Raw genomic sequence first — 112,137 nt, 5'->3', positions numbered from 1 at the left:
ACCTGCAGGATCAGGTTCTGCAGGTCGGAAAAGACAACATGAATGCGCATGAGCGCGGAAACAGTGTCCTTCGGCTTATTCACGGGCGGGTCATAATAGCAGATGGCGATCAAATCGCCGTCGCTGTCGAACAGACCCGCCTCACGAATGACGAACGGCCCCTCCTCCACATCCAGAAGGATTTCAAAGAATGCCGTGTTCAGCGCCTCTGGAACCGACCCAGAACCTTGAATGCCCTTGCGCCCAAGTTCGTTTATCAGTTCCGTTTCGCCGCCGTTAGGGACGTTATCACCGTCACCCCACGCGATTTCGGTAATCGTCAGCGGTGTTCCGTTTGCCAGCGCCGCAGCTTCTTTGTTGCGCCCGACCAGTGTCATAAGTGCTGTGCTTGCCATTAACGCGCTCCTTACGCGACTGTCGCGATACTGGTGATCCGCGTCGTCGCAATCACTGCAACAGACGACGCCGCATCCAGCACCGGTGGTGGATCAATATGTGCGTCTGCGATCACCCGCAGATGCGTCAGGGCAAAAATGCCGTGATAGACGGTTGGCTCAGATCGAACGCCAAGCTGTAGCGCCCAACCCCGAGACACTGGCGATACACTGTTCAAGATCGCTTGCATCGCGCTAACAATCGGATCTGTGACAATCAAATCCGTGGCCCCATCAAGCGGGTTGGTCACATAGGCGCGCGCAATGAACGTGCCCGGCACACCAGAGCCGCCCGGATCGAACCATTCGATCAGTTCGATATCAACGCCGAACGCTGACATGGCCTTGCGGATGGCAAAGGGCGTGCCCTTGTGCCGGTGCACTTCCGCACTGACAGCGATGACCTGCCGCTTGATGTCCTCGGTCCAGTTCGAGTCCCAAGCATCGACCGACAATTCCCACGCCAGATGATCTAAAAGCCCCACATCAACAGTCATCGGGTCTTTGGTGATCATTTGCACTGGAAGGCTGAACAACCGCTCTTCCAGCGCATCCAGCACCTTTGCCAGATCAGTTGCGGTAGGTGGCAGCAACGTGTCCTTATCAGACATCGCGCCACCCGCCCGTTATCGACTGCAGGGTAATATTGATGCCGGTGCAGTGCGGCGCATCAAATGGACCTATGTCGATATCAGCTGCAGGCGAAATCAACTCAACGTCAACAACCCCCTCAACCTTCAGGGCCGCGCCGATGGATGTACGGTAGAGCTTGCGGCCAATCCGAATGCGGCCATTGATGAATGCCTGCGCCGCCTCATTGGCAGTGGCCTCCACAATCGCTGCAGCCTGCGCCGATGAGACGTGCAACACGGCCTCAATCGCGTAGGGAACGGGTGTCGCCGACACCACCGTCAGCTTGTCGCCGACAGGGCGTCTGGTGTCCTGCGTACAATGCTCGAACACCGCGTCGATCAGATCGGCCCCTGCCGTCCCGTCACCTTCGCTGGACAGGATGACCATCTGAGGTTCAGCTGGCGGTATCGCGGGATCAAGATCGTCGTTCGGTCCATAAACCACGACATCAACCACCCGGTTGTCCGCATCCAAGGCCCAATAAACATAAGACCCGGCAGTCCCGTGCGGCGACCAAGCCTCAATCACCAGCTGAATGCGCGCACGGAATGCCTCATCACCCTCATAGATCAGGTTATCCGGGTCGCTGTCATCCAGAACGCGGCGAAGAACACCACGGTTCGCGCCAATCTGGTCAAGGTCCGAACCCCGAGCCGTTGACAGAAAAACCGACCGCAACGCTTCGTTAATCCGGTTTTCCAGATACAACTCTCGCGCCGCAGCAGCTTCGTTCAAATAGCGCATGGGACTGGCAGCAATATTGCGCGCCAACCCAATGATCTCGGAAACCTTCGCGGCCTCAAACCGCTCCGATAGCTTAGCTTCCAGTTCGACCAGACGGGCCTCAAGGATCGCGTCATAGTCCAATTGCCCGACCGTGGTTATCGGCGGCAAAGTGGTCAGGTCCAGCGCAGCAAAACGGCTCATGCGGCAATACTCCAATTGTCCACGCGGTTTTGCTGCATCCGCACGGTTTGCTTCTGATCAGACACGGTGGAAACGTCCCCAAGATGAGCCTTGGGCCGGTAGCTGCCGATCAGGGTCATTGTGAAAACGCCGTCAGCTGCACCATGCAACTTCACGTCTGACAACTCGAAACGTGGCTCCCACCGCTCAATTGCCTCAGCAACCGCCACATAGAGCGTCACAATGCTCTGATCATTCATCGGCGCATCAATCAGCAGGGGCACGTCAGACCCGAACTCACGCCGGAATACCCGCGTGTTGACGCGCGTGGACAGAATGGTTTGCAGGCTCTGCAGCACCGAGTCCCATCCCTCCACCGATCCACCGGTTTCGTGGTTCAGGTCCATTTTCTAGCCTTACGATTTGGCTTTGCGCGCAGGCTTTTCGTCGGCGGTTCCCGCGCCCTTGACGCGCAGACCGGTGCCATGCGGGGGCATATAGTATTGGGCCTGCCGCTCGGTCATTTGGATGGTTTCCCCTTCCTCGCGCCACTGACCGTCGATGTGACGGGCCTCCACGACTTCATAGTCCACCTTGGTGGGTTTCTTGTCTTCCATGTCTCTCTCCTAGAAATGGGCCTCAACCGCCCGCAAAAACTGTCCCAGACCCACTCGCAACGCTGGACCCGCAATCAACCGGATCACCTATGCGCCCGATGGCTCTGCCATTGGCAAAAACCGTGCCAGACCCGGCGCTGAGCGCCCCGCCATGTGGCGGACACACATCGCAACCATGTGCCGCCCAAGCATCCCCGACACGATGCACCGCGATCCCATCCACATAGACATCGCCGCTTGCACTCACAGACGCACGGGGCGGGAAACACCCGTGCCCCGTGCAGCTATCCCCCAACCGTGTAACAGCAGGCATCAGTTCAGATCGATCCGCGCAGCGGACAGCGAGATCGACGCGCTGTTGATCGTCACAGTGCTTCCCCCAACGGTCAGGGTGATTTCAGAGCCACCGCCAGTGATCGCAATCCGTGCTTCACCAACTGCCGCCATCACGAACTCATCCCCTGCAGCTGACGGCCTGCCATTGACCGCTGAATTGAGACTGCCTTGAATGCTTGCGTCCGCAAGATCGCCGGTCTCGGAAAAAATCCGAACCTGCTGACCGACCGACGGCGGGTTGTGAGTTTTGTTCGCGCCAGCTGCAGGCTCTTCCCAAGGTATCCAGCCCGTCACAAAGGGCTGATCCCCTTCGTTGATTTGCACTCGCGCAAGCCCCTCAGCCGCGTTCACTTCCACAACCTTGCCGACGCGTGTCTGTGACCGCAATCGCCGCTCAATGTCCGCGATACGCCGCCCCATGGCCTCCAATTGAACCGAAAGACCAGACATCAAGCACGATCCTCAGAACTTTCGACCTCGGTCAATTCATCGGTGCGCGCAACGCCCTCAAATCCACCCAACCGTAAGTCGTCAGCGGTTTGTACCGTCATGCCTGTCAGGCGTTCATAGTCGAATGCGGTTGCAGGATCAGCATCGCCCAGCAAGCTTCGAAATAGTTCCAACTGGGGAAGCGCGTCGCGCTCCATCAAATCCAACAGGCGTCGCCACGGACTCATGTCCGACAATTCCTGCCCGTAGATGGGATCGGGGAACACGTCCACGGTCAGTTTGGTTTGAGCCGCCGCAAGGCGCACGTTTTCGGCTGCACTGCTGGACCGAACACATTCCTTGCCCTCATAGGACTTCACGAAGCCGCCAAATACCTGCGCCCATTCGCTATCTGGATCACTCAGCGCCCTTCCGATCTGGACTTCCAGCACATCAAGCACCGCCTCAAAGTTGGCGTCTGTGGCCGGAAGCTCCTGCAGGATATAGGCCGCGCCTGTATCCTTGTCCGTTTGCGTCATTGTCATTGACACGCCGCAATTGAACAGCATCTCCACCGCCCCATTGGCGCGCATCCCGGAATGCTCCAATTCCTTTGATTTAGCGGAGTCGGTGTAGACGGCGATAAAGGGGCGCTCTGCCTTTGTACTCAAAGCGCCGTCGGCAGTCTGATCAAACACCGAAATCTGACTGTCCAGAACACTGTCACCAACCAAAGTGTTCGCCGCTTTCAAAGCCTGTATGGCCGAGATACGCAGCGCCATCATCGTCAAAGACATTAGTTGGAATCCCCTAGTTCGCAGATCAGTCGAAGATGCGACCGATCATCTACATTCCGCACTTCAAAGACCGGTTCGCCAATGCGATCCAACGCAACGATCTTGTCACCCTGCCGGATAACCAAACCGGGATATGTCGTGCGGTCGATCCTCAGATACCCACCATCCGCAGCGACACCGCTGCGCGACGTATTTCCGCGCCCGAAGTTCGGATGCTCAGCTTCGCGATCTCCTGTCCGAAGCGGCGCGAATATTTCAACGGGATTTCGGTCGGCGTCTGGCTGACCGGCAGACAAAGGCAGATGACGAATGGTTTCAGCCCAAACGTCATCAACCTCTGCCTTTAGCTCATCCCGCAAAGCGGCCCGATCCATCAGGCGGGCGTCTGCAGTTCCGCCAAGGCGGTGCGGGCTTCATCCAGCTGTTCGGACAGTTCAGCCCAACCGTCGTCGCCCTCGCTCATCGCCTCCATCTTGGCGGTGATCCCATCCACAACGCCCTGCGCCTCTGCCAGCTTTTTCGCCGCATCGGCGTCGTCAACCTGCTGTGACGACTGGCTTGCCTTTTTGCTGGACTTTTTCGGGGGATCACACTCGACGGCAAATCGGTCTGCAATCAAATGATCCGCATACGATTCGGGCAACTGAACTTCTTCGCCGCGCTTTACCTTCTTGTCTTTTTTCTCGCCGATCACATCCTTTGGGATCGTGATGCCAGTGACAAAATTCACCCACTTTTTCTTAGCCCGCGCCATGACGTTCTCCTTTGCTCGGTCACATGCCAAAGCGCCAGTCGGCGCTTGAGGATACAACCAAAAGCCCGGCGCAGACGCACCGGGCTTTCATGCTTTGTTTCTTGGGGTTAGATCAGGCCGCCGCCGCGACAGTCAGACGGCGAAGTGCACCCGGCTTGGTGCAGAGGTTGATGTAGTTGCTCTGCGAGTCCAGATGGCGACCCTTCCCATTGGCCATCGCATACTGGCGCGTGTAGCGCGGCAGGCCGATGGTGTTGACGGTCTCTTCGTAATCCGCAGGACCGAACCGGGTCAGGTACAGACCGGCAACGCCCACTGGGAATACACGCGCTTCATCCGGCGCAATGAAACCAGCGCCACCGTTCGCATCACGCGCTTTGCGGCCAGTGCGATAACGCTCCCAAGTGATGCCAGCAAAGCTGAACTTGTCCGGCACACCTTGGCGAAGAACATCAGCACCCGAATGGCCCAGGAATGTCTCGCGAACAACTTTCTGCAACCACATATGGCTGTGGAAATCACGGCCCGTCAGGGAATGGATGCCGCCGTAATCCTGATCCAGTTCGTCTTCAATCGGATACACCACATTGTCTTTGATCTGCTTGTCCAGATCAGCAACGTCACCAGCGCCGATCCCAAGCTGAACTGCGGCAGGCACAGGAATTTCAAACCGGTCATACAGATTGTGAAGCACCCGACCCTGACCGCTCGAAACCAGACCCTTGATCGCACCAATGCGGCTGTGTTCCAGCGTCGTATCCATGCGGCGTGCATGGTTGTCCTGCTTTGAGTCGATACGGCTTTGGATCGTTTCCAAATCATCGTCACTGCCCAGCTGGCGGACACCCTGAATCTCGTCCGCCATGACAGTATCGTTGATTTCAAAGTGGTCCATCTCGAACGGGATCAGGTCACGCTTGCCTTCGCCCACGGTCTGGCCAGCACCACCACGTTCGGTCGGCTCGATGATGCTCAATTCGTGCCCTTGGCGCTCAACCTTTACAGTGGTCGATGCCTGTCCATCCTCTTCGAAGATATCCAGCGCACCAAGCTGACCGGGCACAAAAGGCAGGTCATTGATGGCTGCGGTCAGCGCGATAACACTGAACTGCGGATCGTTGAATTGTTCCATAAAGCGCCTCCTTAGCGCACGCGGATGCCGACAGCGTCAAGCTGTGCGATCTTGGCATCTGTTTTCGGTTGATCATCGACCGAGGCATCGAAAGTCAGCATCCGCTGCTTTGCCTCTGCATCCCGGTCAACAATGGTGACTTCCACATTCTCGGTCGTGGCATCGACACCATAAGCGAGAATGGCTTTCGCCGTTTCAGCGCCCTCGCTACCGACAACAGCAGCTGCAGGCGATGGGATGAAGTGGCCTTCGGTCGCGTCCAGTTCACCCAATACGGTGCCCGCTTCGACCTTGCCGGTGCCAGCTGGGATGGTGGCCTTGGCACGGGACCGACGCCCTGCGGCTTCGGACAAAAGAAACGCCAATGCGCGCGTCTGCATGGTTACGTTTTCCATCGGTTATGCCTCCTGCTGGGCGCGGCGCTTGGCATAAACGCCGCGAGTGCTGATGGTTGGCGTTTTTGCCGTCGGCTTTCCGCCCCGTGCAGGCTGGGCAAGATCGCGCGCGGCGGTGCGGCTGGCTTCGTATTGAGCCGGGTCAACATCGTCGTCGGCGGTAGCCTGCGGCTTGTCGCCCGCCGCTACCTTGAGCGCGGCAATGGCCTCATCCGCAGGCATGTCGGTGTCGAAGGCGAAATACTTCGCCAGCGCCTCATGCCCGGTGGCCGCATCATCCTCGGTGATGGCCTTGATGCGGGCCTTCACGTCAGCAGCGGTGGTATCGACGGGCTTGTCGTCCGCCGATGTGGTTTTTGGTGCCATGGGTGGAGTCTCCTGTTCATGGTCCTCGGTTTGCGCGGCGGACGCCGCTGAACGCGCCACTGCTTCGAAGGACCACTTTTCCTTCTTTGCTTTGGTCACAAGTTTCTTGGGGGCGCTGGCATAGACGCGGTAGTCAAACGCCGCGACGGCCTTAGCTTTGCCCCCCTCAGTCGCCGTTGCGAATTTGCGTGCAACCGCCTCTTCGCCTGTCAGCCAGAGTTCGTCCTTCATCTCTTTGCGGATGTCGGCAGCATCTTCGCCGGTCTGCTCGGCGTAGATATCTGCCATCAGATCGGCCAGCTTGTTCAGCTGTTCGGTGGATTTCTCATGATCCCCAGCATCGCCCCAAGTGAAGCGCGCGGGATCGTGGATCATCATCATGGCACCCGACCGCATGGTGATGGTGTCACCGGCCATGGCAATGATCGACGCCGACGACGCGGCGATAGCGTCAACGATCACGTCAACCGAGCCACGATGCGCCGTGAGGGCGTTGTAGATGGCAATACCATCGTCGGTGTAGCCACCGCCCGAATTGATCCGAACGGTAATGTCAGCGTCGCGGCCAAGCATCGCAAGCGCATCTATCACCTGCGTGGCCGTGAAACCTTCATCCCAATAGTCTTCGCCGACGAACCCGTACAAAACGAGTTCGCCATCAACCAAGATGGTCATATCTTTCTCCTGTGTGTGGGTTAGCCGCCGAAGCGGAAGCGTTTTGCGTAGCGGGTCCGCTTGACGGCAGAACCGCCACTTGCGCGGCGGCACTCGGCCTCGTACTCGGCAATCAGAGACTTGAGATCGTCCAGCTTGGCCCGCTGGAACACGACCTCTTCACCGTCCATTCGCACGGTTTCCCTAAGCTGCCCGGCACTCAACCGGATACGGACTTTCTTGAGCGCCACCGCCATGGCGCACGGATCGTCCATGTTCACCGTCTCGGTGCCGATTTTCATGACACTCATTTGTTCGTCGGCTCCGTTCCATCGTCATTTGCGTCTGCGACAGCACCTTTGGGTGCGTATGGCGACTGCATTCCCGCATCGACATATCGCTGGTGAAGTCGCTGCCGTTGCTCGAACAACGCGTCTGGGTCGATGCCCAGTTCGCCGGTTTCGATTTCGACCGAGCTTGTGCCGTTCCGCATGCGTTCACTGGACGCCCGGGCCGACTTGAAGTCGTCAGCTGACGGCTTTGCTGGCCCCTGCCAGCTGGCAGCACTTACCCGTGTACGATTGGCACGAAACGCCCGATAACCACCCTTGAAGGGTATGCGGCCTTCGCCGATTTCTTCATCCAACCAGTTTTCGTAAGCCATCTGGCACATCGGGGCGGCGATCCGTTCGCGGCGGCGCGTAACAACCGGCCAAATGCTCGACATCTCCATGCGCGTGCTGGAATAGCTTGCGTCGCGATGGTCCAAAGTAAAACCGCCGTATGTGACACCGATTGCGCGCGCCATGTCCCGCGCCATGCTGTTTGAAAACGGCAGGAAGTCCCGACCGGGAACCTTGGCCGTTTCGATGCCCAGCTTTTCGCCCGGCCCCAGATGCGACACTTGCGGATCTGCGCCAACTGAAATCCGGCTCTCGGCGGCGCGTTCCAGCTGCGCCCCAAGATATCCCAGATACTCTTGGCCATAGCCAACGCCTTCGCCCCCGTTTTCTTTCAGGACTTCCAAAGCCTCATAGGCATCCTGACTGGGCGCATCGCTGGTCAAGGTGATCGCAAACACGGTTTGCAAGATCGCCATCTGCAAGGTTGCATCATCCAGCATTTCCGCCTGCAGGTGCTTGCGAAATGCTGGTGTCAGCCGTGAAATCCCGCGAACGTCTTCCGAGTCCGTCTCATCCAAAATGTGCATGACGACGGGACGGCCATCTGCATCAAATGCCGGATAGTCGCGCTTTTCCGAAAGCCCGCTGCTGGACGTCTGAAACCGATATGATACCGGACGGCCATTGTCATCGTGATGGACACCCTGAAACATCTGTTCGGAAGCATTGGTGTCCTGTACTAGCCGAGTCGGCGGGTACAGGCGCAATTTGGTTCCGGTTGTAATGCCGTAGCGCTCGCGCTCGGCCCGGTCGAAATAGGCAAAAACACCAGTGATTTCGCCAAAAACCATGTCCCATCGCAATCCGATGTCAACCATTTTGGGACCATTCAGCTTACCGCGCATATCGCATTCACGCGCGTTGAGCCAAAATGACGGCCAGCGCTTTTTGATCAAGCGTATCCAGTCAGCCTTTTCTTTGTCGTCGTACCCCAGCCCGCTAAGGTCGGGGTCCGGTGCCAAGGTGAGTCCAACGCCAACCGTGTCCGCCAACACCTGATCGGTTGCGCCTTTGAGGCGACCGGAATTCTGGATCATGTCCATGGCCAAACCAGCCGCGCGCTGCCATGACCGGCGCACGTCGTCGCGATGGTTGGTGAGTGGCGCAATGCGGGACGCGATGACACCACTGTTGGTGTCTCGCAGATACCGCGCTGTTGGACGCCCAGCTGATTTGGCGGCAACCAATGGGGTAACACCGTCCGACTGAACCAAGCCAAATGTCATTACGTTCTATTTCCCCATTTTCTGCGCGCACGCGCCTTGGTGTCCTCACCCGAAGCCGCGCCGTGATCGACTGAGTTATTTGTTGGCTCAGACGATGGCTGCGCCGCCATCAGCAGGTCTTCAAAATCGCCCTGTGCCTCTTCGGGCGGACATTCACGTTCCGCAAACAAGCGATCCCACTCAGCGTCGGTAAAATCGCGTTGCGATCCTGACAACCTGATGAATGCCGCCTCGGCCTGCAGATGGGTGTCCAAACCCTCGTTGGCTTGGTTCGGGTCTTTGACCCATAGGTAACGCGTGAAGCCTGTCTTCTTTGCCTTCTCAGCTTTTCGCGTCTCAGCGGTCAGCTGACGATAGAACTCATCCTCAAGCCCTTTGGGCAATGCGATGAAACCACGCTCTTCGGGATCGTCTTTCTTTAGATTTCGATAGAGGCTCATCTTCAAAACCGATGAAGCGAAGTTATAAAACCTCTTCGAATAGCGGACGATCTTACCCCGCCGGTTACGCTCTTTCTTGACCTGCGCCAGCAACGGCGCACCCTCGGGGTGAACACCGCGCACCATGATCACGCGACTGGAAACGTGCTTTCGCGCCCAGTCCCAGACATCCTCGGTATAGGCGTTGCCGTCGATAGCCAGCAGATCAATCAGAACCTTGCGGCCATACGAGTTTCGAAAGCCCTGTTTCAACAGGTCGTTGAGACGTGACTGACATTTCTCTTCCGAGATATGACCGTCAAAGACACCATACTCGACAATTGCCCGACGCTTGTTTGGTCCCCAAGCAACAACCTGCCACTCGACCCGATCACCCTGACAGTCCACACCGCAAGTCAGAAGCGGGAACCCTGCCGGAATATGCCCGTGCGAATAGTCAGACTCGCTGGCCCGGTCCTTTAGTTCTTCCCAAGGCGGCGCTTCGCCAAGTATCCGGTATGCCCGGCCCACCACATCATTCCAGAACGTCTGTTCCTTCGGCGGGTCGCCCTTCGCGGCCAGCCACGACCGCGCGATCCGCTCGAACGACTGCAGTGGCGAATAGGCCGACCACAGATAGAAAGACCGATGATAACGCTTGGCCTTGGAATTGGACGCGCGCCATTTCGTGTGCGGGATCATCTCTGCGCGGTGGTGATCTTCAATAGCACATCCGCAATCCGGCCCCTGACAGGTAAAATGCGCGCGTTCTGGATGATCTTCGTCCAGAGATTGCAGCATGTTTTCCCATTCAAGCACCTGCATGAACCCGCAATGCGGACACGGCACATAAGGTTGTTCCTGACTGCCATCCTCATAGTTCTTGGTGATCCGGCATCCCGGCACAACCATGGGTGTCGAAATCTTGAATATCTTCGCGAATTCGCGACCCTGACTGCGGCTGTCCGCCTGATTTTCAGGATCGCCCGCGCTGTTCATATCCCACTTGGCAAGGTCATCCTGAACCTGACGGCTCATCGAAACCTGACTAAGCGAAGCGGGCGAGTTCGCGCCCGAGATCAGAATAGCGCCACGACCGTCGCGGCGCTCTTTGTAGTAAACCGAGTCCTGACCGTCGCGGGCTTTCATCGGGAAGATTTTGCGAAGCGCCGACGTGCCTTTGAGCATCGGCGTGAGCTTCATCTTCGACCAGCGCCGAGCGTTGTCATCGGTCGGGTGGACATACAGAAAATCGCCGGGGTCCATTTCCAAGGAACCGCCGGTGAAAATGTTTGCCAGCACCGTGCCGCCCAACTGCGCAGACTTGGACAAGGTGACGATCCGGCAAGGATCATCAGGTGAAAGTGCCATAAGCACTTCGTCAAAGTACCGGAAACGCGCCCGATTATATGGGCCGTCAAACTCGCTTTCTCGCTTTGAGAAAACGATATTGTCTTCGGCCCATTTCAAATAATCGACAGGCGGCGGCGGCGTAAATATCTCTGCCAGCACGTCATGGGCAACCCACTCCGCATTCGTGACAGTGAAATCAAGCAATCACGCCTCCATATCGACACTCGCAACGGCGTTGCGTTCAACCTCATTCTGCCGGGCACGTTCCTTGCGCATGGCGGTTTCGCGAACATTGCGAAACTCAGCCTTGAGCAAATGCAGAACATCTCGCTTCGGCACACCAAATTCGGATGCAACAACCGTCGCAAAGTCGGTTAGCGCACCCTCAAAAATCTGCATCATCATCCCGGCGATGCGCATCATTTGCTCACGCGCATCTTCGGACCCCATCAACAGGCCCTGCCTTTCCGCTTCCTCGGCGGCGCTGATGCGGTTCTTCCGCAGCTGATCTTCCAGCCGCGCGCGTTTCAGCTGATCCTCAACCGTGTCCGGCTTGGAAATCTGCTCGGCTGCAGGCGCAGGCTGCGGTTCCGGCGTGACCGTCTGGGGCTGCGGAGCCGACAACAAGTCAGGCTGATCCGATGCAGGCGGCGCGGGCGCAGCAGGTTGCGGTGGCGTCGGCTGGGCAGGCTGATCGACAGTGGTTCGCGTCGCAATACCATTGCCAAGTGACTGACCAAGATCACGGTTGCGCCGAACCTGATCGACTGCGATCTCGAATTTGAGCTTTCCTTTTTTGCCGGGTTTCGTGAACGCATCATCCCGAAGGATATCGTTCGACTTCCATTGGCTGACAGCCGCCCGACTGACATCCATTTCCCGCGCAAACTCGGCCTGAGATACCAGCCGATATTCTTGCTCCTGATGATGTGCTGGCTCCATTGGCCTTCCATCCTGTAAGGGGCTGGTCGGGCTAAACTGTTAAGCGCCCAATGTTAAGCGAACTCCCCAATGTTAAGGCTTTCAAATACCGGTCTGACTACCGAGATTTCGGGGGCTTACCGCACCGCGTGCAATCAGAAAAAGGTACGGTCCCTACCCTTTTGGGCCTTAACTTATAAGCTAAGGCCCGGTTTGTTTCGCCGCGATCCCGGCCTAAAGGCCAAGCGCCCGGCTGATCTCATGATCCAACCGGCGCGGCAGAACCTGCGCGACCGTTCGTTCGAACGCATCAGCTGATGCGCCCTCAACCATCTCGACCGGGATGAACACGCCGGACTTGATCTTTTCCAGCTGCGTTCGCCCACCAACACGCCCAAAGACGTGCCCGCCCATGCTTCGGATTTCCACCCGCCGCTGCGGGAACACACCACCCTTGAAGAACGTATCGCCGATGAACAGAACCTTGCCCCGCTCACGACCGAGATCAGCTTCAACGCCGTCGCGGGTCTCACGCTTTTTGAAGTATTTCAGCGAGACATCCCCGCCAGCAGATAGCAGCGAGTATTCCAGATTGTCCCACGTTGAGCGCTTGGCCTTCACCGCCCGGCGAATGGTCTTCTGGGGCAAGCCGGTTTGCTTGGACAGCGCCTTGACCACCTGAGTGCGCGCCATATCACCCGTACGGTTGATCGCGCGATTGATGGCCTTCGGTCCTTCCGTTCCCAACGCGCCCAGCATGTTCTCAAACTGGGTCAGGCCCTTCACGTCCACTTCGCCGACTTGGAACATATCCGCCCCCACGCCCTTCACGCCGTCATCGATGTGCGCCATGGCGACACCGGCCAAAGCTGCCAGACCGGCAGCAACCACTAGAACTTTTCTCAGCATCTGGTCTTTCCTCTTTGTTGCTCAGACGAAAAAAGGCCAGCTGCACAACATGGCAACCGGCCTCAAAACCTCGGGACAAGAGAAAAGTCTTAGATGCGTTTCATAGCGGCCTCCAAATCTGGGGTGGTAGCGTCCACAACGGTGGATGCAGGTAGATACAAAAAAAGGCCCGGACGTTTCCGACCGAGCCTTTCCCCTTGAACCAAATGATCCCCAGCCCCTATCTGGGGATATAACCTAAAGTTGTTTTAAAGGACATTCACATGCTGAAATACATCGCAACCGCGCTGACGATCACAGCGTGCAGCGCAGCAGCTGAACAATGCACCGAATTCGAAAGCGCCGTGTTCCAATTGGCCGACGACGCCCACGCGTTCCAACTGTCTTACGAGTTCGAAGAAATGGGATGGTCAGCCAAAGGACCAACCGGGGACTGGATGTCTCGCTTCCAATCCGTGCAACAAGCCGACAACGATCTGCATCTGAGTTTTTCGCAGAAGCACAACTTCCTGCCAGCCGATCTGCTGGACGTTGCCAATGCGTATCGCACCAACACATTCGACAGCTTTTACAAAGGCGTGCAGAACGACATCCAATCAGCTGGTCGTTGCAAGTAAAAAGGCCCGCGCGTAATCGCCGGGCCATTTCATCCAATGCAGTAGCACTGTCAGGTGTTGGCGCTATTGCGGGATCACCTGACTTTGACGGAATACGGTTGATAGCGGGAACTGATCTTGCGCTTTCGACCGCCCGGTAAGCTGGCATGTATCTTTCAACAGTGGCCAGCAAACCTTCGTCTGATTCCATTTGTTAAGGGAAGATGCTGTATCCGGTCAACCCCCCTTAACAATTGGTGGTGATGCTTAACAAAATCCAGAGCGCCACGAATTCCACTTGTGCCGCGCCATTTCTATGCTGTCAGAACCTACAGCTGCACGCCGCCCGCAATTGCCGCAGGTTACGCAGAAACCGTCCTTCGCCTTGGTTACGGTCGCGGCCCGATGACCGCAAATGCAAGCCGAAAGCTTTGGGTCAAAGTCCCCATCGGCCTCTTTCCCGACTACCTCAGCAACTTCGCCGGGAAGATCAAGAACCGGCAGTTTCTCCACCGGTATTTCCAGTGGCGTTGAGCGCCCGAATATCTCAATCACGCCCGTCGCAGCCTTTTCCGAAACGTCGATGATCGTGCAGTCAAAATCCACGAAAGGACCATCGGGAACCTTGACGACATCACCCGCGACATATCCCGCCCCTGCCTTCATGATCTGATGGCATTTTGGGGACAGCATACCGCCACCCCACTGCCGCATAAGACGCGCGATCCGCGATCTGGGAATCATGACCGGAACGCCACCCGCCCCCATCACACCCGACACCACATCCAAACGCATCAGATCATGCCAACGGTTTTCGCCTACCGGCCAACCGACAAACACCCAGCCAACAATCAGAGGTTTAGCCACAAGGTGCTTTTCATTCGAGAACCGGTTCTTGCGACGCATCTCTTTTTCGATTGGCAGGAATACCTCAAAGCCAGCGCGACGCATCAGATGTTCTGAAACGAACACCTTCTTACCAGTTCCCTTGATCCGACGCTTGCGAACATTCCCGGCCCGATCCTTGAAGGTCTCAAATTCGCCGCCAACCATAGTCTTGCGAATGCCACCAACGTGCTTGTGCTTCACTCGCACCGCGAACCACTGCAGTTCCTGCGCCTCAATCTTTCCCATCATGCTCATGCCTTGCCCCCATCTTGAGCGCCAAGCTGTGCGATACGCCGACACTTCTCGATGGCTGACAAACGCCGCGCGCGCCAATCGGACTCGGTCGGGGTGAGTTCATCCCCACGCGTCAACCGATATTCGATATCTTCCATCCTGCGGACGGCATCATGCGCCCGTTCTTTGATGCCCTTGACAGCCCACGCGCCCGGCCATTTCCGCGACTGGCGAAGCTCGAAAAGCAACTCAGGTGCCCACCCACTATCCAGAGCATCGCGCCCGAGTTGGTTGGCAAACACCGCCCGGATCAGCGGCGATGCATCGTCACCCGGTGGCTGTATTTGCGCGGCCCATTCAAGAATACGATTTGCGATGGGGAAGCGGTCTTTGTCTTTGCCAGTGGGATGGCCCGCCGCGTGTTCTTCCAAAGCCGCCAGATTGGCCTCGGTCATGTACGCCAAGCGCGCGCACAAGTCCTGAACCATTTCCTCAAATTGCGCCTTAGTCAAACTGGATGGTTTTGCCAGACCACGCCTTTCCAAAGGCTTGATCAGCAGTTGTTTGACCTTCTTTTCACCGTCTGCCTGTTCTGTACTGTCCATCGGTTTTGCCCTTTTTCATAGCATCTGCCCCGGTCTCAAATTGGCGCTCGGTTGGTATTGGGGCGCTTTCGGCAATGTGATTTTTTTATATTTTCGTCTTATGTCCTGTTAGCCCGGAAAAATTCGGCGCGAAAAGTCGGCGAAACATGCCAAACCTTTCCATATTCAGTCGAATTCGCTCCGGCTTCGTTCCGGTTTCCTTCCAAGTTCCATCCGTTTTCCTTCCGCTGGAAGAAACTGGAAAGAACCTATCGGGCCATTTCAGCGCGCCAATCCAAGCCTCCGCGCTTGAGTTCAAAGGCTTCCAAAGCCTTCCTGATCAGCGGCACTCGCCGTTGTCCGTTAACGTCGAAGTGATCCACAAGGAACTGATCAAACTGCAGTACAAGCGTCTGATCCTCTGTCATGCCCTTGGGCGCACCGGCCCGCAGCATCTTGTCGGGAAGTTCGGCAATCCGCTTGCGTTCGCGGTCAGCCTCACGCTTGGCCATCTTGTCGTCACGCAGGCCCAAAGCCTCTTGCGCGATCTCAAGCACAACCGGGTGATAGAGGCGCATCTGACCATTGTCGCAACGGCATTCCTTCCAGTTGTAGAGAGGCGTCACAGGCCGCTCCATAAGCCGCCGCCATTCGTCCAACGTCTCACCCACCAAACGGGCCAGCAGCCGTTCATCCAGCGGCAGCGTGCCGACCGGGCTTTCCTTTTGCGCGATGCAGAAAAGATCGAAGCCAACTGCGCGCACTTCTTTGTCCGCCAGCAGGCGAAACTCAGAATGCATCCAGCGGTCAAAGCGCCACGTCATGAAGAAATGGCTTTCCAGCCGTTCGCCGGTTCTGATCGGATATTCAAAGAGGTCTTCGCTATCGACCAACCTCATATGTGCCGCTGCCTCGCCCATCAATTGCCTGCCTCCAATATTCTTGCCTGTCGATCTCCGTACCATTCGGACATCAGGCGCGAGGCGTAGTTCCGCCCAGCCCGAGACAACGCCCGAAGGTCATCATTTTCTTTTTCGTATTTGCCCATGCGCCATGCCAACAGCGCGGGCGCAGCCTTCTGCCCCACACGGCGCATTTCGGCCTCATCCATACGGCGGCAGGCGTCACAGCAATAAAGCTGCCAGCTGCGCGCCTGAACAAAGCGGCGCGAACACATGGGGTTCAGACAAACCCCCGGCTCAACCAATGGAAAACTATCCAATTCGCCGTGTGCAGCGACGCGAAATGGCTCCATGTCAAAATGCGCCGCCGGTGCATTCTCGAAGCGGGGTGGCCGAAGGGTCATGGTGCGCACCCTCCTGCAACGCCCGTATTTAGGCCGTTTTTTTGAGGCCGCGAAACTGACGGATTTTCGGCTTGCAAGCGTTCGGCATACTTCATCGCTGCAGCCAAAATCCGCTGCTTGCCTCGTGCTGATCCCTTCCGCATAACCTTGGCGATGTAGGTATCGGTCTTGAAGCCCAAGGCAATGCTGGCCTCGCGCATACTTTGAAAGGTTAAAGTTCCGATCTTGAATGCGCGGGCGTTGGCCGTTGGCCCAGTCGGAGCAAGCCCCACGCGATCTTCGCGACCACACCTGATCGCCTGACGGATACCGTTCGCCGTGATTCCGAAATGCTTAGCTGCAGCTTCGGCATCAGAGAAAACCTGACCACGAATGCGTACTGGCATGGGTTCAACACCGCCATGCCCGTTCCCGATGCGATGTTCCGTGCCGCGCTGCAGGGCCTTGTGTACGGCATCGACAGTTACGCCCTTGGCCTTTGCAATCGCCTCGGCATTGGCATAGGTCACGCCGTCAATCGTGATGTCCTTGTAAACGCGCTTACCCATTGCCGCCCCCAACGAAGTACGGATCATCAGACAAACCAAATACCTTGAGCTTTTGCTCAATTCCCCTGATCACGCGCAGGCGGTGCCAGCGTTGTTCAACGGCAATCCGAGACCGACCCAACAGGGCCGCAATCGTGGTGAAGTTCTTTCCCCGCGCCTTGAGTCGCAACAGCTTGTGATCGACAGCAGGCGACCAATTGGGATGAAAGATGGCCTCTAGGGGGCTGGCCGTAGACGATGGAACCCCAAGGCGTCTGGCCGGATCGGATACGGCGGGCGCTGCAGGTTCCGCCACCTTACGCGCGGCACCTTTAGCCGCCTTGGCCTCGGCTTCCCGAAGTTGACGCGAGATGTAGCTGCCGGAAATACCCAGTTGGCGGGCCGCTTCGGCCTGCGATGGGTATTCAACCCCATTTATGCAGCATGGTTTCATATTAGCGCCTCCTGAACTTCGGCGGTCAGCTGAGGCCCGACGGCGCGGGCAGACCCAACCGCCTTGGCCACGCGCAGGCACGCCATGTCGAAATACTTGGGGTTCAATTCCACGCCGATGGCGCGGCGACCGGTCAGGGCTGCAGCAACCAACGTGGTTCCGCTGCCCATGAACGGGTCCAGAATGAGTTGCCCCGGATTGGTGAAATCCAGAACCATTTCCTTCATCAGCCGCCACGGCTTTTCGGTCGGGTGCCCACCGTGACGATCTGGCGGGTTGGTCAGATGCGTGTAGACGCCGCGCTTGCCGCCCGCGTTCCAGCGCGCGTATCCAGCGCCACACCATGCAGCAACAAAAGCCTCAGCGCCTTGCGCCGGGCCTTGACCATTCATTTGTGGCGTGCTGTCGGGCTTAATCCAAAGGCAACCACGCTTGTACTTGATCGGCGATGGATTGATGACATCCGCCCAGCGTGCGGTGCCTTCCAGCGTACAGAAACCAAGAAACCAGCCACGGCAATTCTGCGCGGCCAGATCAATGATTTCGTCGCGAATGCCATCAACACCGTCGAAGTCCAAAGGCTTCAATTCGGCGCGACCGTCCGTGCGCATGTCGCGCTCTTTCCCGGTCTTTACGTCATGCAGGGACTGTTCATAGGGGAAGTCAGAAATCAGATGATCAACCGCGCCGAGTTCCGGCATGACCTGCATCGCATCACCAAGGATCAGGCGGCAATCGCCGATAATCTCTTCCCGCAGGATGGGTCCAACATCTTGACGCAGCGCAGCGGTCATGCCCCGCCCCCAAACTCAGAGCCAGGTCTGATCAGATAAACAGGGATGTTGTGCCAAAGCGCCCAGCAGGCTTCGCGCCAAACGCCCCACGACCGGTCCCACCCTTCCATGGGCGGGATGATGAAGCTGGCAGAGACGGACATAAGCGGCATGCACCAAGCCGACCAGAAATGATCGTCCATCGGATCTATGTCGCCTTCCGTGTCGGCGTGAACGATAGCGCACGCCTGCAGGATCGGAGACACGACCGTCAGGCCGTCGCGGGCGAACAAACGCGCCCAGCGTGCGGTTCTCATCTCTACATCCAATGACAGCGCCCGATCCCAGCGACCATCATCGTTCAGAACTTCCTTGGAATACGGCGTGGCAAGATAGGCCATCCGGCTGCGCGCCGAACGGACCACTTCCGATACCGGGCTATCCACATGCAGCAATACATCATCCGGGTACGCGCGGATCAGCGCGGCCCAGTCGATCTTGTCTGGCATCTTGAATTCAACACCCATGCTGCACCCCGATGAAAAAGGGGGCGCAGGCCAATTTTGAGGAGGAAACCCGCGCCCCAGTTCCAACAGGGAGGTAGGGGGCGAGGAACGCGGATGGCCTTAGCCCCCAAGTAGAAAACAACAGGGCCATGCCCTGCCGCATCCGCGTATTCTTCAAAATCAAACGGGCAGCACGATTACTCATCGTCTGCCCCGCTGTCTTGGTCAGTGCGCCAAGTCCCGATATCGACGCCTTTACGCGCCGCAATATCCAACAACTCGCGTTCAAGCGCTTGCGCGAAGTCCAGCTTCACGCCTTTGGATTTGTGCAACCCGGTGAGCGCCCGATTTCTGCTGCCCGGCGTATCATCCCGCATCAGGTCAGAATGATGCACGCCCAGCTTTGTGATCGCCCTTGACGCCCACTCTCGGAATTCCTTGGATGTCGGTAGCGTTCCCTCTTGGGGAGTCTTGGACGTCACGCGATCACCTTTCTTTACGCTTCATCATAAATCTTTATGATGAGACGCAACAAAGGTCAACCCACTGGACTAATCACCCGATAGGATGTAGATAAATATATACCTTCACAGTTTTGTATGATGTGCGTTAAGAATAAGGCATCAACGCGCTAATGGTTTTTTGTTCATGCCCCAACTATCTGAAGAAGACATCGAAAAGTGGGAACGTCGCAGACGGAATATTCGAATTCTGATAACTGCGCTCGACACCGACCCGACAAACTTCGCGACCAGCGTTGGCATATCCCCGAACACGCTCACAAAGTTCGTATACGGCAAGACGCCCACCCTGTCCTCACGGACACTGGACCTCATCTTGCCGCCTTTAGGGCTTGCGTCCGTGGATCAGTTGGACACAGACAATCCCCTAACTGATCCGAGGATCAGGTTGCAAAAAATCATTACGAATCTGGACGGTGTGGAGCAGGAGCGCTTGGCGCAGGAACTGGAAGTCCGTTTTTCTGACAAAAAATAATCTCCAGAACCTCAAGACACTCACTATCGGACAATTGCGCACACTTTGCCTGCAGCGATGAATTATGACGCTGTACCAATTTCGCCTCTCTAAGCATTACCAAATTAATTTTGGTTTTTGATCTATTCCGTAGCACCGACCTATTTCAAAGCGTCGGTATGGTCCATACGGGGTTTCCCGTAATGGACTCCGTTGGGACTTAATTTTATTTGCCTCATCATAGTTTTTTATGATAAGGGGACATTATGAACATAGTACAGCCCATATCCACTCTGACCGATAGCTTTGCGTTTAATGCAGGGACTAATCCATACCAGCCCCAGACCGTGCACAGCACCTACCGCCCGGACTGGCTGGAAAAATACATTGATAACCAATGGTATAAGTCTGATCCCGTTGCCAAGAAAGCGCACGCCAGCCTCGTATCACGCACACCACTGGCCCTTACGCCAGAGGACACCAGTTGCGATATGTACGAGGAAGCACGCGCATACGGGGCCGACGCTAACATAGTTTTTGCGACCCAGTATGGAGGCAACATTTTGATTATTGGCGCACAAGTAGATAATCCCACGTCGGTAGCGACCCAGCGGGCGCTGGCGGATGCGACGCAGCTGTCCCATCGGCTTACGACAATCAGCAAGCTATCGGCACTCAGCGACCGACAGTTTGAAGTTCTTGAACTTGCCGATAGCGGATTACAAGTGTCGCAGATCGCAGCCGAAATGGACATTACCGAAGCCGCTGTCGCGCGCCTCAAGCAGCGGATTTGCGAACGCCTTGACGTGCGCCAATGGAATATCGCAGTCAACAGTTACTCACTTGAGAAGTGGGGAAGCCTGATCGCACGCTGATCACGAAACACTCTTGCCATAGTTGTTTATGGCCTACAGCCTCACTATCGTGCGAAACGCGAAGTTCTACGATGGTGAGGCAATGAAGCTCGAAAGCAAAATCCTAAAAATATTCGATCCACAAGGCGACAACGATCTGCTTTACCAGATGTTTGCCATGCGCAAACAGCTGTTTGTGGATCACCTAAAGTGGGACCTTGACCACTTTGACGAAATCGAAGTGGACCAGTACGACAACCCGCATTCACGCTATGTCGTTGTTTTTGACGAACAACGGAAAGTTGTTGGATGTACGCGGCTGATGCCGACAACCAGCAAGTTGAAATACGGCTTCACCTACATGATCCGCGACGCGTCTCTTGGCATGCTCGACTCCATCCCAACAGACCTGATCGAACAGGCCCCAGTGGATGATTCGGTATGGGAAGCGACACGCTTCGCCGTAAGCACGTCCCTTCCAAACGACAAGCGCAACATCGTACTGACAGCAGTCTGCGAAGCAGCCGTGAACTACGCCCGCACACAAGGCGTCAAAGAGATACTGGGCCTGATGAGCCCTTTCTTTCTACGGTGGCTACCTCGGGCGGGGTTTGACGTATCAGCTGCAGGCCCGACAATCAGCGCCGGTGGCGATCCTTGCTGCGTGATCAGATACTCGACGTAAAGTTTTAGTTGTCATCATAAAATTTTATGATAGTAATGGCGTCATCTAAAAGAGGACGCCGTAATGCCTACTCAAACTAATTTCACCGCCGAAACCAAAACACCCACACCAGAATTCCCGCTGATCTCAGACAACCTTCTGCGGGAATTCTCCACCCCAAAACCTAACTGGACCACCGGTGATTTCACCGAAGGGGAACGCGCCATGCTGGCGACTGCCCTTCCCGAAATCTGCCGGGAACTGCTGAAAGCCCGTGAAGTTTCAGCAGCGCGACGCCAGCATAATGAGGCAGGCAAGTCAGGTGCACGGATTGCACGCGCGCGCCACATCCTGAAATCAACGGGGTTTAGCCAAAAGCGCGTTCGCATCGCGTGCCAGACGCTCTTGGAACTCTCAAGCTGTCCGAATGACCGCTTAGCGGCGCATCAAGTTCTCAAGCAAATGCGGGGGGATGAATGATGTCTCTCATCCACGACCGCCGCGCGATCTTTATCGCAAACCTCAAAAACCTTGACGCAGCCGGACAACAAGACGCCTTCGTGGCCGAAGTGATCGAAACCTTTGGGCACCTGACTCCGCCTGCGGGCGACCTGAGCCACCGCTGGGAACTCGACCTGCACGGGATCAGCGCTGACGGCGCGACCGAGGAAGAGGCAATCGCCAACTGGAAGCGTCAAGCCGACAGGCTCTACCCTGAGCAAGACACAGAAGATGACGGCTTTATTACCGTCCACCCGCGACCGACAGCGAATGGGGTGGCGGCATGATGAACGCAGCCACACAAACACGAGTTACCGCCTGTGAAACCGGCGAAACTGCCGGGGGCTTGGCTTCGACCGCCCCCGGCATCTTTTCCCGCCATATCTCACAGCGCTCAAATCTGCCAAACGCGGTCTGGAATGTGACCGTCAGGATGCCGGACGGATCAATCGACACGAAGGTAGTCGAAATCGACGGCGGCAACCTGCAGGCAGACACAGACACCCTTTGCCGCATCGCCCTTGCTGAACAGCACTGCGTTGAAGCCAAGGAAGTGCTTCGGATCACGCTTGGCCGCACCCCCCACCCCCACAAACTGCGCAAGCTGCACCGCATCCTGAGCGCGTTTCGCTCGGGCCAGCGCTGAATTCAGCGCACCCCCTCAATTTCTAAACCCCCTAACCAAAAGGCATGAGCATGTTCTACCAAAACGAAACGACAGCGATTTTCGTTGATGGCCCCAACTTCTACCATTCCGCCAAGGCGCTCGGTTTCGATGTCGATTACGCGCGACTGAAAGGCATGATCGAAAAGCAATGCCGCCTGCTGCGCGCGACATACTTCACAATGCTGGTCGAACGCGATGAGCATGTCGCGGTTCGGCCCATGGTCGATTTCCTGCAGTACAACGGCTGGACCGTGGTTGCCAAAGACGCCCGCGAATTTGTGGACGGTGACGGACGGCGCAGGTTCAAGGGAAACACTGACATTGACATGGCCTTGGCAGCGGCGCGGATCGCGACACGCATCCACCACGCCGTCCTGTTCACTGGCAATCAGGATTTCTGCCCGCTGGTCGAGTACCTGCAGGACCAAGGCGCGCGCGTGTCTTTGGTATCAAGCATCAAAACCGAACCAGCCATGGCATCTGATGAACTGCGCCGGAAGGCCGACAACTTCATCGAACTGAGCGAACTGCGCCCATCCATTGAGCGAACAGCCCGCCGCGTCAGCGCAGCCTGATGGACGATACGCGCGTCACCATAAGCGCAGGGGGCGCGTCCGTGGAAACCACGGTCGCCGCCCTCAAGAACCGCCACGAGGAAATCCGCCGACAGCAAGGCAAGCCCCCGATGAAACCAGACCCAACTTTCGACAAAGCCGCAGACAACTCCTATCGCGTCACCGCCAGCGAACTGCGCGGCATCGTTGACCAGATCGAAAAGATCGAAGCCGAGCAGGAAGAGCTTAAAGACCAGAAAGCGTCAGAATACGCCGCCGCCAAAGCGCGCGGATACGACACCAAGGCGCTGCGCGCGGTCATCGCCAACCGCAAGAAAGACAAGGACCAGATGGCCGAACATCAGGCCGTTGTGGAACTCTACTCAGAAGCGCTGGGGATGTGATACATGCAGGTCAATCGCTACCTCAAGAACAAAGCCATGGACAAAATCGACCATGCGCTTGGCCGTCCCGCAAACCCCAAATCCCCGACCTACCGCAATCGCTTTTGCGTGGACACCGATTCCACGGAAGCGGATGCATTTCGCGCGTCGCCTCACTGGACAGAAGGCAGGTCGGGATTTGGAAGCACTCTGTTCTGGGTAAACGAACACGGGCGCGACGCGCTGTACGAGCATCTGCGCGAGATTGGCGACAAGCACCGGCTTTTCGTCGTCACGTATCAGGGCACCGAGATGACTCCAGTCGCCTCAACGTCTCACGCAGCGGCCAAGTACGACGCATGGCTAAAGCTGGATTGGTGCGACCTGCCCTTCGGCGAATTCGTGCGCGAAACCCGCGTGCGACTGGCGGGGTGAAGCGATGAACACCCCAATGAAGCCCATCCCGATCACTGCCGCCAAGCGCGTCGCCGACGATTTTGGCTACGACCAAGTAGTGATTATCGCCCGACGCGTCGGCGAAGAGCCCGACCCGTGTGGCGAACACGTAACCACCTATGGTCGCTCCAAGGCGCATTGCAGTGTCGCCGCACAGATCGGCGACTTCCTGAAATTCAAGGTCATGGGCTGGGTATCCGAACGTCGGGAAACCAACTCCATCGCCCGCGCCGCCAAAGTCCGCACCAAGCGCGACGCCTTCAACCGGCTGCGCAAAGCCATCCGAAACCACGACAGCGTTGCCGCCGAGAAGGCTTGGGAACACTGCGAACACTACATCGACTGACCGCAAACAAAGCGGCTCACTGACGGAGGAAGAGACATGAACATGCAGGCACCCATCACCGCAGCACACGCATTGATCGCAGCGTCCGATCTGAAATCCGCCATGAAAAAAGCGGCTATTGTGATCGAACGTCGCAACACGATACCAGTTCTCGGCTGCGTCAAGATCATTGCGAAGGCCGGGTCACAAACGCTGACAATGCTTGCCTCTGATCTGGACCTGTATCTGCGCCTCAAAGTGCCCGCCGAAGTTTCCAAAGACTTCGCTTGCGCAGTACCCGCCGGTGCACTCTCAGCCATCACAGACGGCGCATCTGGTCCGATTGGCATGTCTCTCGAAGACGATATTTTGACGATGACAGCCGACGATATTGTAACGACGCAACGCCTGATAAGCCCACCCGAGGACTTTCCGTGGCGCACGATCAGTGAAGACCATGAAATCGAAAAAGCAGACACCGTAATTGCCAGCGAAACTCAGTTGCACCGCCTGTTTCATCTGGGACGCCACTGTATCAGCACGGAAGAAACGCGCTATTATCTCAACGGCGCATTTCTGACGCGCGACCCTGACAGCGGGAATCTTCGCGCCGTCACCACTGATGGACATCGCCTTGGCGTGGTGGACACGGAAATCAACGCCATGGGTGAACTGGGAACCATCGTTCCCAGCAAGACCGTCGATCTGCTCTTGCATATGTGCAAACCCAAAGGGAACGAACCGGTCAACATCAAACTGACCGAAGATCGTGCAGCCTTTGATTTTGGAGATGTGCACCTTTTCTCGAAGTGCATCGACGGAAACTACCCGGACTACACGCGGGTCATTCCCGGCTACACGCCGACCAGCCATTGTTCGCTCAGCAAATCCCCGGTCCTGCGAATGATGAAACTGTGCGGGTCAATTGCTCATGCCTTCCGCCAACATGTCAAACTGGACCCAAACGCAGGAACGATCAGCTTTGAAGACATAAACCGAGGCAAAGTTTCCATGCCCCTGCAGGGAGACGGCGAAAGCCACATAGGCTTTGACCTGAAACACCTTGCAGAACAGCTGAAAGCGACGCCGGAAATTAAGGTCGAATTCGCAAGCGCTGGCGACCCCGCCCGGATCAAATCAGAAGACCCGAAAGCCTTCTGGATTTTGATGCCAGTTCGCCTCTGAGCCGATGCCATGCCCGACCCATCCCTGCACGGAAACGGCGAAGACTGCCCGGCCTGCGCACTTCGGCGCGAAGCTGATCGCGACCGCACTGTGTATGGGTCGGCGCGTCTGGACTGCAACAACTGCCACGGCACTGGCCGCATCGCCTACACCGTCCGCCAAGTCTACGAAATCCAGCTGGCCGAAGCCCGGAAACACTATTGGAGCCAGAAGCAATATGCCTGACACCATCCGCCCCGAAGTATTGACCGCCCAGCTGCGGCGCGTGCGCTTCCCGGTCTCGACCGAGCAAAAGCTGCAGGATGCTTTGGAACAGTACCTGCAGGATCACGCCATCCCGTATGAGCGTGAATTTCACTTGGGGCCGGGCGACCGCATCGACTTTCTTGTCGATGGCGACATCGGCGTCGAAGTCAAAACCCGATACCCGCGACGCAGCACTTTCCGCCAGCTGAAACGCTACTGCGAAGCACGCGATTTGCGGTCACTCATTCTAGTCACAGGCACCACAATGGGCCTGCCAGAAAGCATCAACGACAAGCCCTTGTTCATCGTCTCTGTCGGAAGAGGCGCGCTATGAACGCTTACGGCACACTTGACTACAACGGGACTGCGTGGCGCATCTCCGACCTGCAGCCGCACGTCGCCATCGCCTTCAAGCGCCTCTTCCCGAAAGTACCGGCACACGGGACAGAACTGTTTCTGAGTGACACAGACGAGAACCGCGCGGATCTACATTGGTTCATGCAGCGCTACCCCATGAACCACAATCACGGCCCGATCTTGGTTGAAGGCGTCGAACGGCTCACCACCAAAGCAGCTGAGCGCGAACGTATTCTGATGCCCGGCTGGACACCCGGCGAAACCGCTGGGTTCTGTGACGGAAAGCAGCCTTATAATTATCAAAAGCAGGCGGCAGCTGTGACGATCCAGAACCCCAGCCTGCTGCTGGGCGACGATCTAGGGCTTGGCAAAACGATTTCAGCGCTCTGCACGCTGACCAGCGGGGCACCCCTGCCCGCAGCTGTAGTTGTGCAGGCACACCTTGCCGACCAATGGGCCGAACGCGCCCATGAATTCACCCACCTTCGCGTGCACGTCATCAAGGGCACCAAGCCTTACGACCTGCCGGTCGCAGATTTGTATGTGTTCCGTTACTCGAACATTGCTGGGTGGATCGACATCATCAACACCGGCCTTTTCAAAACGGCAATCTACGACGAAGCGCAAGAACTGCGAACTGGTCACGAAACCGCAAAGGGCAATGCCGCCCGCATCCTATCAAGTCAGGCCACCGTGCGCTTGGGCCTGACCGCGACGCCGATCTACAACTACGGCGACGAAATCTTTAACGTCATGCAGTTCATTGAACCCAACATGCTCGGCAACCGAGATGAATTCATGCGCGAATGGTGCGGGTGGAGCAAAACCGTCAGAGACCCCGATGCATTGGGAACCTACCTGCGCGACAAAGGTTATTTCCTGCGCCGCACCGAACACGACGCCTCGGTCGCGGCTGAAATCCCGCCGCTCAACACCGTTGACTGGGAAGTGGAGTGGAACGACGGCGCAGCCGACGAAGCCGAAGACCTGTTCAAGACACTGGCTCTGACCGTGCTTGAAGGCAGTTTTGTCAAAGCAGGCAAAGCCGCCCGTGAACTGGACATGAAAATGCGCCTGCTGACCGGTGTCGCCAAGGCGGACGCGGTTGCCGCTTATGTCGATATGCTGCTGCAGGACAGCCCACGGGTACTGCTGGCGGGCTGGCACCGGGATGTTTACGAAAAATGGATGAGCGCCTTGGCGCACCACAACCCGGTTCTCTACACCGGCTCAGAGACCGCCGCAGCCAAGCGCAGAAACGTCAAAGCCTTCACCACGGGCAATTCCCGCGTCATCGCCATTTCCCTGCGCTCAGGTGCGGGCTTAGACGGCCTGCAGGAATACTGCAACGAAGTGGTGTTCGGCGAACTCGACTGGTCGCCGCAGGTCCACAAGCAAGTCATCGGCAGGTTGCGCCGCCCCGGCCAGACCAAGCAGGTGACGGCCCACTACCTGCACACCAGCGGCGGCAGCGATCCCGTCATCATGGACATGCTGGGCGTCAAAGCTGACCAGAGCCGGGGCATCGTGGACCCGATGAAGGGTTACGAGGCGAAACACCAAGACGACACCCGAATTCGCAGACTTGCTAAGGCAGTCCTTGGCCGGGAGGACGATGAATGAACACCGCATTTCTTTTGATGGCCCGCTATGAAGGTCAACCCATTATCCCCGTCAAAAAGGTTTGCGCCGATTTCTTTCCGCACCTGACGGAAATGAAATTGCTGCGGAAAGTCCGAGAGGGCCAGCTGCCCCTACCCTTGGTCAGTATTGAGGCCAGCCAGAAGAGCGCGAAGGGCGTGCACCTGCAGGACTTAGCCGACTATCTCGACACGCGCAGGGCCGAAGCCCAGCGGGAATTTAAGCAAATGTACGGATAGAAAAGGAACCTCAAACATGCCTTTGGATTTAGACGAACAAGACTTGGTTGCTGAGCGAGGCGCAATCATCGCCGAGATTATGATGCTTGCGTATTGGGTAAACAGCACGACGGAATATTGTGTATTTGCCGAATTCTCCGGTCATGTGGATCATTTCAGAGTCGAAATAGCCAGATCGAAAGATGCCTATTACGACAAGATTGCCTCGACCGAGTTTTACACCCGGTACAGTGGGGACGAGTCTTGGAAAATCACACCCATGGATCACCTACGGGCTAAGCGCGATCACCTAAAACACATCTTGGATCACTGTGAAATCGATGTTGCAGGAATGGACGCGGTTCAGAGAACAACTGAGACCTACAACTTCTGAACACCACGAGGAACAATTCATGCCCAAAGTCAAAACGGTAATAATCGACGTGGAGTCGGCAGGAAAGTGGCACTCGACCCCGGTTGAAATTCTGGTCAACTCAGATGGCGAATTCTATTGCAATGTCCCCGAGTGTGCCTTGGTCTTTTTCCAAACTGGCGGCACATATAACGGCGCGACGTGTGAAGTACGCCGCCGAGGCGCGAAACGTCAACTTTTTGCCCCATCCTTCAACACCCTGCATCAAGCTCTGAGCAAGGGCATCACGTCCGCCTTTTCACCCGATGTGAGGGAAGAGCATGTCATACGGTACAACATCGAAAGTCACGTCGCATTCTGGGAAAAATCTGACGGCACGATTGTTCCAAATGGATACTTTGCCGACTCAGTTCCGGGTAGCTCAGACAGGGACGGCCAGTGGGCAGACCAAGGCACGAGCAGAAACAGCATGTTCGGCGGACACCACGCGATCAATCCCGCGAAGGGTGGCTACTCTCTGACCATCGGCGCGAAAGCACTGACAAAGCGCACCGAAACCTACGGTGAAGCCGAGAAAGTAACATACAGCGAATACTATGCAGGGGGCAGCCATCTGGGCGGCGAAAACCCGGCGCAGCGCCTCAACGGCTGGGTTTCATTTGAGCTTCCCAAGAACTGCAGGGAAATGCCGTACACCGACGAAGCGGCTGAGTTCTTCTACAAACTCCTGATCGGCATGGCGCAGCTGTCGCGCATGATCCAAAACGCTACGTTCGAAGAGGCCGATCTGATGCGCGCCATCTCGAACAATTCACTGCCCATGCTGGCGTCATCCTAAAGGTTCAGGCCCATGTTTTGGACAAATTTGGAGTGGGAATCGTGGACAGTCGGGATTGAGTTTTTCAGCGGCGTCAGGCTGCACCTTGGCCCCCTGAAAATCCACTACATCAAGCGCGGTTCGCGGCTGCATCGGGACTTCCAGATCGTCAAAAAGCAAAAGGACGCGCGATGGGACGCTTGAACTGGGAACAATGGCGGACCGATAACCCCAAGCCCGAAAGGGAATGGGCGCGCTCACCTTGCCCCCGGTGCGGCGCTGTGACGGTTAAAGAGGCCAGCCAGAAATGCAGACCAACGCAGCTGCCAAGTGGTGAATATGAGTGCCCACGCGACGACGAAGAGGCCCCCACCTACTTTGGCTTTCTGCACGACCATTCGCCTGAGATTGAGGAATGGAACGGGAAATTCTGGGGCGCTGTAGCCTACGACGAAGGCTACACAGACCAACTGGACTGAAAGGAACCCGTGCGATGACTTGGGAATACGTGCCTAGAAATTGGTCTATCATGCGACCAAACCCGTACTGGAAGTTCGGTGCATGGACTGTTTTTGAAAGTTCACAAGGCTGGCGAATTGTGGGCAGTCCAAAGTTCGTCGGCCTGACATTTGAAAAGCTTGGCTCTGCCTTCCTTTTCGCTGAGCAAATTCCACAACCCCGAAATCATGAATAGAGGAACCGGCGATGCTGCTTTGCAAACTCATACGCGACGATGACGGTGACTGCATCCCTGATGATGAGCAGGTTTGGTGCCTTGTGACCCCCTACGCCGATGGCGATCAGAGATTTTGCACTGCCGAGTATTTCGGCGATGGCGAGGGTAACGCAGTCGCCAAAACAAAACGCGTCAAGCGCGGCGGCATTACCTGCCCCCAGTGCATCAGCCACATCAAGCTAATCAAGGCCGTAAGGCTATAACCGAAAGGAACCGACATGGCGAATATGTACCCACCCGAAGTGATCGCTGCAGCCAAGCGCGTTTCTTCCATCCTCACGAGCGGTTGCGACCGGTGCGAAATGGATGATCTCGACCTGCTGCACTCAAATGCACTGATGACCATAGGTCCAGTCGAACACGCATCCGACACGCTGGAAGAGGGCGATACAGCTTACTTTTTCAATGAAGCAGGGGACCGGCTGGTCGCTGAAATTCAAGGGAGCGACAAAGGAAACCAATGAACCGATACCGCTTTCTAATACCCGGCGACGATGGACGACCAATGCAGTTCCCGCCGATCGCTCCATTCTGGATTACGGGCTGTAACGACACTCACACCGTTGTCGTCGCATATGCCCCGAACCTTCAAACCCTAACCTCCGAATCACACTGGCCGGATGCCGAAGAGATTGAGGATTGGGGGGAACAAAAAATCACATTTACCAGCCGGTTCCCGAAGCCGGATTGGTGGCGGTAAGGAAGGCCCATGACCGTATATGTAGACGACATGCATAAATCCCCGATGGGTCAGTTTGGCAGGATGAAAATGTGCCACATGATTGCCGACAGCACCGAAGAACTTTTGGCGATGGCTGACAGGATCGGGGTTGCGCGAAAGTGGCTACAGGACCCCGGCACACATCAAGAGCATTTCGACATCGCAATGAGTAAGCGCGCGCTGGCCGTAAAGGCTGGGGCGAAAGAAATCACCATGCGAGAACTCGCGATGATAACCATCAATCGCCGACCACAAAGGACCGGGTAATGCTGTTAGTTCCTGAAATCTCGACCGTCGTAATTTTGCCGCCGCGTACAGGCAGCAGCAGCCTGCGCAAAGCACTCCTAGCCAGATACTCGATGGCGATGCAGGTCTATCGTCACATGGAAGCCGACGGCATTCCTCTGGGTTACGACACATGGCGCAGAGTAGGCATCGTGAGAAACCCTATCGACCGGCTTTGGTCGCTTTACAAATTCCTGGGCGATTTTGGCGGCGGGCAACACGATCCAGCCTTTGTCAAAACAATGCGCCAAAGCGTAGAGCGCCCGTTCTCGGAATGGTTGCTGGAAAATGAAGTCACATTCACGTCGCCGTATGACCGTGCAGGGTTTGGCCGTTTCTGGCCTGCCTACAGCGTCCGCCATCCCATGCCCGAGAACCGAAAATCTCAGGCAGTTTATATTCGACCGGATCTAGGAACGGAATTTTGGGATTTCTCGAACATCGATGCCATGGCCGAGTCGCTTGGCGTTGTGCTGCACCTGAGAGAAAACCAGACCCAAGACGAAAACAAACCATCCATCACACCAGAGGCGATGGGCTATCTGATGCGCGTCCACAGTTGGGACTTTTCTGTAACGTCGCCTGCGATTGCAGCTGAATAGCAGATAAATGATCCAAACAAACAATGAGGAACCAGCCATGGTCGATACTGAACAATCAAAAGCAATGATCGCGAAGCCTTCATACGAACTTGATCCCAACTTCATCACCGCCACTGTCGAAGTGTCGCCGACGAACGGGGAACCTGCAAAAATTGAGGTTCGCAGCGCGAAGAAAATCAGCAACTCAGCTGTGTGCGTCCTTCACGTTGAAATTGACGGTCAGCGCGCCACATTCGACGCCAATCTGGTCTCACAAGCCATTGCAGCTGCGCAGTGGATCGAACCGGGCTAGGCAACGCAAAACCATCAACCGCAAAGGGCCGCGCACAAAAGCGCGGCCTTTTCGTTTTCGAAGTACCGACAGTGCCGTATCATCCCACCCATAATAAGTACGACTTTTGGGGCTACTTGGTACGACTCAAGAAACGCATTCAGGACAGGAGCTTGCGCGGCAATATTGCAAATAGGTACGACAAAAGTACGACTTCGCCAACACACACCCAATAACTATTTGTTTATATTTAAGTATTTTGAAACTCAGCCCAATCCATCATGGGTGCCACGGAGAGGCGCGCACTCTTGCGAATATCTGAGAGTTTTTTGTCTGGCATGTCTCACTACATCTTCAGAGTGCGCTTTCAGGCAAGAGCTTGGTTAACCCAAAGACCCTTGTCAGTCGACCATCAAAACCTGAGAATATGGTACCGCCTCCCTGGCTTGAACAGGGGACCTCTGGATCCACAATCCAGCGCTCTAACCAACTGAGCTAAGGCGGCACTTGTGAGGGGCGATTTAGCGAAGGCGTGCGGGGATTGCAAGGGGATTAAAGCCGAATTCGCCAGCTTTGTTCCACCAGATCGACCCCAAAAGAATGCACCGGTTTGCTGTCCATCAGCTCCCACCCAAAGCTACGATAAAGCCCACAGGCGGCGGCGTGGCTTTCGTGGGTCCATAGTACCATGCCACTATACCCGACATTGCGTGCAAACCCCATGCAGGTGGTCAACAAACGCCTGCCCAGCCCGTGCCCGCGCGCCTCGGGCACCAGAAGAAACAGGCGCAGTTTGGCCGTTCTCTCGTCCTGAGTGACACAGAAAATACTTCCCAGACGCACCCCTGCGCGCTCTGCAATCCAACCCCGTTCACGTGCCGGATCATGATTTGCGATGAAGTCCTCAAGGATTCCCGCAACCAATGGGGCGAAGGTGTCATCAAACCCCTCATCCCGGGCATAGAGCGTGCCGTGCCGCTCGATCAACCACCGAGCGTCACCGGCGTGGAAAGGTCTGAGTTTAATTTCATCCATGCCTTATCTGACCCCATAGGCCGCTTGATTCTCAACCCGTGCCGCGTTAGCACCAATGCGCATTTCCCGGAGGCGCAAATGGGCATCAATACCGAACGCGATATCGAAGCGAACCTGCAAATCGGCCCGACCGATCATGGCATGGTACGTCTGTTCATCGAAGGTTCCGGCATAGAGATCCCGATGGATTTCGACCCCGAAGAAGCCGAGGAAATCGCTGAGGAAATCCGTGCAGCAGCGCAGGCCGCGCGGGCGGTGTCGGGTTAAATCACTAAATTCGCGGATCACGCAAAGCCTGCAATCTGCGTGCAGCATCCACAGCAAATTTCTGGATCATCTTCTTGCGCCGCGCCGGCGCAAGTTTGCTTTCCGGGCTCATGCGGATGATCTCGGCATCATAAGCATCGGCGATGATCAGCCCTGTTTCCTCGGGCAACAGATCGGTCGGGAAATCAGTGTCAACGGCCCAGAAGAATCGGTCGCACCATTGCAGATAGCCCTGCCATTTGGAATCTGACTGATAATCCGCACGGCTTGATTTGCATTCGATTACCCACAACTCGCCCGTTGGTCCCAGCCCCAACACGTCCACACGCAGGCCGCGGGTGGGAACGAATTCTTCAATCGAAACATATCCATGAGTAAGAAGGTGTCGAGAAACACCTCGTGCCAATTTCTGTCCGGGTTGCAGATCCAATGTCATTTCCAAAATGTGAACAATTCATGAACAAAAATCAAGCATCAGCTTGCACTTGACATAATACCATTTGGTATTGCATTTAATATAAAACCATTTGGTATCACGACGAGGTGCCCATGAATACACAAACCCAAAACGCGTTTCGCGCCCTTGCCGACCCAACCCGCAGGGACATTGTTCTGATGCTTGCATCTGAAGAAATGACCATCGGGCAATTGACGGATCGTTTCGACATGACCCGAGCCGCCGTCAAAAAGCACCTGACCGTGCTGTCAGATGGCGGCCTGATCACAGTCGAGGCCCGAGGCCGGGAACGTATCAATCGCCTTGAACCCATGGGCATGGCCCCCGTTCTGGACTGGCTCAGCTACTTTGACCGGTTCTGGGATGATCGCCTTGCCAACCTGAAGAAAGCTATTGAAGGAAACCAGAAATGACCGAAGCAGTTTTACAGAAAACCATCTTTCTCCGCGCAACGCCGGAAACGGTCTGGGATTATCTGACTAAGCCCGAAAGGCTTGCAGAGTGGTTTCATAGACCCGAACAGCCCTTAGCTGCAGGAAAAAAGCTCGAGATGTATGGGACGACCAGCGGCAATCTTCTGATCTGGGGTGAAGTACGTGAGGCGAGGCCACCCGAATATCTGGAATACACGTTCACCGTCAAACCGATGGGTGACGCGGTCAGCGTCGTCAAATGGACGCTGGAACCTGTTGCTGGCGGCACGCGTCTTGGATTGTTGCATGAAGGTCTGCCTCAGGGCGCCGAGGCATTTGGTCTGATCCTATCGCTGGATGACGGCTGGGATGAGCATTTCGGCAAGATGCGAACCGCGCTGCACGAAACCGTTGACGCCTAACCCCTTGTGCAAACCCGCCGCACACCCTACTTAGGCCCGTGGCGGGTTCTGCCCTTCTTGTGACAGGTAGCATTCTGGTGGCCTTAAGCAATTCCGAGGGGGCTGGCTCTGTTCAGGTCCTGGCCTGATTACCTGGCGCCCACCTGTACATACAGGTCCTCGGGAATCAAACCGCACGGTTGACTGGTGGTCCCGCCGCATCAATTAAGTCTCAAGGCCTGCAATGGCGCGCACTTCATGCTCGCCAGTAGCGGGTTTGGTTCGCGCCATCACTCATTTAGCTACGTTACAGTTGTCTAAAATCTTCCATTTCAGAGTCAGCTTCGCGGACAAAGCCGTCGTTCGGTCTGACTTCTTCAAGGTCTGGAGTTGCGCGATTGCTGCCATTCGGTGAGCGACGTTGCTGAGCAGCCTCATCTGACTGGTCCAAGTTGATTGTTAGTTCGTGATTTGCCTATGGTCCATCCGGACGATGGTTTCCGGGGCTGGTGTTGCTCACAAAAGGTCAGCAGAGCGATCACAAAGGCGCGGCAACCCTCCTGCCTGATCTGCCAGACGCCTCAGAACTGATCGGTGACAAAGGATACGACAGTGATGCCTGTCGCTCGGCCCTGAAAGAGTGCGGGATCATCTCGTGCATTCCTCCAAGAGCAAAGCGGAAGCATCCCGCAAGCTACTGTAAAACAATATACAAACAACGTCACAAGGTAGAGAATCTGTTCGCCAAGATCAAAGATTGGCGCCGAGTCGCAACCCGCTATGACCGCTGCGTCCGCACCTCCTTCTCAGCTATCTGCATCGCCGCAATAATCATATTCTGGATCAATCAATGAGTCCTGAGCCTAGAAACCGGGCCCGCACGGAACAATAGGGCCGGCCGGTTCGACAAGGCGAATAACACCCGCATTGATGCACTTGAAGTCTACAGTTGTTCCCAATGTTGTTCCGCCTAGGCCAGCGGGACCATCTTCGCGGATTGCACCGGGTTCCGATTGAGAGCCGGACGCGGAGGTTCCCACGCTCTGCGGCGCACCACGCGGCGAGAAGTCTGCAATTCGGTCGGAGTGGTTGATTGCTTGCGAAATCGTTGAGCGAGCATCATGTACAGTCCCGCGTTGGCCGTGGTCACGCAATGGGCCGGCCATGGACATTCCAGCACTCAGAACAATGGCGAAAGCCGTGGCGGATGTGATCAGTGTCTTTTTCATAACTTGGTCCCTTTCGGTTGAGCGTGCTGTTACGCTGTGTGTGAGACCAAGTTGGCAATCTGTGGTTCGAATTTATTGCGCTGGCACGTCAAAGTTTTGAGAAATGCCATCAGATTGATGCCCGTTCGCGGCACCTGCCGTAGTACGGCGGCCCAAGTTAGGTAAACATTGGTTTTGCTACATCAGTCCGCGAAACTGAATAGGTGGAAATCAACACTGAGCAGACAGCTGACATTTGAGCAAAGTGCAGCATCGGTCCAAATGGGCTCACAGCGGACAATCCCAAGGCCACTTTCGGGCAACCTGATGTAGCAACTCTACTTCCTCGAAGTCGAACAGCGGCTCTAGCGCGGGGCATTTGCCTCCTGTTCCACTGCGACAGGTTTCAAACCATGCACCACCGGTGTTCCGCGACGCGGGCCTTGGGGTTTTTCCGCCATGCCCATGATCTTGTAGGCAAACTGAACCCCGGCGAAGACGATGCCGTTCATGAACCAGATCATGACAAGCGCAATCAGACCGATTTCCGAGTTGGCGATCAGGTGGCGCAGGTTGGCCACGTTCAACGCCAGAAGCACCGCAACAAACACCGCCGAGATTACGAACCCCCACACGACTTGAGTAATATAAAGACGGATCAATTTAGGCACGGCGAACCTCCTTGCGCTATGACATTCAGGTTAGCGCATATTTGGTCCGGGTAAAGGCGTCAGAATGCCTCGGGCTTGGCCTCGCGCGCCATGTGGTCCAGCACGGCATTTACGAATTTCGACTCTTTTCCTTCGGGGAAAAAGGCGCGTGCAACATCGACGAATTCCGTGATGACAACCTTTGGCGGCGTGTCGCTTTGCGTCAGTTCGGCACCAGCGGCACGGAACAGCGCACGCAGCGTCGGATCGATGCGGGCGATGGGCCATTTCGCCACAAGTGCCCGGTCGGTCATCTGGTCAATCGGCGCCTGATAGTTCACCGCATCGTCGACGAGCGAGCGAAAAACCTTAATATCACCGTCCAGCATCTCTTCGCCTTCATAGACGGCGCCGAAACGGTGATCCAGAAACTCATTCACGACCTGTTCGGTTGTCTGACCGGACTGTTCCATTTGAAACAGCGCCTGCACAGCATAAAGCCGGGCGGCGGATTTCATCAGGCGTTTCTGGTTGGCCGGTTTCGGCGCGTCTGTCTGGGTCATGCTGTCGTGGGTCCGTTGCTGTCGCCCGCCACAAGGATGGACTCGGACGGTGGCTTAAAGCCCACGCCCTTTTTGGAAGAGCCCCACTTACGGCTGAGTGCGATCAGATGCAAGGCCGCAGCGGCTGCTCCGCCACCTTTATTCATCTTTTCGGGATTTGCGCGAACCTCGGCCTGATCGTCGTTTTCCACGGTCAGAATTCCATTGCCGATGAGAAGGCCCTGCAGACCCATCAGTTGAATCGCACGGCTAGAGTCGTTGCAGACCGTTTCATAATGCGTGGTTTCGCCCCGAATGACGCAGCCCAGCGCGACATATCCGTCGAAATTGCATTGACGGTCAGCCATCGCAATTGCCGTGGGAATTTCCAATGCGCCCGGAACCTCGACCACTTCACAGGTACCGCCTGCGGCTTCGATCTCGGCCTTTGCACCAGCGACCAAATTGTCAGCGATGGCGCGATAGAACGGAGCCACCACAATCAGCAGTTTCACCGGTTTGTCGAATGTCGGTGTCGGCAAAACGCCATGTTTGTCTTGTTCAGCCACGATCAGTCGTCCTTGAGAATGGATCGGGTTCCGACGATGGAAAGACCAAAGGCGTCGAGACCCAGATATTTCGTTTCCGGCGAGTCGGTGAGCAGCACCAGTTCCTGAATACCCATCTTGGACAGGATCTGCGCACCCAGACCGGTTTGCTTGATGGTGCGGGGGCCTTCGTCGTCAGCAGCGTACAAAGAGTTGCGAGGCTGACGGAACAGGCAGACCACACCACGGCCCTCTTCGGCGATCTTCTCCATCGCGCGCGGCAATTCACGCGAGGATTTCGGGCCGAGACCCAGAATATCCGGCGCCTCGTGCAGCGCATGGGTGCGGGTCAGCACCGGCTGGGGCGTCGTGATATCGCCCTTTATCATAACCACATGCTCGATGCCGTGAGTCTGATCGGTGAAGATACGCATCTCCCAGTCACCGCCATACTCTGACGTCACCACCTCGCGCGAGGTTTCGACAACCAGGTTATCGTTGCGCGAGCGGTACGTGATCAGATCACTGATCGTGCCGATCTTCATGTCATGCTCTTTGGCGAATTCCACCAGATCGGGCAGACGCGCCATTGTACCGTCCGGCTTCATGATCTCACAAATGACACCCGCAGGCTTTAACCCGGCCAGACGCGAGATATCCACGGCGGCCTCGGTATGGCCTGCACGCACCAGGACCCCACCCCGTTTGGCGCGCAACGGAAAGACATGGCCCGGGGTCGCGATATGCGCCATCGTATTCTGTTCGTTTATCGCCGTTGCCACTGTCAGCGCCCTGTCAGCCGCTGAAATTCCGGTCGACACACCTTCGCGCGCCTCGATCGAAACGGTAAAGGCGGTTTCATGGCGCGACGAATTATTCACAGCCATCATCGGCAGGCCCAGATGATCGATCCGCTCGGCCGTCATCGGCAGGCAGATCAACCCGCGCCCGTGGGTGGCCATGAAATTGATCGCTTCCGCGTCAGCAAACTCGGCCGCGATCACCAGATCACCCTCGTTCTCGCGATCTTCGTGATCGACAAGGATGTACATCCGACCTTTTCGGGCCTCTTCGATGATCTCTTCGATCGGGCTGATCGCTTCACGCAACTGTGCCTCGACCGGTCCGGGGGTTTCAAAGCTCATGGGGCAGCCTTTCGCAGAGCGGTTTGCAAGGCGGGATAGACCAGTCAGGGCGCAAAGACCAGACTGCAATCAGCACACGCAGGCTCAATCGCGCGACAAACCCCGATCAGGGCGTCGCCGATCCATTGCCCATGCGGCTTGAAGAATACTGGCGCCATACACTGTTTGTGATTGAAGGACGTTCAGCACCCCGAAAGGTATTTTGTCCACAAAAATGCCTCATTCAAGCCCCCGGATTGCCCAAGCTAACCTTCATTGAGAACCCGACATTCAAATCAAGTGATGAGATAGAACAGCTTTGTTATACTCGACAGATTTACCCCAACAAAAATCCTATTTCGCGGGTGTTGTCAGGCGGAACAGGTTGCTGCTTTCTATCGTGGCCTTGCATGTCGTCGGCGGTATTGCCGTAAGTATTTATACGGGCGGTTCTTTCTGGGCCTCTACTGCGCCAAAGATTCTGAGAGTCTTCACAACTTTGTCTGCATTTTTTGTTGCAAACTACTTCTTGTGGCGACTGTCCGTGGCCATCTTCAAGGTTAAGCCCGCAAAGCCTATCCACTGGATGCTTTCTGATTTGCGATCGATACTTTCGGATCGGGTAAAAACATCTGATGCGATTGTAGGTTTTCTGAGCCTTATCCCGTTAGTTGTCACGTTTTCTTATCTTAAGGACGAGATACCAAACGTGACCACGTACTCGTGGGACCCAATTTTTGCCGAATTGGACAGAGTTCTCCACGGCGGGCATGACGTCTGGACGCTGCTTTGGCCTGTATTGGGATCACCGTATGTCACGACCGCAATCAATGCGGCCTACAATTTATGGTTCGTCTTCATCTACATGGCTGTTTGCCTTGCCTGTATTGACCGCAGAGACCCGGACCGGAGTACAGTTTTTCTCGTTGCCTTCGCACTAAGCTGGGCCATTGGCGGCAACCTGCTGGCCATTGTTTTTGCCTCTGTGGGGCCGGTATATTATGAGGTCTTCGGGTTCGGAGACACGTTTGCACCACAAGTGGAGTTGCTTCATCAATCGCATCAGATCAGCCCGGTTTGGGCTCTGGAATGGCATCAACTCTTGCTTGACGGACACTTCAACGACGGCCCTGTTGGTGGTATCTCAGCGATGCCCAGCATGCACGTATGCAGCAGCGTTCTGCTGGCGCTGTATGGGTTTACCTATTCTCGCTGGCTTGGATGGGCGATGACAGCCTTTACCGCAATCATCGTGCTGGGATCGGTGCATCTTGCCTGGCATTATGCGGTTGATGGTTATGCATCGATCATACTCGCATTCGTCATTTGGTGGTTGTCCACGAAGCTGACAGCCAAGTTTGGCCCTTCCACCTGAGAATCAAGACATCTCCGCCAGTCGCGCAACATAACGGGCCAGAGTGTCGATCTCGAGGTTTACCCGATCTCCGACGACGACATCGCCCCAGGTGGTGACCTCTTTGGTATGCGGAATGAAGTTGATACCGAAATCACATCCATCCACATCGTTGACCGTCAGCGAAGTGCCATTCAACGCCACCGACCCTTTCGGTGCAATAAACCGGGCCAGATCGGCAGGTGCGCGCAAGGTCACCCGGGTGCTGTCGCCTTCGTCGATCACAGCGACCACCTCGGCCACGCCGTCGACATGGCCGGAGACGATGTGCCCTCCCAACTCGTCGCCGACCTTCAGGGCACGCTCCAGATTAACGCGCTTGCCGACCAGCCAGCGGTCCAGATTGGTTTTCGAAACCGTCTCGGCGCTGATCTGTACATCATACCAGTCATCGCCCAGCGCAATGACGGTCAGGCAGACACCATCGCTCGCGATCGAAGCGCCGATATCGATGCCCGCCGTCTCGTAACCGGTCCTGATCCGCGCCCGCAGGTCGCCCTGCTGGTCCAACTCGGTAACGGTGCCAATATCGGTGACGATCCCTGTGAACATTTCATCAACCCTCTGAGCCTAATTTCAACAGCCGAGGTAAAGGCCCACAGCCCAACCGGCAAGCCCTGCCTTGCCGCGAAACGGACAAACGGGCATAATTTTATTCAAACGCACCACATGGCCACCAAAACGAGCAGACTGCATGGTAGTTTCAACCGCTTGCCCTGATCGGCGTGTGTTCCTGTTCTTGCAGGGACCGCATGGCCCGTTCTTCAACGCGCTGGGCAGAATGTTGCGCGCAGCGGGGACTCAGGTCTGGCGGGTTGGTTTCAATGCAGGCGATCAGGCGTTCTGGAGCGACAAGACCAGCTATATCCCATACCTGGACGCACCCGAGGACTGGTCGAGAGCATTTAGTGATTTGGTGACCCGCTATGGCGTGACCGATATCGTACTCTATGGCGATACCCGGCCCATCCACGCGCACGCGATTCAAATAGCCAAGACGCGCGGAATCACTGTTCACGTTTTTGAAGAAGGGTATCTGCGCCCCTGGTGGGTGACGTATGAACGCAACGGGTCGAACGGAAACTCGCGTCTGATGGAACTGGATGTTGCACAGATACAGACAGCCCTGGCGCAATCCGGAGGGCACACCCCTCCGCCACCGTCCCATTGGGGGGATATGCGCCAGCACATCTTTTATGGCGCGCTATACCATTGGTTCGTATTGTTTCTGAATCGCCGGTACCGGAATTTCAGACCGCATCGCGAGCTCGCCGTTTCAAAAGAGTTTCGTCTGTATTTCAGACGCTTGGCTCTGATGCCGATTCACAGATTGCAGCGCAGTTGGGCCACCGCGCAGGTCAGGTGGGGCGGCTTTCCCTATCACCTCGTGTTGCTGCAATTGGGCCACGACAGTTCGGTCCAGTCCCACTCGGACTTTTCCTGCATGACCCAGTTTCTCGAGCAGGTCATTGCGGGATTCGCCAAAGGCGCCCCTGCGCATCACCACCTCGTGATCAAGGAACATCCGCTCGAAAACCACCGTGAGCCGCTGCGTAAGCGGGTTCGCCAGATCGCCAGCCATCACGGTATAAAAAGCCGTGTTCACTATGTTCCCGGCGGCAAGCTGGCCAAACTGCTCGACGATGCGAAATCTGCCGTCACCGTCAACTCCACGGCGGGCCAACAGGTTCTCTGGCGCGGCATTCCTTTGCGAATTTTCGGACGCGCAGTCTATGACAAGTCAGAGTTTGTGTCGCAGCAAACGATTGAGGCGTTCTTTGCGCGGCCCAACCCTCCGGACAGCGCGGCCTACCGGGCATATCGTCAGTTTCTGTTGGAAACCTGCCAGGTACCGGGAGGTTTCTATTCGCGCCGAGGGCGCCGTCAATTGTTGCGGCGTACTGCGGATATGATGCTGCTGGCTCAGGACCCCTATGAAGGGCTCCTTGAGAACAAAGAGGCCGTGACGCCACAGTTGCATCTTGTCGAACGCTCTGGATAAACCTGTCGCTGGAAGTTTTAGAACGAACCGAGTAATCTCTCCGAAACAAAGACGACTGAGGTAAATCGGCAGTGCAGCGCTTTCCTACCCGATGGATACGGGGGGTTTCCCTTGTGGTGACCCTTGGCCTGCTGGCGGCGTGCCAGCTTCCCAAATCCGGACCGAACAAAACTGAAATTCTGGCCGGTTCGGTCGAGAACGGGGGCAACGCCTTTGTGGTCGAGGTTGACGACCGCGTCGCTCGTGCCACTTCGGTGATCCCTCAATTCGGTTTCTCGCAGTCCTTCCGCGGCGCGCAAAGCGTCGCGTCAGACACTGTACGGCCCGGGGATGTTCTGAACCTCAGAATCTGGGAAAACGTCGAAGACGGCCTGCTGACCTCTGATGGCGGCGGCGCCACCGTTCTGGACCAGGTACAGGTCGATAGCGACGGGTACATTTTCGTACCCTATGCAGGGCGCCTGCGTGCGGCTGGCAATACGCCCGAGCAACTGCGCACCCTTATTTCCTCCAAACTGGAAGAGCAGACACCTGACCCTCAGGTTCAGGTGACCCGGACCCCCGGTGACGGCTCGACCGTATCCCTGACCGGAACCATCGGTGCACCGGGGATATATCCGATCGAACGCCCGACCGGCACATTGTCGACCATGCTTGCGCAGGCAGGTGGCGTATCCGTTGCCACGGATATTGCTTTGGTCACCGTAATCCGCGGCAAGCAGAAGGGCACGATCTGGTACGACGATCTGTTCCGCAATCCGGAAACCGATATCGCCCTGCGCGGCGGTGACCGTATTCTGGTCGAAGAGGATAGCCGCTCGTATATCGCGCTGGGTTCGACTGGCGGGCAATCCCGTGTCGCGTTCGAAAGTCAGGATCTATCGGCACTTGAGGCGCTGGCGCAGGTTGGTGGCCTTCAATCGCTATCCTCAGACCCAACCGGTATTTTCGTGTTGCGCAAAGAGAGACAGGACATCGCCCGCAATGTCATGGGGCGCCCGGAACTGAAGGGCGATCAGCGCATGATCTATCTTCTGAACCTGACCGCGCCCAACGGCCTGTTCGTCGCCCGTGATTTCGTGATCCGCGACGATGACACGATCTATGTGACCGAAGCCCCATATGCACAGTGGAGCAAATCCGTCTCGCTGATCGCAGGAGGTCTCACGCCATTTGCGAATGTGGCGACGCTTACGGGTAACTGATGAATGTTCTCTGAACCGGAGAAGATGGCCGGGGGCGAACGCTCCCGGCTTTTTGTTTACAATGGCGGTTTCCTGACGCAGCGGCGGGTGCGCCGCATTCTGTCTTTGGCCGGGTACGATATCCGGCTTGGCCTGCCGAAATCCGACGATCTGGTTGGCGTCTGGGGAAACAGCCCCACGGCCTATCGCGGCTTGAACATCGCGCAGAGACACAATGTTCCTGTATTGAAGGTCGAAGATGCGTTTCTGAGGTCCTTGCACCCCGGTCGAAGTGGCGAGGCACCGATGGGTTTGCTGCTGGACCGGTCCGGTTTGCATTTTGATCCAAGCACACCTTCGGATCTGGAAACACTGCTGGCCACACATCCCCTCGACGACACCGCCCTGCTGGACCGGGCGCGCGGTGCAATTGCCCGCGTACATGAACTGCATCTGAGCAAGTATTCAGCGTTTGACCTCAACCTGCCGCCTCCCGATCCCGGTTACGTGCTGGTGATCGATCAGACGCAGGGCGATGCCGCCGTCACCGCAAGCAACGGTGATTATGCGCGGTTCCGCGAAATGCTGGTCATCGCCCAGGAGGAAAACCCCGGCGCGCGTATCATCATAAAAAGCCACCCTGAAACTGTCGCAGGGCATCGAAAGGGATATTTCTCTGATCAGGATCTGAACGATCGCGTGTCCGTTCTGGACAGCCCGATCAGCCCGTGGTCCCTGCTCGAGGGTGCCGTAGGTGTCTACACCCTTTCCTCGCAAATGGGGTTCGAGGCCATACTGGCCGGGCACAAGCCCCGCGTATTCGGGCACCCCTTCTATGCCGGGTGGGGGCTTACGCAGGACGAGGCTCTCCTGCCCCGCCGACAACGCAATCTCACCCGGGCGCAGCTTTTTGCAGCAGCGATGATCTTGTACCCGAACTGGTACGATCCATACCACGACCGTCTGTGCGATCTGGAAACCGTACTGAATACGCTTGAGGCGCAAACCCGCGCCTGGCGGCAGGATCACAAAGGTTGGACCGCCTCGGGAATGCGGGTGTGGAAGCGCCGCCATCTGCAGCGCATATTCGGGAAACATGGCAAGCTGCGTTTCGTGACCGAGCAGCCGGAAAGTAAGAAACAACCCCATATGGTTTGGGCCAGCCGATCCGGTGATACGCTGAATGCAACCCGTGTCGAGGACGGCTTTCTGCGCTCACGCGGGTTGGGCGCCGAACTTGTGCCTCCACTTTCATTGGTGACCGACGATATCGGCATCTACTACGATCCCACGCACCCCAGCCGTCTGGAGGAATGGATCACCACCCGCGAAACCTTGCGCCCAGACCAAAAGCTCCGGGCTAAGCGGCTGACAGCACGGCTGCTGTCCGAAGGTCTGAGCAAGTACAACATCGGCCATCCTGCCCCTGACTTGCCGACGGGTCATCGTGTTCTGGTGCCGGGTCAGGTTGAAGATGATGCCTCGATCCGGCTTGGAACAAGCAATATTCGTACCAATCTCGATCTGTTGCGTGCGGCGCGCGAAGCCAATCCCAACGCTGTGTTGATCTATAAACCGCACCCGGATGTCGAAGCCGGGCTACGCGACGGCAAGATCGAAACTGATCTGGCCGATATCGTTGTCGAAGGCACCGATCCGGCCACCCTGCTGGCGCAAGTGGATGAGGTCTGGACGATGACTTCTTTGCTCGGGTTCGAGGCATTGTTGCGCGGCGTTCGGGTCACGACGCTGGGCGCGCCGTTTTATGCCGGATGGGGCCTGACAACCGATCTGGGCGCGGTCCCTGCGCGACGTGGCGCGCGGCCTTCGCTGATGGGGCTGGTACATGCCACTCTGATCGACTATCCGCGCTATTTCGATCCGATCACCGGGCAGGTCTGCCCGGTCGAAATCGCCGTTGAACGTCTCGCACAGGGCACACAAGCCCCCACCGGACCTTTAAATCGCATTCTCTCCAAACTGCAGGGCAGACTGGCGACACATGCCCATTGGTGGCGCTGAATTTTAGTGCGTAGTCCGGCTCCAGCGGTGCAGAATGTCGCCGCCAATTGCACGCGTCTCGATCAGATCGAACCGAGGTGCCGTGTCCAGAGTCTCAAGCGCAAGCGCCCCGACGGCCGAAAGGCCTTCTGCCCCGATCGCCACCCCCGCTGTAAAGCCAACCAACTCGTCCACCAGATCGCCTGCAAGCAAGGACGCAGCCAACGAAGACCCGCCTTCACAAAAAACGCGCGTCAGGCCCGCCTGCCCCAGTTGATGCAACAGATCCGCCGCATCGACGTGATGACCGTCGAGCGCGCAGGGGATCAGACGGGCCCCCAGACCTTCCCAGGCGCGGGCGCGCTCGGGGTCGGGGTGTGGCCCGTGGCAGAGCCAGACAGATATTTCCGACGCCGTTCGTGCAAGATGCCCCATCAACGGAAGGTCCATATGGCGGGATACCACCACGCGAACAGGCTGATGCTGCACACCCAGATCACGCACCGTCAGCGAAGGATCATCAATCCGCGCGGTCCCCGCCCCGACCATGACCGCGTCATGGCTGGCACGCATAGTATGCACCGCACGCCGGGCATCTGGGCCAGTGATCCACTGGCTGTGACCGGTCTCGGTCGCGATACGACCATCAAAGCTGCTGGCCAGTTTCAGGGTCACAAAAGGACGACCCTGCTCGGTTTTCAGAAAGAACCCCGCGTGATCGCGTGCCGCCTGTTCCGCCAGAACACCCGTGGTGACCTCAATCCCGGCCTCGCGCAACATGGCAAACCCCTGCCCGGCGACGCGTGGATCGCTGTCTTCTATCGCCGAAACGACCCGGGCAACACCGGCTGCAATAAGAGCTTCAGCGCAGGGTGGCGTTTTCCCGTGATGGGAACAGGGTTCAAGCGAAACATAGGCTGTGGCACCCCGTGCCGCCGCGCCCGCCTGCGCAAGAGCTTCGGGTTCAGCATGTGGACGGCCACCGGGCTGCGTCCAGCCACGACCGATTATGCGCCCATCGCGCACAACGACGCATCCGACCGACGGGTTCGGCCAGCACGTGCCTTGGCCGCGCCGCCCCAATGAAAGGGCAAGCGCCATAAATCGCTTATCTGTTTCGCTCACTCGTCCGTCGAAGGCTGCGGCGGGCGCAATTCGTGGACAAACTCCTCGAAATCATCGGCCGCCTGGAAATTCTTGTACACACTCGCAAAGCGAACATATGCGACCGTGTCGATCCGGGCCAGCGCTTCCATGACGATTTCACCGATTTTGTTCGAAGGGATGTCGGTCTCTCCCATGCTTTCCAGGCGCCGCACAATGCCGGAGATCATCTGATCGATCCGGTCCGGATCAATGGGTCGTTTCTGCATCGAAATGCGGATCGAGCGCTCAAGCTTGTCGCGATCAAAATCTTCACGTTTACCGTTGGTCTTTATCACAACCAGATCGCGCAGTTGCACACGTTCATAAGTGGTAAAACGCCCACCGCAGGCTGGGCAAAACCGTCGCCGACGGATCGCGACGTGATCCTCTGCCGGGCGAGAATCTTTGACCTGAGTATCGATATTTCCGCAAAACGGGCAGCGCATCCGCCGTCTCCTCGTCCCTAGGTGGCCTCTTTTTGTAAGCGCTTTGGCTTACTTATCCACAACTATAGGACACCCGCTAGGATTTGGGTAGTCGGAATTTATTACCCCAACATAAAGCGTCAGGCAAAATGCGCTGCAACCTTTCTAACATGCGGAGCAGTACGATGTTCGAACAGGTAAATGCCCTGCCATGTGCCCAGCGCGGGTTTCCCGCCAACCACGGGTATCGATAGCGAAACAGGCATCATCGCAGCCTTGATATGGGCCGGCATGTCGTCCGGCCCCTCATAGGTGTGACGCAGATAAGACATCGAAGGATGATCCGAGGGCGGTACAAGCCGATCAAAGAAGGCCCGCAGATCGGTCTGGACCTCGGGATCGGCATTTTCCTGAATCAGCAAAGAACAGGAAGTATGTCGCACAAAGAGGGTCAGAAGCCCGTCCGAAACTGGCTGCAGCCAGGCACGAACGGGTGAGGTAAACTCATAGAGCCCCAAACCTTGGGTCCGGATTGTGAATTCGGTCTGCACGGCGCGTTATCTAAGAACCAGATTGCGACCGCAACGGCCGTTCGCGCCCTGAACCGACATACTGTCGCCCGGTCGAAATCCAGCTGAGATACTGCTCTGCTGATCGGCATTGGCAGGTGCTTTCAGGGTAAACTGCACGGCCGTCCTCCGCCCTGTCGTCACGCTCGGGCCATAGCCACGCAAGACATAGATTCGCTGGTGCCAGCCTGCGCCCAGGGTGCGGCGGGCATAGTCAGCTGCAGCGCACCAGTATCCGTCGATATCCTGACGCGCCCTTGGAATGACCTCAAATTCAGTGCCGCTCATCGCTTCGGTTTGATACCCGTTGGGCGCGGCATCGAGTATATCCGGAGAACCGGTCATGACCAGCAGCATAAATACGCATGAGATAATTTGTTTCATCGTAACCGTCTTCCTGTTTCCACCTGAAATATAGTCTAGCGCGCGGCAATCGTCAGTACAGTGAAGCTAACAATCATGTCACCCCAGCGAGCGCTGCGTGTGATCAGGTGCCAGCCAACCCCGATAGCGGATCAAAAGCCCAATTCCCGGTAGTCGGGCCGAAATGTCGAACCGAAACCGGGATTGCGCGTCCTCGGACTCGGTCGACGCCGAACGCGGCAGCAGAATGCGGGGGCATGGAATTCCAAACAGACAGAGACGGCGGATTTCGATGGCCAGCCCCGTTTCAGTTGGAACCGGCTGCAGCCAGATCGTCAGCCCGCCGATCTTTTCCCGCACACAGTCACGTGTCTGATCGAAACTGACGCGTGAGAGAGTGCGATGGCCCGAGAAGTCACGATCCCAAACCCAATATGCCTCGGCCCTGCGGATATTGAGAGTAACCGGCAAGTCGTCTCCACCCGGCGGAAACCGACCTATGCGCAGCGCCAAAGCGATCAGCGGCCCCCGCCCCCGGGTTATGCTGCACCGCCCGGTGTAGCAGCCCTCTCTGCTGTGCAGGTCCCTGACCGATCCGGGCAGACCCGCATCCGTGCCCAGTGCTTGCAGGAATGGGTCGCCCTCAGAATCCATCTGGCACAAACCGCGACCTGAGCGAAGCATCAGGAATCAAACATGTCTCATGACGTCCGAACAACGCGTACCGATTTCGGGCAATGGCTTGATATAACGGATTTTTCAGGAACGGCGGCAAGAAACGACAAAGCGACAGGACCGGCCACGCCCCGGGCAATGCCTGCATCGCAGCGGCAAATGCGTCGAGTTTTTGATATACTTTGCCGCCCACGATAACCAGATTGGTTTCAAACTCCCTGGTTGGTAGTTTCAGGCAGGAATAAAGATGCTGCCCCAACGGCGACTGGGCGGTTGCAAAACGAAATCTCTCATCCCGATCATGGCGCAGCATGAACTGAAAGAACCCCGAACACAGCACGCATTCGCCGTCAAAAACGATCAGATCTGTATCGGGGTCAATAAAGTCAGTCACAGGAGTTCAAAGGGTTGCAACCAGATTGTGCCGATGCTGACACGTTGGGTGGTCCGCAGCAATGCGACATGACAGACCAACCAAACATATAAGGGTGACGTGCCGGGGAACCCGTTGAAACGGCTTGGTGGACCGTTCTCCCAGGCTCTGACCTTATCCCCGAAAGGTACTGACCCGACAACGCCGGTAATCTATGCCTTGACCCACGTGCGGTCTTGGCAAATTCGGCCATATCCGTGCGAATTGCAGACAAATCCCGGATGTCGGCCCGAACGCTGGCGCATCGCCATAGTTTGACGTTAGGTTGATCGGATTACGGGAATGAGTTTTGGGCAAGACCATGGACGTTGATACTTCGCGCATTCAACTGCTGATGCGAACGCTCGCACAGCGCGCTGACCCGAATGTGGTGAACGCAGTTCTGAAAGACAGCGAATTGTCCCGCGCCGACACAGAACCACCGGCTACGCGTTACAGCGCCTATAAAGAAGCACTGTTTGTCCGTCACGCCTGCGATGCGCTTGGCGATATCACCTTTGGCGCACGCGCAGGTTTGGAGTTCAGTTCGTCCTCCAGCGTGACGGCCTATATCAGTAAGTACTCTCGCGACTTGAAGCAGGTCATGGAAAATACCGCGCGGTTTCACGGGATTATCGACCCTGCCCTGGCCTTCAGCCTGCGTGTATCGGGTAACGCTGCCTCACTGGAAGCAGAGTGGAAGGATTCGGGGTTTTCCCGTTTCCATCGGCGAACCGAGTTCCTGCTGTTTGCGGCTATCGCCCGAATGCGGGCTCTGACGCAGCTAAAACTGCATCCAATCGAAATGCGGTTTCAGCACAGCGTTGGACAACACGCAGACACATTTCAGAAGATCGGAGGGTTCCCGGTGACCTTCGGGGCCGAACGGCTGGAGATCATTCTGTCGCTGCCCTCGCTCGAGATACCGATCCCAACCTATGACCCCAGTCTGCGTGCGCATCTGCTGGAGTATGGCGAACGTCTTCTGGCCGAAAGAACCTCGCCAACCCAGAAAACCCGGGCACAGATCGAAGGTTTGATTACCCGATCAATGCCCGGAGGTATCGTTCAGGCGGACGAAGCCGCCGCGCAGCTTGGTCTCAGCGCCCGCACGCTGGCGCGCCGTCTGGCAGATGAGGGCACCACTTATCGTGAGATCGTCGAGGATTTGCGATCTGATCTGGCGCAGACATTCATCAAGAACGGTATGAACCTTTCCGAGATTTCATATTCGCTGGGCTATTCCGATCAGGCCGCCTTTTCCACAGCCTTCAAACGCTGGACGGGCCAGGCCCCCAGCACTTTCCGCAAGCGCGTTTCTCATCCGCTCTCGCAAGGATGAAAGTGGCCGGGGGTCATCAGCGTGACCGCCTCGCCCCGGCCTGTCCATGAGTGGACAGCCGCGATATAGAGACGCCTGCAAGGGTGCCCTTGTGTTTTCTCGCCAAATTGAATTGAAGTTTGGACAACGTGAGCGGTTCAAAGAAAAGGCGCCTCGGATGAGACGCCTTTTTTGCTTTATTGATCCAGGAAGGACCGCAATTTCCGTGACCGGCTGGGATGTTTCAGCTTCCGCAGCGCCTTCGCCTCAATCTGGCGGATACGCTCGCGGGTCACGCTGAACTGCTGACCGACTTCTTCCAGCGTGTGGTCGGTGTTCATACCGATGCCAAAGCGCATCCGCAGAACCCGTTCCTCTCGCGGGGTGAGCGATGCCAGAACCCGTGTGGTGGTTTCCTTGAGGTTTTCCTGAATGGCGCTGTCCAGCGGCAGCACGGCATTCTTGTCCTCGATGAAATCACCCAGCTGGCTATCTTCCTCATCGCCGATTGGCGTCTCAAGGCTGATCGGCTCTTTGGCGATTTTCATCACCTTACGAACTTTCTCAAGCGGCATCTGCAGCTTTTCTGCCAGTTCTTCCGGTGTCGGCTCTCGGCCGATCTCGTGAAGCATCTGGCGCCCGGTCCGGACCAGCTTGTTGATCGTCTCGATCATATGCACCGGAATACGGATTGTGCGTGCCTGATCCGCAATCGAGCGTGTGATCGCCTGACGAATCCACCAGGTCGCATAGGTCGAGAACTTGTAACCACGGCGGTATTCGAACTTGTCCACCGCCTTCATCAGGCCGATGTTACCTTCCTGAATAAGATCAAGGAATTGCAAGCCACGGTTCGTGTACTTTTTGGCGATCGAGATCACCAGACGCAGGTTGGCTTCGACCATTTCCTTCTTGGCTTGCCGCGCCTCTTTCTCACCCTTTTGAACCTGCTGCACGATGCGGCGAAATTCAGGGATGTCGAGACCGACATATTGACCGACCTGAGCCATGTCGTTGCGCAGTTCCTCAACCTTCTCGGTCGAGCGTTCAATGAACATCTGCCAGCCCCGGCCCGGCTTTTCCGCCATCTCGGCCAGCCAGTTCGGGTCCAACTCGCGGCCACGATAGGCATCGATGAACTCGCGACGGTTAATGCGGGCCTGGTCGGCCAGTTTCACCATCGCGCTGTCCAGCGACATGATGCGACGGTTGATACCGTAAAGCTGGTCGATCAGTGCTTCGATCCGGTTATTGTGCAGGTGAAGGCCATTCACCAGTTCAACAATTTCAGCACGCAGTTTCTGATAGGTTTCCTCGTCCTTGGCGCTGAAAGTGCCATCTTCGTTCAACGTCGCTGAAATCCGGCTGTCCTGCATCTCGGACAGCATCGCAAAATCGGTCGAGATACGTTCCAGCGTGGTCAGCACCTGATCCTTCAGTGCCGCTTCCATCGCGGCGAGCGACATGTTGGCCTGATCGTCTTCGTCGTCATCATCATCGCTGGCAATCGGGTTGCCGTCAGCATCCAGCTCCGGCCCCGTATCCTTTTCAGGTTTGGCCGCCTGCACGTTGGATGTGTTGACGACGGGCTCCTCCACGTCACCATCTTCATCCAGTTGGTTGCCGAATGTCGTTTCAAGGTCAATGACATCGCGCAACAGGATGTCTTCGCTCAGCAATTCGTCGTGCCAGATGGTGATCGCCTGGAAGGTCAACGGGCTTTCGCACAGGCCCGCGATCATTGTATTCCTGCCAGCCTCGATCCGTTTGGCGATGGCAATCTCGCCCTCACGACTCAGCAGCTCGACGCTGCCCATCTCGCGCAGATACATACGCACCGGGTCGTCGGTACGGTCCAGCTTTTCGGTCTGCGCACCGGCCAGCGCAACTTCGCGAGGCCCGTCTGTCGTCACCAGTTCGGTCGAGCCCTTGTTCTCTTCTTCTTCGGCCTCTTCATCTTCGATGATATTGATGCCCATCTCGGACAGCATCGACATCACGTCCTCGATCTGTTCCGAACTGACCTGATCAGGCGGCAAAACCTGATTAAGCTGGTCGTAGGTGATGTAACCTTTCTCGCGGGCCTCGGCGATCATCTTCTTGACCTGGGCCTGGCTCATGTCCAGCGAGATTTCCTGTTCCTGCTCGTCGGATTTGCGGTCTTCGTTCGTATCCTTGGCGGCCATTCAATGCTCCTGCAGGGATGGGTGATTCGTTTGCACCGAATCATTAGCGCGTAGAAGTGATTCGGCCACCCGTTTACCCGTTTTTCTTTTCCAGTGCCTTACGAAAACACCACTTTAGCGGCGTTTCCTCTCAAAATTGATGCCGGACATGATTGCCTCAAACGCGTCTTTCTCGTCGCGGTTGATTCGCGCGCCGTTGTCGGCGACGTCAAAAAGGGCCTTGTCCTCGTTCTGGCTGCGGCTCGTGCGGTTGCGCTCTTCGGCGGCCTGAGCCAGCCGGTACGTCAACGCCTCATCGGCCAGATCGGACAGTTCCTCTGCAGCCTCAGCAATCTCGGCATCCAACCCCCGGAGCGCTTTGATCTTTGCGAGTTCCTCGGCCAGTGTCATCTCGGCCTTTTCGACGTCGCCTGGTTTGAACACACAGGGGATGACAGCCACATGGCGAAGGGCCAGCAGGTTTTCAAGGGGCTCGGGTCCCAAAGTTTGCATGATGTGGTCTTGCAAGTTTTCAGGATCATCGATTGCGTGACGCAGGATCGCCCCGCGCAGGGCCGCGTGATCGGGATCGTGGCAATCCATCTCCTCAAGTTGATGCTCGAATTGCACGACAACCTGCGGATTCAGAATGACAATTGCCAGGATGGCCGCTTCCCGCAATTGAATATCCGCGTTCTCGGACGACGCCAGAAACGACGCGCGAGCACCCGGCGTGGCCGGTTGAGCCTGCGGCTGCCATTTTCCGCGTGGCGGCCATTGGCGATTGGAAGATTGTCGCTGCGGCCGAAACAATTTCCAGCGCAGGTCCTTAATTTCCTGCCCGTAATGTGACCGGATCGAGGGATCACGGATCAGCTTGATTTTCTCGCGCAGGGATTTATCCAGCGCAGCCTTGCGTTCGGGGCTGTCGAACACCTTGTCCTCGGTCTCACGCTGCCACAGCAGTTTGACCATCGGGATCGCGGCATCGAGAACGGCCTGCACCGCCCCCGGTCCCTCGGCACGCAACAGGTCATCGGGGTCCTTGCCCTCGGGCATCAGGGCAAAGCGCAGAGACTTGCCAGCTTCCAGCAGTGGCAACGCCAGATCGACCGCTCGCATCGCCGCACGCAGGCCCGCCGTATCGCCATCCAGAGCGATGATCGGTTCGTCTGAAATGCGCCAGAGGAGCTGCAGCTGATGTTCTGTAATCGCCGTGCCCAGAGGCGCAACAGACGCCCCGAATCCGGCCTCGGCCAGCGCGATGACGTCCATATACCCCTCGGCCACGATCAGAGGCTGCCCCTTGCCTGCCACCTGTCGTGCGGGACCGTGATTATAGAGACTGCGGCCCTTGTCGAACAACTCTGTCTCGGGTGAGTTGAGGTATTTGGCGTTGTCATTCGGGTCCATCGCCCGGCCGCCGAAGGCAATGCAGCGCCCCCGCGCATCGCGGATCGGGTACATGATCCGGTTGCGGAATGTATCATAGGGCTTCTTGCCCTTGTTTGAAGGCTTGGCCAGACCCGCGCCAAGGATCAACTCCTCAGCCACGTTCTTACCGGTCAGGTGATCCCACAGCGACTGCCAGCCATCAGGAGCAAAACCGATCTCCCAACGATCCAATGCCTGTGCGTTCAAGCCCCGGCGGGTCAGATAATCGCGTGCCGCGCCCCCTGCCCCGGTCTTGAGTTGCAAACGGAAGAACTGAACCGCCTGCTCCATGACATCGGCCAGTTGCGACCGCCGGTCCTGTTTTTCCTGCGCCTTTGGATCACGCGCGGGCATCGGCATCCCGGCTTCACGCGCCAAAATCTCAACCGCTTCGATGAACGAGACATTCTCGGTCTCTTTCACGAAGCTGATCGCATCCCCTTTGGCGTGACAACCGAAGCAGTAATAGAATCCCTTTTGATCATCGACATGGAACGAGGCGGTCTTTTCATGATGGAACGGGCATGGCGCCCACATATCACCCTTGCCCTGATTGGACTTGCGCTGATCCCACATGACCTTACGCCCGACAACCTGAGACAGGCTGAGGCGAGTGCGCAGTTCATCCAGAAAACCGGGGGGCAATGACATGGACCAAACTTGCCAGAAATGAAAACGCGCGCCAAGGGGAGGGCGCGCTTATCCACAGCGAATTAACGTAACTGTGGATTACTGCTGCATACACAGTTCCAGCCAGGCTGCGCCAAGGTCCTTTTTGCGAACGTCGCGCATCTTCTGTTCATAAACCCAAGGCGCGATCAACGGGATTGCCGCATTGTAGTTCTCGGGCCATGTCGGACCACTGTCAGCCACTGCCTGCGCCACATCGCGTTCCTTGACCCGGTCAAGGCGTGCTTTCTGTATAGCTGCAACAACGTCAGCCTGATACTTGCAGCTTTGTTCTTTGGTTTCCTGTGCTACCACTGGCGTGGCGAACAGCGCCGCAACGATGGCGATACGCAACATGGGGGCCTCCCGGATTCGTTTCTTTCAGCGCAGCTTACCCGCGCGCGGCGACGCCTTCCATCGCCCTTCTCAAATCGTGAACCAAAGTCTTAGCCATGGATCGGAAAACCATGATCTGAAAAGCATTTTCACCAACCCGCGTGATTGATGCGGTCATGTGAAACAGAGGCGTTCGGGCGGTGTGGCCTCGCTTGAAATGGCTGCTTCGCAGATCGACGGGTACGACCCGCGCGAGCACATCTTCCACCCCGGCTCCTTCCAGCCGTACCACTGTCCATGCATCTGATTGATCCACGACGACAGCGTGCTCCATCAAAGCAACATCCGGCACCGGCCCGATCAGCATCGCATGTGCGGGACCGAACCAGACCGCCCGCGCACCCGCCTTTCCTGTTGCCCGGTTGGCCGACGGACACGCCATCCCATGCGCCGCCTTCAAAACGTCGGACAGCGCTTTTTGCTTACCCTTGAGGGGCGAGATCGAGTGAATCGTCACCGCTTCCTCTTCGCTGAGCGTCACAGACCCGACTGTCAAAGGCAGCAGCCCGTCACAAGGCGTTTTAGCAACCAGTTTATCCACGAACGCGCCCTCCCTCAGGGTCAAAGAAGACAGGATTCACCACCTCGCACAGGGTCGTTACGCCGCGCAGATGGTCGACCATTTTCACGACTTCTCCGTACCTGTCCGGCCCATCCGCAAGGAACCCCACACCGAGCATCGTTTCCAGCGTGGGCGAGTAGCAGACCGAGGTCACATACCCCTGATCATTGGTACGCACAGGCTCGGCCTCTTCTTTATAAAGATGTGCACCGGCCAACAGCTCTCGGCTTTCACCGATCGGTTTCAACCCGACCAGCCGTTCGCGCCCCGGTTCTTCCAGACCGGGACGTTCGGACATCGTCTTACCGATGCAATCCTTCTTCTGAGAGACCATCCGACCCATGCCGATGTCATACGCGGTCGTCCGTCCGTGTATCTCGGAGTGTGTAATAAAGCCCTTTTCGATCCGCAGAACGTTCAGTGCCTCCATCCCGTAAAGCCCGCCGCCCAGCGCCTCGGCTTTTTTGGTCAGAATATCGAACAGGCTGGCGCCGTAACGAGCGGGCACGGCAATCTCATATGCGTGCTCACCCGAAAACGAGATGCGGAACAGGCGACCCTGCACCCCAAGCACCGAGATCGGACCACAGGCCATGAAAGGCCAGCTTTCGTCGTCAATGGGTGTGTCCAGCAGATCGTTCAACAACTCACGCGACTTCGGGCCGGCGACGGCAAATTGCGCCCATTGCTCGGTCACCGAGGTGAACGACACATCGAGATCGGGGCGCAGACCCTGGTGAACAAACTCCAGATGTTTCATCACCTCCCCCGCCGCGGCGGTGGTCGTCGTCATCAGGTAGTGCGTCTCCCCCAGCCGCGCGGTGGTGCCGTCGTCCATAACGAACCCATCCTCGCGCAGCATGAGACCATACCGTGTTCGACCCACTTTCAATGTCGAGAACATGTTTGTGTAGACGAAATCCAGAAACGCTCCGGCATCCGGGCCCTGAATGTCGATCTTCCCTAAGGTCGAGACGTCACACACGCCAACCGTCTGACGCACCATATTGACCTCTCGGTCACAGGATTGACGCCATGTGGTTTCTCCATCCTTCGGGAAATAACTGGGACGGTACCAGAGACCGGCCTCAATCATCGGCGCCTTTCGCGCAGCCGTTGCCTTGTGCGAGGTGGTGAACCGTTGAGGCTTGAAGCCAGCCCCTTCGGCCCCCGCACCCAGCGCCGCAATCGCAATGGGCGCATAAGGCGGTCGAAACGTCGTCGTGCCGGTCTCGGGAATACCTCTTCCAGTGGCATCCGCCAGAACCGCCAGCGCGGCCACGTTCGAGTTCTTGCCCTGATCGGTGGCCATCCCCTGAGTGGTATAGCGCTTCACATGCTCGACCGATCGGAAGTTTTCAGTGGCGGCCTGTTTGACGTCTTTCACCGTGACATCGTTCTGGAAATCCAGCCACGCGCGGCCCTTGCCGGGCACGGCCCAAAGCTGAGAGATAACGTATGGCGTATCCTCAGCCTCGGGCACCGCGACCTTGGGTGCTTTCAGTCCCAACTCACTTAAAGAGCTCTCCGCCGCGCTGATCCCCTCGTGCAGGCAGGCGAAGGTCGAGAACGATCCGTTGCAGGCGCCAGCCGTGATCATGCCCGGCACCGCATCCGGTGTGGGGACAAATGCCTCAATCTCGCGTCGCCAGGTCGGGCGGCCATTCATGTGGCATGTCAGATGGACCGAAGGGTTCCACCCCCCCGTCATCGCGAGACAATCGGTGTGAATCCTGTCCTCTCCGCTGGCCCTGCGGACCGTGATCGCCTCCAAGCCTTTTCGACCGGCAGTCCCACAGACCTGCGCCCCACGCAGCACCTCATAGTCATCGGACAAAGGCGCATCATGGCGGCTGTCGATCACCGCCGCGACGTGAACACCTGCATCCAGCAAATCGCGCGCGGTGCGGTGAATGTCATCGGTGTTGCCGAAAATCGTCACGTTCCGGCCCGGCCTGACACCCCATCGGTTCAAATAGGCCCGCACCGCGCCAGCGGTCATGATGCCAGGCCGGTCATTGTTGCGAAACGCGACTGGGCGCTCCAACGCACCTGCCGCCAGTACGGAACGCTTGGCAACGATCCGCCAGTAGGTCTCAAGCGGCGCCCCGTTAGGGCGTCGGTCGGTGTGGTGCAAAACCCGTTCGAGCGCCGCAAAAGTACCCTGATCATAGGCACCTGCGACGGTTGTCCGCGTCATGATGCGAACATTGTCCATCGACGCCAACTCGGCCAGCACCTCGTCAACCCAGACCGGACCCGGCTTTCCGTCCACTTCGTAGCTTTCGGCCAGCAGACGCCCACCGACGCGGCTGTTTTCGTCCGCCAGAATAACATCCGCCCCGGCGCGGCCCGCAACCAGCGCGGCCATCAGTCCGGCGGGTCCTGCGCCGATAATCAACAGATCACAAAAGGCATACGCGCTTTCGTACTTGTCGGGATTGTCCTGCCCCGACAGCGCCCCCAGCCCTGCCGCACGCCGGATGACGGGTTCATAGAGCTTCTCCCAGAAGCTCTTCGGCCACATGAAGGTCTTGTAATAGAAACCCGCACCCAGAAACGGCGCAGCCAGATCGTTAATCCCCATCACGTCGAAATTCAGGCTCGGCCAGCGGTTCTGGCTGTGCGCATCCAGCCCCGGGTAAATCTCTTGCATCGTGGCGCGAACATTTGGTTCCTGCGCAGCCCCGGCCCCGACGGTCACCAGCGCATTCGGCTCTTCACTGCCCGCAGTCAGGACGCCCCGCGGCCGGTGATATTTAAACGAGCGCCCCATCAGCCGTACACCGTTTGCTAGCAGGGCCGACGCCAGCGTATCGCCCGAATAGCCGCTATAGCCGACACCATCGAACACGAACGGAATCGATTGCGTGCGATCGATCAGGCCTTTTCCATCAATCCTCATTCTTGTGCCTCCGACGCCAGTTGCACGTCGATCATCTCGTGCGTCATGGTGTTTCGCGTGACCACGATCCATGCGCCACAACCGCCTTCGTGATACCAAAGCTCTCGGGTCGGCCCCGCCGGGTTCTCACGTTGATAGACGAAGTCATCCCACGCAGCCTCATCGGCATCCGGAGCCGGACGGTCCAGATCGACAGCCGCGCCGCGATAATAAAACTCGCGCCGATCCCGTTCGCCGCAATACGGACAGGTGATCCTCATACCCGCACCCCCTGCTCTATCATTCCAAGAAAGTTCAATCCCGACATTGCCACCCTCAATGCAGATTGTGTTGAGAGCCTTTGCCCTCTTCATCGATGATCCCGCGCCCCGTACGGAAACGGTCCAGTCGGAACCCGGTGGCATTTTCGTGATACCGGTCGGTTGCGATCAGATGCGCGAACACGTTGCCAGAGCCCGGCACCGCCTTGAACCCGCCGTAGTTCCAGCCGCAGTTCAGATAGAGCCCCTCGATATCCGTTTTGTCGATGATCGGTGATCCATCCGGCGACATATCCATGATCCCGCCCCAGGATCGCAGGACCCGGGCCTTACCGATCATCGGCATCAGGGCCATCCCGGCCTCCATCACGCTTTCGACCGTGGGCAGGTTACCCCGCGCCGCATATGAGGCGTAGAAATCCAGATCGCCGCCAAAGACCAGACCGCCCTTGTCCGACTGGCTGATATAGAAATGCCCCATGCCAAAGGTCACCACATGATCAATGCAGGGTTTCAATCCTTCGGTCACAAAAGCCTGCAACACATGGCTTTCAATCGGTAGGCGCATTTCGGCCATCGCAGCCACCTGCCCTGACCGTCCCGCAGCGACCATCGCCACCTTCTTGGCCCGGATCGGCCCGCGCGAAGTCTGAACTCCGCGCACGGCACCGTTTTCGATATCAATGCCGGTCACTTCGCAATTCTGGATCAGATCAACACCGCGCTGATCCGCCCCGCGCGCATACCCCCAGGCCACGGCATCGTGTCGCGCCGTCCCTCCGCGTGGGTGATAGAGCCCGCCATAGAGTGGGAAGCGCAGGTCATCGAAGTTCAGATAGGGCACCATCTTCTTCAGTTCGTCACGATTGAGAAGGATGGCATCGTCCCCCTGGCTGATCATCATGTTGCCGCGCCGCGCCGCCGCGTCCCGCTGCCCATCTGAATGGAACAGGTTGATGATCCCACGCTGAGAATGCATGACGTTGTAGTTCAGGTCTTCTTCAAGACCCTCCCACAACTTCAGCGAATGAGAATAAAACTCGGAATTGCCCTGCAAAAAGTAATTCGCGCGCACGATGGTTGTGTTGCGCCCTATGTTGCCGCCACCGATATAGCCCTTTTCCAGAACCGCGATGTTGGTCAGGCCATATTCCTTGGCAAGATAATAAGCCGTGCTCAACCCATGACCGCCGCCACCGATAATCACGATGTCATATTCGGATTTAGGCTCGGGCTCGCGCCAGTGCGGCGTCCAGCCCTTATTGCCGGTCAGGCCCTCTTTCAGGACACGTAAGCCGGAGAAACGCATTCAGACCTCCCTGCAGGTATGTCGGCATCAAACCAACTTCACCTAGCAGTAACAATGTCGGAATCCGGTTCCACTGCTGTTTTCGACGAAAACTTGTCGCTGGGCGACCAATCCGTCCGCGCTGGCGACTTTTGTCGAAACGAAAAGCAGCCAACCCGAAGGCTGGCCGCTTTCAACGTTTATGGCGCTTGCAGGTGCTCAGAGGCCCTTGGCGCGATAACTTTTCGAGACCCGGTCGATCGCAACGATATAGGCCGCAGTGCGCAGATCGTCGACATCGGCGCGATCATGCCAAACTTCGCTCATCGACTGGTAAGCAATCCGCATCGTATCATCGAGGCCCGAACGCACGAGTTCCAGTTCATCCGCGCCCTTAAGGTACTTGGCTTTGAAATCCGGAGACATCGACCAGGCGTCACCCAGGTACCGATCCAGCCGCTGCAATTCACTGACGATCAACTCATGCCGGGCCTCTTCCTGACGGCGTTGCATCCGGCCAAAACGGATGTGGCTGAGGTTCTTGACCCACTCGAAGTAGGACACTGTCACACCGCCCGCGTTTGCATACATATCGGGAATGATCACCGTGCCCTTCTTGCGCAATATCTCATCCGCACCCGCCGTCACCGGCCCATTGGCGGCCTCGATAATCAGCGGCGCCTTGATCCGTTCGGCGTTGGACAGATTGATCACCCCCTCCAGCGCCGCCGGGATCAAGATGTCACACTCTGCTTCAAGCACGGTGCCACCCTCGGCTGAATGCGTCGCATCGGGATAGTCTTTCACCCCGCCATGCTTGACGATCCATTGCCGCACGGCCTCGACGTCGATGCCGTCGGGGTTATACAACGCGCCATCCCATTCGATGATGCCGACCACGCGTGACCCGTCTTCTTCGCTAAGGAACTTGGCCGCGTGATAGCCCACGTTGCCCAACCCCTGCACGACAACGCGCTTACCGTCCAGCGTGCCTGACAAGCTTGCCTTTTTGACGTCTTCCGGGTTCCGGAAAAACTCGCGCAGCGCATACTGAATACCACGCCCGGTGGCTTCGACCCTGCCCGCGATACCGCCGGCATTCAGCGGCTTACCCGTCACACAGGCCCGCGCGTTGATATCCGTCGTATTCATTCGTGCGTATTGGTCGGCCATCCACGCCATCTCGCGTTCGCCGGTGCCCATGTCGGGCGCGGGGACGTTTTGAGAGGGATTGATCAGATCGCGCTTGGCCAGTTCATAAGCGAAACGGCGGGTGATCTGCTCCATCTCGTGTTCTTCGTATTGGCGCGGATCGATACACAACCCGCCTTTCGAGCCCCCGAAAGGCGCCTCGACCAGAGCGCACTTGTATGTCATCAGCGCAGCAAGCGCCTCAACCTCATCCTGATTCACCGCAAGGGCATAACGGATACCGCCCTTCACGGGCTCCATATGCTCCGAGTGAACCGAGCGATAGCCGGTAAACGTGTGAATCTGCCCCCTCAGTCGAACACCGAAGCGGACGGTGTAGGTGGCGTTACAAACCCGTATCTTCTCTTCCAGCCCCGGCGGCAGGTCCATCAGAGACGCGGCCCTGTTGAACATCAAATCAACACTCTCACGAAAGCTCGGTTCTTTAGTGGCGGTCATAAAATCCTCCGTGCCGGTAGGTGACATACGTCATGACGTTTTGTCGCACCGCTGATGATTTACCGCAATCAGTAACTGCACTTATTTTCATCATTTTGTTAACGCCGCCCATCCATTCCTTCGGTGAGTCGGTCGTTAACAAAAAGCCGCAGGATTGTTCCGATACGGGAAACAAACTCACCGAGATTGCCTAAACTAAAGCTGAAACTCGTTAAAAACGAGCGGCATAGCACCCACTACGCCCAAATCTCGCCATGATCCGTGTATAAATTATTAAAGTTGCGAAGAGCTTGCATCAGTGCGCCTGATCGACAGAGGAACCCGTTATGCGCAAGTTTGATTTGATGACCCATTTCAACCGTATCTGCCACGAGAGCAGGTGCTCACAGCACTTGCGGCGGTTTGTTGCTTCGACAGACGGCACGATGACCATACTCGCGCTTTTTCTGATCATGATGGTCTTCACCATTGCCGGATTTGCCGTGGATGTCATGCGATATGATCGTGAAAGGGTCAGACTGCAATACGCGCTGGACCGCGCGGTTCTCGCTGCGGCTGATCTGGATCAGGAACTTTGCCCGCGAGTCGTAATAGACGACTATATCAGAAAAGAAGGGTTCGATCCGGCCATCATCACGAAAATAGTGGTTGATCCTGAGACCTGCGAAACGAACGAAGATGGGACGATCAAACAGGTCGAACAACTTGAGGGAAAGCGCAAGGTTGAAGCCAGCGCCGACATGAGTATCGAAACACACTTCATGAAATGGAGTGGTGTCGATCACATTGATACTACCGCCACCAGCATCGCCGAAGAATCGATTGGCAACGTCGAAATCTCGTTGGTGCTGGATGTGTCCGGCTCTATGGCAGGAACAAAGCTGACCAACCTTAAGGAGGCGGCTAACGATTTCATACTCGAGATGATCGCCAAGTCCGAAGACGACAATATTTCCATCTCTATCATTCCATATTCCGAACAAGTCGCCGTACCAGACTACCTGATGAACAAAATCAATACGACAGGGGGCAACGAGGTTGCCAATTGCATCGACTTCCAGACTGCTGACTTTTCGACCACAGCATTTACAGCTTATTCGATAGGTGCCGAAAGCGAAGAGACGTCTCCGCCTCCGTCCGTGCGGCAAACCCTGCACTTCACAGAAAACGGAAACACCGACCATCGTAGCTCCGGCACTGTGGTAGATAAATTCAATCCCTGGGACCCTAACTTTCCCTGCAGAGAAGAGCTTGATAAAGATCGACGTGAAATGGTCGTCATCGAAAATGATACTACTGTTTTGACCAAGTTGATCGACAATATGGTGGCCGCAGGAAGTACTTCGATCAACGTCGGACTGAAGTGGGGCTTGGCCCTGCTTGATGAGAGCACGCAACCTCTGATCAACTCAGTCGCCAATGATACAAACGTTCCAAAAGTTTTCAAAGATCGTCCACGCGCAACCCAAACAACCGAAACCATGAAGGTGGTGGTTCTGATGACGGACGGTAAGAACGACCTTCAAAGGGAAGTTCTTCCACCTTACAATGACGGCCTATCTGACATCTATTGGAACGATGGGGCAAATAAGTATTCGGTGCTCGTTGATGAAAACAACGGACTGTATAAGTGGCCCGATATACCCGTCAACGAATGGAAAGTTGTCGGAGGTAGTTGGAAGTATTGGCAACGAGAGGCCAATCAGGATCATGCCTATGGCGATGGAAGTACTCGATACCGCCGTTGCAAGTATTGGTATAGCTCGGGACGCTGCTATAACTACTATAGCGAGGTTCGTGACGAACCGGAACCAGGAAGCGCCGAAAGACTGACTTGGCCCGATGTCTGGGCATATACCGAAAGACAAGCCATCGAGTCGCTCCTCCGCCGCACAAAAGGCAACACCTACGCGAACAATTTTAGGGACAATTCCGTATTAACCTCCAACACAACCACCAAGGACGCGAACGTTGTTTCGCTCTGCACTCAGGCCGACAAAAAGGATATCATTATCTTCTCAATTGCGTTTGAGGCCCCCAACAGCGTCAAGCAGATCCTAAAAGACTGTGCGATCAAACCTGCGCGCTATTATGAAGCAACCAGTGGTCAGATTGGTCGTGTATTTGATTCGATCGGCACCTCCATTCAAAATCTGAGGCTGACCCAATGATCACGACACTGCGAAAGCGGCTGCGCAGATTTTGCCGCCGCGAAGATGGCACCTCGTCCATTGAGATTATCTGGTGGTTTCCATTCTTCACCTACGTAGCCTATTCGGGCATGGATTTGGGGTTGCTCTCCTTCCATCATGCCGATCTCGAACGCTCATTGGACATGACGATTCGAGAAGTTCGGCTTAATCGCTTGCCCGAGGGTGAAGAGAAATGGGATCACGCGCTTCTTAAGAGAATGATCTGTGAAGAGGCCATCATATCCAATTGCTCAGATCACCTTGCGCTTGAGATGAAATCCATTGACCCCCGCGTCGGCAATGAGTTGGATCCCAATACCTATTGCGTCGACACTCCGGAAGAAATCCGAAAGCCTGACGATGTTGTTTTCGAACAGGGCACTTCAAACGAACTGATGATTATTCGCGCCTGCCTCGAGGTTAAACCCGTCTGGGGCTTTTCAATGATGGGTGACCTTGTGAAGCCGGGCAAGGACAACGATGGCCAATGGGAATTGCACGCGATTTCGGTATTTGTTCATGAACCGTTCGGAGGGTCATCAAGCACCTCTGATGAGGACTCTTCTGAAACGACGACGGGTACAACTGATGCCTCACTTTAACCGCGCAAATCGAAGTCGACTCAAGGGTCTGTTCAACGGCTTCTTCAGGCGAGAAGACGGCGTAATCTCGGTCGAGGCAATGCTGATCCTACCGATGCTGTTTTGGTCGATGTTCGCATCCTACACCTACTATGACAGCTATCGTCAAAGCGCGCGCAACATCAAAGGCGCGTACGCTATTGCCGACATCATCTCACGCGAAGATGGCGATATTAACACCAAATATATCGATACTTTGTATGATCTGTTGAACGAAATGGTCTACACGCGGTCGCCGGTGTCGATGCGCGTTTCCTATATAGAGTATATTGGAAACAACTCGGGTGTGATGGCCCATAATGTGGTTTGGTCCTGCGTTAGGGGCACAACTTACCCACAGTTGATAAACTCCGAAATCGACAAAATTAAGCATCGGATTCCGGTGATGCCTGCTAACGGGTCGATGATCATTGTAGAAACCAAGAACACCTACAAGGCTCCGTTCCAGATGGGCTTTGAATTTGCCGATTTCGAGATGGACAACTTTGTGTTCACGCACCCGCGGGTTTTCGACCAGGTCGTCAATACCCCCTGCAAAATAAGTTAATCCTTCTCCGCAAGCATCGCCGAAAGCATCTCCGACATAAACTTGGTCTCGGCGGCGGCTGTCATGCCGCCGACCCCAATCCGTCGGCCCACGCGCCACCAGAGACCCGGGGCCCAGTTGTTCGAGTTCGGAGTGTGGGTTTTCACCAGAAAGCCATTTGATGGCTTGAAGGCGAACACGCTGCGATCGACGGCTTCGACGTCTTCGACCTTGCAAATCACCTGCCCTGAGCCTGTGCGTAATTGGGACGGGGTGAGCTCGATCCTGTCCTCGGTTGCGGACCACATGCGGTGCGCCAGCCAGAAAGCGGCTGCACCGGCCGCCAGCAGGAACACCTGCCAACCAAACTGAGGCGGTGAGGCCAGCGCCACGTAAATCACCAACACCCCGACCGTGACCAGCATCCCTACCCCGGTCCAGCGTCGCGGGGACGAGGCTGCGACCGTGGCCAGCACTTCTTCCTGCATGTCGTTCTCCTGATTGTTTGCCTGCTTTAGCCGCTTTGATACGTAAAGGACAGCACCTCGTCACCTGTCTGAGCATCTTCGCACAGTGCCGGTGTTCCTGCGCGAATTGATTGCCCCGAACCACGACATAATTTGCGGTCAAACATTCAGGAGGCCGCAATGTCACTCAGACCAACTCTCGAATTCCGCAGGGCTGTGCCGACGATGGAAGGTGCAGGCGTAAAGCTGCACCGTGCGTTCGGGTTTCACGACCCGTCCGAGCTGGACCCGTTTCTGTTGTTTGACGATTTTCGGAATGACAACCCGCAAGATTACATGGCCGGTTTCCCATGGCACCCGCACCGGGGCATCGAGACGATTACCTATGTCCTGTCCGGCTCGGTCGATCACAGTGACTCGCTGGGCAACAGTGGCTCGCTAGGGGCCGGGGACGTCCAGTGGATGACTGCCGGGTCCGGCATTTTGCATCAGGAAATGCCCAAAGGCTCGGCCAGAGGCCAGATGCACGGGTTTCAGCTGTGGGGCAATCTGCCCTCGGATCAAAAGATGACTGCGCCGCGCTATCAGGACGTTCGAAGCACCGACATTCCCAAGATCACCGATGATGATGGGACCAGGGTCCGCGTGATTGTAGGCACTTTCTGGGGGCGCACGGGTCCTGTCGACGGCATCGCCGCCGACCCGCAATATCTGGATATCAGCATACCCGCCGGGGTAAAAAAGACCTTCCGTATCGACACCTACCGCAGAGCATTTGCCTATATCTTTGAGGGGAATGCCGCCTTTGCGGATGCGTCGCGCCCAACCGGCGTTCTGCTGGAAAAAGAAATCGCCGGGCGAGAGGTCAACATCCGCGACATGTCAGGCGACAGGACTCTGGTTCGGTTCGGGACAGGCGATGAAATCACGGTTCAGGCCGGACCTGAAGGCGTGCGGTTTCTTTTGATCTCAGGCGCACCAATCAACGAACCGGTCGCGTGGCACGGACCGATCGTCATGAACACGCAGGCCGAATTGCAGCAAGCGTTTCGGGAATTGCGAAACGGTACATTCATACGCCCGGCCCACTAAGGGCCGGTCAGGCAGAGACTGCCCTGCGCACCATGTCCCAATACACCTGCTCAACTTCATCAAGCGACAACCGCCCGCCGCTGCGATACCAGGTGATTACGCCGTTCAGCATGGCGATCACCGCCAATGTGGTGATCTTGGTATCGGTGACCGAGAATTGACCCGATTTCTGGCCCTTGCGCAGGATATTCTCCAGCGAGTCCTCGTAAAGGCGGCGGAGCGCCTCGATTTCGGTGAAATTCTCAGACGTCAGATTGCGCAGCTCCATATAGGCGATGAACACCTCATCAGGGCGCTGCAGGTGAAACCGGATGTGAAATCCGACAAACTGGCGGAGAGCCTCCTGCGGATCGCCCGGCCGATCCAGATCGTCATAGGCCGCAAGCAGGTCCTGCATGTGATCGCGCATCAGACGAAACAGCAGGCTCTGCTTGTCAGGGGTGTAATTGTAGAGAGCGCCCGCCTGCACCCCGACCTCACCCGCGATCTGCCGCATCGATACTGCGGCGTAACCATGACGGGCAAATAGACCCAGCGCCGCCTCGCGGATGCGAGGGCCGGTAATGTCGGAATGAGAGCCTTGTGTACGCGCCATGTCACCACCTTATATGAACAGGCGTTCAGATAGAAGCCCGCTTGAACCAATCCGGCAAAACGTGCATCACGGGACACACGCCGCAACCCAAAGGTCCGCGATGAAGTTTTTGCCGCCGATACTCCTTATGCTGGCCACCGCAGGCTGCGCCAATATCCCCGAGCTTGAAGGCAGCGAAACCGCCGCCTTGCGTAAGGCGCCCTACCCCAAGCTCATTGCTCTGGACCCGGCCCTTGGCCCCCCCACGGACCCGGTCAGTGAGGCGGCAGAGGTTGAAGAAGATCTGACAACACGCAGCGAAGCGTTGGCAAAAAAGGCCGAGGCGCTGCAAAACGTCGAGATTGAGTAAGATTTCGTCCGAACCAAAGACACCGAAAGATTAGACGGATTGCACCCCTGCCCTTAACCCGCTAAGGCAGCGCGCAAAGGACACGTCGCCATCGCGGGCGGTATTGCGAGCAGAAAGGACCCAAGGGAATGACACAGGCGCTGAGGCTTGGAATTGCCGGATTGGGAACGGTTGGCGTAGGCGTGGTCAAAATCGTGCGCCGCCATGCCGATCTGCTGCAGGCCCGCACCGGGCGCACCATCGAAATCACCGCTGTCTCTGCCCGTGATGCCACCAAAGATCGCGGCGTAAACCTATCGGATTACGCTTGGGAGACCGATCCGGTTGCCTTGGCCAAGCGCGATGATGTTGATGTTTTTGTCGAACTGATGGGCGGCGAGAACGGGCCTGCCAAGGCTTCCGTAGAAGCCGCTTTGGCGCGTGGCAAGGATGTCGTCACCGCGAACAAGGCGCTGCTGGCGATCCATGGTCAGGAATTGGCCGAAAAGGCCGAAGCCGCAGGTCGCGTCATTCGGTTCGAGGCCGCCGTCGCTGGCGGCATCCCGGTTATCAAATCCCTGACCGAGGGGCTGGCCGGCAATGAAATCACCCGCGTCATGGGCGTGATGAACGGCACCTGCAACTACATTCTGACCCGGATGCAATCGCAGGAATTGGGGTACAACGCCCTGTTCGAGGAATGCGCTCAGTTGGGCTATCTCGAGGCCGACCCCAATCTGGACGTGGGCGGCATCGACGCGGCGCATAAACTGGCACTGCTGTCTTCGATTGCATTCGGGACAAAGCCGAATTTCGACGGGATCGAGATCGAGGGTATTCAGCAGATTAGCCTCGATGACATCCATCAGGCCCACGACATGGGGTATCGCATCAAACTGTTGGGCGTTGCACAGCGCACTGCACGGGGTTTGGAACAGCGGATGCAGCCTTGTTTGGTGCCGAGCGATTCTCCGTTGGGTCAGCTGGAGGGCGGAACCAATATGGTCGTGCTGGATGGGGATGCGGTTGAACAGATTGTCCTGCGTGGCCCCGGCGCGGGTGAAGGCCCTACGGCCAGCGCAGTGATGGGCGACGTCTGCGATCTGGCGCGCGGCCTGCACGTCCCGACATTTGGCCGCCCTGCCACATCGCTGCAAGAGGCCGCGCCGGCCGTCACCGGCCTGCCCGCGCCCTATTATCTGCGGCTCGGACTACTGGACAAACCCGGCGCCCTGGCCAAGGTCGCCGCCATCCTGGGGGATGCCGGTGTTTCCATCGACCGGATGCGCCAGTACGGACACACCGAAAGCACCGCGCCCGTGCTGATCGTGACACACAAAACCACACGGACCACGCTCGACCATGCATTGGATGGCCTGCGCGCTACCGATGTGGTGGCCGGGGAACCCGTTGCCCTGCGCATCGAGCAGGTCTGACCCCTTGCAGCCTGTGCTGCGCGCGGGCTATGCCGGATAGAACGCCTGAGCTGACCAAAGGATTTTCGAAGATGAACGCTGCCAAGATCGATTTCAACGACCGCCTGTTGTCTCTGGGCCTTGCACGTGTGGCGGAACAGGCCGCGCTGGCATCTGCCTCGCTGGTTGGCCGGGGTGATGAGAAAGCTGCCGATCAGGCCGCCGTCAATGCAATGCGGGAACAGCTGAACCTGCTGGATATCGAAGGCGTCGTCGTCATTGGTGAAGGCGAACGCGATGAAGCGCCGATGCTTTATATCGGCGAAGAGGTTGGGACCGGCAACGGCCCCGGTGTGGATATCGCGCTGGACCCTCTTGAGGGCACGACCCTGACCGCCAAGGATATGCCCAATGCCCTGACCGTCATCGCAATGGGCCCGCGCGGTTCGATGCTGCACGCGCCGGACGTGTATATGGACAAGCTCGCCATCGGGCCGGGCTACCCTGAGGGCGTCGTCAATCTGGACATGAGCCCGCGCGAACGTGTCGAAGCGTTGGCTAAAGCCAAAGGGTGCGAGCCTGCCGATATCACCGTTTGCATATTGGAGCGTCCCCGCCATGAAGCGATGATCGCAGAGGTTCGCGCCACCGGAGCCTCGATCCGCCTGATCACCGATGGCGACGTTGCGGGTGTGATGCATTGCGCCGAAAGCGAAGTTACAGGCATCGACATGTACATGGGTCAGGGCGGCGCCCCCGAGGGCGTTCTGGCCGCCGCCGCTCTGAAATGCATGGGAGGGCAGATTTTCGGCCGCCTGCTGTTCCGCAACGATGACGAACGCGGCCGCGCTGCCAAGGCGGGCATCACCGATCTCGACCGCGTCTACGCGCGCGACGAGATGGTGACCGCAGACGTGATCTTTGCCGCCACCGGCGTAACCGGTGGTTCGCTGCTGCCACGTATCAAGCGCGAGCCGGGCTGGGTCGAGACGACGACGCTGTTGATGCGCTCGAAGACGGGCTCGGTCCGGCGGATGTCTTATCGCACCCCGATGTGGCCCCATAACGGCGCATAGCGGCTTGCGCAGCTACCTTCGGCGAGAGTATTTGTAAAAAGATGAAGAGGCCGGGTCCGAAGGGGTCCGGCCTTGGTGCATGAGGTGAGATGTGGCGTTTCTAGGTGTTGAGCAATCATTGACGGGGCGGCGCTGGGTTGGACCCCCGATCGACGTCGAGCGGTCGGCTGAGATGATGGCCCAGCAGACCGATCTGCCGCGCGCCGTGTGTCAGGTATTGGCGCGGCGCGGCGTCCCGGTCATGGAAGCAAGGGGTTTTCTGGAGCCCAAGCTGAAGGAGTTGCTGCCCGATCCGCGTTCGATGAAGGATATGGAGGTCGCCGCCACGCGGTTTCTCGAGGCCGTGCGTAATCGGCAGAAGATTGCAGTATTCGCAGATTATGATGTGGACGGGGGCAGTTCGGCGGCGCTGTTGTTGGTGTGGCTGCGCCAGATGGGGCTTGCCGCGACACTCTATGTGCCCGACCGGATTGATGAGGGATACGGGCCAAATATCCCCGCCATGCGGGAATTGGCCTCAAGCCATGACCTGATCATCTGCGTGGATTGCGGGACACTCAGCCACGAACCCATCGCTGCTGCCAAAGGTGCGGATGTGATCGTTCTGGATCACCATCTGGGCGGAGAAACATTACCTGACTGCGTGGCAGTGGTGAACCCGAACCGGCAGGATGAGAGCGGCGATCTGGGATATTTCTGCGCCGCTGCCGTGGTGTTTCTGATGCTGGTCGAGGCTGGCCGCCAACTCCGCGAGGCCGGAGCCAAAGGGCCGGACCTGATGGCGATGCTCGATCTGGTAGCACTGGCCACGGTGGCGGATGTCGCTCCGCTGATCGAGGCCAACCGGGCTCTGGTTCGGCAAGGGCTGAAAGTCATGGCCCAAAGGCAAAGGCCGGGATTGGTCGCGCTTTCGGATGTGGCACGGATGGATACCGCCCCCAATAGCTATCATCTTGGATTTCTGCTTGGGCCGCGCGTGAACGCGGGCGGGCGCATTGGGCAGGCAGATCTGGGCGCACGGTTGCTGAGCACCGACTCGGTCACCGAAGCCGAAGCCCTGTCAGAACGACTGGACGCGTTAAACTCCGAACGGCGCGAGATCGAAAACACAGTCCGCGCTGCGGCGCTGGCGCAGGCCGACGAACGCGGACTGGATGCGCCGCTTGTCTGGGCTGCGGGTGACGGGTGGCATCCGGGCGTTGTCGGCATCGTAGCATCGCGGTTGAAAGAGACCGCGAACCGGCCTGCTGTCGTTATTGGGTTTGACGGGGAAGAGGGCAAAGGTTCGGGTCGTTCGGTCTCGGGCGTAGATCTGGGGGCTTCGATTCAGCGCCTTGCCTCCGAAGGGCTGTTGGTCAAGGGCGGAGGCCACAAGATGGCTGCGGGCCTGACAGTAATGCGCGACCAACTGGAGCCCGCGATGGCGCGTCTGTCAGAGTTGCTGGCAAAGCAGGGCGCGGGGCAAAGCGGCCCAGCAGACCTGAAGCTGGACGGGGCGCTGATGCCCGGGGCCGCCAGGGTCGATTTGATCGAGCAGATCGATCAGGCGGGGCCGTTCGGTGCCGGAGCCCCTGCCCCGCGCTACGCCCTGCCCGATCTGCAGGTGCGCTTTGCAAAGCGCGTGGGAGAGTCTCATCTGAAGCTGTCACTGTCGGATGGTATGTCCGGTGGTCTGGACGCAATCGCCTTCGGAGCGTTCGATGGTCCACTGGGTAATCGCTTGTCCAACCACGGCGGCGCACGGTTCCATTTCGCCGGACGGCTTGAGGTTAACTCCTGGGGCGGACGGCAAAGTGTACAACTTCGGCTGGAAGACGCGGCGGAAGCCGACTGAGTACAAATTCTCATTCCCGCCAAAAGGCCCAAAAAACTTTCATAGCCTTGCGTTTTTCGTCTTGCGGGGGTGCTGGGTTATCCGTAAAAGGCCCTCCACAAGCCAGCGTGGCCCGTTCGTCTATCGGTTAGGACGCCAGGTTTTCAACCTGGAAAGAGGGGTTCGATTCCCCTACGGGCTACCATTTATGCTTGCGCCAGTTCTTAGATGGCCCGTTCGTCTATCGGTTAGGACGCCAGGTTTTCAACCTGGAAAGAGGGGTTCGATTCCCCTACGGGCTACCACTGCTTCCAAAATTCGTATTCTACACTGCGTCTTGCGCTGCCAACTTCGATCACGGGCGCGCCACGACGACCCTGGCACGGCAAATAAAGCGTTTCGGGCATAAGATCATGAGTGATCCTGTTCGAGACCGATCTGCATTCGCGCTATCTGAGCACATAGACCGCACAATCGGCCCGGCGAACGATCCGTGAAGCGGTCGATCCCAGGAAATACCCGGTCGCACCAGGTTTTTGTGACCCGACAACAATCAGGTCCACACCGGCTTTTGCCGCATATTCAGGAATACGCACGCCGGCTTTGCCCGAGATGACATCGATCGCGATATCCTTTTCATCTGCAGCTATTTCCCTAAGTTTGGACTTCACGCTTTCAGTCAGATGGTTGGCTTCTTTTACCGTTACGAACTCGGCCACGAAGCCCGGAATCTCTTCGAGCACTGTCAGCAGAGTGATCCGGCCCCCATCGTCCAACAACCGTCTTGCGACCTCAAGCTTTTGTCTGGCCAGACTTTCGTGATCCAGAGCAACAGGGATAAGGATGTGGTTAGGCATGTGCTGTTCCTCGTTGTTCAAATCTACCGTCGCGGGCATGGTCCGGCTTCGCAAGCGTGGTCAAAATAGCCACGTCTTGCACGGGGTTGCGGCGTGAGACTGGCACTCGTCGAACTCTGCACCCGGTATCGCCAATGCAGTCGCAAACGGACAGAGCATTTGCCGGGCGCCAAAAGCGTGGCGCCCGGCTGTACGGTTATGCACTGCGGTACAGCTTGGTCATGGAGAATTCGCGATGGCCAAGCGCTTCTGCCGCGGTATTGCGGCCATTGGCGGTGCGGCAGATCATTTCGATCAGCGCATCTCCGGCCTCATCAATCGTCATGTCACGGCGCAGGATACCTGAAACGTCAACGTCGATATGTTCGCTCATGGTGCGTACAGTGCGCGGGTTGGCGGTAATCTTGATGACCGGAACGATCGGGTTGCCGACCACGTTACCCTGACCGGTCGGGAAGGTATGGATGACCGCGCCTCCTGCCGCCATTAACGTGACACACTCGGCCGCGGCCGAAGACGAATCCATGAAATACAGCCCGTTCCCGGATTGCGGCGCTTCCGCCGGTTCAAGAATATCGATGTACTTGGACGTACGACCGATCTTTTCCAGGTTCCCCAGCGCCTTCTCTTCAATTGTGGTCAGGCCGCCTTCGATATTGCCCTTAGTTGGCTGACTGTCAGACAAGTCATCCGTCTGATGCGCAAAGATCACGTCATCCTGATACGCTTTCCACATCTGATACCAGCGCTCACCGACTTCCTCGTTCACGGCTCGTTTCTGGCAGATATGCTCTGCCCCTGTAATTTCAGAGGTTTCGCCGAAAAAGCCTGTGATCCCTTCGGGTAGCAGTTTGTCATACATGTTACCGACCGTCGGGCACGAGCCCAGTCCGGTTGTCGTGTCGCTTTCTCCACATTTGGTCGAAACCCAAAGCTCGGAAATATTGCACTCTTCCCGCTGCAGTTCGGTGGCCCAGTGCACGAACTCTTTGGCTTTCCAGCTAGCGGCCCGGATGGTTTCAAAATCGCCATTCTGTTCGATCGAGAATTCGGCAACAGGTTTACCGGTCTCACGGATGCCGTCAGCGATGCGCTTGGTCCAACCCGGTTCGATCCCGATCACCACAACAGCAGCGACATTCGGATTGGCGCCAGTGCCAATCATGGTCCGGAAATGCAGCTCCAGATCCTCACCAAACTGCAACCGTCCATAGGCATGTGGCAAAGCCATCGAGCCTTTGACGTTGTTTGCCACAGCCTCGCACGCAGCGTTCGAGATGTCGTCTACCGGCAGGATCACCACGTGATTGCGAACGCCGACCCGACCGTTTTCCCGCCGATATGCTTTGACGGTCATGTTGGAATACTTCGATGCCATCTTGCGCTCCTTACCAGCGTTTGGTTTTGCAGTTGTGGGTGTGGACATGATCCCCCTTGGGGATGTCAGCGATGATCTTGCCGATGTCCTCACCATACTTCATGGCGGTGTCACCAGTTTTCAGATCGGCAAGTGCGATCTTGTGGCCAATCGGGACATCCGCCCCTGCGGTCATGCGGAAGGTCGAATTGTCATGCGTGATGCAACACAGCATGTCTGTGCCAGCGGTCAGCCCCTCAACCACGACCACGCCGACATTGTCGTCACGCTCGTGCACAAGAAGGTGCGGGATTTCTGCCATTTGGTTTCTCCTTGAAGGTCAGTCATTGGGAATGAGAATTGTCTTTGGCGCTGCAACTGCGCCGGATCTGATATCCTGAAAGGCCAATGCCCCTTCGGACAGAGGCCGGGATTCGATCCAGTCGAGAGGTCCGAGGCGCCCGTCGAACATCGCGTGTGCCGTGTCTCGAAAATCGGTTCTGGTATAGGTGTAGGTGCCCGAGAAAGTGATTTCCTGCAGGGTCATCCGGCGGATATCCAGACCTCCTGTATCTTCGCCCAAGCCAATGTGAATAATCGCACCGCCGGGAGAGACCAGCCCCGAGGCTGCAGCACGGGTCGCCGCATAGCCAACGGCGTCTACCACAAGTGGGACAGCGTCATCGGCGCGATCAATTGCCTTTACTCCGCATCTCCGTTTCAGGAAGTCGCGCCGTACTGGATTGGGCTCCAGAACCGACACGGTTTCAAAGCCCATCGCTTTCAAGGCCAGAGCCGCCGCCAATCCGATCGCACCGCCACCTATAACCATAGCACGTCTTTCCAGCGAATTGTGCAGTGTCTGAAGCCCCAAACGTGCGGCGTGCCAGCTGACCGCAAGCGGTTCGGCAAGGGCTGCTTTGGACAAAGGAAAATCGTCCGGCACAGTTATCAGATTGTTGTCAGGCATCGCGACGAATTGCGCGAACGCCCCTTCGCGTGGCGGCATCGAAATGATCTGCCTGTTTGGACACAGGTTTTCGCGCCCTACTTTGCAGGCATTACATTCACCACAGCTGACCAGAGGATTGATGGTGACACGTTCGCCATCGCGTGCGCCCCCTACAATTACGCCAGCCGCTTCGTGCCCAAGAATGAGAGGGGCCGGTCGTCGATCGTCATGCCCAAGATAAGCGTGCATGTCTGAGCCGCATATGCCCGCCGCGCTCACCCGTATGAGCTGCTCGTTCAAAGCCGGGGCAGGCTCGGGTACATCTCGGTAGTCAATGGTCTCGGGCCCATCGTAAACCAGCGCCTTCATTTCGCCGTATACCCCCCATCCAGCATCAGTACTTGTCCGGTCACGTATCGCGACGCTTCGGAACATAAGAAAAGCAGCGGCCCGTCGAGGTCTTCAGGCTCACCGTTCCTGCCAATACAGGTTTGTGTGGCGTTGCGGGCCGCACGCTGCTCGTCAGCGAAAACCGCTGCGGTAAGCTCGGTTTCAAAAAAACCCGGCGCCAGCGCGTTGATGTTGACACCTGTTTTGGACCAGGCCTGCGCCATGGCGCGGGTCAGTTGCGCCACACCGCCTTTGCTGGCGCCATAGGCGATGCCGCCGGGAAAGGCGCGAAAGGACTGTAGTGACGCGAAATTCACAATCCGTCCCCACCCCTTCCGTTGCATCCCGGGGACCAGCTTCTGACTTAGAAAAAACGGAGCCGTAAGGTTCACCGCGATGGTCGCATCCCAGCCTTCGGCAGAGACAGCATCTGCGTCTTCTCTCGTGTTAAGGCCCGCAGCATGGATCACGATATCGGGCGGGCCGAACCCTGCGCAGATCTGCTGAACAAGATCGTCAATTGCCCCCCGATCCGCCACATCACCCTGAACCGCCCTGAGTTCTCCATCTGTGCCGGAACACAACTCATCGAGCATGTCGGCGCGCCGCGCGACGGCGACAACCAACGCACCCGCACGCGCCAGCACCTCGGCCGCACGACGACCAAGACCAGAGCTGGCGCCGGTGACACAGGCCACCCGTCCCGCGACGTTGAACAGTTCAGAGGGCGGAAACTCAGCCATCGGCAGACAGATCGAAGTTTTCGCCGGGGAAATACTTCTGGAGCCGGATGTCGGCGGTGCGCGCATGTCCTTCCATGCCTTCCAGCCGGGCGATACGTGCAGTCGCCTCGGCAACCGGTTTCGCCCCCTCCCGCGTGGCGCGCTGCCAGGTTACGATTTTCATGTATTTGTGTACGCTCAGACCACCGGTATAGCTGGCGGCACCCGACGTTGGCAGCACATGGTTCGTCCCCGAGGCCTTGTCGCCGAAGGCCACGGTGGTTTCCTCACCCAGAAACAAGGACCCGTAGCACGACAGCCGGTCCAGCCACCATTCCAGATCGTCGGCCTGCACGGTCAGGTGTTCTGGCGCATAATCGTCGGAACAGGCTGCCATTTCCTCGCGATCAGCACACAGGATCACCTCGGCATAGTCGCGCCAGGCGGCGGTGGCGTTGTCACGATTGACCTCGGGCAGATCGTCAATCAGCAGCGGAACAAGGCGCATCACCTCTTCTGCCAGCGGGCGATCATCCGTCACCAACCAGACAGGTGAATTGTATCCATGCTCGGCCTGCCCCACCAGGTCGGTCGCAACGATCATCGGATCGGCGCTTGCGTCGGCAAGGATCAAACTGTCGGTCGGACCCGCAATCATGTCGATGCCGACACGGCCGAATAGCATCCGTTTGGCCTCGGCCACGAACTGATTGCCGGGGCCAACAAGAATGTTGGCCTTGGGCAGCCCGAACAGCCCAAATGTCATGGCCGCAACTCCCTGCACACCGCCCATGGCAAGGATTTTGTCTGCACCACAGACATGCGCGGCATAGATGATCGCCGGCGCGACGCCAACACCTGGTCGTGGCGGAGAGCAAGCAACGATGTTCTTACAGCCAGCGACCTTGGCCGTCGTGACGGTCATGATCGCGCTGGCGATGTGGCTGTAACGCCCGCCGGGTACATAGCACCCTGCCCCGGAAACAGGGATCGCCTTTTGACCGGCGATCAGGCCCGGGACAACTTCGATCTCGAAATCGGCGACTGTGCTCAACTGTGCTTGGGCAAAGCGCCTGACATTATCATGCGCAAACTGAATATCGCGCCGAAGCTTATCAGGCACCAATGCCGCAGCAGCCTCAATCGCTTCCGGGGACAGGATGATTTCGCCATCATACTGATCGAACTTTGCGGCATATTCCAACGCTTTGGCATCCCCGCCCGCTTCGATATCATCGAGGATTTCCCGAACAATTTTCTTGGTTTCCGAGGCATCGCTTTTTGATGTGAGCGTTGCTTTCTTGAGGTATTCTCTCGGCATGTTTCAGTCCTACTTGTAAATGTCAGGAAGAAAGACGGTTGAAATCGTCGGCAGGTACGCGATGAACAGCGTCACGATCAGCATGAACAGCACGAAGGGTATGGCGCGGTAGGCAATTTTCAGGATGGATTCGCCTGTTAGCCCGGACACGACAAACAAGTTCAGCCCAAGCGGCGGCGTGATAAAGCCAACACCCAGCGCGGTGATCATCATGATGCAGAACTGAATCTCGTTCATGCCGATATTGTCAGCCAACGGTTTGAGGATCGGTGCCAAGATCACAATGTTTGGCGTCGTCTCCATCACGCATCCCGATGCGATCAGGATCAGGATCATCATGAGTATCAGAACCCATGGCTCTTCGCTGACCGACGTGGCCGCAGCGACAAACCCTTGCGGTACACCCAGTATGGCCAATGCCTGCGCTAATGGTAGCGAGAAGGCGATAATTGGCAGGATCACCCCGTTCACCTTGGCCGAACTGACCAGCATCGACGGGAAATCGCTCAGTTTCAGAGTGCCGAGAATGAACCCCATGATGATTGTGACAACAACGGCGGTTGCCCCGGCTTCGGTTGGGGTCAAGCGACCTGAGAAGATGCCATAGAAGATAATCCCCGGCACAATGAACGCGTACCAGCCGGATTTGAGGGCCGTCCCCAACCGCGAAAAATACTCGCCCATGCTGATATTGCCACCACCTTCCCAGCCATAGAGCCGGTTCATGATGATGTTGGTGGCAAGGATCGAAAGAAGAATGGCAACGCCGGGAATGACCGCTGCGAGGAACAAGGTCGATGCGGATATTCCCAGAACGAGACCGATGATGATGTAAGCGATCGAAGGCGGTATGAGGATGCCGGTACAGGCCCCCGCAGCTACCAAAGCGCAGGCATAGGGGCGCGGATAGCCAGACTCCACTAGCCGGTTGATCGTCATCCGGCCCACCGCCGCAGCACCCGCCGCGTCCGAGCCAGAAATGGCGGCAAACATACCGCACACAAGGACGGTTGCTGAACCGAAGCCTCCCTTGGCGAACTGAGTCAACGCTTCGGCTACGTCAAGGAACTTTCGGCTGAGCCCCGTGCGCACCAACACGTCCCCCGTCAGGATGAACAAAGGAACAGCGGTTAGGGCAAAGTGGTCGATGCCGTGAAACAAGCTTTCGCCGACCAGAGACAACGGCAGCGCCCCTGACAGCAAGAGCATCGCAATGGCTGACGCCCCGATCGCGGCCCAGACAGGCACAGCCAAAGCCACGAGGACAACGAATATGATTACAGGACCGTAGAAATCCCAGCCGAGTTCGACGGTTTGATTGAGTTGGTTCCAGAGCATCGGTGCCTCCTCAATCGAACAGCTTGTCGCCTTCGTAGACGGGGCGCCCGTTACGAAGATCGTTGATATCACGCAGGAAAGACTGGATCAGTCTCACGATGACCAATCCAAAACCGATGGGGACAGCAGACAGGAACCAGACTTGACTGATCCGCAGCCCATGGGTCACCGATCCGAACTTGCCGGACACCAGCACCGTCTCCAGCGACCAGTAGAAGGCCACAATCGCCACGACAAACATGACGATGTCGCCAAAGATGTAGAGCACCGCCTTCGCGCGCCAGCCGATATACTGCATGACGACATCGATGCGGATATGGCCGCGTTCACGCACGGCCGCGGCGGCACCGATCCATGCCAGGTAGATGAATGAGTATCGAACAATTTCCTCGCCCCAGATCGAGGAATAGGCAAGCACTTCGCGGCGCATCACCTCGATGAACATTGTCGCAACCAGCATCGTGTAGAACACCAGCAGAAGCCATCGCTCTGCGTTCTGGTCGAGAAGTCGAACAATCCGCGACATGTAACTCTCCCGTTGGCCGGAGGCATTGATGCGCCCGGCGGTCCGATTTCCAAATTTGGGATGTTTGGGCGGCGTTTCCCGTGCCGCCCAACGCCAATGGCTTACGCGTCGTGGACGTAGTGGCGGCCCATGGTGCCGGCGGCCTCTTCGAGTTTCGCGAAGTTGTCCATCGAGCCGGCGAGTTCGACCTTGAACTCATCCCAGTCGGGCAGTTGGTAGCCACCGGCCGCCTGCCATTCGCCAAGTTGGTCATCGCTCAGGCTGTGGAATTCAACGCCCGCTTTGGCCAGCTCTGCCATCGCGTATGTCCGCGCCGACGGGACCTTGGCCAGGTTCTGGTCAGTCGTCATTTCACCGGCCCATTCGATACCTTCCTGCACGTCAGAGGGTAATGAATTGAACCACTCCAGATTCATCGAATAGACCTGACTGTCGGGTACTGCCTGAGTGAAGGTCACATGGCTCAGAATGTCTTTGAAGCCAAAGACAAACAACGCACCGACCGATGGATCAAGCGCATCCGCGACACCCTGTTTGATGGCCGAGGGCGTCTCGCCCCACGCAACAGGCGTCGGGTTTGCGCCAACCATGCGGTAATACTGCTGCAACATCTTCGAGCCCGGAACGCGGAACTTCACACCGTCCAGATCGCCGGGTGTGATGACTTTGTTACCGCCCTTACGCACCGCGACAACACGCGGGTCGATGACGACATAGAACAGAGCCTTGAAGCCAGATGCCTCGATCTTGGGGTGCACCTCCGTTTTCCAGGCATCCGAGCCAACAAGGTTCGTAAAGCGCTGGTTCGAACCGCAGAAGTACGGCATGTTGATCAGATCGACCGCGCTTGCATAAGGTGCGAAATTTGACAGCGAGTGCTGCGCACACTGGATGGTGCCGGTCTGCACCGCCTGCGCCAACGCTCCTCCCGCCCCAAGCTGACCACCCGGTGCAAGTTTCACGTAAACCTTACCGTTGGTCGCATTCTGAATGTTCTCTTTCAGATCAAGCTGCATGATTGGATAGCTGCGCGACGCACCAAGCACATATGCGGTGGCGAGCGTCATTATGTGGTCAGCTGCCGCTTCGCGTTCTTTTTCTTCTTTTGCGGTTTGCGCTGCGGCTTCGCTTGACCAAAGCAGTCCACCAGCGCCAGCGACGACAGCCGCAGTAAAGCTGCCGGTACTGGCCAACTTCAGAAAATTACGTCGTTCCTCCGAAGCCAGTCCATGTCTGTCACGATCCATGTTTTCCTCCCTACACGTCACGATTTTTTTGGTTATTCAGAATCCTTCGCCGCCTCCTCACGGCGAAGAACAGCCACAACGAAGGCGATGGATGCGGCGAACAGCATCAGCATCTCTCCGATGTCACCAAGGAAGGGAGAACCCGAAAGCGCCCCCAGAACCACGTTGACGACGAAGATTGCAAACAGAACCACTGCGATAATCAGGTACATGCCTTCCCCTTTTCGTCGATTCGCCGTAAATGTAAGCGCTTACATTATTTCATGCAAGCGCTTACATTTGTACCTCTCTAAACGCTTTGCTAGAAATTCGAAAACTGCGGACTGCGCTGATCGCAGAATCAATGGACCCGACTAATGCCCGAAGAAAAACTTCGAAGACAGCAATCCGGGCGCGCGAACGCGTCCCCGACACTGGAGGACGTCGCCCAACGAGCAGGCGTTTCAACTGCAACTGTATCGCGATGTCTGAACGCCCCTGAACGCGTCAGCGAAGCCACTCGAAAGCAAGTTCTCGAAGCAGTTAACCTATTGGGCTACGCGCCAAATTTCGGTGCGCGCGCCCTTGCGGCTAAACGAACGGATACGTTTGGTGCCATCATTCCGACCATGGAGAACGCCATCTTCGCACGTGGCCTTCAGGCGTTTCAGGAAGAGCTTGAGCAGAACGGCATTACATTGCTTGTCTCAAGTTCGTCCTACAGCCCCCAACTGGAGGAAAAACAGATCCGCGCCCTGATCGCCCGTGGCGCCGACGCCCTTTTGTTGATTGGTCATGATCGAACCCCACAAAGCTATGCTCTGTTGGAAAGCAAGGGCATTCCGCACGTGATAGCGTGGTCGATAGACCACTCGATACCCAGAACATCGATAGGATTCGACAATCGCAAAGCCATGAGAATGCTGGCTGAAGAAATCCTAAAGCTGGGACATCGCGAACTAGCCGTCATTTCCGCGCCGCAGGATGGAAATGACCGCGCCCGTGAAAGATGCCAAGGCGTGATAGACGCTTTGATCCAGTACGATCTGAACCCCGCTGATTTGCCCATTATCGAAACGCCCTATTCGATTTCGAATGGCGCAGATGCGTTTCAGACTCTGTTTCAGTCACGCAACAGGCCAACTGCCGTTTTATGCGGCAACGATGTGCTGGCGGCAGGAGCGTTATCCCGCGCACGCGAACTGGGTTTACGCGTCCCAGAGGATATTTCGATCACCGGTTTCGACGATATCGAGATCGCGCAGATTGTTTCCCCGGGACTGACGACCGTCCATGTTCCGCATAGAAAAATGGGAATGCACGCGGCTAGGTTGCTCGTTGCGATGCGGAACGGCGAATACGGTGAAACGCCTGCCGAGAGTCTGGAACTGCCGGCGACCATCACGTGGCGCGACTCTCTGGGACCTGTAGCGTTGCGCGAGACCAAAGACCTACCTCAGGATCGCTGAACGCAGCCATGGACCGGCTTGAATCAGAAGGGCTCATTTCGCAGCAGCCTGTATCTGAATTTGGCGTTTGCCATTCCAAGCCTAAGGGATCAAAGTTTCGAACAACCGATAGATAAGAAATGGAATGGCCATGAATGATCTTTCTGAACGCAGGGATTTCGCGGTCTCGGTTTGCAAGGAAGCTGGTGTAATTGCAGCGAAATACTTTGCAAACCGGGGCGCTCTGATCGTCGATCAGAAAGGTGCGCAGGATTGGGTCAGCGAGGCGGATCGGAATGTCGAAACCTTCATTCGTCAGAAGATTGCCGAAACCTGGCCCGACGATGGCGTGTTTGGCGAAGAATACGGCGAAACGGTTGGCACGAGTGGTTTTGACTGGGTGATCGACCCAATCGACGGCACCACAAATTTCGTCAACGGCATTCCGGCCTGGACAATCGTACTGGCAGGCGTCGCACGGGCAAAGACAGAGATCGGTGTGATCCACGACCCAAATGTCGATGAGACCTTTGTGGCGGCGCTGGGAGGTGGGGCAACGCTGAATGGCGCACCGATGCAGGTTGCCTCGGGTATCGCTTTGCAACAGGGAACGGTCGCCGTTGGATACTCGAACCGGATCGAAGCGCACCATGTCGTGCCGATCATTGCGGACCTGATCGAGCACAGGGCGATGTTTCATCGAAATGCCAGCGGTGCGCTGTCATTGGCATACGTCGCTGCGGGCCGGCTACTGGGTTATGTCGAAGAGCACATGAACGCCTGGGATTGTCTGGCCGGACAATTGATGATCGCAGAAGCTGGCGGCAGGATCGAGGATCAGGATTCCGATGCCATGATCCGTAGTGGTGGTCGGGTGATCGCCGGAACACCCGATGTGTTTGAAGCTTTGCGAGACATCGCAGAAAATGCATGGAATTCCTGACCGACTAACCGATTGAACGCCAACCGGTCAGCGGTTTGAGTGTCAGCAGATCTGCCTGCCAATAGTGACCTTGCGAGGGCTGGTCGTATTTCCGGTCGATAGGTTGCCCCGACAAGGCGCACCAAAGCAGCGTTCCGACGGCCCCATGAGTGACAAGGGCGAGATCATTGCCCTCGTGTTTGTTTATAATACAAGTGGTCGCCTCGTGGATACGCCGCTGAGCTTCGACCGCCGTTTCCCAACCACGAAAGCTGGTGTTGGGAAGCGCAAAGAACGCATCAGCGGCAGCTTCAAATTCCTCTCGCGGTAGAAAGCCCGTCGCACTGCGGTCATTTTCACCCAGGGCCACGTGTTGTTGTACTGGCAGGTTTCTAGATGCGGCCAGAATCTCACCTGTATCGCGCGCTTTTCGTTCCGTACTGGTCCAGAGTTTAGTGACCCCGGCGAATGCTCCATCGGCGGCAAACGCGGCGGCGCGGCGGCGACCTGTCTCATCAAGCGTCCAGTCCGTAACCGGGACTTCCAGGTCGATGGCAACCTCGGGATGCGTGATGACCAGAAGCCTGGGCATCTATTCGGGCAACAGGACTGGCCCCTTATCGGCAAAGCCCATGCGCAGTTCGGTACCGGGTTCAAGCGGGGCGTCCACATTGTCATGAACTGCGAAGACCTGTCCGAAGGCTCCGGTCAGAGTGTATTCCATGCGGACGCCAACATAGGTGGCCTTAGCGACGGTGGCAGCAATTCCCTGCTCGGACCCGATCACGAGGCGCGAGGGACGGATGGCAACGGTCGCAGGGCCCTCGGGCAAGCCGCGGGACAGCAACGTATGGCGATAGCCCTCAATCTCGATGGTGGCCATATCGTCATCGACGGCGACGATCTGGCAGGCCAGCAGGTTCGCCTCGCCAATAAAATCCGCAACAAAGCGATCATTCGGGGCGTCGTATAGCTGACGGGGTGTGCCAATCTGAGCAATGGCTGCGTTTCGCATCACGACAATTTCATCTGATACCGCCAGAGCCTCTTCCTGATCATGTGTCACATAGACGACCGTCAGGCCAAGATCCTGTTGGATGGCCCGGATATCTTCTCGGACCTGACGGCGCAGTTTCGCGTCGAGATTAGACAGAGGTTCGTCAAATAGCAGCACCTGTGGCTCCAACACCAAAGCCCGCGCAACGGCGACGCGCTGCTGCTGTCCGCCAGACAGTTCTGACGGGAGACGGCCGTCAAAACCCTTCAGACCAACCAGCTCCAAACCGTCCAGCGCGCGGCTGCGGGCCTCATCTTTGGCGAAGCCCGAAAAGGTGAGGCCGTACATGACATTCTCAAGCACGCTCATATGGGGAAACAGCGCGTAGGACTGGAACACCATCGACACGTCACGGTCCGTCGCGGGCAGTTTGGTTACGTCGCGGTCCCCGATGGTGATCTTGCCCGAGGTTGCCATCTCGAGCCCTGCGATCATCCTCAGGGTCGTTGTTTTGCCACAGCCTGAAGGGCCCAGCAACGTGACCAGCTTTCCGGCCTCGACATGCAGGTCGATGTTGTCGACCGCGACCACGTCCTTGCCGAACATCTTTGTGACGGACTCGAACCGAACCGGCGCGGCTTTGGACTGCAGGCTCATGTCAAACTCTCCTAAACATTGGTCCGCGACTGTGTCATTCGCCGCCCGATCTTGGTCCGGCCCACGATCAGCTGCATCAGGGCAACAACTGACAGCATCACAAAGATCAGTGTGGTGGAATAGGCGATGGCGAGACCATAGTCATTATTCTCGACCCGCCCAATGATATAGCTGGTCGCCATGTCATATTCCGCGCTGACCAGAAAGATCACTGCCGAAATCGCCGTCATGGCCCGCACGAAACTGTAGACAAGGGCGGCAAGAATTGCCGGGCGCAGCAGAGGCAGGATGATCCGCCGGAATGTCTGCCAGGAATTAGCGCCCAGTGTCAGCGAGGACTCGTCCAAGCTGCGGTCCAGTTGCGACATGCTTGCAATGCCTGCCCGGACACCTACCGGCATGTTGCGGAAGATGAAGCTGACGACAAGGATAACACCCGTGCCTGTGATCTCAATCGGCGGCACGTTGAAGGCAAGAATGTAGCTGACGCCGATCACCGTACCGGGGATAGCGAAGGACAACATGGTGCCGAACTCAAAGGCATCTTTACCTGCGAAACTCTGTCTGGTCAGAAGATAGGCCGTCACAAGCCCTACGGCAGCCGTCAACGGAGCGGCGATTGCGGCGATGGTGATAGTGGTCCAGAAACTGTCCCATGCGGCCCCCGTCCAGCGAATACCCTCTGCTTCGAACCGAACCGAGAAGGCAGTGACGTAGTGTTTGAACGTGAGGGAATTATTGACCCCCCACAGCTCAACCACGCTGCCGTAAACGATCATGGCATAGACGACGATAGTGAACGCGGCCCAACCAAGGGCGACCGTCAGAACCGGGATGGAAAGCCCGGTTGGCATCAATGGATGTACGCCAGCGTCCCCTTTGCCAGTGACAGTGGTGTAGCTCTTTTTACCCAACCAGGCACGCTGCGCGTAAAATGCAGAAAGCGTGAAGAACAACAACACCATAGCCAGAACCGCGGCACGGCCCTGATCGTATTGCGCGCCTACGATGGCAAAGAAAATCTCGGTCGACAGCACATCGAAATTGCCACCCAGCACAAGCGGGTTGCCGAAATCGGCCATGCTTTCGATGAAGCCCAGAAGGAATGCATTGGCAAGGCCGGGACGCATCAGCGGCAAGGACACAGTTTTGAACGTCTGCCATCTGTTCGCGCGCAATGTCTGGGCCGCCTCTTCCATTGACGGAGACACCCCTTCCACGACTCCGATCAGTACAAGAAACGCGATGGGTGTAAAGGCGAGCGTCTGCGCGATCAGAACACCCGGCATTCCATACAGCCAGCGCGTGGGTTGTGTGCCGAACAACTCAGCGAAGAACTGCGTGACCGAACCCGAAAGACCAAAAAGAAGGATCAGCGCCAGGCCGATGACAAATGGCGGCGTGATGATCGGCAGAACAGTTAGTGCGCGCAATGCGCGCTTGTACCGAAAGCCCGAGCGGGTCACGACCAGTGCAAAGCACAAGCCAAGCGCCGTGGTGATGAAGCCGACCAGAATGGCGAGGAATAGCGAGTTCCAGGCCGCCCCGCATCGCGCACCCCAGAAACATCCCAGCCCCCAAAGCCGGTCATCAAAGAATTTCGAGAAGAACACCGCGATGGAGTATGCGCCTTCTTCTGTCACAAAAGCTGCGAACAACATCTTGGCGATGGGAAAGAACACAAACGCAGTAACGATGGTGATCACACCGCCGATGGCGCTGACGACGAAGACGTCTCCGTTAATCGCCCCACGCGCGGCGACACCCTGGGTCAGCAAGAAAAGAAAACTCGACGCGCAGATCATCGCGCCATAGCCCATGCCAAACTGTCGATCCTCAAGCTCGCCAAACAGGGCTTCGAGCCAGTCGAAGTTAAAGCCTCGGATACCGATGCTGAACCCTTGCGCGATCAGCCAGCCGAACCCAAGCGCCCCCGACAGGATCAGAATGCGGGCATAGAGCGGATCGGATTTGGCGCGTCTCAGCACCAATAGTGGCAGCAAAAGTGCAATGAGCAGCGGCGCAAGCCACAGCTTCTCGCCCTGCCCGATCAGAAAGGCCGCTGGAGCATAATCTTCGTCGAACGGGTAGCCATCCAGCAGCCACTCGAACGACCACAGGCCACCGTCAACCATGTACCACGGCAGCAGGCAGAATCCGACCCACCCGGCGATGATCCAGAAGACCAAAACCGGATGGGTCGCTTTTGTCGTCTTTTCAGTCATTTACTGCGGCAGCACCGAAACCTCTTCATCCCACTTCTGTAGCAGGCGCTTCCGCTCGTCCGACGAGCCGTACTTCTTGAAGTCATAATCAATCAGCTTGATCTGGCTCATGTCCGGCGCGCTTTCCGATGTCTCGGCACCTTTGTTGGACGGCACCTGAAACGCATTGACCTGAAGGGCAAGGTTCTGTGCCTCGGGCGACAAGGCCCAGTCATAGAACTTCTTGGCTTCTTCTTCGTTACGAGCGCCTTCGATGATCGACATCGAACCGATCTCGTACCCGGTTCCCTCGCAGGGGGCGACGACTTTGATCGGGAAACCTGACACGGCCTGCTTTACCGCGTCATGCATGAATACGATACCGATCGTATTCTCACCACGACCGGCGGCCTTGATCGGGGCCGAGCCCGACTTGGTGTACTGGTTGATATTCGAATGCAGCCCTTTCATGAAGTCAAAGCCTTCATCCTCGCCGAAAATCTGCACCATCGAGGCCAGCGTCGTGTAAGCCGTCCCCGACGAGTTCGGGTTGGCCATCTGAACATGGCCCTTGTATTCGGGCTTCAGAAGATCCTTCCAGCAAGCCGGTTCGGGCAGGTTATTGGCGGCAAGAAGATCGGCATTGTAGCCGTAACCAAGCGCACCGGAATAGATACCGATGGTTCTGTTATCCGCACTTTCCGCCTGAGAAATCGCCCAGTCATGGAGCTGATCGCGCATCGGCGAGACATATTCCATCGTCAGGCCCTCTTCTGCAGCCTGCAGATGCGGGTCGCCTGTGCCACCCCACCAGACGTCGCCTTTCGGATTCGAGCTTTCGGCGCGGATCTGAGCAAAGGTTTCACCCGAAGACTTACGCGTCATATTGACGTCAATGCCGGTCGCATCCTCAAAGCTGCGCGCCATAAGCTGACACCAGTCTTCCTGCGCCGAGCAATAAAGCGTCAGCTTGTCCGCTTGTGCCGCTGACATGGATGCCGCAAGGGCAACAAGCGATCCCAACGCCGTGGATGTAAACTTCTTCATTGTCTCTTCTCCCTATATGTTCGCTGCATCCGGATTTCCCGGTTCTTCTATGCCCTTCCTCATGCGGCCTTTCGCAACTTCTCGATAACCGCCAAAGTTTCTTGATTGTCTGACAACCCCCTCAGCAAACGCGACAGTTCTTCTTCTTCCACGAGCCTTGCGGCCTTGGCAGGTGAGAACCAGTGACGTTTGCGCTGGTCACGTTCCTTCCAGCGGCGTTTGAGCTTTTCCACAATCAACGGATAAAGCGTCACGCGGCAATGAACGCTGCTTTTTCCTTCGTATCGTTTGTCATAGTGAAAGCGCCCGATTGACTTCTTGGAAATGAAGCCGACCGCGCCAGCCTCTTCCAGCGCTTCGATTTCCGCGGCGTGCCAAGGTTTCTTACCGTCCATCAGCCAACCTTTGGGAATGACCCACCGGCCCCGGTCGCGAGAAGTGACCATAAGAATACGTAGCTTGTTGGATTTGTCCCAACGCATGGGAAGCGCTGCTATCTGATCTGCGGTCTCGTTTTCGCTCATGCACTTCTCCAATGCCACGATGCCGAGCGGACAGCGCATACAATCATCAACAGTCGGCTCTCAAAGAAGCTCATCTGACCGGCTTTCTGAAAATGATAGGCTGGTACATTCCGTATTCTGCGTCCCCAAACGGGTAGAGTCCTTTGAATTCTCACAACGAATCGAGGACTTTGCAACAGAAATTGTTGCAAAACGCCCGAAACACCACAAAAGTGAGTTTGAAACTGAGTCGGATTTCCAGATGTCCAGAACGGAAACGCGCGGTACTGAGGCCAGAGAGGGCCAAGGTCGGGTAAAGAAATCCGACCGCCGTCGTGAGATTCTGCTGGAGTTGAAACTTCGTCCCCACGTCCGGATCAGCGAACTGGCGCAGCGGTTCAACGTCTCGGCGGAAACAGTTCGCCGAGATTTTGACGCCCTTGCTGATGACGGCCTTATTTCCCGCGCGCATGGTGGCGCGTCCGCCCCGACCCAAGGGCGCTATCCAAGCCTGGACGAGCGCACCAACGCCCGCCTTGAAGAGCGTGAAAAGATTGGCAAAAGCGCAGCCGAGCTGATTCAGGAAGGCGAGACAGTGATGATCGATTCCGGATCGACCACGATCGAGATGTCTCGAATGCTGGCTTACCGGGGCACCCATTGCACGGTCATTACGAACTCGGTTCCGGTCGCCATGACGCTTGGCCACACACCCGCCGAGGTCATTCTGTGCCCGGGCGAATATCTGGCGACGGAATCTGCGACCATCGGGACAGAGACACTGGAATTCCTGTCCCGCTTCAATGTCGATCGCTGCATAATCGGGTCGTCCGGTTTCTCGGCAGAGGGGCCCTCAGAAACAGTGCGCGGCTTTGCGGCCGTAAAGCGGATGATGCTGGCACGCGCCGCAAAACGACATCTTCTGGTTGATTCCGGGAAGTTTGGCCGCAAAGGTTTGTCGCATGTGGGCGATCTTGACGAACTGGATTCCATCGTAACAGACAACAAGCCAACGGAGGATTTACTGAGTGCGATCAACAGCGCCGGGGTCGAGATCCTTGTCGCTGAACAACCCTTACAACGAACGACAAACCGTGGACATAAAAGCCACGCATGACTGGGAGGAAAGCATGAATTTCGACATCAAATTACTGATCGGGGCATCCGCAATCGCGCTGCTGTCGCTATCGGGAACGGCATCGGCACAAGACTGCCCGCGCGGCGATCTGGACGAACGCTTCTGCGACGCCGATGGCGACCTGATCGCGGACATCCCTACCGATCCTTCCGAACAGATTGATCCCGACACGCTGATCTTCGCCTATACTCCGGTTGAAGACCCCGCCGTTTACAAAACCGCTTGGTCAGACTTTCTTGATCATTTGAAAGCCGAAACCGGTAAGGATGTTGTCTTCTTCCCGGTTCAGAATAACGCCGCTCAAATTGAGGCGATGCGCTCGGGACGTTTGCATATTGCAGGGTTCAACACCGGCTCTAACCCGCTGGCGGTGAACTGCGCCGGTTTCCGGCCCTTCACGATCATGGCTTCGAAGGACGGCAATTTCGGATACGAGATGGAGATCATAACTTATCCCGGTTCGGGCATCGAAAAGGTCGAGGACATCAAGGGCAAACAACTGGCCTTTACGTCACCGACATCGAATTCGGGCTTCAAGGCGCCGTCCGCCATTCTGAAAAGTGACTTTGATCTGCTGCCCGAACGCGACTTTGAGCCGGTTTATTCGGGCAAGCACGACAACTCGATCCTTGGCGTTGCCAACAAGGACTATCTGGCGGCCTCGATCGCGAACTCGGTCAAGTCGCGGATGATATTGCGCGACGTGATCGGCGAAGATGATGTTGTCACGATCTACAAGTCACAGACATTCCCCACGACGGGTTTTGGCACCGTGTACAACCTGAAACCTGAATTGCAGGAGAAAATCCGCAACGCGTTTTTCAACTTCGACTGGGACGGCACGACGCTTGAGGCTGAGTTCTCGAAATCGAATGAGGGTCAGTTCCTTGAGATGACCTATCAGGAATTCTGGGACGTGATCCGCAAGATCGACGCAGCCAACGGCGTTTCTTACGCCTGCCAGTAACAAGATACGATTCCGGCGGGCCCTGCGGGGCCCGCTACCACCCGAACCAGGGGCACTATATGCTGCGGCTTCAAAAGCTTACAAAGACTTATAAAACCGGAGATCAGGCGCTTAAGGCGATTGATCTGGATGTCCCCAAGGGCCAGGTTCTTGCGCTGATCGGACCTTCCGGCGCGGGCAAATCCACAATGATCCGCTGCATTAACCGTTTGGTTGAACCCACAAGCGGCGAAGTTCTTCTGGATGGTGTGGATTTGGTAAAACTCGGCTCGGGCGCGTTGCGGAAAGCACGTCGCGAGATGGGGATGATCTTTCAGGAATACGCGCTGGTCGAGCGCCTGACGGTTATGGAAAACGTCCTGTCGGGACGGTTGGGATATGTTGGGTTCTGGCGCAGCTTCCTGCGGCGCTACCCTCAATCCGACGTGGACGAAGCCTTCCGCCTGCTTGATCGCGTGGGACTGCTGCATATGGCCGACAAACGTGCCGACGAGTTGTCTGGCGGTCAGCGCCAGCGGGTTGGCATCTGCCGCGCGCTGATCCAGAACCCCAAGCTTTTGCTGGTAGACGAGCCGACCGCCTCGCTCGACCCCAAAACCAGCCGTCAGATCATGCGATTGATTACCGAGCTCTGTCAGGAACGCGGGCTGGCGGCGATCATAAACATTCATGACGTGGCGCTGGCACAAATGTTCGTGCCCCGCGTCGTTGGCCTTCGCTTTGGCGAGATCGTCTTTGATGGCCTCCCCTCGGGTCTTACCCCCGACAAGTTGACCGAAATCTATGGTGAAGAAGATTGGGAAGCGACCATCGAGAAAGTCGATGACGACGAAGAAATCGAGGCCGCAGAATGAGCCACCCTGAACTTGATGACCTGCTTGGCAAAGGCTGGCGCAAACCCGCCTTCGTCAAGAACGCATTGCTCCGCTGGACCCTGATCGTTGGTTTTATCGCCTATCTGATCGCGGCCTACATGACCATCGAAGTGGATTGGGGCCGGGTTTATGAAGGGTTGGATCGCGGCTGGGCATTCGTCCTTGCCTTCACCAGCCCGGATTTCATATCGCGCTGGAGCGATATCTGGAGCGGCCTGATGGAAAGCATCGTAATGACCGTCGCGGCCTCGGTCGTCGGCATCCTGATATCGATTCCGATCGGGTTGGGCGCGGCGCGCAACATCGCGCCTCTCCCGGTTTATGTGATCTGCCGGGGGATCGTTGCCATCAGTCGCGCCCTGCAAGAGATCATCGTCGCCATCCTTCTGGTGGCCATCTTTGGCTTTGGACCCTTGGCAGGGTTCCTGACACTGTCCTTTGCCACCATCGGGTTCCTGTCGAAGCTTCTGGCCGAGGATATCGAAGCCATGGACAAAGTACAGGCCGAGGCGATCAGGGCCTCTGGTGCGCGCTGGACGCAATGGGTCAACTACGGTGTGCAGCCACAGGTGATGCCGCGTCTGGTCGGGCTATCTATGTACCGGATCGATATCAACTTTCGCGAAAGCGCAATCCTTGGGCTGGTTGGTGCCGGTGGCATCGGAGCCACGCTGAATACCGCGTTTGACCGCTACGAGTACGATACTGCAGCCGCCATACTGATCCTCATCATCGGGATCGTCATGGCGCTTGAATATCTCTCGGGAATTATCCGCGCGAGGGTTCAGTAATGCCTGTTGTTGAACATGAAGGTGCGCAGATCTGGCGCAGACGTACGACGGGTCAAAGCCTGGTTCGCTGGTTCGGCTGGCTTTTGGGCGTGGCGGTCTTCGTCTACTGCTGGCAAATCATCTCGGAGTCCACGACATGGTTCTTTGTCTGGGACGCCCCCCGCATCGCCAACGATATCTGGACCCGCGCGACACCTCCGAAATGGGACTATATCACGCAGCTGGGCCGTCCGATCTGGGACACGCTGAACATCGCCACCCTTGGCACGATCATCGCCCTGTTCCTGGCCGTGCCGGTGGCATTTCTGGCGGCGCGAAATACCACACCATCGGCCCTGTTCATTCGACCCATCGCACTTTTGATTATCGTCTCGACCCGCTCAATCAACTCGTTGATCTGGGCGCTTTTGCTGATTGCGATCATCGGCCCCGGGGTTTTCGCAGGCGTCATCGCCATCGCCATTCGCTCGATCGGGTTTTGCGCCAAACTTCTCTATGAAGCGATTGAGGAAATCGATCACACTCAGGTCGAAGCGATCACAGCCACCGGCGCATCGCGCTGGCAGATCATGGCGTACGGGATTGTTCCGCAGATCCTCCCAGCCTTTGCAGGTATTGCCGTCTTCCGCTGGGACATCAACATTCGCGAGTCCACGGTTCTGGGACTGGTTGGTGCCGGTGGTATCGGGCTGCAATTGTCGGCATCGCTGAACGTTTTGGCGTGGCCTCAGGTCAGCCTGATCCTGATTGTCATCCTTGCTGCAGTCATGATCAGCGAATGGGTTTCGGCCAAGGTCAGGGGGGCGATCATTTGACTGGCTTCTCCACCCAAGAGGCGTTCAACGCGTACGAAGCCGTCCGCCACCGGCTTCCAGCAACCGAACCGGCGGAACAACACTATCGTCAGGTCGACACCCTGGAAGATGTTGCTGAAGACTTCGACGTGTTCCTCCTCGATGCCTTCGGTGTTCTCAACATTGGCGAGACCGCCATTCCCGGTACAGCGGGGCGGATCAGAACGCTGAAGGCCATGGGCAAGCGTGTTCTGGTCGTCTCGAATGCAGCAGGTTTTCCCCATGCCGCGCTTGTGGAGAAATACACAAGGCTTGGTTATGACTTTGCAGCCGAAGACGTCATTACCAGTCGCGCCACCTTGCTGGCGGGGCTGAACGGCCAGCGCGGGCAGCACTGGGGGTTGATGGCGACGCCCAGCGCCGGTCTTCGCGACCTTGAGGGCCTGAACCTGACCTATCTTGAGGAAAACCCTGCACCCTATGACGCCGTAGATGGTTTTTTGATGATCGGCTCCGCCGCCTGGACCGAGACACGCCAGTCCCTATTGGAAGCCGCTCTGCTGAAACGCCCGCGCCCGGTGCTTGTCGGCAATCCTGACATTGTCGCGCCGCGTGAACGCGGGTTTTCGAGTGAACCCGGCCTTTTCGCACACCGCCTTGCCGATCGGACGGGAGTGGCGCCTGATTTTTTCGGCAAGCCTTTTGGCAACATCTTTGAACTGGCTTTTGAGCGTCTCGGCTCCATCGACAAATCGCGTGTGCTCATGGTTGGTGACAGCCTTCACACGGACATCCTGGGCGCACGTGTTGCCGGCATCGCCTCGGCGCTGGTGTCAGGTTATGGTTTTTTTGCAGGGCACGATTTTGAAACAGCAATCGAACGCGCGGGAATCATGCCGGATTTTGTTGTGAACCGGCCATGAGATTTGTTGTTGTCTTTGGCAGGGACAATGTACCTGCAAAAGCATCGCTACCACGCCATACTAAGGACTTGCCTCCCTATATGACTGTTCATTTTACAAACGCATCGCAAGTCGTCGTTGGTTCATCGCTGCCCAAATACTGAACCCTTCGCCCATTATCGAATGTAGGGCTGCCCAGCGCACATGCGATATCTAAGCTCAGCCTGTTCCAAACCCGAACATCCCCCCCTTCGCTTGTGGTTGCAAAGGACTGTCCGTCAGGGGCCAGCGCGATTCTCCAACTCGGAGCAGCATGGATCTTTTCGACGGGCACTAGCCGACGGTTTGTGGCAGTATCCCACCAATGCAGCCCTCCTGATCTGTCGGTCGCGACCATGGTTGCGCCATCGGCTAGGTACGTTACGTCAGTAGCCCCTCCCTTGTGGCCACCATATGAAGCCAGTTCTTGGCCGCTTTCCAGATCCCAGACCTTCACCACTTCATCGCTTGATGCCGTCGCGACACGCGTGTCGTCGGTATTAAATGCGATGCTCCAAAGGGTGTTGTCATCAGCCTCAATCACCTGATTCAACTGACCGTCCTCAATCGACCAGACATAGACTTTCCCATCCGCAGATGCCGCTGCAAGGTTCCTTCCATCATTCGAAATGGCAGCGCGATTAAATGGAGTTTCGGCCGGATCGAACACTCTGACCACTCTTGCATCTGAAACATCGATCTGATGCACACCGTTTGCTGTAGCCACGAAAAACTGCGCTGCATCAATTGGCACTATGGACCAAACCGACGACTGCCCTAGGTTGATTTGATCCGCCAGTCGCATGGAGACCATGTCCCAGACTTTCAGGTCACCGTCACGATCACCCGTCACCATAGTGTTGCCATCTTGCGAAAACGCGATAGCCCATACCTGACTTTCGTGCCCCTTCAACAGCATGGGCTTCATGGCAGAGCCGAGTTTCCAGATCCAGATGTTTCCGTCGCTGTCGCCAACTGCAACAGAGTTGCCATCCTGCTTATATGCTATCCCCAGCGCTTTTGCGCCATTCTGCAAAGTGAGCTTTTCTTTGTCGCCGGGTTCTGTTCCGATCCGCCATAAGCGCACCTGTTGATCTCGACCCAGTGTCGCCAACAAGGGCGCGTGTTTGGCCGCTTCGAGGTCAACAATTCTCTGACTGTGCCCCTGCACAACATCGCCGACCGGCTCCATGCTTGCGTCTTCCAGACGAAGCGTTCCGTCTTCGCCCGCACCCACCAGAAAATTTTCCGACCCCGCGAAGGTGGCAGCGACAATCGCCTCGCCTCCGGCAAAGCGATCAACGATTGGGACCCCATCGGGAAAACCAATCATCGTGACTTTTCCGTTCGTATGAGACACAGCAAAGGCACTGCCGTCGCTACTGAATGACAGATGGTCCGGGTCCGGCCCCAGTGGTCCACCAGGTATCGGAGCGAAGGCGGGGGTGGCTTCGGAATTACGCCAGCCGAAGATTGCCCCATCAACATTCCCGGCAACCAAACCATCCGAAACCGGAGAAAACGCAACCCTTTTGAAGCCGAGCGGCATTTCCGCCAAAGGCTCTCCAATCTGCATCCCGTTCGAAACATCCCAAAGACGCACTGTCCCGTCTCCGGTGGCTGACGCGACGCGCTCTCCGGTAGAATCGAAGGCCACACCAAAGGCCACATCATTACCGGAAAATAACGTGGTGATCGGACCATGCTTGGATGAGGACACACTCCAAAGCCGGACATCCCCGTCCGTCGCCGCCGAGACCAGGAGGTCACCATCCGGAGAAAAGGCAATGTCCCTTATCCCGCCCGAATGCCCAACCAACTCAGCCAGTATTGCGCCACCAGATGCTGTACTGTGGACGACGATACGCCCATCGCGCAATCCGACTGCAATTCTCGAACCAGACGCGTCAATGGCCATGGTCTGAGCATCACCAACTGTGAAAGGACTGCCCAGTGGGATAAGCCCTGTCTCACCCAGTTTTTGCCGGGCCATGAGCATCGCCGCCCGGGCCTCTGAGGTGGAGCCTGCTGACTCAGCGCGAGCAATCGCTTCGGCACTCAACGACAACGCAAGCAACGGGTCGGTTTTTGACAGCCCGTTTGCTGCAGCACCAAGCGCCCTTGCGAACCTCTCATTAGCTTCAGCCGTCGCAACGACCGCGATCTTTCGGTTGCTTTCAGCAAGGTTGGACGCGCGAATTGCAAGAAACGAAGAAACCGTCGCGCCAACAGCCAATAGAGCAAGTGCAGCCACAGCTGCCTGGTTGATCCGCCGTCGACGCCGTCGACGCCAACTGGATGCGGCTTGCGCTTTGCTTCGCGCTTCCCGTGCCTCGCCCAGAAATTCTCGTTCAAGCGCTCCGAGCACATTCTTATTTTTTGTCGACCATTCTTCGGCGGCCAAAAGCCTTGTTCCACGATACAGTAAGTCCGGCTCGCGACACTCGCCCTCCCACTCTGCGGCATCGTGCTGTATGCGCTGGCGCATTCGCAGATCATCACGGCTACCTTCGATCCATGATTTCAACCTTGGCCAAGTACGCAGCAGCGCCTCGTGCGCGATCTGGACGTTTTTGTCATCTAGCGTCAGAAGCCGCGCATCCGTCAGCGCTTCGACAACACGCCTGGTTGTGTTCGGATCAGCGTCACGCTCAACTTCATCTATCGGCAGCAGTCGACGTGTATCCGGCGTTCCCTCTCCGGGCGTCACAAGACGCAGAAACAGCCTCCGAGTTGCTTCTTGCTGATCTTGGTCAAACCCGTCAGTGAAAAGGGTTTCAGCCGTCTGGCTGATTGCCCCCGCAACGCCGCCGGATTGGCGATAGCCGTCCAGTGACATAACTGCGCCTTTGCGTCTGCTCCATGTTTCATAGAGCGAATGTGCCACCAGCGGGAGCGAGCCCGCCTCGCGCCCAGCCTCATCAACTATCGCGTCGATAAGTGATCTGTCCATGTGCAGCCCTGCAGCATGTGCCGGTTCGCTAATCGCACGGCGAAGCTCGGGACGTGTCATTGGTCCAACCAGAAACTGATTTTCCGAGATACGGTCCGCAAGCCAGGGTATTTCCGCGCATGATGCATAAAAGTCTGCGCGGATCGTCAACACTATGCGAACACGGCTGTCCGCGGGGTCAGTCATCGCAGACAAAGCCTCGATGAACTTGCTCCTGCGTTCCCGTTTGACCAGAGTAAATAGCTCTTCAAACTGGTCTATGCATATGAGTAACTCTCCCTCATTAGCGGTTGCCAGGCGCCGCGCCGCGCTTGGATAGGCAATGAAATCATCAAGCGACAACTGAGCCGTGAGGTGAGAATTGTCACCGATGAGTTGAAAATACAGATCGGTCATCGGGTCGCGACCGGGAGTAAACACACATATACGCCAGTTTTCGCTTCCGGATATTGCATTCGCGGCGACAGCAGGAAGCAACCCTGCGCGTAAAACGGATGATTTACCGCTGCCGGATGGGCCACCCAGAACCAGTATGCGGCTCTGCTGTAGCCGGTGAACAAGTTCCTTCACCAGATCTTCACGACCAAAGAAGTAATTGGAATCTTCTGGTTGGAACGCAGCAAGCCCCTTGTAGGGGCATTCCACCCGACTTTCAGATATCTCGGTCACGGCCTCTGATGCGGCTTCTCTCCGGTCGCGATCCAGTGCCTCGTTCATCGCATTGCGCCAGGATATCATATCCAGAAACCGTGCCTCTGGGTCCATTGCCATTCCGTGCTCGATGCAATCGCGCCACATCTCTGGCAAGCCGGAAAGATATTCGGTGACACGGTGGAATGGCGGCGGCGCTTTGCCTGTCAGTACGTGCCACATCAGCGCACTGGCTGAGTAAATATCGGTCATCGGTGTCACGGATTGTCCGTGCTCAGCCTGCTCCGGTGCCTGATAAAGCGGTGTTCCGGCCATCATGGTCGCACCGGTCACGCCGATAGCCAGATCCTTCGCAATCCCCAGATCAGCCAGAAAAACCCTCTCATCGCGCCCGACCAACGCTTTAAAAGAGGTCATTTTTTCGTCCTCTTTGGAACGCTTGACACGTTGTAAAAGGACGTTTGCGGGCTTGACGTCCCGGTGTACGACATTTGCGTCATGCACAGCAGATAAGCCATCAGCCAACGCATCAATTAGAATCTCCACCCCCTCACGTCTGGCTAACACCGATGGCTCCAATTGCTTTAGGCGTTCAGCCAACGTTCCCCGATCCGCGTAGTCCATGACAAAATAGGGGCGTCCATCTTCCAATCGCCCCACATCATGTACGGAAACCACGCGCGGTGATCGAATGCGCCGCAAAAGCCGTGCTTCGTCAAGAAAATGGGCGATGACCTTGTCATTGGCAGCAAGGTTCGAGTGCAGGATCTTGAGTGTTACCGGAACCTCCAACTCATCATCCCGCGCAAGAACGACGGCGGCGAAACCACCACTCGCGATCTCTCTTTCTACCGCGTACCGGCCAATGAACGCGGGAAAACTCATGATACATCTAGCGCTTTAGAAGTGCTCCTGCACATCCACGCAATGATACTTGGTTGCATCCAGTATATTGTGGTCCCTATCGGCAGCAGTAACGCACATTGTCGTACCTCCGTCACGCGCCGCCGTAGAGGCCGCCTCCTTGGTCACATAAGTCGGATAGTCATCGTGCCGATGCCATCTGCCCTGAACAACGTTGAACTCGCTTTGGGCATTTCTGCCAACCTGCTCAACGGAATAACTGTCTCCCCACCAAGCATGGAAATGGTTCTTTGATACGTCTGGAGTAAAGTTTGATTCATAAGTGATGATGAGTTCGTCGCCGTCTCTGGCAATCGACGTGATGCGTACCTCACAACCATCGACTGGGCAGGCATTGGGCATCGCCGATTGTGCCACAGCATCAGCTCCGAACATCAGCGTTGAAGTTCCGAAGATAAGCGCGCCCTGACGAATTTGGCTTCCCGATAGTCTCAATGACATCTTTCCCTCCCGTCCTAGGTTGAAATTCACAATTCGTGCTGATTCTAACACAAATTTCAGGTTTCTTTCTGAGACTTTGGCCACAGAACCTAAAATTTGGATATTCGGATAAGCTATCGCCGAACGACTTCGAACTCCAAAGGACGTGCATCTGCGTGCAAAACTGGAAGCGCGGGCGAAATCAATCCGCTGTCAGCCAGCATTATGTTTTCGCGTTTAAGCTGAACTTCACGTGCATTCTCGAACTGCACGTACGTCCCTGATGAACTGCGATCCGTCAGCAACAGCTTTCCGCCTTTCATGCTGAGAATGGCGTGAAACCGCGACACCCAAGGTTCCGGTAGGATCACATCACACTGATTAGATCTGCCGATTTTGAGCTCGCCCCCTTCACGGCACCGCCAAGTAAGATCGTCGTGATAGAGAACGAGTGCAAAATTCTCGTTCTGACTTCTGCCAAGGATGTCGCCGGTCGACTGTGTCGGCAAGTGCATCACGGTACTCAACCCTTCGGTAGACGCTGCAACAGAATAGGCTTTGACCGGCTGGCTTACACCTTTCAGGCGAAGTGACCCGATTGCAGTAAGCAACCGTCTAGTTTCAGGGCTCAGGTCTTTAACGACGCTGTCGCTGATACAGGCTTCGCCGGGGTTGGCGACAGCCGCAAGGCGAGCGGTCAAATTTACGGTCTCGCCAAAAATACCATTGTAGCCGACCACGACGGGACCTTGATGCGCACCTGCATGGACTGACAGCAATGTGCCCGGTGGCTTCTGGATCATCTCCAAAACTGAGTTAGTGGCGGCCTCTGGATCGCTGAAATAGCATAAAACGTCATCGCCTTTCTGACCGACAGGCACGCCACCGTAACGGCGCAAAACCTCACGCAATCGGTCAATTTCAATCTGTATCAACTCCTGCGCCTGATCGTCCCCCATCGCTTCGTAGAACGGGGTACTATCCGATATGTCGGCAATTATGGTCGTGACAAATTTGGTTTCCACGGTGCTATTCGCAATCCGGTTGTTAGCAACGACAGTTCGGGACCAGTCATCGAATGGAAATAAAGTAGAATAACGTGATCAACGAAATCAACCAAGTGATCTGGGCTGGTAACTAGAACCCGCATGGTCGCATGAAGGCCGGAACAAAACGGGGTGAACTCTAATAGTTGACCAGACTCCACACAAAACTGAGCGAGCCAGGTCTGCGAAGCACGCGCGTTCCCATCCCTAAACATCGCCGTTTCAATCCGCAAATGCCGGCCCGCTACAGGTATCATCAGTCGGCTAACGGCGATGTGTGGAATTACTATATCGGCTACATTCACTTTCGCAGATATCGGTAAGTCCAGCGCTACCTGCTGAGCGGTCATGTGAAAAACACCGTGGGGATTACGAGCTAAGAACTCATCCAATGTGCAAAGCCGGACGCTCTATTGCAAACGGGCCCAAGCCGAATTCCTTGCAGAGCTTTTCACAGGCGCTGCCACAAACTAAATGTCGTTAAGTCCATCGTAAACTGTCGGATAAACAACTAATGCATCAGGCGAAGTCCCGTTTCGAAAAGCCATGATGGCATTCGCCGCTTCTGCGTAGATGTTGGCGAACCCTTCAAGATATCCCTCAGGATGCCCTGAAGGAACTCTACTTGCCGACTGGCAGCGTCAGCCGCACCTGCCCCATTTCGCATGATCAGACGCTTTGGTTCGCCGTATGGAGTAAACCAAAGATAGTTCGGATCTTCCTGCGCCCATTCCAGCCCACCTCTCTCGCCATAGACACGCAACCGAAGCGCGTTTTCGTTACAGGGTGCGATCTGTGATGACCACAACATCCCGCGCGCACCGCCCTCAAACCCTATTATGACATGGGCATTGTCATCGACCAAGCGACCCGGCACAAAGGCCTGCAGATCGGCAGCCAGACAGACGGCCTGCGACCCGGTTACAAAGCAGGCAACGTTATATGCGTGAGTTCCTATGACGCCCGTAGATCCACCCGCGCCAGAGCGTTCGGGTCGGTTCGCCATTCTGCCTGCTTGAAATCCTGCTGTTTGGTCCGCTAATCCTGCGGATACTCAACCTGCACCACGCGGATTTTGCCAATCTCCGCTGTGGCAACCATCTCACGAGCCTACCGAACCATCGAAAAGCCCGAACAGTTATGGCTCAGAATAAACAATGCGTTTGATCTTTCAGCCGCTTTCCCAAGCTTTTTCGCATGGCCAAGGATCGAGTTAAGTAGCTTGCCGCAGATCCCATGAACCCCACGCCTCAGAAACTCGCGCGCTGCGGCATAGTGAACGTGGTTAGGCGTAACGATTGAGACCGCTTCGATCCCTGACTCGAGCCGTGTCTCTCTGATCGCCATTTGCTTGAAATCGTCGTACATCCGCTCTAGGCTCAGCGCCTCTCCGCTTTCACGAGATTTCTCCGGCGTTGAAGACAAAGCACCGGCGACCAATTCAAACTTGTCGTCCAATCGCGCTGCAATACGATACACGCCACCTATGAATGCATCAGCGCCGCCGCCAACCATTCCAAGGTGTATGCGCCTCGAAGTCTCATCATTACGTCCTGTAACCATCAGTCAATCTACAGCATTTTGCGGTTTGCCGTTTCGTCGGCACCGCTATCCGCGAAATCAACAAAAAGCCTTCTCAGTGACGCAGACAATGTGATCGGATACAAACTGCGCTCCTTCACGCGCCCCGTCATCGGAGTGTTTAAGACAGCATTCCCACTCGACCACTGCCTAGCCGTCAAAATTGTTTGCCGCCAATTTTGAGAAGCCCCCAAAATCCACCTGACCATTGCCAAGAGAATGGAACCTTCCTGCCCGATCGACCCAACTTTGATATCCAGAATAGACGCCCTTCGACCGGTCGGATTGAACTCGGCATCCTTGACATGAAACATCCTTATCCGGACTTTGTAGATGTCGATCTTGTCTGGGTAATCAAGGTATTGCAGGATTTAATGCGACGGGTTGCACAACATACAGGCCCGCGTATGGTTACCCGTGCGCTCCAGAAACGTCTCATATGTGACGCCGGCATAGTTTTTTCTTCAGATAGACATCTATACGAATGCGCTCCTGCGCTTTGTTGAAAGGACCATCGTCAAATTTCGCACGCAAAAGCCGAATGGCAGATTGAACAAGTTGCCCGGAGTTCTGAGGCATCCTAGCGTCGAAGGTTCTCGGTCGAACGGACCTCTGATCAACGGCGTAAACGAGTGGGCTATTGTGAACAGACCCTCATTGAGCTTGCTGTCTGACCAAAACGCTACCATACCAGCGGCCGGGGAGCAGATCCCGACCAAATCTGGATAGGTCTCTAATTTCGCGGGCCAAACGCGGTCCGCTCAGGACCAATGCCCTTCCCTAGTTGGGTACACCCATCAGCTACCCCGCCGTGCGTCCCGCCAAGACGTTGTACATACCGACGGGGTGATCCCTTTCCGCGCGTGGAAAGTCGGAAACCCAAGCAAACACCAAACCCTGACCTTTTCGCAGCATCTCGGACCGATCAGCTTTCCGGTCCAAATACAGCAACCTTGTTCACATCCCCGCGTTTAATCCACTACGAGGTAAGAAACCTCATGGAACCGCGCTATCCGAACCCCCAGGCGATCAACCTGACACAGTCAGCCAAATCATTAGGGTAAAATATCGGAAATCTTACTGAATCCGCCCAAATCGAAGGCGAAGGATATCGGGGCTCCGATCGTGTTTTTTCCTTCAATCGTCAGCTGATTGCCGGCACGCATCGCTGACATCCAATCTTGTGAAACCGAGGAACGGGCGAAACAGCCCTGCGCTTCGCAGGTCAGGAATTCCAGTTGCGCGACCTCGGCATCATCCACCTTCGCCACCAGCCCTTCAGAGAACAGCAGGCCAAACGGCAAGGTCAGCACGGCTTCGGTCTCATCCTTTCCTGCGGGTTTCACAAACGCGATGGAGGTAAGCCTCTGGTTATTCTCAGCAAGCACGATGCTTTGGGTCATCTCACAAATCAGCTCGGTTCCGTTGACCAGATTGCTGCAATTGACCGACCACAATGGCGCATCTCCTTCTTGGGCGGCAAGCGGGTTTACGAAACCCAATGATATTGCCAAAGCGCAAACCCGTATTTTCATTCTGCTGTCCCTCATTGTCTAGAACTGTATTCCAAGTCCGAGGCCAACCTGCAAGGCTTCGGTTGAATCGCCAAACATATGATCCAGGCTCAGGTTGACAAAGCTGCTGTCATCCAGCGCGAACAGTCCCAACCGAGCGGATACGACCCCATGCGCATCCCCGATAAAGCTGGTGTTCACAAACCCTCCGTCGGCGGCGCTCGCACCGCTGAACCCGGCCGTCACCGATACCGTATCATCCGACGAAAGGATGGCTCCGGCGCGCAGGCTCGCACGCAGTTTCTGCGAGGCGCTCAGAACCTGCTCGGTCCCGATTTCGATCGAAGGGGTCACGGAATAGATCATTTCGTTGTCGTCTTGCAGGACAACCCCCGACAGGGTCGCGTCGCCATTGCTTTCCGTCGCCAGTCGCGTGGCGTCGACAGCCAGTTCGGGGCGCAGGTAAGCACCGCCACCGGCGAATCTGTGATCATAGGCAAAACTGAGCCGCAGATTCTGGTGATTCATCTTATGCTTGATCTCGCTGACGCCAACGGTGTCCACAACGGTGCCATTGGGAAGCACGCCCCGAATCCCGCCCGCGCGGCTTGTGTCATAGTTCGACCATCCCGCTGACAGCATGGCCGCAAATTCCCATGCTCCGGCATATTTTGTAAGAGATGCACCCAAATTGAACCGATCACCGGAGGCGTTGTATTGCGATCCGTTTTGCAGGCTGATCTGATCGTAGCCCAGAGCAAATCCGGCGTAGAGCTCATTCCCAACCGGCAACCGGACGCCTGCGGACAAATTGGTGTTGTTGATGTTCAGGTCGTTGTAAATGCCGGTCTGTTCGCGGTCGAAGAAATAGCGCCCGCCGGTGAACCAAACACAATTACGTGGATCATCCCCCGCCTGATAATTCGTATAGCGCTCGCAATTGTGCAACGTATCCGCAAAAGCCCGAGTGCCATAATACGCGTCCACTGCATCCGCTGCATAATCCGCCGTCGACAGGCTTTCGATGGCTGCGATCACTTCGGCCTCGGACTGCATGTTCCCAATCAACGCAAAGAGCTCGCCCTGATCAGCCGACCCGCGCCCGTTCAGGACATCGTTGATGTAATCGCCGATCGCTGCCTGATTGGAATTCATCCGTGGCGTCGAATAGTCGGGGGTGATCACCAGATCGATCGAACTGCCGTCAGACGTGACACCATTCAAGCCGATGGAGTAATCCAGCACCACCGTGTCTTCGATGGTCGTGCCCGCATCTGCTGCGGTTCCGTCGGGATTGATGATAACAAGCGGCAAGGCGCGTTCGAGCCTGTTCAATCGAGGCACCAAGGTGCCCCCTATGGTGGCATCCTCAGTGACATTGATCAGATCGCTGTCTCCACCGGATGCCCCGGTCGTCAGATAGTACACATCAAAGGTCGACGTCGCTGTACTGCCAAAAGCAAGGCTTCCCGTCAGATCGGTGGTCTGACCGACATTCTCGGTAAAGGAAAAATCATCCGCTCGAACAGTCGGTGTCAGACCCGCATCCACGGCCCAATTTGCCCCCAGAACCAGGTTGCCATCCACCTGCATGAAACCGGTGTCGCCCAGATCCACGGTATTCAAAGCATAGAACGTTGCACCTTCGTCAACAGTCAAGCCATTTGTGCCAGCGCCAAGGTTCAGGTTTCCAAGCGCCCGTCCGGACAGTGACACCTGTTCGTTGCCGTCGCCGCCATTCACCAGCTGATTGTTCCCCGCGATCAGCACCGTGTCGTCCGACAGGGTCAACACGTTGTCGGCGCCACCTTCCACAATGATCGACGCGACGGCGTCTGCCTGTCCCGTACCGCCCATGACAACGCCATCGAACCCAAGCGTGATGGCATCCGCACCGTCACGTCCTGCGGATTGCGCAAAGACGCCGATGCCTCCTTCGCCAACCGACAAAACGTTGCCGGTCAAGGTCATGTCGATAGTCCCTCCCGCTCCGGCACCGCCTGCCGCACCGCGGAAGACTGAATCCACGATCCCGCCACCACCGCCAAGCGATTGCGCCGCAACGCCGATCGCATTCTCTCCGCTGGTGACCGTGTTGCCTGTTTGCGAGAACAGGATATCCCCGCCGTCCCCGCCATTGGCAGCCGAAAGGTTCACGGTCACCTGGCTGGGGTCCAGATCTGTCGTAACGAGACCACCGCCACCACCGATGCTCTGGATGACGAAGGCGTGCGATCCGTCGCCGCTGGTAGTCACATCACCGATATTGGAGAAATCGACGTTGCCACCGTCACCGGTTGAATCGTCCTGCGCGCCCAAAGTGACGTCGACGCTGCCGAGGCCAGCAACAACAACTTCACCACCGCCCGCGCCGATGCTTTGAACGCTTTGGCCAAAGGACCCGTCTCCGCTGGTGAACACATTGCCGTTCAGAGACAGGTCAATATCGCCGCCATCGTTACGGAAACTGGGATCAGAGCCCAGGATCACCGAAGCGAACCGGTTGGCGTCAGCCGCGCCCGTGCTGCTGAGCACCAGCTTACCGCCGCCGCCGCCAATGGACTGCGCCGCGCCTGCGGAAGAGAACGCGCCATCCGTGCCGACATCTCCTGTGCGGCTGCCGTTCACGTCGCCGCCTCCGGCATCATCCGTATCAATTGCGCCCAGGCGCGCATCGATCTCGATACCGTCGCCATCCTGAAGGCTTATGGTGTTCGCCGATGTGCCGCCGCCGCCGCCGACACTCTGCAGCATCAGACCGGTCGACCGGTCGCTGGTGGTTGCGATGTTTCCGGTATGAGACTGCGTGACCTGGCTGCCGGCTGTACCGGAAATATCGTCGCCACCCAGCGAGATGTCACTGATGTAGACCGTGCCGGTTCCACCCGCGCTTGCAGTCGCCGTGGTGAAATCGACGGAGGTTTCGGAATTGCCGCCGCCGCCATTGACGGACTGTGCGAATATGGCTTCGCTGCCCGCACCGTTCACCAGAATGTCGCCGGTCGAATTGACCGTGGCGGTTCCCACCGATCCTGTGGTCCCGTCACGCGCGCCCAACAAATGGGAGATCGTATAATCCAGCGCCGAGACCAGAGGCGACGACACCGAATACCCGGCATTGCCGCCGCCACCGCCGACCGATTGTGCATAAATACCGAAGCCGTTTTCGGCATTCACCACAATTGTGCCTGAATGGTTGACCGTGACGTCTCCGCCGTCAGCGCCATCTCCGCCTTCACCGCCAATCGCGATCTTCGAATAGGACTTGCCGGTCATGGTGTTCTTGAGGTCATTCACATCCATCGCGACCGCCAGTCCACCATTGCCGCCGCCACCGCCGACCGATTGCGCAAAGATACCGTAAGCACCCGCGCCATCCACGCGGATATCGCCGGTATTGGTCACGACTGTATTGCCCGCGACATTTCCGCTGCCGCCCGAACCGCCGATGTTCAACTGCGCGGTCGGAGAGCTGCTGTCCCCGGTCTTGAGCCGCAGCGTCCCCGTGATCGAGCTGCCCCCGTTGCCGCCGCCGCCGCCGACAGACTGCGCAAAGATGCCATGAGCCCCTGCGCCGGTTGTCACGATCGTACCGGCATTGGTGACCAGAGCATCGCCTCCGATACCACCGGTGCCGCCCGAGCCTCCCAATCCGAATTGCAGCGCGCGTCTTGTGCTGGCCTCGGCTCCGCCATAGCGCCCGTCTACCGAAATCGTCGAGCCCCCGTTGCCGCCGCCGCCGCCGACAGACTGCGCGAATATGCCGTGGCTTTCTGCGCCGGTTGTCACGATCATGCCATCAGCTTCGTTCACAACCGTTACCGAGCTGCCGGACCCGCCAGTGCCGCCGGTGCCACCGATCAGAATGGCATTTGTCGTTGCCCCGTCCGAGGACTGACCCAGAATGATGTTGCGTACCTGTTGCGCGTCACCGCCGCCACCGCCGACGGATTGCGCATAAATACCAATCGACTTGTCGCCCGTGGTTTGAATTCGGTCACGGTTGGTCACCGATACTGCGGCAGATGTCGCCCCGGTGCCGCCATTCCCGCCAACCGACAGCGTTGCCGTGTTTCCGATCTCCTTGCGCAAGCTGATGATCCGGTTCTCCACCACACCACCCATGCCGCCGCCGCCGCCAACGGACTGGGCGTAAATACCGTGCGCCATGGTGCCTTCGGTGCTGATGATGCCATCGCTGATCACGGTCACCGTGTCCGAGGTCATGCCATCGCCGCCGGTGCCGCCGATATTGATCGACGCGGTTGTGCCAACCGTAGATGGTTTGACCAGGGCTTTGATCGTGTCGAGGTTCGACTGACCCGCCTGCACCATGCCCCCGGTTCCACCTGCCCCGCCAATGGACTGCGCCATCAGGCCAATCGAGCGATCCCCGAACGTTGCGATCCGGGCGGTGTTTGTCACGTCAACACTGCCCCCTACGCCACCGGTGCCACCAGTCCCGCCGATGGACAGCGCAACCGAAATGCCTTTACCGGCCGAGTTGCTGGCCTTGCCGCCATTGCCACCGCCGCCGCCAACAGACTGAGCGAACACGCCATGCGCATCCGTGCCTCGTGTGACCACTGTACCCGCGACCACAGACGTCACGTCGCCCGCTGCACCACCAGTACCGCCCTCGAGCCCGACAGACAGGCTGGCTTTGTTCCCCTTGCTGTCACCGGATTTAGGCGTTCCTATGCTTACGGAGGTTGATGAAGAATTGCCGCCGCCATTGCCAATGGACTGGGCGAAGAACCCGTATGAGCGGTTACCGGACGTGCTGACAATACCGTTCGAGCTGGCATAGACGTCGCCACCGCTTCCTCCGGTGCCGCCGGTACGGCCGATCTGAATGTTGACGTTGCCGCCATCCACCGAAGTGGAGGCTGAATTATAACCCGCATTGCCGCCGCCGCCGCCAACGGACTGAGCAAACAGGCCATGCGAATCCGCCCCGGTGGTGGTTATGTCGCCGGTGTTGCGAACATCGACCGAGCCGCCAATACCGCCCTCACCCGTGCCGCCACCGATGGCCAAACCAAAACCCTTGTTGGTCGCATCCGAGGCCAGCTCGTAAGTCATGCCAAGGTTCAGGGCCGCGTTGCCGCCGCCGCCACCGATGGATTGGCCAAATACCCCGTGGCTGCTGTCCTGCAGAGTGACGATGTCGCCGTAGTGGTCGATATCGACCGTGCCGCCATCCCCGGCGGTGCCTGCATCGCCACCGATGGCGACCACAGCCGACACGCCGGTCTTGTTACCTGAGGAATCCGCCGGGTTAACCTTGCCTTCAAGCTCATCCAGAACCGCATTGTAATTGGCGATGACCGAGTCATCGACGCCTGTATTGGTCGGCGTCTTGCGATCCGTTGAATCGCCGGTGCCGCCATTGCTCTGGTTGCCGGTGGTCTTGCTGATGCCTACAACTGCGTTGATCCCGGCATCGCCGCCGCCACCGCCAATGCTCGACGCTTCGATCCCGTGCGAACCGACGCCGTCGGTCGTGATCGTACCCGCAGCAAGGGCCGCTGTGCCACGTGCGACAGTAACGTCGCCCGCATCTCCGCCACCGCCGCCAAAGCCGCCGATACCCATCGCGATAGGAGAACTGTCCTTGGTGCCCACAAAGGTCGCGTTGATGCCGCCGGTACCGCCACCGCCGCCGATGGTCTGGGCAAAAATACCGCGGGCGTGATAGCCGTTGGTCGTGATGTTGCCGGTTTGGGTGACCGAGACATCACCCGCATCCGCACCGGTGCCCCCGTGACCGCCAAGGCCACCGACAATGCTCAGGTCTGTCTTGCCATCAGAGTTGTTGGAATCGCCATAGTTCAGCTGTCCTGTCACATTCAGCGCACCATTGCCGCCGCCGCCCGCGATAGATTGGGCCAGAACGCCGTGCTTCCAGTTGCCGGCAACGGTAACGGCGCCAGCATGATCCACAGCCACATTGCCCGAGACGTTGCCATCGCCACCAAAGCCGCCGACCCCAAACGTGACCGAGGGAATCTTACCGTCTTTGCTGAGCGCAATGCCGCCCGAGACGTTCAGCCCGCCATTGCCGCCGCCCCCGCCGATGGACTGCGCCAACAGACCCGCCGAGCCATCGGTATCGGGCTTTTCTTCGTTGAAGACACCCATGTCGATGAACAGACGCTCCAACCCGAAGTTCGAGGCCAGTTCCTCGGTCTCGTCGACGATCGTGTCGCCCAGGAAATCGCGTAACTTGTCCTCGAATGTCGTGGTATCGGGGATCGAGATATCATCCGGGTTCGTTGTCACCGAAATGGTCGCCTGCGAGGTCACGGTGACATCGCCCGCCTGACCGCCATCGCCGGCAAAACCTCCAACGCCCACAATCAAAGAGCTATCGGAGACGATCCCGCCAGACACGTTCAGACCGCCGTTGCCGCCACCGCCGCCGACGGATTGGGCCAGCAGGCCAGACTGGCCGGTGCCGTGGGCTGTAACCGTGCTGCCCGCGCCGATGTTCACATCGACATCACCGGCGTTGCCACCGCCGCCGCCAAAGCCGCCAACGCCTACGACAACGGCATATGATTTACTGCTGTCCGTCTGGCCCGCCCCGGGTTTGCCGCTGATCGCGATACCGCCGGAAACGTTGGTGCCGCCGTCACCGCCACCGCCACCAAGCGATTGGGCGATGATGCCGCTGGCACCTTTGTTTTCGTCAACGGCGAATGTTCCGTCCGGTTGCTCTGCCATCGGAACAGCCTGAACGTTGCCGGTATAGTCCAGATCGACGTCGCTTGCATCGCCACCCGACCCGCCAAAGCCGCCAACACCCGCCGCGACCGAGAAGATCGTGTCCGACCCCGAGGGTTTGGTCAGTGCCAGAGAGCCCGAGACATTCACGCCCCCGGTCCCGCCCCCGCCGCCGAGGCTCTGGGCGAACAGGCCATGCGACCCGTCACCTGCAGTTACAACATCGCTTTGAACGTCCAGCGTGACCGCGTCGGCGTCACCGCCGCCGCCGCCAAAGCCGCCAAGCCCCAAGGCAACGGCAGCGCCGGATTTGCCGGTCAGGTTGACCGCACCCGAAACGTTCAGGCCGCCGTTACCACCGCCGCCACCGACCGATTGGGCCATAACGCCGATACTGTCGACACCGGCAGTGACCACCGAGGTTGTCCCGCTGCCATCGGTTCTGGAGCGCAGTGTGCTGGTCACTTCACCGGCATTGCCCGCGCCGCCGCCGAAGCCGCCAACGCCCAAGCTGACCGAGCCACCGTTTTCCTGGCTGATACCCAACGAGGCCGAGATGTTGGTGCCGCCATTGCCGCCGCCGCCGCCTAGGCTCTGCGTCAGAATTGCTGTGCTCCGATCGCCGGTGGTGGTTACGCCGCCGCTTATTGTCGATTGCACCAGCGCTCCTGCATCGGCGCCGCCGCCGCCGAAGCCGCCGACACCGATGCCCACCGCTGCGTTGGCCGAACGGGAAAGGGATAGGGCCGCCGAGATGCTGGTGCCACCGTTGCCGCCGCCGCCGCCAAGGCTCTGCGTCAGAATCCCGACCGAGTCGTCCCCTGTTGTCATGACATCACCGGTGACCCGCTGCGTGACGTTATCTGCCGCGCCACCGTCTCCGCCGAAGCCACCGACGCCGATCCCAAGACCGCCTGAATAGTTGCTGGCCACCGAGATTGCGCCGGAAATATTGGTGGCCCCATTGCCACCGCCGCCGCCAAGGCTTTGCGCGATGACGCCAGCCGACCGTGAGCCCGAGGTGCTGATATTGCCCGAGAACGTATTGTCGACGACGCCACTGGTTCCACCGCTGCCGCCGAAACCACCTACGCCGATGCCTGCGGCACCGGAGCCCGTACGCGCGATGCTCAGCGCGCCCGAGATATTGATGCCTCCATTACCGCCGCCACCGCCAACGGATTGAACCAGAACCCCGGTTGCGTTGTCTCCACCGGTTGTGACGTCCCCGGTCACCGAACCCGTGGCCGCGCCTGCACTGCCGCCGTCACCACCGGACCCGCCGATGCCAACGCCAACCGCGCCGCCGCCGGTACCCGAGATATTCACGGCGGCCGAAACATTCAGCCCTCCGTTACCGCCGCCGCCCGCGGCGGATTGCACCAGAACACCGCCCGAGTTGTCGCCAGCCGTGGTCACATTGCCCACGACCGTACCATTGGCCGTGTTCGCATCGCCGCCGCTGCCGCCGCTGCCGCCAAGGCCGACCGACGCACCACCGCTGCCGGTTCCTGCGACCGTAACCGTAGCAGAGACATTCATGCCACCGTTACCGCCACCGCCGCCGAGGCTCTGAACGATGACCCCACCGGAGTCATCACCCTGCGTCGAAACATTGCCGTTCAGGGTGGCTTCGGCTGTGCCCCCATTACCGCCGGTGCCGGATGCGCCGCCAAGACCCACCGACGCGCCGCCAGACCCGGTGCCGGCCGCTGCAACCGCGACCGAGATGTTCATGCCGCCGTTGCCACCGCCGCCGCCGACAGACTGCGCCAGCAGGCCGGTCGAGGTGCTGCCTGATGTCACCAGATTACCGGTAACGTTCGCCGTAACCGCAGAGGCATCGCCACCGCCGGTGCCGCGCCCCCCTAAACCCACCGCTGCCGCGCCCGAGCCCGTGCCCGCGCCGCCGACCGATGCCGAGACGTTAAAGCCACCATTGCCGCCACCGCCACCGATGGATTGGGCGACAACCGCACTCGATTGCGCGCCCTCGGTCTGAACATCGTTCGCAACGGTCAGGCCAACGACACCACCGCCGCCACCGCTGCCGCCAGACCCGCCCAGGCCGACGCTGATGGCGCCCGAACCTGTACCGGCGCCCGCCAGCGCGGGTGAGACATTAAACCCGCCATTGCCGCCGCCACCGCCAACGGACTGCGCCAGAATACCCACCGATGCATCGCCTCTGGTGACCACGTTGGCGGTTGTGCTGGCCGTAACCAAGCTGCCGTCGCCACCGGCTGATCCCGAACCGCCCAACCCGACCGAGACCGATGCTGCGCCGGTTCCCGCGCCCGACACCGTTGGCGAGACATTAAACCCGCCATTGCCGCCGCCGCCGCCAAGGGATTGCGCGACAAACCCGCTTGAAGCGAACCCATCGGTCAGAATTGTTCCATTCGAGGTCAGCGTGACGTTGCCGCCATTGCCGCCCGTATCGCCTGAACCGCCGAGCCCGACACTCACAGCGCCACTAGCCGTGCCTGCCCCCGAAAGGACAGGAGCCACGTTAAAGCCACCGTTGCCACCTCCGCCGCCGATGGATTGAGCCACAACGCCCGAGGACTGATCGCCACGGGTTTCAACCGCGTTGTTCGAAGTGGCGATGACTGTGCTGCCATCTCCTCCGCCCGCACCATCTCCGCCCAAGCCGACCGAAACGCCGCCTCCTGCGGTGCCTGATCCTTGGACCGATGCGCTGACGCTGAAGCCACCATTGCCGCCGCCGCCGCCAACAGATTGCGCCAGGAACGCAGTGGACGAGTCGCCTTGTGTCAGGATAGTTCCACCCGACCTCAGAGTGACCGCACCGCCATTGCCGCCACCTGCACCGGTGCCGCCCAGCCCTACGCTGACAGCGCCGCTGGCCGTACCCGCCCCAGCGCCCGTGCCCGAGATATTGAACCCGCCATTGCCGCCGCCACCACCGATGGATTGCGCGACCACACCCGAGGAGCGGTCCCCGGCAGTTACTACAGAATTGGTTGTCGTCAGGTTTACCGCACCGCCGGTGGCGCCGGTACCGCCATCCCCGCCGAGGCCAACAGAT

At 57.4% G+C, this 112,137-nt stretch carries 118 protein-coding genes, 3 tRNA genes and 2 pseudogenes (1 of these 123 cut by a window edge); 49 read left to right on the top strand and 74 right to left on the bottom strand.

Annotated features, from left to right (window positions below; genetic code table 11):
- The 18 genes from RA27_RS02315 to RA27_RS02230 all read right to left on the bottom strand — a co-directional run.
- On the bottom strand, window positions 1-395 hold the start of the coding sequence (locus tag RA27_RS02315) for a phage tail protein (protein WP_082025016.1). It extends 853 nt beyond the left edge of the window; 395 of the gene's 1,248 nt are visible here — the first part of the coding sequence; its start codon is at window positions 393-395; its stop codon lies beyond the left edge, outside the window.
- Window positions 396-406: 11 nt separating this feature from the next.
- Complete coding sequence (locus tag RA27_RS02310) at window positions 407-1,045, bottom strand: phage tail protein I (protein ID WP_052265143.1); 639 nt, start codon at window positions 1,043-1,045, stop codon at window positions 407-409.
- On the bottom strand, window positions 1,038-1,994 hold the full coding sequence (locus RA27_RS02305) for a baseplate J/gp47 family protein (RefSeq protein ID WP_039534594.1): 957 nt from the start codon (window positions 1,992-1,994) through the stop codon (window positions 1,038-1,040). The genes RA27_RS02310 and RA27_RS02305 overlap by 8 nt, the downstream gene beginning before the upstream one ends.
- The gene (locus RA27_RS02300; protein ID WP_039534592.1) at window positions 1,991-2,380 is read right to left on the bottom strand and encodes a GPW/gp25 family protein; all 390 of its coding nucleotides are present in this window, start codon (window positions 2,378-2,380) and stop codon (window positions 1,991-1,993) included. The genes RA27_RS02305 and RA27_RS02300 overlap by 4 nt, the downstream gene beginning before the upstream one ends.
- Before the next feature lie 9 nt (window positions 2,381-2,389).
- Window positions 2,390-2,590, bottom strand: coding sequence for a hypothetical protein (locus RA27_RS02295; protein ID WP_039534589.1), 201 nt, complete (start codon window positions 2,588-2,590; stop codon window positions 2,390-2,392).
- A 22-nt stretch (window positions 2,591-2,612) separates the two neighbouring features.
- Window positions 2,613-2,903 carry a PAAR domain-containing protein gene (locus tag RA27_RS23490; protein ID WP_039534588.1) on the bottom strand — a complete coding sequence of 97 codons (291 nt, stop codon included), beginning with the start codon at window positions 2,901-2,903 and terminating at the stop codon, window positions 2,613-2,615.
- A complete protein-coding gene (locus tag RA27_RS02285) occupies window positions 2,903-3,376 on the bottom strand; it encodes a phage baseplate assembly protein V (protein WP_039534586.1) in 474 nt (157 codons plus the stop codon). The genes RA27_RS23490 and RA27_RS02285 overlap by 1 nt, the downstream gene beginning before the upstream one ends.
- Entirely contained in the window at window positions 3,376-4,152 is a 777-nt protein-coding gene (locus RA27_RS02280) for a hypothetical protein (RefSeq protein ID WP_052265142.1), read from the bottom strand. The genes RA27_RS02285 and RA27_RS02280 overlap by 1 nt, the downstream gene beginning before the upstream one ends.
- Complete coding sequence (locus RA27_RS23045) at window positions 4,152-4,526, bottom strand: hypothetical protein (RefSeq protein ID WP_052265141.1); 375 nt, start codon at window positions 4,524-4,526, stop codon at window positions 4,152-4,154. Before RA27_RS23045 ends, RA27_RS02280 begins: the two co-directional genes overlap by 1 nt.
- Window positions 4,526-4,906 carry a hypothetical protein gene (locus RA27_RS02270; protein WP_039534585.1) on the bottom strand — a complete coding sequence of 127 codons (381 nt, stop codon included), beginning with the start codon at window positions 4,904-4,906 and terminating at the stop codon, window positions 4,526-4,528. Before RA27_RS02270 ends, RA27_RS23045 begins: the two co-directional genes overlap by 1 nt.
- A 112-nt stretch (window positions 4,907-5,018) precedes the next feature.
- Entirely contained in the window at window positions 5,019-6,038 is a 1,020-nt protein-coding gene (locus tag RA27_RS02265; RefSeq protein ID WP_039534582.1) for a major capsid protein, read from the bottom strand.
- Between the two features lie 11 nt (window positions 6,039-6,049).
- The gene (locus RA27_RS02260; RefSeq protein WP_039534580.1) at window positions 6,050-6,433 is read right to left on the bottom strand and encodes a head decoration protein; all 384 of its coding nucleotides are present in this window, start codon (window positions 6,431-6,433) and stop codon (window positions 6,050-6,052) included.
- A gap of 3 nt (window positions 6,434-6,436) precedes the next feature.
- Entirely contained in the window at window positions 6,437-7,474 is a 1,038-nt protein-coding gene (locus tag RA27_RS02255) for a head maturation protease, ClpP-related (protein ID WP_039534577.1), read from the bottom strand.
- 20 nt (window positions 7,475-7,494) lie between these two features.
- The gene (locus tag RA27_RS02250) at window positions 7,495-7,764 is read right to left on the bottom strand and encodes a hypothetical protein (RefSeq protein WP_039534576.1); all 270 of its coding nucleotides are present in this window, start codon (window positions 7,762-7,764) and stop codon (window positions 7,495-7,497) included.
- Window positions 7,761-9,362, bottom strand: coding sequence for a phage portal protein (locus RA27_RS02245; RefSeq protein WP_039534574.1), 1,602 nt, complete (start codon window positions 9,360-9,362; stop codon window positions 7,761-7,763). Before RA27_RS02245 ends, RA27_RS02250 begins: the two co-directional genes overlap by 4 nt.
- The gene (locus RA27_RS02240) at window positions 9,362-11,338 is read right to left on the bottom strand and encodes a terminase gpA endonuclease subunit (protein WP_039534573.1); all 1,977 of its coding nucleotides are present in this window, start codon (window positions 11,336-11,338) and stop codon (window positions 9,362-9,364) included. The genes RA27_RS02245 and RA27_RS02240 overlap by 1 nt, the downstream gene beginning before the upstream one ends.
- Window positions 11,339-12,076, bottom strand: coding sequence for a hypothetical protein (locus RA27_RS02235; RefSeq protein WP_039534571.1), 738 nt, complete (start codon window positions 12,074-12,076; stop codon window positions 11,339-11,341). It abuts the gene before it with no gap.
- Window positions 12,077-12,289: 213 nt separating this feature from the next.
- Complete coding sequence (locus RA27_RS02230; RefSeq protein WP_241483995.1) at window positions 12,290-12,964, bottom strand: phage tail protein; 675 nt, start codon at window positions 12,962-12,964, stop codon at window positions 12,290-12,292.
- 263 nt (window positions 12,965-13,227) lie between these two features.
- Between RA27_RS02230 and RA27_RS02225 the strand changes: the two genes are divergently transcribed.
- Window positions 13,228-13,581: a hypothetical protein gene (locus RA27_RS02225; protein WP_039534569.1), complete on the top strand. Its 354-nt coding sequence runs from the start codon at window positions 13,228-13,230 to the stop codon at window positions 13,579-13,581.
- A 246-nt stretch (window positions 13,582-13,827) separates the two neighbouring features.
- On the opposite strand, the gene RA27_RS02220 is transcribed toward RA27_RS02225, so the two are convergent.
- From RA27_RS02220 to RA27_RS02180, 9 genes are all read right to left on the bottom strand, one after another.
- The gene (locus RA27_RS02220; RefSeq protein WP_039534567.1) at window positions 13,828-14,703 is read right to left on the bottom strand and encodes a transcription termination/antitermination NusG family protein; all 876 of its coding nucleotides are present in this window, start codon (window positions 14,701-14,703) and stop codon (window positions 13,828-13,830) included.
- A complete protein-coding gene (locus RA27_RS02215; RefSeq protein ID WP_039534564.1) occupies window positions 14,700-15,287 on the bottom strand; it encodes a hypothetical protein in 588 nt (195 codons plus the stop codon). Before RA27_RS02215 ends, RA27_RS02220 begins: the two co-directional genes overlap by 4 nt.
- Window positions 15,288-15,535: 248 nt before the next feature.
- Entirely contained in the window at window positions 15,536-16,186 is a 651-nt protein-coding gene (locus RA27_RS02210) for a hypothetical protein (RefSeq protein ID WP_039534563.1), read from the bottom strand.
- Window positions 16,186-16,572 carry a hypothetical protein gene (locus tag RA27_RS02205; RefSeq protein ID WP_039534562.1) on the bottom strand — a complete coding sequence of 129 codons (387 nt, stop codon included), beginning with the start codon at window positions 16,570-16,572 and terminating at the stop codon, window positions 16,186-16,188. The genes RA27_RS02210 and RA27_RS02205 overlap by 1 nt, the downstream gene beginning before the upstream one ends.
- Window positions 16,569-17,120, bottom strand: coding sequence for a hypothetical protein (locus RA27_RS02200; RefSeq protein ID WP_039534561.1), 552 nt, complete (start codon window positions 17,118-17,120; stop codon window positions 16,569-16,571). Before RA27_RS02200 ends, RA27_RS02205 begins: the two co-directional genes overlap by 4 nt.
- Complete coding sequence (locus RA27_RS02195; RefSeq protein WP_039534560.1) at window positions 17,113-17,553, bottom strand: hypothetical protein; 441 nt, start codon at window positions 17,551-17,553, stop codon at window positions 17,113-17,115. Before RA27_RS02195 ends, RA27_RS02200 begins: the two co-directional genes overlap by 8 nt.
- The gene (locus RA27_RS02190) at window positions 17,550-18,347 is read right to left on the bottom strand and encodes a site-specific DNA-methyltransferase (protein ID WP_039534559.1); all 798 of its coding nucleotides are present in this window, start codon (window positions 18,345-18,347) and stop codon (window positions 17,550-17,552) included. Before RA27_RS02190 ends, RA27_RS02195 begins: the two co-directional genes overlap by 4 nt.
- Complete coding sequence (locus RA27_RS02185; RefSeq protein ID WP_052265140.1) at window positions 18,344-18,853, bottom strand: DUF1937 family protein; 510 nt, start codon at window positions 18,851-18,853, stop codon at window positions 18,344-18,346. Before RA27_RS02185 ends, RA27_RS02190 begins: the two co-directional genes overlap by 4 nt.
- Window positions 18,854-19,029: 176 nt before the next feature.
- On the bottom strand, window positions 19,030-19,314 hold the full coding sequence (locus RA27_RS02180) for a hypothetical protein (RefSeq protein ID WP_152610632.1): 285 nt from the start codon (window positions 19,312-19,314) through the stop codon (window positions 19,030-19,032).
- A 166-nt stretch (window positions 19,315-19,480) separates the two neighbouring features.
- Here RA27_RS02180 and RA27_RS02175 point away from each other — a divergent pair, with 166 nt between their 5' ends.
- The 18 genes from RA27_RS02175 (at window position 19,481) to RA27_RS02090 (ending at window position 29,527) form a co-directional block, all read left to right on the top strand.
- Window positions 19,481-19,828, top strand: coding sequence for a hypothetical protein (locus RA27_RS02175; RefSeq protein WP_039534557.1), 348 nt, complete (start codon window positions 19,481-19,483; stop codon window positions 19,826-19,828).
- Between the two features lie 245 nt (window positions 19,829-20,073).
- Complete coding sequence (locus RA27_RS02170) at window positions 20,074-20,682, top strand: LuxR family transcriptional regulator (protein ID WP_039534553.1); 609 nt, start codon at window positions 20,074-20,076, stop codon at window positions 20,680-20,682.
- A 28-nt stretch (window positions 20,683-20,710) separates the two neighbouring features.
- Window positions 20,711-21,346, top strand: a complete 636-nt coding sequence (locus tag RA27_RS02165) for an acyl-homoserine-lactone synthase (protein WP_052265139.1) — start codon at window positions 20,711-20,713, stop codon at window positions 21,344-21,346.
- 63 nt (window positions 21,347-21,409) lie between these two features.
- The gene (locus tag RA27_RS02160) at window positions 21,410-21,805 is read left to right on the top strand and encodes a hypothetical protein (RefSeq protein ID WP_039534551.1); all 396 of its coding nucleotides are present in this window, start codon (window positions 21,410-21,412) and stop codon (window positions 21,803-21,805) included.
- Window positions 21,802-22,113, top strand: coding sequence for a hypothetical protein (locus RA27_RS02155; RefSeq protein WP_039534550.1), 312 nt, complete (start codon window positions 21,802-21,804; stop codon window positions 22,111-22,113). The genes RA27_RS02160 and RA27_RS02155 overlap by 4 nt, the downstream gene beginning before the upstream one ends.
- On the top strand, window positions 22,110-22,472 hold the full coding sequence (locus RA27_RS02150; protein WP_152610630.1) for a hypothetical protein: 363 nt from the start codon (window positions 22,110-22,112) through the stop codon (window positions 22,470-22,472). Before RA27_RS02155 ends, RA27_RS02150 begins: the two co-directional genes overlap by 4 nt.
- A 50-nt stretch (window positions 22,473-22,522) precedes the next feature.
- Window positions 22,523-23,068 carry an NYN domain-containing protein gene (locus tag RA27_RS02145; RefSeq protein ID WP_039536806.1) on the top strand — a complete coding sequence of 182 codons (546 nt, stop codon included), beginning with the start codon at window positions 22,523-22,525 and terminating at the stop codon, window positions 23,066-23,068.
- Window positions 23,068-23,451: a GapR family DNA-binding domain-containing protein gene (locus tag RA27_RS02140; RefSeq protein ID WP_343294140.1), complete on the top strand. Its 384-nt coding sequence runs from the start codon at window positions 23,068-23,070 to the stop codon at window positions 23,449-23,451. The genes RA27_RS02145 and RA27_RS02140 overlap by 1 nt, the downstream gene beginning before the upstream one ends.
- A gap of 3 nt (window positions 23,452-23,454) precedes the next feature.
- Window positions 23,455-23,865 carry a hypothetical protein gene (locus tag RA27_RS02135; protein WP_039534545.1) on the top strand — a complete coding sequence of 137 codons (411 nt, stop codon included), beginning with the start codon at window positions 23,455-23,457 and terminating at the stop codon, window positions 23,863-23,865.
- A 4-nt stretch (window positions 23,866-23,869) separates the two neighbouring features.
- Window positions 23,870-24,232, top strand: a complete 363-nt coding sequence (locus RA27_RS24320; protein WP_193746455.1) for a hypothetical protein — start codon at window positions 23,870-23,872, stop codon at window positions 24,230-24,232.
- 36 nt (window positions 24,233-24,268) lie between these two features.
- Window positions 24,269-25,396 (top strand): DNA polymerase III subunit beta, encoded by a 1,128-nt coding sequence (locus tag RA27_RS02125; RefSeq protein WP_052265138.1) that lies wholly within the window; start codon window positions 24,269-24,271, stop codon window positions 25,394-25,396.
- A 9-nt stretch (window positions 25,397-25,405) separates the two neighbouring features.
- Window positions 25,406-25,621: a hypothetical protein gene (locus RA27_RS02120; RefSeq protein ID WP_039534543.1), complete on the top strand. Its 216-nt coding sequence runs from the start codon at window positions 25,406-25,408 to the stop codon at window positions 25,619-25,621.
- Complete coding sequence (locus RA27_RS02115) at window positions 25,614-25,976, top strand: hypothetical protein (RefSeq protein WP_039534541.1); 363 nt, start codon at window positions 25,614-25,616, stop codon at window positions 25,974-25,976. The genes RA27_RS02120 and RA27_RS02115 overlap by 8 nt, the downstream gene beginning before the upstream one ends.
- Complete coding sequence (locus tag RA27_RS02110; RefSeq protein ID WP_039534539.1) at window positions 25,973-27,622, top strand: DEAD/DEAH box helicase; 1,650 nt, start codon at window positions 25,973-25,975, stop codon at window positions 27,620-27,622. Before RA27_RS02115 ends, RA27_RS02110 begins: the two co-directional genes overlap by 4 nt.
- Window positions 27,619-27,879 (top strand): pyocin activator PrtN family protein, encoded by a 261-nt coding sequence (locus tag RA27_RS02105; RefSeq protein ID WP_039534536.1) that lies wholly within the window; start codon window positions 27,619-27,621, stop codon window positions 27,877-27,879. Before RA27_RS02110 ends, RA27_RS02105 begins: the two co-directional genes overlap by 4 nt.
- Before the next feature lie 16 nt (window positions 27,880-27,895).
- Window positions 27,896-28,252 (top strand): hypothetical protein, encoded by a 357-nt coding sequence (locus tag RA27_RS02100; protein WP_039534534.1) that lies wholly within the window; start codon window positions 27,896-27,898, stop codon window positions 28,250-28,252.
- 19 nt (window positions 28,253-28,271) lie between these two features.
- Window positions 28,272-29,069 carry a hypothetical protein gene (locus tag RA27_RS02095; RefSeq protein WP_039534532.1) on the top strand — a complete coding sequence of 266 codons (798 nt, stop codon included), beginning with the start codon at window positions 28,272-28,274 and terminating at the stop codon, window positions 29,067-29,069.
- Between the two features lie 170 nt (window positions 29,070-29,239).
- Window positions 29,240-29,527: a hypothetical protein gene (locus tag RA27_RS02090; RefSeq protein WP_039534530.1), complete on the top strand. Its 288-nt coding sequence runs from the start codon at window positions 29,240-29,242 to the stop codon at window positions 29,525-29,527.
- A 205-nt stretch (window positions 29,528-29,732) separates the two neighbouring features.
- Here RA27_RS02090 and RA27_RS24015 read toward each other — a convergent pair whose 3' ends face one another.
- Entirely contained in the window at window positions 29,733-29,957 is a 225-nt protein-coding gene (locus RA27_RS24015) for a hypothetical protein (protein WP_152610629.1), read from the bottom strand.
- A 45-nt stretch (window positions 29,958-30,002) separates the two neighbouring features.
- Here RA27_RS24015 and RA27_RS02080 point away from each other — a divergent pair, with 45 nt between their 5' ends.
- From RA27_RS02080 to RA27_RS02060, 4 genes are all read left to right on the top strand, one after another.
- Window positions 30,003-30,248: a hypothetical protein gene (locus tag RA27_RS02080; RefSeq protein ID WP_039534524.1), complete on the top strand. Its 246-nt coding sequence runs from the start codon at window positions 30,003-30,005 to the stop codon at window positions 30,246-30,248.
- 245 nt (window positions 30,249-30,493) lie between these two features.
- Complete coding sequence (locus RA27_RS02070) at window positions 30,494-30,772, top strand: DUF4031 domain-containing protein (RefSeq protein ID WP_039534519.1); 279 nt, start codon at window positions 30,494-30,496, stop codon at window positions 30,770-30,772.
- Window positions 30,772-31,392 (top strand): hypothetical protein, encoded by a 621-nt coding sequence (locus RA27_RS02065; RefSeq protein WP_039534515.1) that lies wholly within the window; start codon window positions 30,772-30,774, stop codon window positions 31,390-31,392. The genes RA27_RS02070 and RA27_RS02065 overlap by 1 nt, the downstream gene beginning before the upstream one ends.
- 37 nt (window positions 31,393-31,429) lie before the next feature.
- Window positions 31,430-31,684 carry a hypothetical protein gene (locus RA27_RS02060; protein ID WP_152610628.1) on the top strand — a complete coding sequence of 85 codons (255 nt, stop codon included), beginning with the start codon at window positions 31,430-31,432 and terminating at the stop codon, window positions 31,682-31,684.
- Window positions 31,685-32,091: 407 nt separating this feature from the next.
- Here RA27_RS02060 and RA27_RS02055 read toward each other — a convergent pair.
- Window positions 32,092-32,168: transfer RNA gene (locus RA27_RS02055), tRNA-His, on the bottom strand.
- 47 nt (window positions 32,169-32,215) lie between these two features.
- Window positions 32,216-32,698, bottom strand: coding sequence for a GNAT family N-acetyltransferase (locus tag RA27_RS02050; RefSeq protein ID WP_039534510.1), 483 nt, complete (start codon window positions 32,696-32,698; stop codon window positions 32,216-32,218).
- A gap of 78 nt (window positions 32,699-32,776) precedes the next feature.
- Between RA27_RS02050 and RA27_RS02045 the strand changes: the two genes are divergently transcribed.
- Window positions 32,777-32,965, top strand: coding sequence for a DUF6324 family protein (locus tag RA27_RS02045; protein ID WP_039534508.1), 189 nt, complete (start codon window positions 32,777-32,779; stop codon window positions 32,963-32,965).
- Window positions 32,966-32,969: 4 nt separating this feature from the next.
- Here the strand turns inward: RA27_RS02045 and RA27_RS02040 are convergent, their stop codons facing one another.
- On the bottom strand, window positions 32,970-33,401 hold the full coding sequence (locus RA27_RS02040; protein ID WP_039534506.1) for an MmcB family DNA repair protein: 432 nt from the start codon (window positions 33,399-33,401) through the stop codon (window positions 32,970-32,972).
- Window positions 33,402-33,514: 113 nt separating this feature from the next.
- Here RA27_RS02040 and RA27_RS02035 point away from each other — a divergent pair, with 113 nt between their 5' ends.
- On the top strand, window positions 33,515-33,835 hold the full coding sequence (locus RA27_RS02035; protein WP_039534503.1) for a metalloregulator ArsR/SmtB family transcription factor: 321 nt from the start codon (window positions 33,515-33,517) through the stop codon (window positions 33,833-33,835).
- A complete protein-coding gene (locus RA27_RS02030) occupies window positions 33,832-34,257 on the top strand; it encodes an SRPBCC domain-containing protein (RefSeq protein WP_039534501.1) in 426 nt (141 codons plus the stop codon). Before RA27_RS02035 ends, RA27_RS02030 begins: the two co-directional genes overlap by 4 nt.
- A gap of 1,552 nt (window positions 34,258-35,809) precedes the next feature.
- On the opposite strand, the gene RA27_RS02015 is transcribed toward RA27_RS02030, so the two are convergent.
- The 4 genes from RA27_RS02015 to ribB are packed head-to-tail and all read right to left on the bottom strand — an operon-like array spanning window position 35,810 to window position 38,329.
- Window positions 35,810-36,115, bottom strand: a complete 306-nt coding sequence (locus RA27_RS02015) for a hypothetical protein (RefSeq protein WP_039534497.1) — start codon at window positions 36,113-36,115, stop codon at window positions 35,810-35,812.
- A gap of 59 nt (window positions 36,116-36,174) precedes the next feature.
- The gene (gene nusB, locus RA27_RS02010; RefSeq protein ID WP_039534495.1) at window positions 36,175-36,657 is read right to left on the bottom strand and encodes a transcription antitermination factor NusB; all 483 of its coding nucleotides are present in this window, start codon (window positions 36,655-36,657) and stop codon (window positions 36,175-36,177) included.
- Window positions 36,654-37,205, bottom strand: a complete 552-nt coding sequence (locus RA27_RS02005; RefSeq protein ID WP_039534493.1) for a 6,7-dimethyl-8-ribityllumazine synthase — start codon at window positions 37,203-37,205, stop codon at window positions 36,654-36,656. The genes nusB and RA27_RS02005 overlap by 4 nt, the downstream gene beginning before the upstream one ends.
- 2 nt (window positions 37,206-37,207) lie before the next feature.
- Complete coding sequence (gene ribB, locus RA27_RS02000; RefSeq protein ID WP_039534492.1) at window positions 37,208-38,329, bottom strand: 3,4-dihydroxy-2-butanone-4-phosphate synthase; 1,122 nt, start codon at window positions 38,327-38,329, stop codon at window positions 37,208-37,210.
- 364 nt (window positions 38,330-38,693) lie between these two features.
- Here ribB and RA27_RS01995 point away from each other — a divergent pair, with 364 nt between their 5' ends.
- Complete coding sequence (locus RA27_RS01995) at window positions 38,694-39,683, top strand: phosphatase PAP2 family protein (RefSeq protein WP_241483994.1); 990 nt, start codon at window positions 38,694-38,696, stop codon at window positions 39,681-39,683.
- A gap of 3 nt (window positions 39,684-39,686) precedes the next feature.
- Here RA27_RS01995 and RA27_RS01990 read toward each other — a convergent pair whose 3' ends face one another.
- Window positions 39,687-40,274, bottom strand: coding sequence for a riboflavin synthase (locus RA27_RS01990; protein WP_039534491.1), 588 nt, complete (start codon window positions 40,272-40,274; stop codon window positions 39,687-39,689).
- Window positions 40,275-40,416: 142 nt separating this feature from the next.
- On the opposite strand from RA27_RS01990, the gene RA27_RS01985 reads away from it, so the two are divergent.
- The 3 genes from RA27_RS01985 (at window position 40,417) to RA27_RS01975 (ending at window position 44,930) form a co-directional block, all read left to right on the top strand.
- Complete coding sequence (locus RA27_RS01985) at window positions 40,417-41,724, top strand: capsular biosynthesis protein (RefSeq protein WP_039534489.1); 1,308 nt, start codon at window positions 40,417-40,419, stop codon at window positions 41,722-41,724.
- A 113-nt stretch (window positions 41,725-41,837) separates the two neighbouring features.
- Window positions 41,838-42,929: a polysaccharide biosynthesis/export family protein gene (locus RA27_RS01980; RefSeq protein WP_241484028.1), complete on the top strand. Its 1,092-nt coding sequence runs from the start codon at window positions 41,838-41,840 to the stop codon at window positions 42,927-42,929.
- Between the two features lie 3 nt (window positions 42,930-42,932).
- On the top strand, window positions 42,933-44,930 hold the full coding sequence (locus RA27_RS01975; protein WP_039534478.1) for a capsular polysaccharide biosynthesis protein: 1,998 nt from the start codon (window positions 42,933-42,935) through the stop codon (window positions 44,928-44,930).
- A 3-nt stretch (window positions 44,931-44,933) separates the two neighbouring features.
- On the opposite strand, the gene ribD is transcribed toward RA27_RS01975, so the two are convergent.
- The 6 genes from ribD to RA27_RS01945 all read right to left on the bottom strand — a co-directional run bounded on the left by ribD (window position 44,934) and on the right by RA27_RS01945 (window position 48,481).
- Window positions 44,934-46,034, bottom strand: a complete 1,101-nt coding sequence (gene ribD / locus RA27_RS01970) for a bifunctional diaminohydroxyphosphoribosylaminopyrimidine deaminase/5-amino-6-(5-phosphoribosylamino)uracil reductase RibD (protein ID WP_082025012.1) — start codon at window positions 46,032-46,034, stop codon at window positions 44,934-44,936.
- Window positions 46,031-46,501, bottom strand: a complete 471-nt coding sequence (gene nrdR, locus RA27_RS01965; protein WP_039534475.1) for a transcriptional regulator NrdR — start codon at window positions 46,499-46,501, stop codon at window positions 46,031-46,033. Before nrdR ends, ribD begins: the two co-directional genes overlap by 4 nt.
- A 119-nt stretch (window positions 46,502-46,620) precedes the next feature.
- A complete protein-coding gene (locus tag RA27_RS01960) occupies window positions 46,621-47,031 on the bottom strand; it encodes a secondary thiamine-phosphate synthase enzyme YjbQ (RefSeq protein ID WP_039534473.1) in 411 nt (136 codons plus the stop codon).
- A 6-nt stretch (window positions 47,032-47,037) separates the two neighbouring features.
- On the bottom strand, window positions 47,038-47,433 hold the full coding sequence (locus tag RA27_RS23040) for a hypothetical protein (protein ID WP_052265137.1): 396 nt from the start codon (window positions 47,431-47,433) through the stop codon (window positions 47,038-47,040).
- Between the two features lie 78 nt (window positions 47,434-47,511).
- Entirely contained in the window at window positions 47,512-48,066 is a 555-nt protein-coding gene (locus RA27_RS01950) for a DUF4166 domain-containing protein (protein ID WP_082025011.1), read from the bottom strand.
- Complete coding sequence (locus RA27_RS01945; RefSeq protein ID WP_039534471.1) at window positions 48,056-48,481, bottom strand: DCC1-like thiol-disulfide oxidoreductase family protein; 426 nt, start codon at window positions 48,479-48,481, stop codon at window positions 48,056-48,058. Before RA27_RS01945 ends, RA27_RS01950 begins: the two co-directional genes overlap by 11 nt.
- A gap of 340 nt (window positions 48,482-48,821) precedes the next feature.
- On the opposite strand from RA27_RS01945, the gene RA27_RS01940 reads away from it, so the two are divergent.
- Window positions 48,822-49,841: an AraC family transcriptional regulator gene (locus RA27_RS01940; RefSeq protein WP_039534470.1), complete on the top strand. Its 1,020-nt coding sequence runs from the start codon at window positions 48,822-48,824 to the stop codon at window positions 49,839-49,841.
- A 176-nt stretch (window positions 49,842-50,017) separates the two neighbouring features.
- Here RA27_RS01940 and rpoD read toward each other — a convergent pair whose 3' ends face one another.
- From rpoD to RA27_RS01900, 8 genes are all read right to left on the bottom strand, one after another.
- On the bottom strand, window positions 50,018-52,006 hold the full coding sequence (gene rpoD / locus RA27_RS01935; protein ID WP_039534468.1) for an RNA polymerase sigma factor RpoD: 1,989 nt from the start codon (window positions 52,004-52,006) through the stop codon (window positions 50,018-50,020).
- Window positions 52,007-52,120: 114 nt separating this feature from the next.
- Entirely contained in the window at window positions 52,121-54,070 is a 1,950-nt protein-coding gene (dnaG, locus tag RA27_RS01930) for a DNA primase (protein ID WP_039534466.1), read from the bottom strand.
- Between the two features lie 78 nt (window positions 54,071-54,148).
- Window positions 54,149-54,445 carry a hypothetical protein gene (locus RA27_RS01925; RefSeq protein ID WP_039534464.1) on the bottom strand — a complete coding sequence of 99 codons (297 nt, stop codon included), beginning with the start codon at window positions 54,443-54,445 and terminating at the stop codon, window positions 54,149-54,151.
- Window positions 54,446-54,479: 34 nt separating this feature from the next.
- On the bottom strand, window positions 54,480-55,025 hold the full coding sequence (locus tag RA27_RS01920; protein WP_039534460.1) for a sarcosine oxidase subunit gamma family protein: 546 nt from the start codon (window positions 55,023-55,025) through the stop codon (window positions 54,480-54,482).
- Window positions 55,018-57,951 carry a sarcosine oxidase subunit alpha family protein gene (locus RA27_RS01915; protein ID WP_039534459.1) on the bottom strand — a complete coding sequence of 978 codons (2,934 nt, stop codon included), beginning with the start codon at window positions 57,949-57,951 and terminating at the stop codon, window positions 55,018-55,020. The genes RA27_RS01920 and RA27_RS01915 overlap by 8 nt, the downstream gene beginning before the upstream one ends.
- Window positions 57,948-58,211 (bottom strand): sarcosine oxidase subunit delta, encoded by a 264-nt coding sequence (locus tag RA27_RS01910; RefSeq protein WP_039534456.1) that lies wholly within the window; start codon window positions 58,209-58,211, stop codon window positions 57,948-57,950. Before RA27_RS01910 ends, RA27_RS01915 begins: the two co-directional genes overlap by 4 nt.
- Window positions 58,212-58,266: 55 nt before the next feature.
- Entirely contained in the window at window positions 58,267-59,520 is a 1,254-nt protein-coding gene (locus RA27_RS01905; protein WP_039534453.1) for a sarcosine oxidase subunit beta family protein, read from the bottom strand.
- Between the two features lie 198 nt (window positions 59,521-59,718).
- Window positions 59,719-61,149, bottom strand: a complete 1,431-nt coding sequence (locus RA27_RS01900; RefSeq protein WP_039534451.1) for a Glu/Leu/Phe/Val dehydrogenase — start codon at window positions 61,147-61,149, stop codon at window positions 59,719-59,721.
- 326 nt (window positions 61,150-61,475) lie between these two features.
- Between RA27_RS01900 and RA27_RS01895 the strand changes: the two genes are divergently transcribed.
- From RA27_RS01895 to RA27_RS01885, 3 genes are read left to right on the top strand one after another with little or no spacing between them, the layout of a single operon-like run.
- Complete coding sequence (locus RA27_RS01895; protein WP_039534449.1) at window positions 61,476-63,320, top strand: TadE/TadG family type IV pilus assembly protein; 1,845 nt, start codon at window positions 61,476-61,478, stop codon at window positions 63,318-63,320.
- A complete protein-coding gene (locus RA27_RS01890) occupies window positions 63,317-63,943 on the top strand; it encodes a hypothetical protein (protein ID WP_039534447.1) in 627 nt (208 codons plus the stop codon). The genes RA27_RS01895 and RA27_RS01890 overlap by 4 nt, the downstream gene beginning before the upstream one ends.
- Window positions 63,930-64,529, top strand: a complete 600-nt coding sequence (locus RA27_RS01885) for a hypothetical protein (protein WP_039534446.1) — start codon at window positions 63,930-63,932, stop codon at window positions 64,527-64,529. The genes RA27_RS01890 and RA27_RS01885 overlap by 14 nt, the downstream gene beginning before the upstream one ends.
- On the opposite strand, the gene RA27_RS01880 is transcribed toward RA27_RS01885, so the two are convergent.
- The gene (locus tag RA27_RS01880; protein ID WP_039534445.1) at window positions 64,526-64,996 is read right to left on the bottom strand and encodes a hypothetical protein; all 471 of its coding nucleotides are present in this window, start codon (window positions 64,994-64,996) and stop codon (window positions 64,526-64,528) included. The genes RA27_RS01885 and RA27_RS01880 overlap by 4 nt on opposite strands.
- A 159-nt stretch (window positions 64,997-65,155) precedes the next feature.
- On the opposite strand from RA27_RS01880, the gene RA27_RS01875 reads away from it, so the two are divergent.
- Entirely contained in the window at window positions 65,156-66,067 is a 912-nt protein-coding gene (locus RA27_RS01875) for a pirin family protein (RefSeq protein ID WP_039534444.1), read from the top strand.
- Between the two features lie 7 nt (window positions 66,068-66,074).
- Here RA27_RS01875 and RA27_RS01870 read toward each other — a convergent pair whose 3' ends face one another.
- A complete protein-coding gene (locus tag RA27_RS01870) occupies window positions 66,075-66,662 on the bottom strand; it encodes a TetR/AcrR family transcriptional regulator (protein WP_039534443.1) in 588 nt (195 codons plus the stop codon).
- A gap of 100 nt (window positions 66,663-66,762) precedes the next feature.
- Between RA27_RS01870 and RA27_RS01865 the strand changes: the two genes are divergently transcribed.
- From RA27_RS01865 to RA27_RS01840, 6 genes are all read left to right on the top strand, one after another.
- Entirely contained in the window at window positions 66,763-67,011 is a 249-nt protein-coding gene (locus tag RA27_RS01865) for a hypothetical protein (protein ID WP_039534442.1), read from the top strand.
- 128 nt (window positions 67,012-67,139) lie between these two features.
- Window positions 67,140-68,426 (top strand): homoserine dehydrogenase, encoded by a 1,287-nt coding sequence (locus tag RA27_RS01860; RefSeq protein ID WP_039534440.1) that lies wholly within the window; start codon window positions 67,140-67,142, stop codon window positions 68,424-68,426.
- Between the two features lie 71 nt (window positions 68,427-68,497).
- Window positions 68,498-69,481 carry a class II fructose-bisphosphatase gene (glpX, locus tag RA27_RS01855; RefSeq protein ID WP_039536792.1) on the top strand — a complete coding sequence of 328 codons (984 nt, stop codon included), beginning with the start codon at window positions 68,498-68,500 and terminating at the stop codon, window positions 69,479-69,481.
- 91 nt (window positions 69,482-69,572) lie between these two features.
- Window positions 69,573-71,315: a single-stranded-DNA-specific exonuclease RecJ gene (recJ, locus tag RA27_RS01850; RefSeq protein WP_039534437.1), complete on the top strand. Its 1,743-nt coding sequence runs from the start codon at window positions 69,573-69,575 to the stop codon at window positions 71,313-71,315.
- A 109-nt stretch (window positions 71,316-71,424) separates the two neighbouring features.
- Window positions 71,425-71,499 (top strand) — tRNA-Glu (locus tag RA27_RS01845).
- A gap of 25 nt (window positions 71,500-71,524) precedes the next feature.
- Window positions 71,525-71,599 (top strand) — tRNA-Glu (locus RA27_RS01840).
- A gap of 144 nt (window positions 71,600-71,743) precedes the next feature.
- Here RA27_RS01840 and RA27_RS01835 read toward each other — a convergent pair.
- The 10 genes from RA27_RS01835 to RA27_RS01790 all read right to left on the bottom strand — a co-directional run bounded on the left by RA27_RS01835 (window position 71,744) and on the right by RA27_RS01790 (window position 80,216).
- A complete protein-coding gene (locus tag RA27_RS01835) occupies window positions 71,744-72,151 on the bottom strand; it encodes a universal stress protein (protein ID WP_039536791.1) in 408 nt (135 codons plus the stop codon).
- 196 nt (window positions 72,152-72,347) lie between these two features.
- Window positions 72,348-73,529 carry a UxaA family hydrolase gene (locus tag RA27_RS01830; RefSeq protein ID WP_039534436.1) on the bottom strand — a complete coding sequence of 394 codons (1,182 nt, stop codon included), beginning with the start codon at window positions 73,527-73,529 and terminating at the stop codon, window positions 72,348-72,350.
- 10 nt (window positions 73,530-73,539) lie between these two features.
- Window positions 73,540-73,830: a UxaA family hydrolase gene (locus RA27_RS01825; RefSeq protein ID WP_039534425.1), complete on the bottom strand. Its 291-nt coding sequence runs from the start codon at window positions 73,828-73,830 to the stop codon at window positions 73,540-73,542.
- Between the two features lie 18 nt (window positions 73,831-73,848).
- On the bottom strand, window positions 73,849-74,829 hold the full coding sequence (locus tag RA27_RS01820; protein WP_039534424.1) for an alcohol dehydrogenase catalytic domain-containing protein: 981 nt from the start codon (window positions 74,827-74,829) through the stop codon (window positions 73,849-73,851).
- Complete coding sequence (locus tag RA27_RS01815) at window positions 74,826-75,593, bottom strand: SDR family oxidoreductase (RefSeq protein ID WP_039534423.1); 768 nt, start codon at window positions 75,591-75,593, stop codon at window positions 74,826-74,828. Before RA27_RS01815 ends, RA27_RS01820 begins: the two co-directional genes overlap by 4 nt.
- On the bottom strand, window positions 75,586-76,893 hold the full coding sequence (gene hisD / locus RA27_RS01810; protein WP_039534421.1) for a histidinol dehydrogenase: 1,308 nt from the start codon (window positions 76,891-76,893) through the stop codon (window positions 75,586-75,588). Before hisD ends, RA27_RS01815 begins: the two co-directional genes overlap by 8 nt.
- A gap of 9 nt (window positions 76,894-76,902) precedes the next feature.
- Window positions 76,903-78,231 (bottom strand): TRAP transporter large permease, encoded by a 1,329-nt coding sequence (locus tag RA27_RS01805; RefSeq protein WP_039534420.1) that lies wholly within the window; start codon window positions 78,229-78,231, stop codon window positions 76,903-76,905.
- A gap of 10 nt (window positions 78,232-78,241) precedes the next feature.
- On the bottom strand, window positions 78,242-78,757 hold the full coding sequence (locus RA27_RS01800; protein ID WP_039534419.1) for a TRAP transporter small permease: 516 nt from the start codon (window positions 78,755-78,757) through the stop codon (window positions 78,242-78,244).
- A 101-nt stretch (window positions 78,758-78,858) separates the two neighbouring features.
- On the bottom strand, window positions 78,859-80,004 hold the full coding sequence (locus tag RA27_RS01795) for a TRAP transporter substrate-binding protein (protein ID WP_039534418.1): 1,146 nt from the start codon (window positions 80,002-80,004) through the stop codon (window positions 78,859-78,861).
- A gap of 32 nt (window positions 80,005-80,036) precedes the next feature.
- A complete protein-coding gene (locus RA27_RS01790) occupies window positions 80,037-80,216 on the bottom strand; it encodes a hypothetical protein (RefSeq protein WP_039534417.1) in 180 nt (59 codons plus the stop codon).
- A 144-nt stretch (window positions 80,217-80,360) separates the two neighbouring features.
- Here RA27_RS01790 and RA27_RS01785 point away from each other — a divergent pair, with 144 nt between their 5' ends.
- Together RA27_RS01785 and RA27_RS01780 are read left to right on the top strand one after the other, a co-directional pair.
- On the top strand, window positions 80,361-81,452 hold the full coding sequence (locus tag RA27_RS01785; RefSeq protein ID WP_052265136.1) for a LacI family DNA-binding transcriptional regulator: 1,092 nt from the start codon (window positions 80,361-80,363) through the stop codon (window positions 81,450-81,452).
- A gap of 130 nt (window positions 81,453-81,582) precedes the next feature.
- A complete protein-coding gene (locus RA27_RS01780) occupies window positions 81,583-82,374 on the top strand; it encodes an inositol monophosphatase (RefSeq protein WP_039536787.1) in 792 nt (263 codons plus the stop codon).
- A 4-nt stretch (window positions 82,375-82,378) separates the two neighbouring features.
- Here the strand turns inward: RA27_RS01780 and RA27_RS01775 are convergent, their stop codons facing one another.
- From RA27_RS01775 to RA27_RS01755, 5 genes are read right to left on the bottom strand one after another with little or no spacing between them, the layout of a single operon-like run.
- On the bottom strand, window positions 82,379-82,945 hold the full coding sequence (locus tag RA27_RS01775) for a histidine phosphatase family protein (protein WP_039534415.1): 567 nt from the start codon (window positions 82,943-82,945) through the stop codon (window positions 82,379-82,381).
- Entirely contained in the window at window positions 82,946-84,007 is a 1,062-nt protein-coding gene (locus tag RA27_RS01770) for an ABC transporter ATP-binding protein (RefSeq protein ID WP_039534414.1), read from the bottom strand. It abuts the gene before it with no gap.
- A gap of 11 nt (window positions 84,008-84,018) precedes the next feature.
- Window positions 84,019-86,232, bottom strand: coding sequence for an iron ABC transporter permease (locus tag RA27_RS01765; protein WP_039534408.1), 2,214 nt, complete (start codon window positions 86,230-86,232; stop codon window positions 84,019-84,021).
- Entirely contained in the window at window positions 86,233-87,258 is a 1,026-nt protein-coding gene (locus tag RA27_RS01760) for an ABC transporter substrate-binding protein (protein WP_039534405.1), read from the bottom strand.
- A gap of 59 nt (window positions 87,259-87,317) precedes the next feature.
- Window positions 87,318-87,782, bottom strand: coding sequence for an NUDIX hydrolase (locus RA27_RS01755; RefSeq protein WP_039534402.1), 465 nt, complete (start codon window positions 87,780-87,782; stop codon window positions 87,318-87,320).
- A gap of 241 nt (window positions 87,783-88,023) precedes the next feature.
- Here RA27_RS01755 and RA27_RS01750 point away from each other — a divergent pair, with 241 nt between their 5' ends.
- The 6 genes from RA27_RS01750 to RA27_RS01725 are packed head-to-tail and all read left to right on the top strand — an operon-like array spanning window position 88,024 to window position 93,249.
- On the top strand, window positions 88,024-88,878 hold the full coding sequence (locus tag RA27_RS01750; protein ID WP_052265135.1) for a DeoR family transcriptional regulator: 855 nt from the start codon (window positions 88,024-88,026) through the stop codon (window positions 88,876-88,878).
- Between the two features lie 13 nt (window positions 88,879-88,891).
- Window positions 88,892-89,866 (top strand): phosphate/phosphite/phosphonate ABC transporter substrate-binding protein, encoded by a 975-nt coding sequence (gene phnD / locus RA27_RS01745; protein ID WP_039534400.1) that lies wholly within the window; start codon window positions 88,892-88,894, stop codon window positions 89,864-89,866.
- Between the two features lie 59 nt (window positions 89,867-89,925).
- A complete protein-coding gene (gene phnC / locus RA27_RS01740) occupies window positions 89,926-90,720 on the top strand; it encodes a phosphonate ABC transporter ATP-binding protein (protein ID WP_039534395.1) in 795 nt (264 codons plus the stop codon).
- Window positions 90,717-91,532, top strand: coding sequence for a phosphonate ABC transporter, permease protein PhnE (gene phnE, locus RA27_RS01735; protein WP_039534393.1), 816 nt, complete (start codon window positions 90,717-90,719; stop codon window positions 91,530-91,532). The genes phnC and phnE (RA27_RS01735) overlap by 4 nt, the downstream gene beginning before the upstream one ends.
- The gene (phnE, locus tag RA27_RS01730; RefSeq protein ID WP_039534391.1) at window positions 91,532-92,347 is read left to right on the top strand and encodes a phosphonate ABC transporter, permease protein PhnE; all 816 of its coding nucleotides are present in this window, start codon (window positions 91,532-91,534) and stop codon (window positions 92,345-92,347) included. Before phnE (RA27_RS01735) ends, phnE (RA27_RS01730) begins: the two co-directional genes overlap by 1 nt.
- Window positions 92,311-93,249, top strand: a complete 939-nt coding sequence (locus RA27_RS01725) for an HAD family hydrolase (RefSeq protein ID WP_052265134.1) — start codon at window positions 92,311-92,313, stop codon at window positions 93,247-93,249. The genes phnE (RA27_RS01730) and RA27_RS01725 overlap by 37 nt, the downstream gene beginning before the upstream one ends.
- 88 nt (window positions 93,250-93,337) lie before the next feature.
- Here the strand turns inward: RA27_RS01725 and RA27_RS01720 are convergent, their stop codons facing one another.
- From RA27_RS01720 to RA27_RS01690, 7 genes and pseudogenes are all read right to left on the bottom strand, one after another.
- Window positions 93,338-97,756, bottom strand: coding sequence for a protein kinase (locus tag RA27_RS01720; protein ID WP_039534388.1), 4,419 nt, complete (start codon window positions 97,754-97,756; stop codon window positions 93,338-93,340).
- Between the two features lie 15 nt (window positions 97,757-97,771).
- Complete coding sequence (locus RA27_RS01715) at window positions 97,772-98,236, bottom strand: hypothetical protein (protein ID WP_039534386.1); 465 nt, start codon at window positions 98,234-98,236, stop codon at window positions 97,772-97,774.
- A 113-nt stretch (window positions 98,237-98,349) separates the two neighbouring features.
- Window positions 98,350-99,240: an adenylate/guanylate cyclase domain-containing protein gene (locus RA27_RS01710; RefSeq protein ID WP_039534384.1), complete on the bottom strand. Its 891-nt coding sequence runs from the start codon at window positions 99,238-99,240 to the stop codon at window positions 98,350-98,352.
- A 491-nt stretch (window positions 99,241-99,731) separates the two neighbouring features.
- A pseudogene (locus tag RA27_RS01705) lies at window positions 99,732-100,824 on the bottom strand (Gfo/Idh/MocA family oxidoreductase).
- A gap of 8 nt (window positions 100,825-100,832) precedes the next feature.
- Window positions 100,833-101,297: pseudogene (locus RA27_RS01700) on the bottom strand (TIM barrel protein); the annotation flags it as partial.
- Window positions 101,298-101,897: 600 nt separating this feature from the next.
- Window positions 101,898-102,377: an invasion associated locus B family protein gene (locus tag RA27_RS01695; protein WP_193746453.1), complete on the bottom strand. Its 480-nt coding sequence runs from the start codon at window positions 102,375-102,377 to the stop codon at window positions 101,898-101,900.
- 18 nt (window positions 102,378-102,395) lie between these two features.
- Window positions 102,396-112,034, bottom strand: a complete 9,639-nt coding sequence (locus RA27_RS01690) for an autotransporter outer membrane beta-barrel domain-containing protein (RefSeq protein WP_039534377.1) — start codon at window positions 112,032-112,034, stop codon at window positions 102,396-102,398.
- Window positions 112,035-112,137 lie beyond the last annotated feature (103 nt).

Source organism: Ruegeria sp. ANG-R (assembly GCF_000813985.1).
GTDB lineage: Bacteria > Pseudomonadota > Alphaproteobacteria > Rhodobacterales > Rhodobacteraceae > Ruegeria.
Note: the sequence above shows the minus strand (reverse complement) of the source record. Positions and strands in the feature narration are given on the sequence as shown.

Excerpts from the sequence above, each read along its gene's own strand:
- RA27_RS02030 (WP_039534501.1), top strand. The coding sequence starts at position 33,832 with ATGACCGAAGCAGTTTTACAGAAAACCATCTTTCTCCGCGCAACGCCG.
- RA27_RS01890 (WP_039534447.1), top strand. The coding sequence starts at position 63,317 with ATGATCACGACACTGCGAAAGCGGCTGCGCAGATTTTGCCGCCGCGAA.
- RA27_RS01875 (WP_039534444.1), top strand. The coding sequence starts at position 65,156 with ATGTCACTCAGACCAACTCTCGAATTCCGCAGGGCTGTGCCGACGATG.
- RA27_RS01985 (WP_039534489.1), top strand. The coding sequence starts at position 40,417 with ATGGTAGTTTCAACCGCTTGCCCTGATCGGCGTGTGTTCCTGTTCTTG.
- RA27_RS01760 (WP_039534405.1), bottom strand. The coding sequence starts at position 87,258 with ATGAAGAAGTTTACATCCACGGCGTTGGGATCGCTTGTTGCCCTTGCG.
- RA27_RS02175 (WP_039534557.1), top strand. The coding sequence starts at position 19,481 with ATGCCCCAACTATCTGAAGAAGACATCGAAAAGTGGGAACGTCGCAGA.
- dnaG (WP_039534466.1), bottom strand. The coding sequence starts at position 54,070 with ATGTCATTGCCCCCCGGTTTTCTGGATGAACTGCGCACTCGCCTCAGC.
- RA27_RS02070 (WP_039534519.1), top strand. The coding sequence starts at position 30,494 with ATGACCGTATATGTAGACGACATGCATAAATCCCCGATGGGTCAGTTT.
- RA27_RS02090 (WP_039534530.1), top strand. The coding sequence starts at position 29,240 with ATGGGACGCTTGAACTGGGAACAATGGCGGACCGATAACCCCAAGCCC.
- RA27_RS02200 (WP_039534561.1), bottom strand. The coding sequence starts at position 17,120 with ATGGGTAAGCGCGTTTACAAGGACATCACGATTGACGGCGTGACCTAT.
- RA27_RS02190 (WP_039534559.1), bottom strand. The coding sequence starts at position 18,347 with ATGACCGCTGCGCTGCGTCAAGATGTTGGACCCATCCTGCGGGAAGAG.
- RA27_RS02160 (WP_039534551.1), top strand. The coding sequence starts at position 21,410 with ATGCCTACTCAAACTAATTTCACCGCCGAAACCAAAACACCCACACCA.
- RA27_RS01780 (WP_039536787.1), top strand. The coding sequence starts at position 81,583 with ATGAATGATCTTTCTGAACGCAGGGATTTCGCGGTCTCGGTTTGCAAG.
- RA27_RS01715 (WP_039534386.1), bottom strand. The coding sequence starts at position 98,236 with ATGTCATTGAGACTATCGGGAAGCCAAATTCGTCAGGGCGCGCTTATC.
- RA27_RS02270 (WP_039534585.1), bottom strand. The coding sequence starts at position 4,906 with ATGGCGCGGGCTAAGAAAAAGTGGGTGAATTTTGTCACTGGCATCACG.
- RA27_RS02195 (WP_039534560.1), bottom strand. The coding sequence starts at position 17,553 with ATGAAACCATGCTGCATAAATGGGGTTGAATACCCATCGCAGGCCGAA.
- RA27_RS01880 (WP_039534445.1), bottom strand. The coding sequence starts at position 64,996 with ATGCAGGAAGAAGTGCTGGCCACGGTCGCAGCCTCGTCCCCGCGACGC.
- RA27_RS01915 (WP_039534459.1), bottom strand. The coding sequence starts at position 57,951 with ATGAGGATTGATGGAAAAGGCCTGATCGATCGCACGCAATCGATTCCG.
- RA27_RS02285 (WP_039534586.1), bottom strand. The coding sequence starts at position 3,376 with ATGTCTGGTCTTTCGGTTCAATTGGAGGCCATGGGGCGGCGTATCGCG.
- RA27_RS01825 (WP_039534425.1), bottom strand. The coding sequence starts at position 73,830 with ATGGCAGAAATCCCGCACCTTCTTGTGCACGAGCGTGACGACAATGTC.
- RA27_RS02255 (WP_039534577.1), bottom strand. The coding sequence starts at position 7,474 with ATGACCATCTTGGTTGATGGCGAACTCGTTTTGTACGGGTTCGTCGGC.
- RA27_RS01975 (WP_039534478.1), top strand. The coding sequence starts at position 42,933 with ATGTTCTCTGAACCGGAGAAGATGGCCGGGGGCGAACGCTCCCGGCTT.
- RA27_RS02205 (WP_039534562.1), bottom strand. The coding sequence starts at position 16,572 with ATGACCCTTCGGCCACCCCGCTTCGAGAATGCACCGGCGGCGCATTTT.
- RA27_RS02145 (WP_039536806.1), top strand. The coding sequence starts at position 22,523 with ATGTTCTACCAAAACGAAACGACAGCGATTTTCGTTGATGGCCCCAAC.
- rpoD (WP_039534468.1), bottom strand. The coding sequence starts at position 52,006 with ATGGCCGCCAAGGATACGAACGAAGACCGCAAATCCGACGAGCAGGAA.
- RA27_RS02045 (WP_039534508.1), top strand. The coding sequence starts at position 32,777 with ATGGGCATCAATACCGAACGCGATATCGAAGCGAACCTGCAAATCGGC.
- RA27_RS01900 (WP_039534451.1), bottom strand. The coding sequence starts at position 61,149 with ATGACCGCCACTAAAGAACCGAGCTTTCGTGAGAGTGTTGATTTGATG.
- RA27_RS02110 (WP_039534539.1), top strand. The coding sequence starts at position 25,973 with ATGAACGCTTACGGCACACTTGACTACAACGGGACTGCGTGGCGCATC.
- ribB (WP_039534492.1), bottom strand. The coding sequence starts at position 38,329 with ATGAGCTTTGAAACCCCCGGACCGGTCGAGGCACAGTTGCGTGAAGCG.
- RA27_RS02050 (WP_039534510.1), bottom strand. The coding sequence starts at position 32,698 with ATGGATGAAATTAAACTCAGACCTTTCCACGCCGGTGACGCTCGGTGG.
- RA27_RS01820 (WP_039534424.1), bottom strand. The coding sequence starts at position 74,829 with ATGAAGGCGCTGGTTTACGATGGGCCCGAGACCATTGACTACCGAGAT.
- RA27_RS02165 (WP_052265139.1), top strand. The coding sequence starts at position 20,711 with ATGGCCTACAGCCTCACTATCGTGCGAAACGCGAAGTTCTACGATGGT.
- RA27_RS23040 (WP_052265137.1), bottom strand. The coding sequence starts at position 47,433 with ATGAAACAAATTATCTCATGCGTATTTATGCTGCTGGTCATGACCGGT.
- RA27_RS02155 (WP_039534550.1), top strand. The coding sequence starts at position 21,802 with ATGATGTCTCTCATCCACGACCGCCGCGCGATCTTTATCGCAAACCTC.
- RA27_RS02040 (WP_039534506.1), bottom strand. The coding sequence starts at position 33,401 with ATGACATTGGATCTGCAACCCGGACAGAAATTGGCACGAGGTGTTTCT.
- RA27_RS01910 (WP_039534456.1), bottom strand. The coding sequence starts at position 58,211 with ATGAGGATCACCTGTCCGTATTGCGGCGAACGGGATCGGCGCGAGTTT.
- RA27_RS02220 (WP_039534567.1), bottom strand. The coding sequence starts at position 14,703 with ATGAGCATGATGGGAAAGATTGAGGCGCAGGAACTGCAGTGGTTCGCG.
- RA27_RS02280 (WP_052265142.1), bottom strand. The coding sequence starts at position 4,152 with ATGTCTTTGACGATGATGGCGCTGCGTATCTCGGCCATACAGGCTTTG.
- RA27_RS02120 (WP_039534543.1), top strand. The coding sequence starts at position 25,406 with ATGCCCGACCCATCCCTGCACGGAAACGGCGAAGACTGCCCGGCCTGC.
- RA27_RS02310 (WP_052265143.1), bottom strand. The coding sequence starts at position 1,045 with ATGTCTGATAAGGACACGTTGCTGCCACCTACCGCAACTGATCTGGCA.
- RA27_RS02295 (WP_039534589.1), bottom strand. The coding sequence starts at position 2,590 with ATGGAAGACAAGAAACCCACCAAGGTGGACTATGAAGTCGTGGAGGCC.
- RA27_RS02215 (WP_039534564.1), bottom strand. The coding sequence starts at position 15,287 with ATGGACAGTACAGAACAGGCAGACGGTGAAAAGAAGGTCAAACAACTG.
- RA27_RS02210 (WP_039534563.1), bottom strand. The coding sequence starts at position 16,186 with ATGGGCGAGGCAGCGGCACATATGAGGTTGGTCGATAGCGAAGACCTC.
- RA27_RS01895 (WP_039534449.1), top strand. The coding sequence starts at position 61,476 with ATGCGCAAGTTTGATTTGATGACCCATTTCAACCGTATCTGCCACGAG.
- RA27_RS02305 (WP_039534594.1), bottom strand. The coding sequence starts at position 1,994 with ATGAGCCGTTTTGCTGCGCTGGACCTGACCACTTTGCCGCCGATAACC.
- RA27_RS02065 (WP_039534515.1), top strand. The coding sequence starts at position 30,772 with ATGCTGTTAGTTCCTGAAATCTCGACCGTCGTAATTTTGCCGCCGCGT.
- RA27_RS01725 (WP_052265134.1), top strand. The coding sequence starts at position 92,311 with ATGGGTTTCGGCCAAGGTCAGGGGGGCGATCATTTGACTGGCTTCTCC.
- RA27_RS01720 (WP_039534388.1), bottom strand. The coding sequence starts at position 97,756 with ATGAGTTTTCCCGCGTTCATTGGCCGGTACGCGGTAGAAAGAGAGATC.
- RA27_RS01800 (WP_039534419.1), bottom strand. The coding sequence starts at position 78,757 with ATGTCGCGGATTGTTCGACTTCTCGACCAGAACGCAGAGCGATGGCTT.
- nrdR (WP_039534475.1), bottom strand. The coding sequence starts at position 46,501 with ATGCGCTGCCCGTTTTGCGGAAATATCGATACTCAGGTCAAAGATTCT.
- RA27_RS02170 (WP_039534553.1), top strand. The coding sequence starts at position 20,074 with ATGAACATAGTACAGCCCATATCCACTCTGACCGATAGCTTTGCGTTT.
- RA27_RS01755 (WP_039534402.1), bottom strand. The coding sequence starts at position 87,782 with ATGAGCGAAAACGAGACCGCAGATCAGATAGCAGCGCTTCCCATGCGT.
- RA27_RS02260 (WP_039534580.1), bottom strand. The coding sequence starts at position 6,433 with ATGGAAAACGTAACCATGCAGACGCGCGCATTGGCGTTTCTTTTGTCC.
- RA27_RS01950 (WP_082025011.1), bottom strand. The coding sequence starts at position 48,066 with ATGGATTCTGAGGGCGACCCATTCCTGCAAGCACTGGGCACGGATGCG.
- RA27_RS01805 (WP_039534420.1), bottom strand. The coding sequence starts at position 78,231 with ATGCTCTGGAACCAACTCAATCAAACCGTCGAACTCGGCTGGGATTTC.
- phnE (WP_039534393.1), top strand. The coding sequence starts at position 90,717 with ATGAGCCACCCTGAACTTGATGACCTGCTTGGCAAAGGCTGGCGCAAA.
- RA27_RS02230 (WP_241483995.1), bottom strand. The coding sequence starts at position 12,964 with ATGCTGAGAAAAGTTCTAGTGGTTGCTGCCGGTCTGGCAGCTTTGGCC.
- RA27_RS01765 (WP_039534408.1), bottom strand. The coding sequence starts at position 86,232 with ATGACTGAAAAGACGACAAAAGCGACCCATCCGGTTTTGGTCTTCTGG.
- RA27_RS02125 (WP_052265138.1), top strand. The coding sequence starts at position 24,269 with ATGAACATGCAGGCACCCATCACCGCAGCACACGCATTGATCGCAGCG.
- RA27_RS01925 (WP_039534464.1), bottom strand. The coding sequence starts at position 54,445 with ATGTTGCGTATCGCCATCGTTGCGGCGCTGTTCGCCACGCCAGTGGTA.
- RA27_RS01695 (WP_193746453.1), bottom strand. The coding sequence starts at position 102,377 with ATGAAAATACGGGTTTGCGCTTTGGCAATATCATTGGGTTTCGTAAAC.
- RA27_RS02100 (WP_039534534.1), top strand. The coding sequence starts at position 27,896 with ATGCCTTTGGATTTAGACGAACAAGACTTGGTTGCTGAGCGAGGCGCA.
- RA27_RS02245 (WP_039534574.1), bottom strand. The coding sequence starts at position 9,362 with ATGACATTTGGCTTGGTTCAGTCGGACGGTGTTACCCCATTGGTTGCC.
- RA27_RS02265 (WP_039534582.1), bottom strand. The coding sequence starts at position 6,038 with ATGGAACAATTCAACGATCCGCAGTTCAGTGTTATCGCGCTGACCGCA.
- RA27_RS01830 (WP_039534436.1), bottom strand. The coding sequence starts at position 73,529 with ATGGCATCGAAGTATTCCAACATGACCGTCAAAGCATATCGGCGGGAA.
- RA27_RS01905 (WP_039534453.1), bottom strand. The coding sequence starts at position 59,520 with ATGCGTTTCTCCGGCTTACGTGTCCTGAAAGAGGGCCTGACCGGCAAT.
- phnC (WP_039534395.1), top strand. The coding sequence starts at position 89,926 with ATGCTGCGGCTTCAAAAGCTTACAAAGACTTATAAAACCGGAGATCAG.
- RA27_RS01775 (WP_039534415.1), bottom strand. The coding sequence starts at position 82,945 with ATGCCCAGGCTTCTGGTCATCACGCATCCCGAGGTTGCCATCGACCTG.
- RA27_RS01770 (WP_039534414.1), bottom strand. The coding sequence starts at position 84,007 with ATGAGCCTGCAGTCCAAAGCCGCGCCGGTTCGGTTCGAGTCCGTCACA.
- RA27_RS02115 (WP_039534541.1), top strand. The coding sequence starts at position 25,614 with ATGCCTGACACCATCCGCCCCGAAGTATTGACCGCCCAGCTGCGGCGC.
- RA27_RS01940 (WP_039534470.1), top strand. The coding sequence starts at position 48,822 with ATGGACGTTGATACTTCGCGCATTCAACTGCTGATGCGAACGCTCGCA.
- RA27_RS01865 (WP_039534442.1), top strand. The coding sequence starts at position 66,763 with ATGAAGTTTTTGCCGCCGATACTCCTTATGCTGGCCACCGCAGGCTGC.
- RA27_RS01815 (WP_039534423.1), bottom strand. The coding sequence starts at position 75,593 with ATGGCTGAGTTTCCGCCCTCTGAACTGTTCAACGTCGCGGGACGGGTG.
- RA27_RS02140 (WP_343294140.1), top strand. The coding sequence starts at position 23,068 with ATGGACGATACGCGCGTCACCATAAGCGCAGGGGGCGCGTCCGTGGAA.
- RA27_RS02135 (WP_039534545.1), top strand. The coding sequence starts at position 23,455 with ATGCAGGTCAATCGCTACCTCAAGAACAAAGCCATGGACAAAATCGAC.
- RA27_RS23045 (WP_052265141.1), bottom strand. The coding sequence starts at position 4,526 with ATGGATCGGGCCGCTTTGCGGGATGAGCTAAAGGCAGAGGTTGATGAC.
- RA27_RS01785 (WP_052265136.1), top strand. The coding sequence starts at position 80,361 with ATGCCCGAAGAAAAACTTCGAAGACAGCAATCCGGGCGCGCGAACGCG.
- RA27_RS02225 (WP_039534569.1), top strand. The coding sequence starts at position 13,228 with ATGCTGAAATACATCGCAACCGCGCTGACGATCACAGCGTGCAGCGCA.
- RA27_RS24320 (WP_193746455.1), top strand. The coding sequence starts at position 23,870 with ATGAACACCCCAATGAAGCCCATCCCGATCACTGCCGCCAAGCGCGTC.
- RA27_RS01860 (WP_039534440.1), top strand. The coding sequence starts at position 67,140 with ATGACACAGGCGCTGAGGCTTGGAATTGCCGGATTGGGAACGGTTGGC.
- RA27_RS02150 (WP_152610630.1), top strand. The coding sequence starts at position 22,110 with ATGATGAACGCAGCCACACAAACACGAGTTACCGCCTGTGAAACCGGC.
- RA27_RS01795 (WP_039534418.1), bottom strand. The coding sequence starts at position 80,004 with ATGGATCGTGACAGACATGGACTGGCTTCGGAGGAACGACGTAATTTT.
- RA27_RS01835 (WP_039536791.1), bottom strand. The coding sequence starts at position 72,151 with ATGCCTAACCACATCCTTATCCCTGTTGCTCTGGATCACGAAAGTCTG.
- phnE (WP_039534391.1), top strand. The coding sequence starts at position 91,532 with ATGCCTGTTGTTGAACATGAAGGTGCGCAGATCTGGCGCAGACGTACG.
- RA27_RS01790 (WP_039534417.1), bottom strand. The coding sequence starts at position 80,216 with ATGTACCTGATTATCGCAGTGGTTCTGTTTGCAATCTTCGTCGTCAAC.
- RA27_RS01885 (WP_039534446.1), top strand. The coding sequence starts at position 63,930 with ATGCCTCACTTTAACCGCGCAAATCGAAGTCGACTCAAGGGTCTGTTC.
- RA27_RS02250 (WP_039534576.1), bottom strand. The coding sequence starts at position 7,764 with ATGAGTGTCATGAAAATCGGCACCGAGACGGTGAACATGGACGATCCG.
- RA27_RS02105 (WP_039534536.1), top strand. The coding sequence starts at position 27,619 with ATGAACACCGCATTTCTTTTGATGGCCCGCTATGAAGGTCAACCCATT.
- nusB (WP_039534495.1), bottom strand. The coding sequence starts at position 36,657 with ATGACCCAGACAGACGCGCCGAAACCGGCCAACCAGAAACGCCTGATG.
- RA27_RS02235 (WP_039534571.1), bottom strand. The coding sequence starts at position 12,076 with ATGGAGCCAGCACATCATCAGGAGCAAGAATATCGGCTGGTATCTCAG.
- RA27_RS02185 (WP_052265140.1), bottom strand. The coding sequence starts at position 18,853 with ATGGGTGTTGAATTCAAGATGCCAGACAAGATCGACTGGGCCGCGCTG.
- glpX (WP_039536792.1), top strand. The coding sequence starts at position 68,498 with ATGAACGCTGCCAAGATCGATTTCAACGACCGCCTGTTGTCTCTGGGC.
- RA27_RS01870 (WP_039534443.1), bottom strand. The coding sequence starts at position 66,662 with ATGGCGCGTACACAAGGCTCTCATTCCGACATTACCGGCCCTCGCATC.
- phnD (WP_039534400.1), top strand. The coding sequence starts at position 88,892 with ATGAATTTCGACATCAAATTACTGATCGGGGCATCCGCAATCGCGCTG.
- RA27_RS02035 (WP_039534503.1), top strand. The coding sequence starts at position 33,515 with ATGAATACACAAACCCAAAACGCGTTTCGCGCCCTTGCCGACCCAACC.
- RA27_RS02095 (WP_039534532.1), top strand. The coding sequence starts at position 28,272 with ATGCCCAAAGTCAAAACGGTAATAATCGACGTGGAGTCGGCAGGAAAG.
- RA27_RS02080 (WP_039534524.1), top strand. The coding sequence starts at position 30,003 with ATGGCGAATATGTACCCACCCGAAGTGATCGCTGCAGCCAAGCGCGTT.
- RA27_RS01990 (WP_039534491.1), bottom strand. The coding sequence starts at position 40,274 with ATGTTCACAGGGATCGTCACCGATATTGGCACCGTTACCGAGTTGGAC.
- hisD (WP_039534421.1), bottom strand. The coding sequence starts at position 76,893 with ATGCCGAGAGAATACCTCAAGAAAGCAACGCTCACATCAAAAAGCGAT.
- RA27_RS01750 (WP_052265135.1), top strand. The coding sequence starts at position 88,024 with ATGTCCAGAACGGAAACGCGCGGTACTGAGGCCAGAGAGGGCCAAGGT.
- RA27_RS23490 (WP_039534588.1), bottom strand. The coding sequence starts at position 2,903 with ATGCCTGCTGTTACACGGTTGGGGGATAGCTGCACGGGGCACGGGTGT.
- RA27_RS02060 (WP_152610628.1), top strand. The coding sequence starts at position 31,430 with ATGGTCGATACTGAACAATCAAAAGCAATGATCGCGAAGCCTTCATAC.
- RA27_RS02300 (WP_039534592.1), bottom strand. The coding sequence starts at position 2,380 with ATGGACCTGAACCACGAAACCGGTGGATCGGTGGAGGGATGGGACTCG.